107 protein-coding genes and 1 riboswitch (1 of these 108 running past the window's edge) are annotated in these 113,513 nt (G+C 60.9%); of the genes, 50 read left to right on the top strand and 57 right to left on the bottom strand.

Annotated elements, in window-relative coordinates; all coding sequences use genetic code 11:
• Positions 1-407 carry the start of a M16 family metallopeptidase gene (locus tag OH720_RS30040; protein WP_272603892.1) on the bottom strand. It extends 1,084 nt beyond the left edge of the window, so only the first 407 of its 1,491 coding nucleotides appear in the window; the start codon lies at positions 405-407; the stop codon falls past the left edge of the window.
• Positions 400-1,755, bottom strand: a complete 1,356-nt coding sequence (locus OH720_RS30035; RefSeq protein WP_272603891.1) for a M16 family metallopeptidase — start codon at positions 1,753-1,755, stop codon at positions 400-402. Before OH720_RS30035 ends, OH720_RS30040 begins: the two co-directional genes overlap by 8 nt.
• A 343-nt stretch (positions 1,756-2,098) precedes the next feature.
• On the opposite strand from OH720_RS30035, the gene ftsY reads away from it, so the two are divergent.
• The 4 genes from ftsY to rpoH all read left to right on the top strand — a co-directional run bounded on the left by ftsY (position 2,099) and on the right by rpoH (position 6,277).
• On the top strand, positions 2,099-3,622 hold the full coding sequence (gene ftsY / locus OH720_RS30030; RefSeq protein ID WP_272603890.1) for a signal recognition particle-docking protein FtsY: 1,524 nt from the start codon (positions 2,099-2,101) through the stop codon (positions 3,620-3,622).
• A complete protein-coding gene (gene ftsE / locus OH720_RS30025; protein WP_008065082.1) occupies positions 3,619-4,290 on the top strand; it encodes a cell division ATP-binding protein FtsE in 672 nt (223 codons plus the stop codon). The genes ftsY and ftsE overlap by 4 nt, the downstream gene beginning before the upstream one ends.
• Positions 4,287-5,309, top strand: a complete 1,023-nt coding sequence (gene ftsX / locus OH720_RS30020) for a permease-like cell division protein FtsX (protein WP_180202290.1) — start codon at positions 4,287-4,289, stop codon at positions 5,307-5,309. The genes ftsE and ftsX overlap by 4 nt, the downstream gene beginning before the upstream one ends.
• Positions 5,310-5,422: 113 nt before the next feature.
• Positions 5,423-6,277: an RNA polymerase sigma factor RpoH gene (gene rpoH / locus OH720_RS30015; RefSeq protein WP_008065085.1), complete on the top strand. Its 855-nt coding sequence runs from the start codon at positions 5,423-5,425 to the stop codon at positions 6,275-6,277.
• Positions 6,278-6,482: 205 nt separating this feature from the next.
• On the opposite strand, the gene mtgA is transcribed toward rpoH, so the two are convergent.
• Complete coding sequence (mtgA, locus tag OH720_RS30010; RefSeq protein WP_272603889.1) at positions 6,483-7,205, bottom strand: monofunctional biosynthetic peptidoglycan transglycosylase; 723 nt, start codon at positions 7,203-7,205, stop codon at positions 6,483-6,485.
• A gap of 74 nt (positions 7,206-7,279) precedes the next feature.
• On the opposite strand from mtgA, the gene OH720_RS30005 reads away from it, so the two are divergent.
• From OH720_RS30005 to trmB, 4 genes are all read left to right on the top strand, one after another.
• Positions 7,280-7,660 (top strand): DUF423 domain-containing protein, encoded by a 381-nt coding sequence (locus OH720_RS30005; protein ID WP_180202292.1) that lies wholly within the window; start codon positions 7,280-7,282, stop codon positions 7,658-7,660.
• Between the two features lie 71 nt (positions 7,661-7,731).
• Positions 7,732-7,932, top strand: coding sequence for a sulfur carrier protein ThiS (gene thiS, locus OH720_RS30000; protein ID WP_050562648.1), 201 nt, complete (start codon positions 7,732-7,734; stop codon positions 7,930-7,932).
• Between the two features lie 60 nt (positions 7,933-7,992).
• Positions 7,993-8,787 (top strand): thiazole synthase, encoded by a 795-nt coding sequence (locus OH720_RS29995; RefSeq protein WP_180202293.1) that lies wholly within the window; start codon positions 7,993-7,995, stop codon positions 8,785-8,787.
• 9 nt (positions 8,788-8,796) lie between these two features.
• Positions 8,797-9,522: a tRNA (guanosine(46)-N7)-methyltransferase TrmB gene (gene trmB, locus OH720_RS29990; protein WP_008065101.1), complete on the top strand. Its 726-nt coding sequence runs from the start codon at positions 8,797-8,799 to the stop codon at positions 9,520-9,522.
• Between the two features lie 122 nt (positions 9,523-9,644).
• Here trmB and OH720_RS29985 read toward each other — a convergent pair whose 3' ends face one another.
• The 9 genes from OH720_RS29985 to OH720_RS29945 all read right to left on the bottom strand — a co-directional run bounded on the left by OH720_RS29985 (position 9,645) and on the right by OH720_RS29945 (position 16,374).
• Positions 9,645-9,968, bottom strand: coding sequence for a DUF3392 domain-containing protein (locus tag OH720_RS29985; RefSeq protein ID WP_008063519.1), 324 nt, complete (start codon positions 9,966-9,968; stop codon positions 9,645-9,647).
• Positions 9,969-9,977: 9 nt separating this feature from the next.
• A complete protein-coding gene (hemW, locus tag OH720_RS29980; protein WP_272603888.1) occupies positions 9,978-11,183 on the bottom strand; it encodes a radical SAM family heme chaperone HemW in 1,206 nt (401 codons plus the stop codon).
• Positions 11,180-11,776, bottom strand: coding sequence for an RdgB/HAM1 family non-canonical purine NTP pyrophosphatase (gene rdgB, locus OH720_RS29975; RefSeq protein ID WP_008063510.1), 597 nt, complete (start codon positions 11,774-11,776; stop codon positions 11,180-11,182). Before rdgB ends, hemW begins: the two co-directional genes overlap by 4 nt.
• On the bottom strand, positions 11,773-12,207 hold the full coding sequence (locus OH720_RS29970; protein WP_008063507.1) for a DUF4426 domain-containing protein: 435 nt from the start codon (positions 12,205-12,207) through the stop codon (positions 11,773-11,775). The genes rdgB and OH720_RS29970 overlap by 4 nt, the downstream gene beginning before the upstream one ends.
• A gap of 25 nt (positions 12,208-12,232) precedes the next feature.
• A complete protein-coding gene (gene metW / locus OH720_RS29965) occupies positions 12,233-12,853 on the bottom strand; it encodes a methionine biosynthesis protein MetW (RefSeq protein ID WP_008063505.1) in 621 nt (206 codons plus the stop codon).
• A gap of 7 nt (positions 12,854-12,860) precedes the next feature.
• Positions 12,861-14,000 carry a homoserine O-succinyltransferase MetX gene (metX, locus tag OH720_RS29960; protein ID WP_180202297.1) on the bottom strand — a complete coding sequence of 380 codons (1,140 nt, stop codon included), beginning with the start codon at positions 13,998-14,000 and terminating at the stop codon, positions 12,861-12,863.
• 222 nt (positions 14,001-14,222) lie between these two features.
• A complete protein-coding gene (locus tag OH720_RS29955) occupies positions 14,223-14,810 on the bottom strand; it encodes a YggT family protein (RefSeq protein WP_272603887.1) in 588 nt (195 codons plus the stop codon).
• Between the two features lie 24 nt (positions 14,811-14,834).
• Entirely contained in the window at positions 14,835-15,653 is an 819-nt protein-coding gene (gene proC / locus OH720_RS29950; protein WP_272603886.1) for a pyrroline-5-carboxylate reductase, read from the bottom strand.
• 34 nt (positions 15,654-15,687) lie between these two features.
• Positions 15,688-16,374, bottom strand: a complete 687-nt coding sequence (locus tag OH720_RS29945) for a YggS family pyridoxal phosphate-dependent enzyme (protein ID WP_272603885.1) — start codon at positions 16,372-16,374, stop codon at positions 15,688-15,690.
• A 56-nt stretch (positions 16,375-16,430) separates the two neighbouring features.
• Between OH720_RS29945 and OH720_RS29940 the strand changes: the two genes are divergently transcribed.
• A complete protein-coding gene (locus tag OH720_RS29940) occupies positions 16,431-17,465 on the top strand; it encodes a type IV pilus twitching motility protein PilT (protein WP_272603884.1) in 1,035 nt (344 codons plus the stop codon).
• Between the two features lie 130 nt (positions 17,466-17,595).
• Here OH720_RS29940 and OH720_RS29935 read toward each other — a convergent pair whose 3' ends face one another.
• Positions 17,596-18,213: a C40 family peptidase gene (locus OH720_RS29935; protein ID WP_272603883.1), complete on the bottom strand. Its 618-nt coding sequence runs from the start codon at positions 18,211-18,213 to the stop codon at positions 17,596-17,598.
• 249 nt (positions 18,214-18,462) lie between these two features.
• Here OH720_RS29935 and OH720_RS29930 point away from each other — a divergent pair, with 249 nt between their 5' ends.
• On the top strand, positions 18,463-18,891 hold the full coding sequence (locus OH720_RS29930) for an NINE protein (RefSeq protein WP_272603882.1): 429 nt from the start codon (positions 18,463-18,465) through the stop codon (positions 18,889-18,891).
• Between the two features lie 85 nt (positions 18,892-18,976).
• On the opposite strand, the gene OH720_RS29925 is transcribed toward OH720_RS29930, so the two are convergent.
• From OH720_RS29925 to gshB, 7 genes are all read right to left on the bottom strand, one after another.
• Entirely contained in the window at positions 18,977-20,248 is a 1,272-nt protein-coding gene (locus OH720_RS29925; protein ID WP_272603881.1) for a dihydroorotase, read from the bottom strand.
• Entirely contained in the window at positions 20,245-21,249 is a 1,005-nt protein-coding gene (locus tag OH720_RS29920) for an aspartate carbamoyltransferase catalytic subunit (RefSeq protein ID WP_008063486.1), read from the bottom strand. Before OH720_RS29920 ends, OH720_RS29925 begins: the two co-directional genes overlap by 4 nt.
• 27 nt (positions 21,250-21,276) lie before the next feature.
• Positions 21,277-21,780: a bifunctional pyr operon transcriptional regulator/uracil phosphoribosyltransferase PyrR gene (pyrR, locus tag OH720_RS29915; protein ID WP_008063485.1), complete on the bottom strand. Its 504-nt coding sequence runs from the start codon at positions 21,778-21,780 to the stop codon at positions 21,277-21,279.
• 86 nt (positions 21,781-21,866) lie between these two features.
• Positions 21,867-22,304, bottom strand: coding sequence for a Holliday junction resolvase RuvX (ruvX, locus tag OH720_RS29910; protein ID WP_020797382.1), 438 nt, complete (start codon positions 22,302-22,304; stop codon positions 21,867-21,869).
• Positions 22,304-22,876 (bottom strand): YqgE/AlgH family protein, encoded by a 573-nt coding sequence (locus OH720_RS29905; RefSeq protein WP_008063482.1) that lies wholly within the window; start codon positions 22,874-22,876, stop codon positions 22,304-22,306. Before OH720_RS29905 ends, ruvX begins: the two co-directional genes overlap by 1 nt.
• 180 nt (positions 22,877-23,056) lie before the next feature.
• A complete protein-coding gene (locus tag OH720_RS29900; RefSeq protein ID WP_272603880.1) occupies positions 23,057-23,956 on the bottom strand; it encodes an energy transducer TonB in 900 nt (299 codons plus the stop codon).
• Between the two features lie 64 nt (positions 23,957-24,020).
• On the bottom strand, positions 24,021-24,974 hold the full coding sequence (gshB, locus tag OH720_RS29895) for a glutathione synthase (RefSeq protein ID WP_008063478.1): 954 nt from the start codon (positions 24,972-24,974) through the stop codon (positions 24,021-24,023).
• A gap of 234 nt (positions 24,975-25,208) precedes the next feature.
• Between gshB and pilG the strand changes: the two genes are divergently transcribed.
• The 6 genes from pilG to OH720_RS29865 all read left to right on the top strand — a co-directional run bounded on the left by pilG (position 25,209) and on the right by OH720_RS29865 (position 35,322).
• The gene (gene pilG, locus OH720_RS29890) at positions 25,209-25,613 is read left to right on the top strand and encodes a twitching motility response regulator PilG (RefSeq protein ID WP_008063477.1); all 405 of its coding nucleotides are present in this window, start codon (positions 25,209-25,211) and stop codon (positions 25,611-25,613) included.
• Between the two features lie 57 nt (positions 25,614-25,670).
• On the top strand, positions 25,671-26,036 hold the full coding sequence (gene pilH / locus OH720_RS29885) for a twitching motility response regulator PilH (protein ID WP_007897961.1): 366 nt from the start codon (positions 25,671-25,673) through the stop codon (positions 26,034-26,036).
• A gap of 10 nt (positions 26,037-26,046) precedes the next feature.
• Positions 26,047-26,580, top strand: coding sequence for a chemotaxis protein CheW (locus OH720_RS29880; protein ID WP_272603879.1), 534 nt, complete (start codon positions 26,047-26,049; stop codon positions 26,578-26,580).
• A gap of 154 nt (positions 26,581-26,734) precedes the next feature.
• Positions 26,735-28,795, top strand: a complete 2,061-nt coding sequence (locus tag OH720_RS29875; protein WP_442967250.1) for a methyl-accepting chemotaxis protein — start codon at positions 26,735-26,737, stop codon at positions 28,793-28,795.
• 49 nt (positions 28,796-28,844) lie between these two features.
• Positions 28,845-34,862, top strand: a complete 6,018-nt coding sequence (locus OH720_RS29870) for an Hpt domain-containing protein (protein WP_272603878.1) — start codon at positions 28,845-28,847, stop codon at positions 34,860-34,862.
• Positions 34,855-35,322: a chemotaxis protein CheW gene (locus tag OH720_RS29865; RefSeq protein WP_272603877.1), complete on the top strand. Its 468-nt coding sequence runs from the start codon at positions 34,855-34,857 to the stop codon at positions 35,320-35,322. Before OH720_RS29870 ends, OH720_RS29865 begins: the two co-directional genes overlap by 8 nt.
• Positions 35,323-35,452: 130 nt before the next feature.
• Here OH720_RS29865 and OH720_RS29860 read toward each other — a convergent pair whose 3' ends face one another.
• Entirely contained in the window at positions 35,453-35,821 is a 369-nt protein-coding gene (locus OH720_RS29860; protein ID WP_272606536.1) for a DUF6124 family protein, read from the bottom strand.
• A gap of 451 nt (positions 35,822-36,272) precedes the next feature.
• Between OH720_RS29860 and OH720_RS29855 the strand changes: the two genes are divergently transcribed.
• The 11 genes from OH720_RS29855 to madM all read left to right on the top strand — a co-directional run bounded on the left by OH720_RS29855 (position 36,273) and on the right by madM (position 45,573).
• Positions 36,273-36,902, top strand: coding sequence for a hypothetical protein (locus tag OH720_RS29855; RefSeq protein ID WP_008063467.1), 630 nt, complete (start codon positions 36,273-36,275; stop codon positions 36,900-36,902).
• Positions 36,903-37,171: 269 nt separating this feature from the next.
• A complete protein-coding gene (locus OH720_RS29850) occupies positions 37,172-38,209 on the top strand; it encodes an RHS repeat-associated core domain-containing protein (protein ID WP_272603876.1) in 1,038 nt (345 codons plus the stop codon).
• A gap of 107 nt (positions 38,210-38,316) precedes the next feature.
• On the top strand, positions 38,317-39,987 hold the full coding sequence (mdcA, locus tag OH720_RS29845; protein ID WP_272603875.1) for a malonate decarboxylase subunit alpha: 1,671 nt from the start codon (positions 38,317-38,319) through the stop codon (positions 39,985-39,987).
• Entirely contained in the window at positions 39,987-40,862 is an 876-nt protein-coding gene (locus tag OH720_RS29840; RefSeq protein ID WP_272603874.1) for a triphosphoribosyl-dephospho-CoA synthase, read from the top strand. The genes mdcA and OH720_RS29840 overlap by 1 nt, the downstream gene beginning before the upstream one ends.
• Complete coding sequence (locus OH720_RS29835) at positions 40,862-41,161, top strand: malonate decarboxylase subunit delta (RefSeq protein ID WP_020797395.1); 300 nt, start codon at positions 40,862-40,864, stop codon at positions 41,159-41,161. The genes OH720_RS29840 and OH720_RS29835 overlap by 1 nt, the downstream gene beginning before the upstream one ends.
• A complete protein-coding gene (locus tag OH720_RS29830; protein WP_272603873.1) occupies positions 41,154-42,005 on the top strand; it encodes a biotin-independent malonate decarboxylase subunit beta in 852 nt (283 codons plus the stop codon). Before OH720_RS29835 ends, OH720_RS29830 begins: the two co-directional genes overlap by 8 nt.
• Positions 42,002-42,805, top strand: a complete 804-nt coding sequence (gene mdcE, locus OH720_RS29825) for a biotin-independent malonate decarboxylase subunit gamma (RefSeq protein WP_272603872.1) — start codon at positions 42,002-42,004, stop codon at positions 42,803-42,805. Before OH720_RS29830 ends, mdcE begins: the two co-directional genes overlap by 4 nt.
• Complete coding sequence (locus tag OH720_RS29820; protein WP_272603871.1) at positions 42,799-43,419, top strand: malonate decarboxylase holo-ACP synthase; 621 nt, start codon at positions 42,799-42,801, stop codon at positions 43,417-43,419. The genes mdcE and OH720_RS29820 overlap by 7 nt, the downstream gene beginning before the upstream one ends.
• On the top strand, positions 43,416-44,327 hold the full coding sequence (mdcH, locus tag OH720_RS29815) for a malonate decarboxylase subunit epsilon (RefSeq protein WP_272603870.1): 912 nt from the start codon (positions 43,416-43,418) through the stop codon (positions 44,325-44,327). Before OH720_RS29820 ends, mdcH begins: the two co-directional genes overlap by 4 nt.
• Positions 44,328-44,390: 63 nt before the next feature.
• Positions 44,391-44,807 carry a malonate transporter subunit MadL gene (gene madL / locus OH720_RS29810; protein WP_008063455.1) on the top strand — a complete coding sequence of 139 codons (417 nt, stop codon included), beginning with the start codon at positions 44,391-44,393 and terminating at the stop codon, positions 44,805-44,807.
• A gap of 1 nt (position 44,808) precedes the next feature.
• Entirely contained in the window at positions 44,809-45,573 is a 765-nt protein-coding gene (gene madM, locus OH720_RS29805; protein ID WP_008063454.1) for a malonate transporter subunit MadM, read from the top strand.
• Positions 45,574-45,684: 111 nt separating this feature from the next.
• Here madM and OH720_RS29800 read toward each other — a convergent pair whose 3' ends face one another.
• A complete protein-coding gene (locus OH720_RS29800) occupies positions 45,685-46,599 on the bottom strand; it encodes a LysR family transcriptional regulator (protein ID WP_008063452.1) in 915 nt (304 codons plus the stop codon).
• A 99-nt stretch (positions 46,600-46,698) separates the two neighbouring features.
• Here OH720_RS29800 and trhA point away from each other — a divergent pair, with 99 nt between their 5' ends.
• The gene (gene trhA, locus OH720_RS29795) at positions 46,699-47,316 is read left to right on the top strand and encodes a PAQR family membrane homeostasis protein TrhA (RefSeq protein ID WP_272603869.1); all 618 of its coding nucleotides are present in this window, start codon (positions 46,699-46,701) and stop codon (positions 47,314-47,316) included.
• A gap of 88 nt (positions 47,317-47,404) precedes the next feature.
• Here trhA and OH720_RS29790 read toward each other — a convergent pair whose 3' ends face one another.
• Positions 47,405-48,124 carry a 16S rRNA (uracil(1498)-N(3))-methyltransferase gene (locus OH720_RS29790; RefSeq protein WP_272603868.1) on the bottom strand — a complete coding sequence of 240 codons (720 nt, stop codon included), beginning with the start codon at positions 48,122-48,124 and terminating at the stop codon, positions 47,405-47,407.
• Between the two features lie 152 nt (positions 48,125-48,276).
• Positions 48,277-49,683: an adenosylmethionine--8-amino-7-oxononanoate transaminase gene (locus OH720_RS29785; protein WP_272603867.1), complete on the bottom strand. Its 1,407-nt coding sequence runs from the start codon at positions 49,681-49,683 to the stop codon at positions 48,277-48,279.
• Positions 49,684-49,904: 221 nt separating this feature from the next.
• On the opposite strand from OH720_RS29785, the gene OH720_RS29780 reads away from it, so the two are divergent.
• Positions 49,905-51,641, top strand: coding sequence for a flavin monoamine oxidase family protein (locus tag OH720_RS29780; protein WP_272603866.1), 1,737 nt, complete (start codon positions 49,905-49,907; stop codon positions 51,639-51,641).
• A gap of 356 nt (positions 51,642-51,997) precedes the next feature.
• On the opposite strand, the gene OH720_RS29775 is transcribed toward OH720_RS29780, so the two are convergent.
• Entirely contained in the window at positions 51,998-52,510 is a 513-nt protein-coding gene (locus OH720_RS29775; protein ID WP_272603865.1) for a hypothetical protein, read from the bottom strand.
• A 462-nt stretch (positions 52,511-52,972) separates the two neighbouring features.
• Here OH720_RS29775 and OH720_RS29770 point away from each other — a divergent pair, with 462 nt between their 5' ends.
• Together OH720_RS29770 and OH720_RS29765 are read left to right on the top strand one after the other, a co-directional pair.
• Positions 52,973-53,524, top strand: coding sequence for a cytochrome b (locus OH720_RS29770; RefSeq protein ID WP_272603864.1), 552 nt, complete (start codon positions 52,973-52,975; stop codon positions 53,522-53,524).
• A 32-nt stretch (positions 53,525-53,556) separates the two neighbouring features.
• Positions 53,557-54,144, top strand: a complete 588-nt coding sequence (locus tag OH720_RS29765; protein ID WP_008057034.1) for a YceI family protein — start codon at positions 53,557-53,559, stop codon at positions 54,142-54,144.
• Positions 54,145-54,367: 223 nt separating this feature from the next.
• On the opposite strand, the gene OH720_RS29760 is transcribed toward OH720_RS29765, so the two are convergent.
• The 4 genes from OH720_RS29760 to ahcY all read right to left on the bottom strand — a co-directional run bounded on the left by OH720_RS29760 (position 54,368) and on the right by ahcY (position 59,880).
• On the bottom strand, positions 54,368-56,242 hold the full coding sequence (locus OH720_RS29760; protein WP_272603863.1) for a DEAD/DEAH box helicase: 1,875 nt from the start codon (positions 56,240-56,242) through the stop codon (positions 54,368-54,370).
• Positions 56,243-56,467: 225 nt separating this feature from the next.
• Positions 56,468-57,283, bottom strand: a complete 816-nt coding sequence (locus tag OH720_RS29755) for a substrate-binding periplasmic protein (protein ID WP_008057036.1) — start codon at positions 57,281-57,283, stop codon at positions 56,468-56,470.
• 187 nt (positions 57,284-57,470) lie between these two features.
• Positions 57,471-58,316: a methylenetetrahydrofolate reductase [NAD(P)H] gene (gene metF, locus OH720_RS29750; RefSeq protein ID WP_272603862.1), complete on the bottom strand. Its 846-nt coding sequence runs from the start codon at positions 58,314-58,316 to the stop codon at positions 57,471-57,473.
• Between the two features lie 154 nt (positions 58,317-58,470).
• Positions 58,471-59,880 carry an adenosylhomocysteinase gene (ahcY, locus tag OH720_RS29745; RefSeq protein WP_008057038.1) on the bottom strand — a complete coding sequence of 470 codons (1,410 nt, stop codon included), beginning with the start codon at positions 59,878-59,880 and terminating at the stop codon, positions 58,471-58,473.
• Between the two features lie 23 nt (positions 59,881-59,903).
• A riboswitch (S-adenosyl-L-homocysteine riboswitch) is annotated at positions 59,904-60,006 on the bottom strand.
• Between the two features lie 198 nt (positions 60,007-60,204).
• Between ahcY and OH720_RS29740 the strand changes: the two genes are divergently transcribed.
• Together OH720_RS29740 and OH720_RS29735 are read left to right on the top strand one after the other, a co-directional pair.
• The gene (locus OH720_RS29740) at positions 60,205-60,609 is read left to right on the top strand and encodes an acyl-CoA thioesterase (RefSeq protein ID WP_180202327.1); all 405 of its coding nucleotides are present in this window, start codon (positions 60,205-60,207) and stop codon (positions 60,607-60,609) included.
• Between the two features lie 74 nt (positions 60,610-60,683).
• Positions 60,684-61,571 carry a formate/nitrite transporter family protein gene (locus OH720_RS29735; protein ID WP_272603861.1) on the top strand — a complete coding sequence of 296 codons (888 nt, stop codon included), beginning with the start codon at positions 60,684-60,686 and terminating at the stop codon, positions 61,569-61,571.
• On the opposite strand, the gene OH720_RS29730 is transcribed toward OH720_RS29735, so the two are convergent.
• Positions 61,572-62,741: an MFS transporter gene (locus tag OH720_RS29730; RefSeq protein WP_272603860.1), complete on the bottom strand. Its 1,170-nt coding sequence runs from the start codon at positions 62,739-62,741 to the stop codon at positions 61,572-61,574.
• Positions 62,742-63,060: 319 nt separating this feature from the next.
• Here OH720_RS29730 and OH720_RS29725 point away from each other — a divergent pair, with 319 nt between their 5' ends.
• Together OH720_RS29725 and OH720_RS29720 are read left to right on the top strand one after the other, a co-directional pair.
• Positions 63,061-63,894, top strand: coding sequence for an EamA family transporter (locus tag OH720_RS29725; RefSeq protein ID WP_008057046.1), 834 nt, complete (start codon positions 63,061-63,063; stop codon positions 63,892-63,894).
• Positions 63,895-63,924: 30 nt separating this feature from the next.
• Complete coding sequence (locus OH720_RS29720) at positions 63,925-64,308, top strand: MAPEG family protein (RefSeq protein WP_008057047.1); 384 nt, start codon at positions 63,925-63,927, stop codon at positions 64,306-64,308.
• Between the two features lie 71 nt (positions 64,309-64,379).
• Here the strand turns inward: OH720_RS29720 and mltA are convergent, their stop codons facing one another.
• Complete coding sequence (mltA, locus tag OH720_RS29715) at positions 64,380-65,552, bottom strand: murein transglycosylase A (RefSeq protein WP_272603859.1); 1,173 nt, start codon at positions 65,550-65,552, stop codon at positions 64,380-64,382.
• Positions 65,553-65,679: 127 nt separating this feature from the next.
• Between mltA and OH720_RS29710 the strand changes: the two genes are divergently transcribed.
• Positions 65,680-66,129, top strand: coding sequence for a c-type cytochrome (locus OH720_RS29710; RefSeq protein WP_008057049.1), 450 nt, complete (start codon positions 65,680-65,682; stop codon positions 66,127-66,129).
• Positions 66,130-66,147: 18 nt separating this feature from the next.
• Here the strand turns inward: OH720_RS29710 and OH720_RS29705 are convergent, their stop codons facing one another.
• The 4 genes from OH720_RS29705 to OH720_RS29690 form a co-directional block, all read right to left on the bottom strand.
• Positions 66,148-66,543, bottom strand: a complete 396-nt coding sequence (locus OH720_RS29705) for a DUF1090 domain-containing protein (RefSeq protein WP_272603858.1) — start codon at positions 66,541-66,543, stop codon at positions 66,148-66,150.
• Between the two features lie 98 nt (positions 66,544-66,641).
• A complete protein-coding gene (gene ligB, locus OH720_RS29700; protein ID WP_272603857.1) occupies positions 66,642-68,321 on the bottom strand; it encodes an NAD-dependent DNA ligase LigB in 1,680 nt (559 codons plus the stop codon).
• 144 nt (positions 68,322-68,465) lie between these two features.
• Positions 68,466-69,656, bottom strand: a complete 1,191-nt coding sequence (gene metK / locus OH720_RS29695; RefSeq protein ID WP_272603856.1) for a methionine adenosyltransferase — start codon at positions 69,654-69,656, stop codon at positions 68,466-68,468.
• Positions 69,657-69,674: 18 nt separating this feature from the next.
• On the bottom strand, positions 69,675-70,670 hold the full coding sequence (locus OH720_RS29690) for an ArsR/SmtB family transcription factor (RefSeq protein ID WP_272603855.1): 996 nt from the start codon (positions 70,668-70,670) through the stop codon (positions 69,675-69,677).
• Between the two features lie 272 nt (positions 70,671-70,942).
• Between OH720_RS29690 and tkt the strand changes: the two genes are divergently transcribed.
• The 6 genes from tkt to fba all read left to right on the top strand — a co-directional run bounded on the left by tkt (position 70,943) and on the right by fba (position 77,333).
• The gene (tkt, locus tag OH720_RS29685) at positions 70,943-72,940 is read left to right on the top strand and encodes a transketolase (RefSeq protein ID WP_272603854.1); all 1,998 of its coding nucleotides are present in this window, start codon (positions 70,943-70,945) and stop codon (positions 72,938-72,940) included.
• Positions 72,941-73,127: 187 nt separating this feature from the next.
• Complete coding sequence (gene epd, locus OH720_RS29680; RefSeq protein ID WP_180202336.1) at positions 73,128-74,183, top strand: erythrose-4-phosphate dehydrogenase; 1,056 nt, start codon at positions 73,128-73,130, stop codon at positions 74,181-74,183.
• 26 nt (positions 74,184-74,209) lie between these two features.
• A complete protein-coding gene (locus tag OH720_RS29675) occupies positions 74,210-75,373 on the top strand; it encodes a phosphoglycerate kinase (RefSeq protein ID WP_008057063.1) in 1,164 nt (387 codons plus the stop codon).
• 35 nt (positions 75,374-75,408) lie between these two features.
• Positions 75,409-75,630, top strand: a complete 222-nt coding sequence (locus OH720_RS29670) for a hypothetical protein (RefSeq protein WP_272603853.1) — start codon at positions 75,409-75,411, stop codon at positions 75,628-75,630.
• Positions 75,631-75,686: 56 nt separating this feature from the next.
• On the top strand, positions 75,687-76,019 hold the full coding sequence (locus OH720_RS29665; RefSeq protein ID WP_272603852.1) for an MliC family protein: 333 nt from the start codon (positions 75,687-75,689) through the stop codon (positions 76,017-76,019).
• 249 nt (positions 76,020-76,268) lie between these two features.
• Positions 76,269-77,333 carry a class II fructose-bisphosphate aldolase gene (gene fba, locus OH720_RS29660; protein ID WP_007975467.1) on the top strand — a complete coding sequence of 355 codons (1,065 nt, stop codon included), beginning with the start codon at positions 76,269-76,271 and terminating at the stop codon, positions 77,331-77,333.
• Positions 77,334-77,405: 72 nt separating this feature from the next.
• Here fba and OH720_RS29655 read toward each other — a convergent pair whose 3' ends face one another.
• On the bottom strand, positions 77,406-78,074 hold the full coding sequence (locus tag OH720_RS29655) for a polysaccharide lyase family 7 protein (protein WP_272603851.1): 669 nt from the start codon (positions 78,072-78,074) through the stop codon (positions 77,406-77,408).
• A gap of 321 nt (positions 78,075-78,395) precedes the next feature.
• On the opposite strand from OH720_RS29655, the gene OH720_RS29650 reads away from it, so the two are divergent.
• From OH720_RS29650 to OH720_RS29640, 3 genes are read left to right on the top strand one after another with little or no spacing between them, the layout of a single operon-like run.
• Entirely contained in the window at positions 78,396-80,519 is a 2,124-nt protein-coding gene (locus OH720_RS29650) for a putative bifunctional diguanylate cyclase/phosphodiesterase (RefSeq protein WP_272603850.1), read from the top strand.
• A gap of 45 nt (positions 80,520-80,564) precedes the next feature.
• Entirely contained in the window at positions 80,565-81,056 is a 492-nt protein-coding gene (locus tag OH720_RS29645; protein WP_272603849.1) for a M48 metallopeptidase family protein, read from the top strand.
• A 35-nt stretch (positions 81,057-81,091) separates the two neighbouring features.
• Positions 81,092-81,388 (top strand): winged helix-turn-helix domain-containing protein, encoded by a 297-nt coding sequence (locus OH720_RS29640; RefSeq protein ID WP_272603848.1) that lies wholly within the window; start codon positions 81,092-81,094, stop codon positions 81,386-81,388.
• 98 nt (positions 81,389-81,486) lie between these two features.
• Here OH720_RS29640 and OH720_RS29635 read toward each other — a convergent pair whose 3' ends face one another.
• On the bottom strand, positions 81,487-81,939 hold the full coding sequence (locus tag OH720_RS29635; protein WP_272603847.1) for a GNAT family N-acetyltransferase: 453 nt from the start codon (positions 81,937-81,939) through the stop codon (positions 81,487-81,489).
• A gap of 255 nt (positions 81,940-82,194) precedes the next feature.
• Here OH720_RS29635 and OH720_RS29630 point away from each other — a divergent pair, with 255 nt between their 5' ends.
• A complete protein-coding gene (locus OH720_RS29630) occupies positions 82,195-82,932 on the top strand; it encodes a substrate-binding periplasmic protein (RefSeq protein WP_272603846.1) in 738 nt (245 codons plus the stop codon).
• Positions 82,933-82,954: 22 nt separating this feature from the next.
• Here OH720_RS29630 and yccS read toward each other — a convergent pair whose 3' ends face one another.
• The 9 genes from yccS to betI form a co-directional block, all read right to left on the bottom strand.
• Positions 82,955-85,138: a YccS family putative transporter gene (gene yccS, locus OH720_RS29625; RefSeq protein ID WP_272603845.1), complete on the bottom strand. Its 2,184-nt coding sequence runs from the start codon at positions 85,136-85,138 to the stop codon at positions 82,955-82,957.
• A gap of 223 nt (positions 85,139-85,361) precedes the next feature.
• On the bottom strand, positions 85,362-86,540 hold the full coding sequence (locus tag OH720_RS29620) for an NAD(P)/FAD-dependent oxidoreductase (RefSeq protein ID WP_272603844.1): 1,179 nt from the start codon (positions 86,538-86,540) through the stop codon (positions 85,362-85,364).
• A gap of 148 nt (positions 86,541-86,688) precedes the next feature.
• Complete coding sequence (dbpA, locus tag OH720_RS29615) at positions 86,689-88,026, bottom strand: ATP-dependent RNA helicase DbpA (protein ID WP_238543154.1); 1,338 nt, start codon at positions 88,024-88,026, stop codon at positions 86,689-86,691.
• Between the two features lie 105 nt (positions 88,027-88,131).
• Positions 88,132-89,559: a multidrug transporter subunit MdtD gene (gene mdtD, locus OH720_RS29610; RefSeq protein ID WP_180202347.1), complete on the bottom strand. Its 1,428-nt coding sequence runs from the start codon at positions 89,557-89,559 to the stop codon at positions 88,132-88,134.
• Between the two features lie 133 nt (positions 89,560-89,692).
• Positions 89,693-91,030 carry a TldD/PmbA family protein gene (locus OH720_RS29605; protein ID WP_272603843.1) on the bottom strand — a complete coding sequence of 446 codons (1,338 nt, stop codon included), beginning with the start codon at positions 91,028-91,030 and terminating at the stop codon, positions 89,693-89,695.
• Positions 91,030-92,472, bottom strand: a complete 1,443-nt coding sequence (locus OH720_RS29600) for a TldD/PmbA family protein (RefSeq protein WP_272603842.1) — start codon at positions 92,470-92,472, stop codon at positions 91,030-91,032. The genes OH720_RS29605 and OH720_RS29600 overlap by 1 nt, the downstream gene beginning before the upstream one ends.
• A 243-nt stretch (positions 92,473-92,715) precedes the next feature.
• Positions 92,716-94,416: a choline dehydrogenase gene (betA, locus tag OH720_RS29595; protein WP_272603841.1), complete on the bottom strand. Its 1,701-nt coding sequence runs from the start codon at positions 94,414-94,416 to the stop codon at positions 92,716-92,718.
• 141 nt (positions 94,417-94,557) lie between these two features.
• Positions 94,558-96,030: a betaine-aldehyde dehydrogenase gene (gene betB / locus OH720_RS29590; RefSeq protein WP_008057081.1), complete on the bottom strand. Its 1,473-nt coding sequence runs from the start codon at positions 96,028-96,030 to the stop codon at positions 94,558-94,560.
• 61 nt (positions 96,031-96,091) lie between these two features.
• Entirely contained in the window at positions 96,092-96,685 is a 594-nt protein-coding gene (gene betI, locus OH720_RS29585) for a transcriptional regulator BetI (RefSeq protein ID WP_008057083.1), read from the bottom strand.
• A 380-nt stretch (positions 96,686-97,065) separates the two neighbouring features.
• Between betI and OH720_RS29580 the strand changes: the two genes are divergently transcribed.
• Positions 97,066-99,006, top strand: a complete 1,941-nt coding sequence (locus tag OH720_RS29580; RefSeq protein WP_238543155.1) for a BCCT family transporter — start codon at positions 97,066-97,068, stop codon at positions 99,004-99,006.
• 193 nt (positions 99,007-99,199) lie between these two features.
• On the opposite strand, the gene choV is transcribed toward OH720_RS29580, so the two are convergent.
• The 3 genes from choV to OH720_RS29565 form a co-directional block, all read right to left on the bottom strand.
• Positions 99,200-100,378, bottom strand: coding sequence for a choline ABC transporter ATP-binding protein (choV, locus tag OH720_RS29575; protein ID WP_008057085.1), 1,179 nt, complete (start codon positions 100,376-100,378; stop codon positions 99,200-99,202).
• The gene (gene choW / locus OH720_RS29570; RefSeq protein WP_008057086.1) at positions 100,375-101,220 is read right to left on the bottom strand and encodes a choline ABC transporter permease subunit; all 846 of its coding nucleotides are present in this window, start codon (positions 101,218-101,220) and stop codon (positions 100,375-100,377) included. Before choW ends, choV begins: the two co-directional genes overlap by 4 nt.
• A 77-nt stretch (positions 101,221-101,297) precedes the next feature.
• On the bottom strand, positions 101,298-102,245 hold the full coding sequence (locus tag OH720_RS29565) for a choline ABC transporter substrate-binding protein (RefSeq protein WP_272603840.1): 948 nt from the start codon (positions 102,243-102,245) through the stop codon (positions 101,298-101,300).
• A gap of 437 nt (positions 102,246-102,682) precedes the next feature.
• Here OH720_RS29565 and OH720_RS29560 point away from each other — a divergent pair, with 437 nt between their 5' ends.
• Both OH720_RS29560 and OH720_RS29555 read left to right on the top strand, forming a co-directional pair.
• Positions 102,683-104,059 carry an L-serine ammonia-lyase gene (locus OH720_RS29560; protein WP_180202356.1) on the top strand — a complete coding sequence of 459 codons (1,377 nt, stop codon included), beginning with the start codon at positions 102,683-102,685 and terminating at the stop codon, positions 104,057-104,059.
• A gap of 512 nt (positions 104,060-104,571) precedes the next feature.
• Positions 104,572-105,675 (top strand): GlxA family transcriptional regulator, encoded by a 1,104-nt coding sequence (locus tag OH720_RS29555; RefSeq protein ID WP_007975492.1) that lies wholly within the window; start codon positions 104,572-104,574, stop codon positions 105,673-105,675.
• A 101-nt stretch (positions 105,676-105,776) separates the two neighbouring features.
• Here OH720_RS29555 and OH720_RS29550 read toward each other — a convergent pair whose 3' ends face one another.
• From OH720_RS29550 to OH720_RS29525, 6 genes are all read right to left on the bottom strand, one after another.
• A complete protein-coding gene (locus tag OH720_RS29550) occupies positions 105,777-106,043 on the bottom strand; it encodes a hypothetical protein (RefSeq protein WP_008057089.1) in 267 nt (88 codons plus the stop codon).
• Positions 106,044-106,430: 387 nt separating this feature from the next.
• Positions 106,431-107,594 (bottom strand): gamma-butyrobetaine dioxygenase, encoded by a 1,164-nt coding sequence (locus OH720_RS29545; RefSeq protein ID WP_272603839.1) that lies wholly within the window; start codon positions 107,592-107,594, stop codon positions 106,431-106,433.
• Between the two features lie 12 nt (positions 107,595-107,606).
• Positions 107,607-108,083: a thioesterase family protein gene (locus OH720_RS29540; RefSeq protein ID WP_272603838.1), complete on the bottom strand. Its 477-nt coding sequence runs from the start codon at positions 108,081-108,083 to the stop codon at positions 107,607-107,609.
• A gap of 124 nt (positions 108,084-108,207) precedes the next feature.
• The gene (locus tag OH720_RS29535; protein ID WP_272603837.1) at positions 108,208-109,173 is read right to left on the bottom strand and encodes an L-carnitine dehydrogenase; all 966 of its coding nucleotides are present in this window, start codon (positions 109,171-109,173) and stop codon (positions 108,208-108,210) included.
• Positions 109,174-109,305: 132 nt separating this feature from the next.
• Positions 109,306-110,193 carry a 3-keto-5-aminohexanoate cleavage protein gene (locus OH720_RS29530; RefSeq protein WP_272603836.1) on the bottom strand — a complete coding sequence of 296 codons (888 nt, stop codon included), beginning with the start codon at positions 110,191-110,193 and terminating at the stop codon, positions 109,306-109,308.
• A 74-nt stretch (positions 110,194-110,267) separates the two neighbouring features.
• Positions 110,268-111,212: a choline ABC transporter substrate-binding protein gene (locus OH720_RS29525; RefSeq protein ID WP_180202361.1), complete on the bottom strand. Its 945-nt coding sequence runs from the start codon at positions 111,210-111,212 to the stop codon at positions 110,268-110,270.
• Between the two features lie 208 nt (positions 111,213-111,420).
• Between OH720_RS29525 and OH720_RS29520 the strand changes: the two genes are divergently transcribed.
• The gene (locus OH720_RS29520; protein WP_272603835.1) at positions 111,421-112,365 is read left to right on the top strand and encodes a GlxA family transcriptional regulator; all 945 of its coding nucleotides are present in this window, start codon (positions 111,421-111,423) and stop codon (positions 112,363-112,365) included.
• Positions 112,366-112,486: 121 nt separating this feature from the next.
• Here the strand turns inward: OH720_RS29520 and OH720_RS29515 are convergent, their stop codons facing one another.
• Both OH720_RS29515 and OH720_RS29510 read right to left on the bottom strand, forming a co-directional pair.
• The gene (locus OH720_RS29515) at positions 112,487-112,903 is read right to left on the bottom strand and encodes a DUF3010 family protein (RefSeq protein WP_272603834.1); all 417 of its coding nucleotides are present in this window, start codon (positions 112,901-112,903) and stop codon (positions 112,487-112,489) included.
• 59 nt (positions 112,904-112,962) lie between these two features.
• Entirely contained in the window at positions 112,963-113,364 is a 402-nt protein-coding gene (locus tag OH720_RS29510) for a lysozyme inhibitor LprI family protein (protein ID WP_180202365.1), read from the bottom strand.
• Between the last annotated feature and the right edge of the window lie 149 nt (positions 113,365-113,513).

Genomic DNA, 113,513 nt, shown 5'->3' with positions numbered 1-113,513 from the left:
GCGCCCAGGCCTTCGAAGCCCTGGGCGATGGCGCTGACATCCTTACCGGCCACGCCTTCGTTGAGCATGGCGTTGGTCAACAGCGCCAGGCCCGGTGCGTTGCCGTCCTGGCTGCTGCCGGCGGCAAAGATCAGGCGCATGTCGAACATCGGCAGCTCACGGGCTTCGACGAACAACACCTTGGCGCCTTCGGCGGTGCTCCAGGTCTGTACGTCGAGTTTGCGGTGGCTTGGTGCCTTGCCGTTGAGTTCGGTCAGCGATTGCAGCTTTTGGCTGGCCTTGGCCTTGTCCAGCGCTTCGCTGGCAACGGAGTCATTGGTTTTGGAGAAATAGAATGCAGCCGAGCCGATCAGGGCGACTGCGATCAGGCCGAGCAGGGCCAGGCGCGGTTTTTTATGTTCACTCATGAGTCGTCTCCTCCGGCAGAACATGGGCGACGCTGAGACGTTCGCGGGTGAAATACAGCTTGGCGGCGTTCTGGATATCTTGCGGTGTCACGCTTTCCAGCTCGGCGAGCTCGGTGTCCATCAACTTCCACGACAGGCCGACGGTCTCCAGTTGGCCGATGGCGGTGGCCTGGCTGGTGATCGAGTCGCGCTCGTACACCAACCCGGCGATGACCTGTGCCCGTACGCGTTCCAGCTCTTCGGTGGTCGGCGCGGTGGTTTTCAGTTGTTCAAGCAGCTTCCACAAACCGGCTTCGGCCTGGGCGATGGTCTTGTTCTTCTGGCTGTTGGGCGTTGCCGACAGGGTGAACAGGCTGTCGCCACGGGTGTAGGCGTCGTAACTCGACGAGCCGCCGGACACCAGCTCTTCGCCGCGCTCCAGTTGCGTCGGGATGCGTCCGCTGTAGCCGCCGTCGAGCAGCGCCGAGATCAGACGCAAGGCGTTGACCAGGCGCTTGTCTTCGGCGGTCGCGATGCTTGGCACGTTGAAGGCCAGCATCAGGCTGGGCAATTGGGTCTTCACGTGCAGGGTGATCTGGCGTTCGCCGGGCTCGGCCAGTTCCAGCGGAATCTTCGCCGCCGGTACCTCACGCCTGGCGATCGGCCCGAAGTAGCGCTGGGCCAGGGTCTTGACCTCGTCCGGCGTCACGTCGCCGACCACCACCAGCGTGGCGTTGTTCGGCACGTACCAGGATTGGTACCAGTGACGCAGCTCTTCGACTTTCATGCGGTCCAGGTCGGCCATCCAGCCAATGGTCGGCGTGTGATAGCCGCTGGCCGGGTAAGCCATGGCCTTGAAACGCTCGTAGGCCTTGGACATGGGTTTGTCGTCGGTGCGCAGGCGCCGTTCTTCCTTGATGACTTCGATCTCGCGGGCGAACTCGTCGGGCGGCAGGCGCAGGCTGGCCATGCGGTCGGCTTCGAGTTCGAAGGCCACGCCCAGGCGGTCGCGGGCCAAAACCTGGTAATACGCCGTGAAGTCGTCGCTGGTAAAGGCGTTTTCTTCGGCGCCGAGGTCGCGCAGGATCAGCGAGGCTTCGCCGGGGCCGACTTTCTCGCTGCCCTTGAACATCATGTGTTCCAGGGCATGGGACAGGCCGGTCTGGCCAGGCGTCTCGTAACTGGAGCCAACCTTGTACCAGACCTGGGAAACCACCACCGGCGCGCGATGGTCTTCGCGCACGACGACCTTCAAGCCGTTGTCGAGGGTGAATTCGTGGGTCGGTTGCGGGTCGGCCGCCAGGGCCGAAAGGGGCAGGCAAAGTGTGCTGAGCAGCAGGCCTGCAGCGCGGCGGGCTAGGGCATTCATTCGTTTTTAAACCTTTGGGGCTGCCCGCTTGTTCTTAGCGTCAGCGGGCGAGAGGGTGCTAGGATACTGATCCGTTTTACTGGCGGCCACGCCTATCAGGCCTTTGCGTTTGATCAGGTTGTTTGGGTTTGCGGCAGTAAGCTGTGGTTTATCAACTAAACTCAGCTTTTTCGCCGATTTTCCGCCATCAGTCCTTAGTGAAATCGTTTTTGCAGGGTGCCTTTTGCACCTCGACAAAATGTTGCGCATGAACAAGCTGGGTCAATCGCAGTCTGTTCTGCATCGAATATTCATTTGCCGGGGCGCCCGTTGGCGCGTCGCTACCGTGAGATAGCCGTCCCCCATGTTTGGTTCCAACGACGACAAGAAGACCCCAGCTGCGGCTGGCGAAAAGAAAAGCCTGTTCGGATGGCTGCGCAAAAAGCCGCAGGAACCCGTCGTCGAACAGCCACAACCACTTCCTGAGCCAACGCCCGCGCCGGTAGTAAATGCTGCCGAACCTGCGCCGGTTGTGTTGCCGATCGCCGAGCCGGTGCTGCAACCGGTCGTCGAGACGGCGCCTGAAATCGTCGCCGAATTGCCGCTGACCCCGGTCGCCGATCCCTGGTTGACCTTGCCGGTGGCGGAAGAGCCGGTGGCGCTGGTCGTAGATGACCTGGCACCGCACGTGACACCGCCGATTCCGGTGCAGACGGTATCTACGCCGGAGCCGGTTCAGGCACCCGTGGTCGAGCCGGTCGTGGCACCGGTCGTCGAGGCAGCACCAACCCCTGCGGTCGCGGCATTTGTGCCGCCGGTTGCGCCGATTGTTCAAGCGCCAGAGCCTGCACCTGCACCTGCACCTGCACCTGCACCTGCACCTGCACCGATTATTGCTCCTGTTGTCGCTGCCCCCGTCGAAGCTCCAGTCGAGCCGGTACGCACCGAAGAAACCAAAGCCGGTTTCTTCGCCCGCCTCAAGCAAGGCCTGTCCAAGACCAGTGCCAGTATCGGCGAAGGCATGGCCAGCCTGTTCCTGGGCAGGAAAGCCATTGATGACGAGCTACTCGATGACCTCGAAACCCGCCTGCTGACGGCCGATGTCGGCGTGGAGGCCACTTCGGTGATCATCCAGCGCCTGACCCAGAAGGTTGCGCGCAAAGAACTGGCCGATGCCGATGCGCTGTACAAATCCCTGCAAGCCGAGCTGGCGGCCATGCTCAAACCCGTTGAGCAGCCGCTGAAAATCACCTCGCAGAACAAGCCTTTCGTGATCCTGGTGGTGGGCGTCAACGGTGCCGGTAAAACCACCACCATTGGCAAGCTGGCGAAGAAACTGCAGCTGGAAGGCAAGAAAGTCATGCTTGCCGCCGGCGACACCTTCCGTGCTGCCGCGGTCGAGCAATTGCAGGTCTGGGGCGAGCGCAACAAGATTCCGGTCATCGCCCAGCACACCGGGGCCGACTCGGCTTCGGTGATCTTCGACGCCGTGCAAGCCGCCAAGGCCCGTGGCATCGATGTGCTGATCGCCGACACCGCCGGTCGCCTGCACACCAAAGACAACCTGATGGAAGAACTGAAAAAGGTTCGCCGGGTGATCGGCAAGCTCGATGCCGACGCGCCGCACGAGGTGTTGCTGGTACTCGATGCCGGCACCGGCCAGAACGCCATCAACCAGGCCAAGCAATTCAACCAGACCGTCGAACTGACCGGCCTGGCGCTGACCAAGCTCGACGGGACCGCCAAGGGCGGGGTGATTTTCGCCCTGGCCAAGCAGTTTGGCCTGCCGATCCGCTACATCGGCGTCGGTGAAGGTATCGACGATTTGCGCACTTTTGAAGCTGAACCCTTTGTCCAGGCACTGTTTGCCGAGCGGGAGCGTTCATGATTCGTTTCGAACAGGTCGGTAAACGCTACCCGAACGGTCACGTCGGCTTGCATGAGCTGAGCTTTCGAGTCCGTCGGGGCGAATTTTTGTTTGTTACAGGTCATTCCGGCGCCGGCAAGAGCACCTTGTTGCGGCTGTTGCTGGCCATGGAGCGCCCGACCAGCGGCAAGCTGCTGCTGGCCGGGCAAGACCTGAGCACCATCAGCAACGCACAGATTCCATTCCTGCGTCGGCAGATCGGCGTGGTGTTCCAGAACCACCAGTTGCTGTTCGATCGCACGGTGTTCAACAACGTGGCGCTGCCGTTGCAGATCCTCGGTCTGTCCAAGGCCGAAATTGCCAAGCGCGTGGACTCGGCCCTGGAGCGCGTGGCGCTGTCGGACAAGACCGATCTGTATCCCGGCGACTTGTCCACCGGCCAGCAACAACGCGTTGGCATCGCCCGCGCCATCGTTCACCGCCCGGCGCTGCTGCTGGCGGACGAACCGACCGGTAACCTCGACCCGCGCCTGGCGGCGGAAATCATGGGTGTGTTCGAAGACATCAATCGCCTGGGCACCAGTGTGCTGATCGCCAGCCACGACCTGGCGCTGATCGCGCGCATGCGCCACCGCATGCTGACACTGCAACGCGGCCGATTGATCGGCGATGGGGAGGCCGGCGAATGAGTGCTACTCGCAGTCCAAAGGTTTCCGAGCGCGTGGCCCCCAAGGCTGCCGACCCGCAACCGCAGAAGAAAAAACACGACGACGATGATGGTCCGGATTTCGCCACGCTGTTGCGCGCCTGGATCGAAAGCCATCGCGCTAGTCTGCTGGACAGCTTGCGCCGGCTGGGCAAACAGCCCATCGGCAGCTTTTTCACCTGCATGGTGATGGCGGTGGCCTTGAGTTTGCCCATGGGCCTGTCACTTTTGCTAAGTAACGTCGAACGCCTCGGCGGTTCCTGGCAGCGTGCGGCGCAGATTTCCCTGTACCTGCAACTCGAGGCCAGCCCGACGGATGGCGAGGCGCTGCGCGAACAGATCAAGGGCATCCCGGGCGTGGCCGATGCCGAATACGTCGGTCGGGATCAGGCGCTGGAAGAGTTCCAGCAGCAGTCGGGCCTGGGCGAAGCGCTCAAGGAACTGCCGGAAAACCCGCTGCCTGGTGTGGTGCTGGTAACGCCGACTGAAGTCGACAAGCCGGCCCTTGAAGCATTAAGACAAAAACTTTCCGAACTGCCCAAGGTACAACAGGCGCAGCTTGATCTAGTCTGGGTCGAGCGTCTGGCAGCCATCCTCAAGCTGGGCGACCGATTTGTCTTCGGTCTGACCGTGCTTCTGGTTTCTGCATTACTTTTGGTGATAGGCAATACCATTCGTCTTCATATTGAAAACCGCCGCACAGAGATAGAAGTGATTAAACTCGTGGGCGGCACTGACAGCTATGTGCGCAGGCCCTTTCTCTATATGGGGGCGCTGTATGGTTTCGGTGCGGGGATTCTTTCCTGGGGCGTATTGGCGTTCGGCCTGGACTGGCTGAACGATGCGGTGGTCGGGTTGGCCGGGTTGTACGGCAGTGATTTCGCACTGGCCGGCGTACCGGTTGCCGACGGTCTGTCTCTCTTGCTTGGCGCGGTGCTGTTGGGTTATATCGGTGCATGGATTGCAGTCGCACGTCATCTCAGGGAGCTGGCGCCGAAGTAGAATCTTTTTTGCGCGTGATTGACCTTGCAGTTTCTAAGGGAACTTGTCTTGCGGTTTCCGGTCAATTTTCGCAGTGCCAATGGCACGAGTATGTAAGTGGGAGGTTTTTTCGTATGACCAATTCTTTGCAGCCTGCATATGCTCTGGTCCCGGGTGCGAACCTGGAGGCCTATGTGCACACCGTCAACAGCATTCCATTGCTGACGCCGGAGCAGGAGCGTGAACTGGCCGAGAGTCTCTATTATGAGCAGGATCTTGAGGCGGCTCGGCAGATGGTGCTCGCCCACCTGCGTTTTGTCGTACATATCGCCCGTAGCTATTCCGGCTACGGTCTGGCTCAGGCTGACCTGATCCAGGAAGGTAACGTCGGCCTGATGAAGGCCGTGAAGCGCTTCAACCCGGAAATGGGCGTGCGCCTGGTGTCCTTTGCCGTGCACTGGATCAAGGCTGAGATCCACGAATTCATCCTGCGTAACTGGCGGATCGTCAAAGTCGCGACCACCAAGGCCCAGCGCAAGCTGTTCTTCAACCTGCGCAGCCAGAAAAAACGCCTGGCCTGGCTGAACAACGAGGAAGTCCATCGTGTGGCGGAAAGCCTCGGGGTCGAGCCGCGGGAAGTGCGCGAGATGGAAAGTCGCCTGACCGGTCACGACATGGCCTTCGACCCGGCTGCTGAAGCCGACGACGACAGCGCCTTCCAGTCGCCGGCCAACTATCTGGAAGACCACCGGTACGACCCGGCCCGTCAACTGGAAGATGCCGACTGGAGCGACAACTCCAACCACAACCTGCACGAAGCGCTGGAAGTGCTGGACGACCGTAGCCGCGACATCCTCTACCAGCGCTGGCTGGCAGAAGAAAAGTCCACGCTGCACGACCTGGCGCAGAAGTACAACGTGTCGGCCGAGCGTATCCGTCAGCTCGAGAAGAGCGCGATGAACAAGCTCAAGTTGTCGATCGCGGCGTAACCTGCGCGAAGGCAATAAAAAACGCCCCGATCATTGATCGGGGCGTTTTTGTTGGTGCCCATTTTTCAGTATCACCTTGGCCCCTGTGGGAGCGGGCTTGCCCGCGATGACGTTGTGTCAGCCAACAAATTGGTCGCTGATACACCCCTATCGCGGGCAAGCCCGCTCCCACAGGGGATTCAGTGTCCGAGAAAATCGTGATCGACTATTGTGACCAAGGCGCCCGGCGCGAATCATTGAGCCCCACCAGATAGCTATCGCCACCGAGCTGGCTCATCTGCCGCCGAATCCAGCCTGCACGCCGTGCCACATAAGCGGTCGGATGGCTGGCACTCCATACTCGCGGGTTCGGCAACACGGCGGCCAGCAAGCTCGATTGCTGGCGACTGAGACCTTTTGCGCTTGTACCAAAGTGATGCCTGGCCGCCGCCTCGGCGCCAAACACCCCGTCGTCCCATTCGACGCTGTTGAGATACACCTCAAGAATCCGCTGCTTGGGCCAGAACACTTCGATCAACCCGGTAAACCAGGCTTCCAGGCCTTTGCGCAGCCAGCTGCGGCCAGACCACAGGAACAGGTTTTTCGACACTTGCTGGCTGAGGGTGCTGGCGCCGCGAATCGAACCGCCCAGCTCGTTATGGGCCAGTGCCGCCTTGATCGCATTTACGTCGAACCCCCAGTGCTCGGGGAATTTCTGGTCTTCGCCAGCAATCACCGCGACTTTCAGGTCGTCGGAGATCTCCTCCCACGGCTTCCAGGTGCGCTGCAGGTCAATGGGCTCGCCGTCGAACCAGGATTCGATCTTGCGCTCGACCATCAGGGCCGTCCCCGGTGGGGGCACCACGCGGAAAATCAGCACCAGCAATACGCTGCCGCCCATGAACCAGAGCACGGCCTTGAGGAAACGACGGAAATAGATACGCAGCATAGAGATGGCTTGGCCGAACCCGTTGAGCGGGCCATTATACAGACCCTGTTGATCGAGACTGACTGGAGTTCTTCATGCTGCGTGGCTTTTTGATGCTGGCCGCTTTTTTCGGCTTCACCGGTGTCGGTCTTGGGGCGTTTGCCGCCCACGGTCTGAAAAACCGCCTGAGCGCCGAATACCTGGCGATTTTCCATACCGGCGTCACCTATCAGCTGGTGCATACCTTGGCTTTGCTAGGCGTGGCGTTGCTGGCTACACAGATTCCCGGTCGCCTCGTGACCTGGGCCGGCGCTTCGTTTGCCATCGGCATCGTGCTGTTCTCCGGCAGCCTGTACGTGCTGACGCTGACGGGTGTCAGCAAGCTGGGCATCGTCACCCCATTCGGTGGCCTGGCCTTCCTCGCAGGCTGGCTTTGCCTGGGTCTCGCCGCCTGGCGCCTGCCGCTGACCGCTTGACGCTTGTTGCTGACCTTTAGGTCACGATCGGGCTAGAATGCCAGCCCCAAAAAATGATGGCGGCATTCGACATGCGCATTCAGTTGAACGGCGAATCCTTTGAACTGCCCGACGGTGAAACCGTTGCGGCCCTGCTGACCCGTCTGGACCTGACCGGACGCCGGGTGGCGGTCGAACTCAATCTGGATATCGTCCCGCGCAGCCAGCACGCAGACACTGCGCTGAACGACGGCGACAATGTTGAAGTGGTGCACGCCATCGGCGGCGGCTAGCCCCGTGGCCCAAGGGCCGACAGAATTCTGCAAGACCCTCACCCCTACAGAGGATTCCCCATGAGCATCGTTCGTAGCGACAAGCCTTTCGTCCTGGCCGGTCGTACTTACCAGTCGCGTTTGCTGGTCGGTACCGGCAAGTACCGTGACATGGAAGAAACCCGCCTGGCCATCGAGGCCTCGGGTGCCGAGATCGTCACTTTCGCCGTGCGCCGCACCAACCTCGGCCAGAACGCGGGCGAACCGAACCTGCTGGATTTCCTCTCGCCGGATCGCTACACCTTCCTGCCGAACACCGCCGGTTGCTACGACGCTGTCGAGGCCGTGCGCACCTGCCGCCTGGCCCGTGAGCTGCTCGATGGCCACAACCTGGTGAAACTGGAAGTGCTGGCGGATCAGAAAACCCTGTTCCCCAACGTGATCGAAACCCTCAAGGCCGCCGAATCGCTGGTCAAGGAAGGCTTCGACGTGATGGTCTACACCAGTGATGACCCGATCATTGCCCGTCAGCTGGCGGAAATCGGCTGCATCGCGGTCATGCCGCTGGCCGGCCTGATCGGTTCGGGCCTGGGGATCTGCAACCCGTACAACCTGCAGATCATCCTCGAAGAAGCGAAAATCCCGGTGCTGGTGGATGCCGGTGTCGGCACAGCTTCCGACGCCACCATCTCCATGGAACTGGGCTGTGATGCGGTGCTGATGAACTCGGCCATCGCCCACGCCCAGCAGCCGATCATGATGGCTGAAGCCATGAAACACGCGATCGTCGCAGGCCGCCTGGCCTACCTCGCCGGCCGCATGCCGAAAAAACTCTATGCCAGCGCCTCTTCGCCGCTGGATGGTCTGATCAAGTAAGAGCCATTGATGACTGAATCGAACGACACGCCAATCCAGACGGAAGAAGGCGACGAGCGCCAACACCGCCGCATCAAGAGTTTCGTGATGCGCGCCGGGCGCATGACCGAAGGCCAGCAACGTGGCCTGGAGCAGGGCGCGCCGCTGTTCGTGCTGCCCTTGGCCGACGCGCCGGTGGATTTCGACCAGGTCTTCGGCCGCTCGGCCCCGCGTTCGCTGGAGATCGGCTTCGGCATGGGCCATTCGCTGCTGGAAATGGCTGCGGCTGCACCGGAGCAGGATTTCATCGGCGTGGAGGTTCACCGTCCGGGAGTTGGCGCGCTGCTCAATGGCGTGTTGACCCAGGGTTTGACCAACCTGCGGGTCTACGATTGCGACGCCATCGAAGTGCTCAACCGCTGCGTGGCCGATAACAGCCTGGATCGCCTGATGCTGTTTTTCCCGGACCCATGGCACAAGAGCCGTCATCACAAGCGTCGTATCGTTCAGGCATCTTTCGCCGAACTGGTACGGAGCAAGTTGAAGGTCGGCGGTATCCTGCACATGGCCACCGACTGGGAACCGTACGCCGAATACATGCTGGAAGTGATGAACGTTGCCCCGGGTTACCGCAACCTCGCCGAAGACGGCAAGTGCGTACCACGCCCGGCCGAGCGCCCGATCACCAAGTTCGAACGCCGTGGCGAACGTCTTGGGCATGGCGTTTGGGATTTGAAGTTCGAAAAGCAGTCCTAAACCCTGTGCTGTAAACCTGTGGGAGCCAGCCTGCTGGCGATGGTGTGTCAGTCGACATCAATGTGTCTGACACACCATCGCCAGCAGGCTGGCTCCCACAGTTATTTTTGGTCACGCAAAAATCAGCGGCGGTCGGCGACTACGCCGATGAGCACCAGCACCACCAGCAACACTGGCGCCAGGCTGTAGTTGTTGAACTGGCTCAGGCCCTTGACGATCCATGGCGTGGCGTAGATCAACGCCGCACCGCTGCCGATCATGCACAGCAGCGACATCAACGGTACGCGCAAGGCGCCGGCGATGCTGCCCAGGCGTTGCTCGACCCAGCCCTTGAAATCCGCGCCGAACAACACCAGCAGGCAACCCACTAGGGCGAGGGCGATTTCCGAGAGGTTGCTGCGGCTCCAGCGAGACGCGGTGGCGAGCAGGTCGAGTACCAAATCCATTCGATTTCCTTATGTCAGAAATTTCTGCAGCAAGTCGTTGAGGAAGAGTTGTCCGCGCTCGGTAGCCGCCAGACGTGACGGTTCGACCTGCAACAGGCCGCTTTGTTCGGCTTCGCGACGGCTTTCGGCGAGGCTTTCCAGGGTCATGCCGGTGCGTTCCGGATACAGCCGAGCTTCGACACCGGCTGTCAGGCGCAGGGCGTTCATCAGGAACTCGAACGGCATTTCTTCATTGGTCAGCGCTTTTTCGCCAGCCTGGAAGTGCTTTTTCGGGTTCAGGTAGTCCTTCGGCAAGCGGGTCTTCCAGGTGCGGATAATGCGTCCGTCCGGATGGCTGAGCTTGCCGTGGGCACCGGCACCGATGCCGATGAAGTCGCCAAAGCTCCAGTAATTGAGGTTGTGTCGCGCCGGACGACCCGGTTGGGCATACGCCGAGACTTCATACTGGGCATAACCGTGTTCGGCCAAAAGCGCCTGCCCGGCTTCCTGAATGTCCCACAGGGTGTCGTCTTCCGGAAGCGTCGGCGGCTGGTTCCAGAATACGGTGTTCGGTTCCAGGGTCAGCTGATACCAGGACAGGTGGGTCGGCTTCAGGGCGATGGCCTGGCGCAAGTCGCTCAGGGCGTCTTCGAGCGACTGATCGGGCAAGCCGTGCATCAAGTCCAGGTTGAAGTTATCGAACCCCGCTTGACGGGCCATGCCGGCGGCGCGCACGGCCTCGTCACCGTTGTGGATGCGACCCAGGGCAGTGAGCTTTTCTTGCTGGAAACTCTGGATGCCAATCGACAGGCGATTGATGCCCAGTGCCCGGTAGGCGATGAACTTCTCTTGTTCGAAGGTCCCCGGATTGGCTTCCAGGGTGATCTCGATGTCGCTGGCGAAAGGAATGCGCTGCTCGACACCCTTGAGCAAGCGACCTAGCGCCTGGGCGCTGAACAGGCTGGGCGTGCCGCCGCCGAAGAAGATCGAGCTCAATTCGCGGCCGTAGACGGCGTGCAGGTCCTGATCGAGGTCAGCCAGCAACGCGTCGACATACTCTTCTTCCGGCAGCACGGGGCTGGCGGTGTGGGAGTTGAAGTCGCAATAAGGGCATTTGCGTACGCACCACGGGATGTGGATGTACAGCGCCAGGGGCGGCAGCACAGGCAGGGCGGCCCGAGGCGATTGTGCGGCGCCGCCGAAGATCAGCGGCGACGCGGAGGATTCACGGGTCATTTCAAGCCCAGACGCTGGCGCAGCAGATCCATTGCACGGGCGCGGTGACTGATCTGGTTCTTGTCGCCCGGGCTGAGCTCGGCGCTGGAGCAATCACGCTCCGGCACCCAGAACAGCGGGTCGTAGCCAAAACCGTGTTCGCCGCTGGCCTGGGTCAGGATGCGGCCGTGCCACAGGCCTTCGCAAAGAATCGGCAGCGGATCATCGGCGTGCCGCACCAGCGCCAGTACGCAGACGAACTGTGCGCCACGTTCGGCTTCGGGCACGTCCTTCAACACCTCGAGCAACTTGGCATTGTTCGCCGCATCGCCCTTGCCATCGGCATAACGTGCCGAGTAGATGCCCGGCGCACCGCCAAGGAAATCCACCGCCAACCCGGAATCGTCGGCCAGTGCCGGCAAGCCGGAAATGCGCGCGGCATTGCGGGCCTTGAGGATGGCGTTCTCGACGAACGACAGGCCGGTTTCTTCAGGCTCCACGCTGCTGAACTCGCCGATCGAGCGCAGTTGCACCGACTCGCCGAGCATGGCCTGGAGTTCCTTGAGTTTGCCGGCGTTATGGCTGGCGAGTACGAGTTGCGTGAAGTTGATCATTCGCCGGGGAAGAGCTCTTGGTTGAAGTTGATGGTGTTGATTTTGTCACCGGTCTGCACCTTGATGTCGAAGGTGCGGGTTTCCTGCTGTTCCACCGGGTATTGGGCGATGTAGTAGATCGCGCCTTGTTCGGTGATCTGGCGGAATTTCAGGTTGATGCTCTGGCTGGTCAGGTCTTTGACCGTACCACTGACCTGCGCCATCTGCGGCTTGCCATCCTTGATCACCGAAACGTTGATCACGCCCTGATTCTTGCTGCGTGTCAGTTCCGCGGCCTTGGCAATGTCGGGTGTCAGGAAGGTGGAGTTGAAGGTGTTGTAGTGCACCGTCGTGTCGCCAAAGACTTCCTTGCGATCACCTTTGATTGCATCAGCGGCCATGGCCGTGACGCTCAGGCAGGCGGTGAGTAGTAACAGCGCTAGACGACCCATGATCGTTCTCCTCGAAATAAGGTGTTCAGACCGCGACCTTGTGGTCTGCAAGCCCCGGGCTGCTGACGCGGTAAATGCCGATCTCACCTAACAGATTAGGCCATAGCTTGCTGGCCCACCCGTGTCGATGCTGTTGATCCACGGCCAGCCGATCAATGACCTTGGCTTCACGTTCGAGACACAAGGCTTCAAAGTCGGCGAAGGTGCAGAAGTGGATGTTCGGCGTGTTGTACCAGGTATACGGCAGGAACTCGGAAACCGGCATCCGGCCCTTGCTCGCCAGGTACCAGCGGCAGCGCCAGTGACCGAAATTCGGGAAGGTGATGATGCACTGGCGGCCGACCCGCAGCATTTCGTCGAGGATCTTGTCCGGGTAGTGCACCGCTTGCAGCGCCTGGGTCATGACCACGATGTCGAAACTGTTGCTGGCAAAGTTGCCCAGGCCCTTGTCCAGGTCCTGCTCGATGACGTTGATGCCCTTGGCCACGCATTCGGCGATGTTATCGGCGTCGTTTTCCAGGCCGTAGCCGGTGACCTGCTTGTTGTCGCGCAGCCAGGTCAGCAGTTCGCCGTTGCCGCAACCGAGGTCGAGCACGCGGCTGCCGGCGGGTATCCATTCCTGGATGATTTCCAGATCAGCTCTCATGGCTATCTCACAACGTAATGCGGTTCATGTAATTGCCGAACGCCTGCAAGTAGCGCGGGATCGGAATCAGGAAGGCGTCGTGGCCTTGCGGCGCGTCGATTTCCAGGTAGCAGACGTCCTTGCGCGCGGCCATCAGCGCGTCCACAAGTTCCCGCGAGCGGGCAGGGGAGAAGCGCCAGTCGGTGGTGAACGACATCACGCAGAACTTGGCGGTGGCGTTGGCGAAGGTTTTCGCCAGGTCATCGTCGAAGTTGGCCGCCGGGTCGAAGTAGTCCAGGGCCTTGGTCATCAGCAGGTAAGTGTTGGCGTCGAAACGCCCGGAGAACTCTTCACCCTGATAGCGCAGGTAGCTTTCGACCTGGAACTCGACGCTGTGGAAGTCGTAGTTGAGCTTCTCGCTTTTCAGGCCGCGACCGAATTTCTCACCCATGGAGTCGTCGGACAGGTAGGTGATGTGCCCGACCATCCGCGCCAGCATCAGCCCGCGCTTGGGGATCACGCTGTGTTCCTGGAACGAGCCGCCGTGGAATTCGGGGTCGGTGAGGATCGCCTGGCGCGCCACTTCGTTGAAGGCGATGTTCTGCGCCGACAGCTTGGGGGCCGAGGCGATGGCCAGGCAATGGCGGATGCGGTCTGGGTAAGTGATGCTCCATTGCATCGCCTGCATGCCACCCAGGCTGCCGCCGATCACCGCGGCAAACTGGGCGATGCCGAGGCGATCGGCCAGGCGCGCCTGGCTGTGCACCCAGTCTTCCACGGTCAATACCGGGAAATCGGCACCGAATGGCTTGCCGGTTTCCGGGTTGATACTGCTCGGGCCGGTAGAGCCGTTGCAGCCACCGAGATTGTTCAGGCTGACCACGAAGAACTTGCTGGTGTCGATGGGCTTGCCGGGCCCGATGCAGCTGTCCCACCAACCGGGTTTGCGGTCGTCGGGGCTGTGATAACCGGCGGCATGGTGGTGGCCGGACAAGGCGTGGCAGATCAGCACGGCGTTGCTCGCCGTGGCGTTCAGGGTGCCGTAGGTCTCGTAGATCAGGTCATAGGCCGGGAGCGAACGGCCGCAGGCCAACGCCAGGGGTTCGCTGAAGTGCGCCACTTGTGGCGTCACCAGACCAACAGAATCGGGGGGAAAGGCAGCTGGCATCGACCCTGCTCTCGTTGAAATGAGGCGTAAGTCTAAAGACCGGTGGGGTTAGCGGCAAGCAAAGGCCGGGCCTCATTTCATTCAGTCAGACCGAGGCGTGGCCTTCGCGGGCAAGCCTCGCTCCTACAGGTCCAGAGTCGTTCGCAAATCCGGGACCATCACAAACTCTGTAGGAGCGAGCGGGCGGCGATCCGACTTGCCCGCGAAGAACGATGACGCGGTCTAGATCAGGCCGAACAGTTGTTTCGGCATCAACGCGTAGTAAGCCAGGCGCGGAATCAGCCAGCTCTGCAGCAATTGCAGCGCGATGAAGGCAAAGATCGGCGAGATGTCGAGGCCGCCCAGGTTCGGAATGATCCGGCGGAACGGCGCCAGTACCGGTTCAGTGATCTGCTGCACCAGCTCGGCGCCCGGGTTGTGGCTTCCCGGAGCGACCCAGGACAGGATCACACTGATGATCATCGCCCAGAACAGGATCTTCAGGAACAGCGCGAAGATGCCGATCAGCGCCCAAGGGGCCAGGAACAGCACATCGACCGAGTAGCCACTGAGCAGCAGGATGACCGCGAACAGCGCCATTTGCACGACCAGGGCCAGCACCAGCGAGGACATGTCCAGCCCGAACATGCTCGGGATCACCCGGCGCAGTGGCTTGAGCAGCGGTTGCGTGGCCTTGACGGCGAATTGGCAGAGCGGGTTGTAGAAGTTCGCCCGCACCAATTGCAGGATGAAACGCAGCAACACGATCAAAAGATACAGGCTGCCCAAGGTCTGGATCACAAAAATGGCAGCGTCATTGAGTCCGAGCATTGTCGATTCCTTATTAAGTGCTGATTAGCGACCGAGTTGCTCAGCCATCTCGGCCGAGCGGTGCGCGGCGGCGCCCAGGGCTTTTTCGACCAGTGCTTCGAAGCCATTGGCCTGGAACGATTTGATCGCGGCTTCGGTGGTGCCGGCGGGCGAAGTGACGCGGCGGCGCAGTTCGGCGGCGTCGACGTCGCTGGACACCGCCATGTGGGCGGCGCCCAAGGCGGTTTGCAAGGTCAGTTGGGCGGCGATGTCTGCCGGCAGGCCGAGTTTGACGCCGGCGGCGGTCATGGCTTCGATCAGCAGGAAAAAGTACGCAGGGCCGGAACCTGAAACGGCGGTGACCGCATCCAGTTGCTGTTCCTCGTCCAGCCACAGGGCAATGCCAACCGCCGATAGCAGCTCTTGAGCTTGCTGGCGTTGTTCAGCTGTCACCTGGGCGGTCGCGAACAGGCCGCTCACGCCCTGACGCAACAGCGCCGGCGTGTTGGGCATGCAGCGCACGATCGGCTGGGTGCCGAGCCAGTTGTTCATGCTGGCGCAGGTGATGCCAGCGGCGATCGACACCACCAGTTGCGAGGGCTTCAGGCTTGGGCGAATGGCTTCGCAAACAGTCTTCATCGCCTGGGGCTTGACCGCCAGCACGACCACATCGGCGCCTTCAATGGCCTGGGCATTGTCGGCGAATACTTCGATGCCATGTTCGGCGCTCACACGGGCGCGGGTTTCTTCGCCCGGATCGCTGGCGCGGATCTGCGCGGCTTCCAGACCTTTGGCCCGCAGGCCGCCGATCAAGCTGGCGGCCATGTTGCCGGCACCGATAAAGGCAATACGCGTCTTGCTCATGTCAGGTCCTTATCAATAAGTGGGATGGCCATATTTACGACTGGCTGTAGTCGCGGGCGCCAAACAGTGCGGTACCGATCCGCACCCAGGTGGCGCCCTGGGCGATGGCCGATTCGAGATCGTGGCTCATCCCCATGGAAAGTGTGTCGAGCGGCAGATTCAGGCTGGCCTGCAGGCTTTGCACGGCAGCGAAAGCGGCATCCTGGGCGGCACGATCTTCGGTCGGCTCGGGAATGGCCATCAGCCCGCGCAATTTCAGGCGCGGCAAGGCGCTGATGGCGTTGGCCAGGGCCGGCAGGTCCGCCGGGGTGCAGCCGGACTTGCTGGCTTCACCGCTGACGTTGACCTGGATGCAGATGTTCAAGGGCGGCAGATCGGCAGGGCGTTGTTCGGACAAGCGTTGCGCGATTTTCAGGCGGTCCACGGAATGCACCCAGGCGAAGTGCTCGGCGATTGCGCGAGTCTTGTTCGATTGAATGGGGCCGATGAAGTGCCAGATCAAGGGCAGGTCGCTCAGTTCAAGCTGCTTGCCCAGTGCTTCCTGCAGGTAGTTTTCGCCAAAGTCGCGCAGGCCCGCGGCATAGGCTTCACGCAGCGCCTGTGCGGGTTTGGTCTTGCTCACGGCCAGCAATTGGACGCTGTTTTCATCGCGGTGGGCGGCGAGGGCGGCGGCACGGATGCGTGAACCAACCTGTTCAATGTTGTCTGCTATCGTGGACATTCAAGAGGCGCCAGCGGTCTGAGGTTGGCGGCATTCTACTGGAATTGAGGGGTGCTATGGATATCACTGAGTTGCTGGCATTCAGCGCCAAACAAGGCGCATCCGACCTGCATTTGTCGGCAGGCCTGCCGCCGATGATTCGCGTCGATGGCGATGTGCGGCGCATCAACTTGCCGGCCCTGGACCACAAGGAAGTGCAGGCGCTGATCTACGACATCATGAACGACGCCCAGCGGGTCGCGTTCGAAAGGCACCTGGAAACCGACTTTTCCTTTGATGTGCCGGGTGTCGCGCGATTTCGGGTCAATGCCTTCAATCAGAGCCGAGGTGCCGGAGCGGTCTTTCGCACGATCCCGTCCAGGGTCCAGAGCATGGAAGAGTTGGGCATGGGCGAAGTGTTTCGCAAGATGACCGACGCGCCACGCGGCCTGGTCCTGGTGACAGGGCCGACGGGGTCCGGCAAGTCCACCACCCTGGCGGCGATGATCGATTACCTGAACAGCCATCGCCATCACCACATCCTCACAATCGAAGACCCTATCGAATTTGTCCACGAATCGCGCAAATGCCTGATCAATCAGCGTGAAGTCCACCGCGATACCCGCAGTTTCGCCACAGCCCTGCGTTCGGCCCTGCGCGAAGACCCGGACGTGATCCTGGTGGGGGAGATGCGTGACCTGGAAACCATCCGCCTGGCCTTGACCGCTGCCGAGACCGGCCACCTGGTGTTCGGCACGCTGCACACCACCTCGGCGGCAAAAACCATCGACCGGATCATCGACGTGTTTCCGGGGGACGAGAAGTCGATGGTGCGTTCGATGTTGTCCGAGTCGTTGCTGGCGGTGGTGTCCCAGACCCTGGTGAAGAAGATTGGGGGAGGTCGGGTCGCGGCCCACGAGATCATGCTCGGAACGTCGGCGATCCGTAACCTGATCCGGGAAGACAAGGTGGCACAAATGTACTCGTCGATTCAGGCGGGCGGGTCGCTGGGAATGCAGACGCTGGATATGGGCTTGAAGGAGTTGGTGACCAAGGGCCTGATCAGTCGCGAGCAGGCGCGGGAGAAGGCGCGGTCGCCGGATAACTTCTGAAGGGATTTAGAAACGCCATCGCGGGCAAGCCCGCTCCCACAGGATATAAGCGATCCTTGTGGGAGCGGGCTTGCCCGCGATGAGGCCACCACAAGCAATGAAAATTCCAGGTCAGGCCCGGAAACTCAGGTCAGCGCTGAACAACCTGCATCGCTTTCTGATCTTTCGGCAGAACCCGCTTGGCCACTACGTAGTGCTTTTCCCAGTACGGTTTCTTCAAGGTGTCGATGCTCACCGACTTGCCACGGCGTGGTGCGTGGATGAAGCGGTCGTTGCCCAGGTAGATGGCAACGTGATTGACTCGACGGCTCTTGATGTTGAAGAAAATCAGGTCGCCCGGTTTCAAATCGTTGCGATCGACTTTCTCGCCATGACCGCTGGCCATGGCATTGGAGGTACGTGGCAGGTCAAACGTGGCGTCGTTGAACGCGTATTTCACCAGGCCGCTGCAGTCGAAGCCTTTGCTCGGGCTGCTGCCGCCCCAGCGGTACGGCGTACCGAGGACGTTGACGGCGCGGCTCAGCACGTTGCTGCTTTCCCGGGTCGCCATCGGCGGCACCAGGCTGCTTTTGCTGACCAGCTCTGGAGCCAGTTTGAGCGATTTCTTGCTTTTGCTCGAAGGAGCAGCAGCATGGGATTTCTGGGTGTAACCATTAACGTTCGGAAGACGTTGCTCACGATTGGTGGCGTGGGCGGCCAGTGGCAATAATAGGCAAATGGTTAGCCATGTCTTGAAAAATGGACGCATTAGGCAGGGCTCGTATAAGTTAGCGCGAAACTTTATAACAGCTTTTTTTGGCATTCCGAGGCCGTTGGTCGATTCCATCTGGGTCTAACGGAACCAAATGAGCGGTAAATTGACGCAATTGTCTGACAGAAGTCAGGTGCCATAAGGGTTTGGCGGAAGGGACAGTATCAGTTGCCATACGTCGGCTGCTCGTAAAAAAGTCACAAAGATTTAAAGAATATTTATCTATCGTGTGAATCGAGGTCCTCCATGAACACCTATCAACCGCCCATCCCGCATCAAGACACCCACAGCAAAGTGATCGGTTACCTGCTGTGGATTTTCGGATTTACCGGTGCTCACCGCTTTTATTACGGCAAGCCGGTGACCGGGACGATCTGGTTTTTCACCTTCGGTTTGCTGGGGATCGGCTGGTTGATCGACCTGTTCCTGATCCCGGCCATGGACCGTGAAGCGGACCTGCGATTTACCGCTGGCCCCATCGAATACAACGTGGCGTGGATCCTGCTGACGTTTCTCGGGGTGTTCGGTGTGCACCGGATGTATCAGGGGAAGTGGATCAGCGGGTTGCTATACTTGGTGACGGGTGGGTTGTTCTTTCTGGGGGTGTTGTATGACTTCTGGACGTTGAACGATCAGGTATCGGTTCGCAACGCTCAGAATAGAAGCGCCTTCTAGGACGTCATCGCTGGCAAGCCAGCTCCCACAGGATTTAGGTGATCCCTGTGGGAGCTGGCTTGCCAGCGATTGGGACGACGCGGTTTTATGCCTGGTGGCTGATCCGGCCGTCTACCAGTGTATAGCGCACCACGCCCGGCAAGCTGTGACCCAGGAACGGGCAGTTCTCGCCTTTGGACAGCCAGGTCTCACCGGCCACGGTCGAGGCCGCCGGGTCGAACAGCACGATATCCGCCGCGCCACCCACCGCCAGCTTGCCCGCCGGCAGGCGCAAGGCCTCGGCAGGGCCGGCGCTGAGTCTCGCTAGCAGTGTTGGCAGGTCGAGCAAGCCGTCTTCAACCAAGGTCATCGCCAGCGGCAGCAGCAGTTCAACACTGCTGATGCCAGGCTCGGTAGCCCCGAACGGCGCCAGTTTGGCGTCCCGCTCGTGGGGTTGGTGATGGCTGGAAATGGCTGAAACCACACCAGACTTAACGGCGGCACGCAAACCCTCACGGTCGGCGCGGGTGCGCAGCGGTGGCTGCACGTGATAGAGGCTGCTGAAATCGATCAGCGCTTCGTCGGTCAGAATCAACTGGTACAGGGCGACATCCGCCGTGACCTTCAGGCCACGCTGCTGGGCCTGGGCGATCAGGGCTACACCCCGCGCGCTGGTGAGCTGGCTGAAGTGCGCGCGCACGCCGGTTTGTTCAACCAGCAGCAGATCCCGGGCCAGGGCCACGGTTTCGGCGGTTTCCGGAATGCCCGGCAAGCCGAGGAAGCTCGCGGTCGGTCCTTCGTGGGCCAAGCCGCCTTCCGCCAGGTCGTGGTCCTGGGAGTTGAAGATCACCGTGAGGTCGAAGGTGGCCGCGTAATCCAGCGCCCGGCACAGGGTGCGGGTGTTGCGGAAACTCTCCAGGCCGTTGCCGAAGGCCACGCAACCGGCATCGCGCAAGGCAACCAGCTCTGCAAGCTGCTCGCCGTCCAGGCCTTTGCTCAGTGCGCCGATCGGGAACACTTTGGCGTTACCGGCTTCGCGGGCGCGGTCGAGGATCAGCTCGGCCACTGCCGAGGTGTCCAGTACCGGTTTGGTTTTTGGTGGGCAGCACAGGCTGGTCACGCCACCGGCAGCAGCGGCGCGGGTTTCGCTGACAATCGAACCTTTACGGCTGTAGCCCGGTTCGCGCAGGGCGACGTTAAGGTCGACCAGGCCAGGGGCGGCCACCAGGCCTGCGGCATCGATGGTGTCGACGGCGACAAAACCGGCTGGCGCAGCGCCAAGGGCGACGATCTTGCAGGCTTCAATGTGGATATCGGTGACTTGATCCAGGCCGCTGGCCGGATCGATGACGCGGGCGCCAAGAATGCTGAGCTTCACTGAACGTTCTCCTGCTCGAATTGGCGTTGCGCTGTCTGACCGCTCATGGCCATGGACAAGACGGCCATGCGAATCGCGATGCCGTAGGTCACCTGGTTGAGGATCACCGAGTGCGGGCCGTCAGCCACTGCAGATTCGATTTCCACACCCCGGTTGATCGGCCCCGGGTGCATGACGATGGCATCCGGCTTGGCGCCGGCCAGGCGCGCGGTGGTCAGGCCGAACAGGCGGTAGAACTCGCCCTCGCTCGGCAGCAGGCCGCCGGTCATGCGCTCACGCTGCAGGCGCAGCATGATCACCACGTCGACGTCTTTCAGGCCTTCGGTCATGTCGGTGTAGACCTTCACGCCGTATTGCTCGATGCCGATCGGCAGCAGGGTCTTCGGCGCGATCACGCGGATGTCCGGGCAACCCAGGGTTTTCAGGGCCAGCATGTTCGAGCGCGCTACCCGCGAGTGCAGGATGTCGCCGACGATGGCCACCGAAAGGTTTTCGAAGCCGCCCTTGTGCCGGCGGATGGTCAGCATGTCGAGCATGCCCTGGGTCGGGTGGGCGTGACGGCCGTCGCCGCCGTTGATGATCGCCACTTGTGGGCAAACATGTTCGGCGATGAAGTGTGCGGCGCCGGAATCACCATGGCGTACGACGAACATGTCGGCGGCCATGGCTTCCAGGTTGCGCAGGGTGTCGAGCAGGGTTTCCCCCTTGCTCGCCGACGATGTCGACACGTTCAGGGTGATCACGTCCGCCGACAGCCGCTGGGCCGCCAGTTCGAAGGTGGTGCGGGTGCGGGTGGAGTTTTCGAAGAATACGTTGCACACGGTCTTGCCGCGCAGCAACGGGACTTTCTTCACCGCCCGGGCGCCGACTTCGAGGAACGAGTCGGCGGTGTCGAGGATTTCCGTCAGCAGCTCACGGCGCAAACCGTCGAGCGAGAGGAAGTGGCGCAGCTGGCCCTGGTCATTGAGCTGCAGCGGGCGCTTGGTATCTGGAGGCGTCATCGCGAGGGGGACTCTCAATAGGGCGAATTAAAGGGCGAGGTCTTGCAGTTCGAGCTTGAGTTCCGGCCCCGACAGTTTCACCCGCTCGTGGGCTGCCAGGGACAGGGTCGCACCCAGTACGTTCGGGCGGATCGGCAGTTCTCCGGCGTCCAGGTCCAGCAGGCATACCAGCGTCACGCTGGCCGGGCGACCATAGTCGAAGAGTTCGTTCATGGCGGCGCGGATGGTCCGCCCGCTCATCAGAACGTCGTCGATCAGCACCAGGTGCTGGCCTTCAATCTCGAACGGCAGGGCCGACGGGCGCACTTGCGGGTGCAGGCCGTTCTGGCTGAAGTCGTCGCGGTAGAAGGAAACGTCGAGTGTGCCAAGAGGTTCAGCGCTGCCCAGCTCTTTGAGCAGGGCCTGGGCAACCCACACGCCACCGGTACGAATGCCGATGTAGCGCGGTTCGCTGATGCCACGGTGTTCCAGGTGTGCCTTGAGACGGATCGCCATCTGGCTGATCAGTTCGGCGGGATTGGGCAGGCTCATGGTTGCTCCTTCTTGGGCCCGAGCCGGGTCGTTGCCGCAGGTGGCTCGGGTTGTAGCTAAAAGAGACGGGTGACGGCTCTTCAGGATTAGGATTGGAACAGCGCGCTGTTCTCGTCGAGCCAGCCTTGCAGCAGCAGGGCGGCGGCGATGGCATCCACCGGGTTGTCGCGGTAGCTGCCTTTCTGCCCGCCCCGGGCCAGGCGTTCGCCCTTGGCCTCGAAGGTGGTCAGGCGTTCATCGTGGGTGTAGAAGGGCAGGTTGAAGCGACCGTTCAGGCGCCGGGCGAATTTTTCCGCGCGGGCGCACATGTCGCTGGGCGTGCCGTCCATGTTCAGCGGCAGGCCGACCACCACGGCGTCGGGTTTCCACTCCTTGATCAGCGCTTCGACCTGATCCCAGTCGGGAATACCGTTTTGTGCCTTCAAGGTGCACAGCTCGCGGGCCTGGCCGGTGATGACCTGGCCAACCGCAACGCCGATCTGTTTGGTGCCGTAGTCGAATCCCAGAATCAACCGCAGGGCCATCAGGCGTGCCCCGCCTGGCTGGTGAGCAGGCTGAGGTTGACGCCCAGGTGCTTGGCCGCCGCTTCCAGGCGCAGCTCGCTGCTGGTGTTGAACAGGATGTCGGCGTCGTACGGGCAAGTCAGCCACGCGTTCTGAGCCAGTTCGGCCTCCAGTTGCCCGGCTTCCCAACCGGCATAACCCAAGGTGATCACGCTTTTCGCCGGGCCGACGCCATCGGCGATGGCGAACAGCACGTCCTGGGAGGTCGACAAGGACAGTTCGCCTTCCAGATCAACGGTCGCCTGGAAACTCTGGCCCTTGGGGTGCAGGACAAAGCCGCGATCGGTCTGTACCGGACCGCCGATGAAAATCGGCACGTGCTGGCAGAGCGCTGGCGGCTCGATGTCCGGGCGCAATTGCTCGAGGATATCGGCCAGGTTCAGGTCCTGCGGACGGTTGACCACCAGCCCCATGGCACCATTGGCCGTGTGCTCGACGATGTAGGTCAAGGTGTGCGCAAAGTTCGGGTCGACCATGTGAGGCATGGCGATCAGGAAGTGATGCTTGAGGTAGCTGGGGCTGACGTTTTTCATGAACGCTAGTGTGGCGTTGGAGGGACGAACTGACAAGCCGGGGATGCCGCAATTTGGCAGGCTTCATCGATCCAATGTGGGAGCGAGCCTGCTCGCGATGACGGCGGCACATTCAAAATTGATGTGTCAGACAGACCGCTATCGCGAGCAGGCTCGCTCCTACAGGGGGATTTGTGGTGGTCAGTTGCTGGAGAGGCGGTCGCCACGCGCAAATTTCCACGTGCGGATGATTTCCAGTCGATCGATGTCCGACAGGTCCCCGGTAAAGGGGGCAAACGGCGCTGCCAGGCGCACGATGCGCTGGGCCGCCTGATCCAGCAGCGGTTGCCCGGAGGACTCCAGTACCAGCACCTCATACAGCGAACCGTCGCGGTTGATCGAGACCATCAGGCGCAAGTTGCCGTAAATCTGCTTGCGCCGGGCTTCGTCGGGGTAATTGAGGTTACCGATGCGCTCGACCTTCTTACGCCATTCATCCTTATACCAGGCGCCCTTGTCGCGCATGGTCGAGGCGGCGCTCAAACGGTGGATGCGCGGGCGCTTGGCGTACAACTGTTGTTCCTGGGCCAGTTCGGCTTCGAGGCTGGCGATGTCGCTGGACAGTTGTTCGCTATCAAATGTGGGTGCCGCCACCGCAGGTTTGGTGACGGGCTTGGGCTCTTCGGTTTTCGCCGCGGCTTTCTTCGGCTTCGGCGCGACGGTGGTCACGGCCGCCTTGGGCGGGGCTTCCTGCTGTTCAGGCTTGGCCGCTGGCGGTGGTGTGACTTTCTGAACCTTGTTGTCCTGGAAGGGCGCGATCTCGGTGGTCTTGGGGATGGCCTTCTTGTCCAGGGTGCCGCTGCCTTGCTGATTTTCCTGGGCGAGGAAATCGGCCTTTTCCGGCTTCTTTTCGCTTTTGAAGGTGGCGAGGGTGATTTCCAGGGTTTTACTGATCTGCTTGGGCTCGACCATCGTGAAGCCGACACCCAGTAATAAGGCCAGGTGCACCAACGCCGCCAGAAACAGGGTAAATCCGAGGCGATCGGCCGGGCGCACGCCGTGGTGGGCGAGTTCGGGGGGCAGATCGGACGGGAGGGTCATGACAAGGAAACCAACATCACGTTTTCACAGGCCGCGCATGATAACGCAATGTTGGTTTGGCTTTTCAACGGGCCTTTAGCTTCTGATCGATGGCATCCATCAGCATGCCGCCAATATCGGTACCGAAGGCGTTATCGATTTCGCGGATGCAGGTCGGGCTGGTGACGTTGATTTCAGTCAGGTGCTCGCCGATCACATCGAGGCCGACAAACAACAGGCCTTTTTCGCGCAGGGTCGGGCCGACTTGTGCTGCGATCCAGCGATCCTTCTCGGTCAATGGACGGGCTTCGCCGCGGCCACCAGCGGCGAGGTTGCCACGGGTTTCACCGGCAGCGGGAATGCGTGCCAGGCAGTAGTCCACCGGCTCGCCGTCGATCATCAGGATGCGTTTGTCGCCATCGACGATGGCGGGCAGGTAGCCCTGGATCATGATTTGCTGCTGGCCGTGCAGGGTCAGGGTTTCGAGGATCACCGACAGGTTCGGGTGGCCGGCGGTGTGACGGAAGATCGAGGACCCGCCCATGCCGTCCAGCGGCTTGAGAATCACGTCGCCATGATGGTCGGCGAATTCGCGCAATACGTCAGGGCGACGGCTGACGATGGTCGGTGGCGTGCACTGCGGGAACAGCGTGGCGAACAGCTTTTCATTGCAGTCACGCAGGCTCTGCGGCTTGTTGACCACCAGCACGCCGGCGCTCTCGGCTTGTTCCAGCAAATAGGTGGAATAGACGAATTCCATGTCGAAGGGGGGGTCCTTGCGCATCAGGATCACGTCCAGGTCGCTCAGCAGGTTGTCCTGCTCGGCTTCCAGCTCGAACCATTTTTCCGGGTTGGCGAACACTTTCAATGGACGCATCCGCGCCCGTGCCTGACCCTCGGCCTGGTACAGGTCGCGTTGCTCCATGTAGAACAGTTCCCAGCCGCGTTTCTGTGCGGCCAGCAGCATGGCCAGCGAGCTATCCTTTTTATAGGAGATGCTGGCGATAGGATCCATGACAATCCCGACACGAACGCTCATGGGTTATTCCTCGAAATTTGGGGGCTTGGTAGCAATCAAAAAGTGGCGTCAGAGTGGCGCTGAGTGTGTTCCCGGTCAAGGAAAAACCACTGCCAGGGCCGGCCGATAGATTGGATTTGGAGACTGTGCTAAAAAGGCTGCCATGTTGTGCCGGCCCTTGAGCATCAAGGGTTTCGAGCCCTCGATGCCCTGCAGATGGACAAATAGATTCGTAAAGGCGACGGTAGAGCACCTATGGAAAAGCAACCCAGCGCCTTGAAGGTCATGGTGATCGACGATTCGAAGACGATTCGCCGCACCGCCGAAACACTGCTCAAGAATGTGGGTTGTGAGGTCATCACGGCCATCGACGGCTTCGATGCCCTGGCCAAGATCGCCGATCACCACCCCGGTATCATCTTTGTCGACATCATGATGCCGCGCCTGGATGGCTATCAGACCTGCGCATTGATCAAGAACAACAGTGCATTCAAGTCCACGCCAGTGATTATGCTGTCATCCAAGGACGGGCTGTTCGACAAGGCCAAGGGGCGCATCGTCGGCTCCGACCAGTTCCTGACCAAGCCTTTCAGCAAGGAAGAACTGCTGAACGCGATACAGGCCCATGTTCCGGGCTTTGCCGCTGTTTTGCCGCAGTAAGACACCTACAGTGACGCTCGGCCATTGGGCCCTGCGCCGACAAGAATGGGGAAGACCATGGCACGTATCCTGATCGTCGACGATTCGCCGACCGAAATGTACAAACTGACCGGCATGCTGGAAAAGCACGGTCATGAAGTATTGAAAGCCGAAAATGGCGCAGACGGCGTGGCCCTGGCCCGCCAGGAAAAACCCGACGCGGTGCTGATGGATATCGTCATGCCCGGGCTCAACGGTTTCCAGGCGACCCGCCAGTTGACCAAAGACCCGGAAACCGGACACATCCCGGTGATCATCATCACCACCAAGGATCAGGAAACCGACAAGGTCTGGGGCACGCGCCAAGGGGCCAAGGACTATCTGACCAAGCCGGTCGACGAAGACACCCTGATCAAGACCCTGAACAACGTGCTGGCCGGTTGATCACAGGGTCATGAGCGAATCACTGACCGCCTTCGAACTGCTGCTGCAGATCGACCGGCGCTGTCGCTTGCTGGCGGCGGACTTGCCGTCCCAGCCGACCCGCCAGGACAGCTGGAGCGGCATCGGTTTTCGCCTGGGCGAACACTGGTACGTCGCGCCCATGGGCGAAGTCGGTGAAGTGTTGCACGAACCGCGTTTTACCCTGGTACCGGGGGTCAAGTCTTGGGTCAAGGGCGTGGCCAATCTGCGCGGGCGTTTGTTGCCGATCATTGATTTGTGCGGCTTTCTTGGCCAGGAAATCTCGGCAGCACGCAAGCAGCGACGGGTGTTGGTGGTGGAGCATGAAGACGTGTTTGCCGGGCTGCTGGTCGATGAGGTCGTTGGTTTGCAGCACTTTGCCCGGGACAGTCTGCAGCCAATAGACGGCTTGGGCGGGCCGATCGCACCGTTCATCACCGGCCGGTTTCAACGCGAGCAGGGCTGGCAGGTGTTCAGCCTGTTTGCGCTGGCGCGGTCGCAGGGGTTCATGAGCGTCGCGGTATAAACACGGCATCGCTGATCTTGTAGGAGCGAGGCTTGCCCGCGAAGAACGATGACGCGGTATTCCTGTAAAACCGCAGCGCCTGCTTCGCGGGCAAGCCTCGCTCCTACAAGGGTAGGGGGGCATTGAGTGAATTGGGCAGGACAGGCGAAGACCGATGACAAAAGCAAAATCAGGCAAGCCCATGGAAGCGTCGCGCAGTCGGTCGCAGATCATCGCGCTGTTTATCGCACTGATTATCTTCATCATGTTGTTGTTCGCCAACTTCGCGTACCTCAACACCCAGGCCACTTACGACAAACAGTACATCGGCCACGCCGGTGAGTTGCGCGTGCTGTCCCAGCGCATTGCCAAGAATGCCACCGAAGCCGCTGCCGGCAAGGCGGCGGCGTTCAAGTTGCTCAGCGATGCGCGCAACGATTTTGCCCGGCGCTGGAGCTATCTGAAGAAAGGCGACCCCGCCACCGGCCTGCCACCGGCACCGGCCAGCGTGCGTCCGGAAATGCGCGCCGTACAACTGGACTGGGAACGCCTGCTGAAAAACACCGACGCCATTTTGTCCAGCGAACAGACGGTGTTGTCGCTGCATCAGGTCGCCGCGACCCTGGCCGAAACCGTGCCGCAGTTGCAGGTTGAATACGAAAAAGTGGTGGAAACCCTGCTGCAACGTGGCGCCCCGGCTGCGCAGGTGGCGATGGCCCAGCGTCAATCACTGCTGGCCGAGCGAATTTTAGGTGCGGTCAATACCGTACTGTCCGGCGACGAGAACTCACAGCAGGCCGCCGATGCGTTCGGCCGCGATGCGGCGCGCTTCGGCCAGGTGCTCAACGGCATGCTCCAGGGCAACGCGGCACTGCGGGTCAGCCAGGTCGAGGACCGCGACGCGCGCGCGCGGTTGATCGAGATTTCCGAGTTGTTCGAGTTCGTCTCCGGCTCCGTGGACGAAATCCTCGAAACCTCCCCTGAGCTGTTCAAGGTTCGTGAGTCGGCCACCAACATCTTCAGCCTGTCGCAAACCCTGCTCGATGAAGCTTCCCACCTGGCCAGCGGCTTCGAAAACCTCGCCGGGGGACGTGACACCGACACCATCGGCGGTTATGTCCTGGGCCTGGGGGCGTTGATGTCGATCATCCTCATCGGCCTGGTGATGGTGCGCGAAACCAATCGCCAGTTGCGCGAAACTGCCGAAAAGAACGAGCGCAACCAGAACGCGATCATGCGCCTGCTCGACGAAATCGAAGACCTGGCCGACGGCGACCTGACCGTGACCGCCACGGTGACTGAAGACTTCACCGGGACCATTGCCGATTCGATCAACTATTCCGTGGACCAACTGCGCGACCTGGTGGCAACGATCAACCTGACGGCCGGCCAGGTCGCTGCCGCTGTGCAGGAAACCCAGGCCACTGCGATGCACCTGGCGCAGGCCTCGGAACATCAGGCCCAGCAGATTTCCGAAGCCTCCACCGCGATCAACGACATGGCTGAGTCCATCGACCAGGTGTCGGCCAACGCCGCGGAATCCTCGGCGGTGGCCGAGCGTTCGGTGGAGATCGCCAACAAGGGCAACGAGGTGGTGCACAACACCATCCATGGCATGGACAACATCCGCGAACAGATTCAGGACACCGCCAAGCGAATCAAGCGCCTTGGCGAGTCTTCCCAGGAAATCGGCGATATTGTCAGCTTGATCGATGATATTGCCGACCAGACCAACATCCTCGCCCTCAATGCGGCGATCCAGGCATCCATGGCCGGTGATGCCGGGCGTGGTTTCGCGGTGGTCGCCGACGAGGTGCAGCGCCTGGCGGAACGCTCTTCGGCCGCCACGCGGCAGATCGAGACCCTGGTGCGGGCGATTCAGGCCGACACCAACGAAGCGGTGATTTCCATGGAACAGACCACCACCGAAGTGGTGCGTGGCGCGCGTCTGGCGCAGGATGCCGGTGTGGCCCTGGAAGAAATCGAAGGGGTATCCAAGACCCTGGCGGCGCTGATCCAGAGCATTTCCAACGCGGCGCAACAACAGACGTCGTCTGCCGGTCAGATTTCCCTGACGATGAACGTGATCCAGCAGATCACCTCGCAGACCTCGTCCGGCTCTACCGCCACTGCCGAGAGCATCGGCAACCTGGCAAAAATGGCCAGCCAGTTGCGGCGTTCGGTGTCCGGTTTCACCTTGCCGGCAACCCAGGCGCCGGTCGCGGACAAAGCTTGAACCGCCCCCGGGCACGGCTATCTTGATTGAAGTGGGGATTGGAGTGGTTATGGGTGATCGGCACGACTATGTGGCCCTCGAATGGGTCAAAGGCGAAATTGCCGAAACGCTGAAGCAGGCTCATCACGCGATCGAAACCCAGCTTGATGACCCGCAGGCGACGCACGCCCTGAGCGAATGCCTGGCGTGCATCCATCAGGTTCACGGCAGCCTGCAGATGGTCGAGTTCTACGGCGCGGCTTTGCTCGCCGAAGAAATGGAGCATCTGGTCACCGCCTTGCAACACAATCGCGTTCATCATCGCGACGAGGCGTTGCACCTGATGCTGCAAGCGCTGGGGCAGTTGCCGATCTACCTTGATCGTGTGCAAGGCGCCCGCCGTGATTTGCCTTTGGTAGTGTTGCCGCTGATCAACGACCTGCGCAGTGCCCGAGGCGAAAGCCTGTTGTCGGAAACCAGCCTGTTCAGCCCGCAGTTGCCAGACCTGGCTCCCCTCGATGAGGCGTCCCTGGCGCTGTTGGAACCGGCCGAACTGCCGAATGTGCTGCGCAAGTTGCGGCAGATGTTGCAGATGGCCCTGGTCGGTTTGTTGCGTGAGCAGGACGACGACACTCATTTGGGGTACATGGCCAAGGTCTTTACGCGCTTGGAAGGCTTGTCCGGTTCTGCGCCCCTGAGCCCGCTGTGGCAGGTTGCCTCGGCGCTGGTCGAAGGCATGCGCGCCGGCGTCATCGCCAACAGCCCGGCCTTGCGCAGCCTGTTCAAGGAGGCCGACAAAGAGCTCAAACGTCTGCTCGAACAGGGCATGCAGGGCATCAATCAGCCGCCGCCGCCCGAGCTGCTCAAGAGTTTGCTGTTCTATATTGCCAAGGCCGAACACCCCACCGGGCAGATGCTGACCATGAAAGATCGCTACGCACTGGACGATGCATTGCCTGACAGCGCGATGGTCGACGAAGAACGCGCAAGGCTGGCCGGTCCCGACCGCGACGCCATGCGCTCGGTACTGGCGGCATTGTGCGAAGAGCTGGTGCGGGTCAAGGAGCGCCTGGACCTGTTCGTGCGCAGCGACCGGCAACACACCTCGGACCTCGACAGCCTGTTGGCGCCCCTGCGGCAAATCGCCGACACCCTGGCGGTGCTGGGCTTTGGCCAGCCACGCAAGGTCATCATCGATCAACTGGCGGTGGTGCTGAGCCTGGCCCAGGGCCAACGCGCCCCCGATGACGCAATCCTCATGGACGTGGCCGGAGCCTTGCTTTACGTCGAGGCGACGCTGGCCGGCATGGTCGGCACCGTAGAGCCTGAAAGCCAGGAAGACAGTCGCCTGCCCACCACCGACCTGACGCAGATCCACCAGATCGTCATCAAGGAAGCGCGCATCTGCCTGCAGCAGGCCAAGGACATGATCGTCGACTACATCGATGCCGATTGGGACCGACAGCACCTGCAGGCACTGCCGGCCTTGCTGACCCAGGTGCGCGGTGCCCTGGCGATGATTCCGTTGAGCCGGGCGGCGGGCCTGATCGAAACCTGCAATCATTTCATCCGCGAGCACTTGCTGCTCGATCCGGATCAGCCAGGCTGGCAGGCGCTGGACAGCCTGGCCGACGTCATCACCAGCATCGAGTATTACCTTGAGCGCCTCAGCGACGACCCGGAAGCGCCCGGTGAACACCTGCTCGACGTGGCGCAACGAAGCCTGGCGGCACTCGGGTTTTTCCCCAGTGAACGTCAGGTACCGGTGCTTGCGGATGTCTTGAGCCCCGGTGAAGCCCAGGCCCTGCGGCAACAGCAGGAGCGGGATGCCCCGGCCGTCGCCCAGGCCCTGGCCGATGTGCTGGCCAGCCCGGTCTCGGCCCTGAACCCGCCCGCGCTCGACACCCCGGATAGCCTGCTGCCGCCGCCTTCGGGCGAAGATCCGGTGGACGAGGAATTGCGCGAAGTGTTCCTCGAGGAAGCCGATGAAGTGCTGGAGGTCATTCGCGAGTATTTGCCACGCTGGTCGGCGGATCCCGCCAACCGCTTGGCCCTGAGTGAACTGCGCCGCGCTTTCCACACCCTCAAGGGCAGTGGCCGGATGGTGCGCGCCCTGGTGCTCGGTGAACTGGCCTGGGCCCTGGAAAACCTGCTCAACCGCGTACTGGAACACAGCGTGGAGCCTGGCGCTCAAGTGCAGCAGCTGCTCGGCGATGTGCTCGATCTGCTGCCGGAACTGGTGGCCGAATACGCCGCCGATGCCCAGCGTCAGCGCAACGATGTCGACCAGTTGGCGGCGCGTGCCCACGCCCTGGCCAAAGGCGAGATCCCGGCAGAGGACGAGGACACCCAGGACGTCGCGGCCCTCGACCCGCTGTTGCTGGAAATCTTCCGCAAGGAAGCCGAAACCCATTTGAGCTGTCTCAACCGCTTTCTCGACCAGGCCGCCGAACACCTGCCGCTGCAGGCCAGCGATGAGCTGCAGCGCGCCTTGCACACGCTCAAGGGCAGTGCGTCGATGGCGGGGGTCCTGCCGATTGCCGAGCTGGCGACGCCGCTGGATCAGCTGGCCCGGGAATACAAGGCTCACCTGATCGCCCTCGATTTGGACGAAGTCGAAGTGCTGCTGGAGGCCGAAGGCTTGTTCCGTCTTGGCTTGCGCCAGCTCAAGACCGATCCGCTGGCCGAAATCCCCGGCTCCCGGGCCTTGATCGAACGTGCCAGGGCGCTGCTCGACGAGCGCCTGCAAAGCCATTTGAGCTCGCCCAGCAGTGGCCTGAGGGTCAAGCGCGACCCGCAGCTGATCACCAACTTCCTGGCCCAGGGCATGGACATCCTGTTGGACGCCGAAAGCCTGTTGCAACGTTGGCAGCAGCACCCAGGCGAGCGCCAGGAACTCAGTGCACTGCTGGATGAATTGACCACCCTCGGCGAAGGCGCGCACCTGGCCGACCTGCACCCGGTGGATGAGCTTTGCGAAGCCTTGCTCGACCTCTACGGTGCGGTGGAAGAGAGCAGCCTGGCGGTCAGCGAAGCGTTTTTCCATGAGGCACAAAGTGCCCACGAAGCGCTGATCAACATGCTCGACGAGCTGGCGGCCGGCCAGGAAGTCAGTCCGCGCCCGGAGCGGGTTCGGGCCTTGCACGGCTTGCTCGACCAGAGCCTGGACCCTTCGGCCATGGGCCTGATCCGCAGCGACGGCAGCCGCACCTTGAGCATCCGCGAGCTGGGCGACGCCACCGCCGAACTCGAGCGCACGCTCCCCCCTGTAGGAGCGAGCCTGCTCGCGATGGACGATAACGATGACGCGCTTTCATCGGATAAATGCGGTGCCTTTGAATCCTTCGCCGGCAAGCCGGCTCCTACAAAGGACCGCGCAGCCGAGCTGGACGACGACATCGTTTCGATCTTCCTCGAAGAAGCTGAAGATATCCTCGACAGCGCCAACCATTCGCTGCAACGCTGGGTCAGTGAACCGCATAACCCCGCGCCGCTGTCCTCGTTGCAGCGCGATCTGCACACCCTCAAAGGTGGCGCGCGGATGGCCGAGGTCGAGCCGGTCGGCGACCTGGCCCAGGAACTGGAAAACCTCTATGAAGGCCTGGCGGACCGCCGTTACAGCCACAGCGAAGGGCTGGTGCAGTTGCTGCAACAGAGCCATGACCGTCTGGCGCAGTTGCTTGAACAACTGCAAGACCAGCAAGCCCTGGGCGACCCCGGGGAACTGATCGAAGCGATTCGCGCGTTCAGGCAAGGCCACGCGGGTAACGCCGAGGTGATCGAAGCAGCGGCCGGCAACGACTCGGCCCACCATGACGGCGAGTTGCTGGATATTTTCCTTGAGGAAGGTTTCGACATCATCGAAAGCTCCGGCGCGGCGCTGCTGCGCTGGCAGGCCGAGCCGTCGAGCCGTCAGGAAATGGAAACCCTGCTGCGCGACCTGCACACCCTCAAGGGCGGTGCGCGCATGGTGGAAATCGCGCCGATTGGCGATCTGGCCCATGAGCTGGAATTTCTCTACGAGGGTTTATCCACCGGCGCGCTGCAACCCACGGCGGCGTTGTTCGAACTGTTGCAGCGCAGCCATGACCGACTGGCCCAGATGCTCGACGCGGCGCGCGCCGGTGAGCCGTTGCCGCCGGCCGATCGGCTGATCGATGCCATCCAGAACTTCAGTCACCCGGTGCAGCCTGATTCACCGGTGCCGCTCACCGTGCCCGTTTCGGCGAAAACCGAGACGCCACTGCTGCAACCCGATGCCGGGGCGGACATGGTCAAGGTCTCGGCCGAACTGCTCGACGACCTGGTCAACCTGGCCGCCGAAACCTCGATCTTTCGCGGTCGCATCGAGCAGCAGGTCAACGACGCGCAGGTGGCGCTCAACGAGATGGAAACCACCATCGAGCGCATGCGCGACCAGTTGCGCCGGCTCGACACCGAAACCCAGGGCAGGATCCTCAGCCGCCAGCAAGTCGACGCCGAGCGCCTGGGTTACGAAGAGTTCGACCCGCTGGAAATGGACCGCCACTCGCAATTGCAACAACTGTCGCGGGCCCTGTTCGAATCCGCCTCCGACTTGCTTGACCTCAAGGAAACCCTCGACCGGCGCACCCTGGACGCGGAAAACCTGTTGCAACAGCAGGGCCGCATCAACACCGAATTGCAGGAAGGCCTGATGCGTACGCGCATGGTGCCGTTCGAGCGGATGTTGCCGCGCTTGAAGCGCATCGTCCGCCAGGTGGCCAGTGAGCTGGGCAAGGACGTCGAGTTCATCGTCGGCAACGCCGAAGGCGAAATGGATCGCAATGTGCTCGAACGCATGGCGGCGCCTTTGGAGCATATGTTGCGCAATGCCGTCGACCACGGCCTGGAAGCCGCCCCTGTACGGGTGGCGGCGGGCAAGCCGGCGCAAGGGCGGATCACCCTGGACCTGTTGCGCGAAGGCGGCGACATCATTTTCGATATTCGCGACGACGGTGCCGGCGTGCCACTGGAAGCGGTGCGGCGCAAGGCGATCAAGCGCGGGCTGCTCGACCCGCACAGCGTCATCAGCGACCACGACGTGCTGCAATTCATCCTGCAACCGGGGTTTTCCACGGCCGAGAAAATCACCCAGATCTCCGGGCGCGGTGTCGGCATGGACGTGGTGCACGAAGAAGTGCGACAGCTGGGCGGCACCATGAGCATCGACTCCGTGCCAGGGCAGGGCGTGCATTTTCGCATTCGCCTGCCGTTCACTGTGTCGGTCAACCGGGCGCTGATGGTGCAATGCGGGGAAGACCAATACGCGATTCCGCTGAACACCATCGATGGCATTGTCCGCGTATTGCCCAACGAGCTCGAGGGGCATTTTCGTCTTGATCCGCCGACTTATGAATACGCCGGGCAGCGCTATGAATTGTGTTACCTGGGTGAGCTGCTGAAAACCAGCCCACGTCCACGGCTGCTGGGTCAGGGCCTGCCGCTGCCGGTATTGCTGGTGCAATGCAACGAGCGTCACATTGCGGTGCAGGTCGATGCCATGGCGGGCACGCGTGAGATCGTGGTCAAGAGCCTCGGCCCGCAGTTTGCGGCGGTGCAAGGAGTGTCCGGGGCGACGATTCTGGGGGACGGCCGGGTGGTGCTGATCCTGGATCTGCTGGCGCCGGTTCGCGCCATGCAGGCCCGGGCACCGCAGCGTCCGGTGAGCCCCGAAGTCGAGGTCGAGCCGCAGCGGCCCTTGCTGGTGATGGTGGTCGACGACTCGGTCACCGTGCGCAAGGTCACCAGCCGTTTGCTCGAACGCCACGGCATGAACGTACTGACCGCCAAGGACGGTGTCGACGCCATGCTGCTGCTGGAAGAGCACAGCCCGGACCTGATGCTGCTGGACATCGAAATGCCGCGCATGGACGGCTTCGAAGTCGCGACCCAGGTACGCAAGGATGAGCGTCTGCGGCACCTGCCGATCATCATGATCACCTCGCGCACCGGCCAGAAACACCGCGATCGGGCCATGGCCATCGGCGTCAACGACTACCTTGGCAAGCCGTACCAGGAATCGGTATTGCTCGAAAGCATCGCCCTGTGGAGCAAGACCCATGCATGAGCGTCGCCACGAGCCGCGCGACAGCCACCTCACCGGCCTGCTGCTGCCCCTGGCCGACCGCAACCTGATCCTGCCCAACGTCGCAGTGGCGGAGCTGATCGACTACCAACCCGCGGCCTTCGACCTGGATTCACCGCCCTGGTACCTGGGACGGGTAGCGTGGCGCGACCGGCAGATACCGTTGCTCAACTTCGAGTCGGCCTGCGGGCAGAAAATCGTCATCGGCGAACGCGCGCGAATCGTCATTCTCAATGCGCTCGGTGGTCGACCTGGGCTGAAATTCATCGCGATTCTGGTCCAGGGGATTCCGCGTTCGTACAAGCTCGACAGTCAGTTGAGTTATGTGGATGTGCCGTTGTGCTCGCTGGAAAAAGCGGCGGTGCAGGTGGCGGATCAGGTGGCGAAGGTGCCGGATTTGTTGGCGTTGGAGGAGTTGTTGGTGGGTGCTGCGCTCGTCTGAAGGGCCCCTTCGCGGGCAAGCCTCGCTCCTACAAATTTTATGTCGTTCGCGAATATTGTGTATGACACGAAACCTGTAGGAGCGAGGCTTGCCCGCGAAGACGGCCTTCAATCCACCGAAAACCTGACTGCTAAACCTTGGCCTGAGCCAACGCCTCATGATGATCCAACGCCCGCTCCACCAACAAATGCACGCCATCGGCCATCCGGCTGAGCGCCAGGGCTACCGAGCGACGCGAGCCTTCCACATCGTCTGCCAGATCGGCCGCAATGGCACTGATGGACAGCAGGTCTTCTGAGGCATTGGCCAGAAGCGCTTCGGTGCCGATACCGGGAGAGACGGTGAAGAGCTGGAATTTTCGGCGCTTGGCCGGTTTTTCGTGAGGTGACGGGAAGTAATGAGAGAGGGCGCGGTCGGCGGCTTCTTTGAGTTTCTCGTCTTCGAAGGAAGCTTGGGAATCGGGATCGGTTTCCGGGGGATTGGGAGTTACTTTGAACATACTGATTCTCCATTGGATGAGTTTCAGCTGCACCATTCGGTTCCAAACGAATTAGGGTGGCAGCTGTACGCAGGTTGGAACCCGAGGTAAATGGAGAAAACCCGGTAGACCCGAAGGTCTCCCGCGCACAGCCGCCATAACGGAATGCACACATTCAAGGTGCGCAAGCATACGTTATGAATGGCGTTTTTTCGCCTTTTACACCTCGGGGTTCCAAACCCGGTCGCTGAATTTGCAGCGACACCCAAACGATAACGATCAGCACAAAAGCGCACCAGTCAGCGGGTTCCGGCATTGCTGTAGGCAGCGGTGTCAGGAGTTGTAGCCTTCCACCGTTTCTGCGGACAAATGTTTAAACACAAAACCCCATCGTCTGGCGAAGATGTCCAAAGGTTGAAGATTCCCAAAAAGGGACCTATCGTTCCCAATTTGGGACTCTTTGGTTGTCACTGTGCAAAACCTCTCTCTCAGCGAAGCCTTGTTCACGACCACTCAGCAAAAAGTGCTGGGCCTGTTGTTCGGCAAACCCGACCGAAGCTTTTACGCCAACGAGATCGCGCGCTGGGCTCAAGTGGGCAAAGGCAGCCTCATGCGCGAACTGGATCGCTTGCAACGGGCGGGGGTACTGACGATGTCCCGACAGGGCAACCAGACTCACTATCAAGCCAATCCCGATTGCCCGATCTATACAGAGCTCATGGGTATCACTCGCAAAACCTTCGGTATCGCACAGCCTTTGCGCGACGCCTTGCAGCCCTTCGCCGATCAGCTCGATTGGGCGTTTGTCTATGGGTCGATCGCCAAGGATCAGGCCAACGCATCCAGTGACATTGATCTCATGCTGATTGGTAAAGGGCTGCACTACAGTGAAGTGATGGAACGGCTCTTGCCCCTGGAAGAGCAACTGGGTCGCACCATTAACCCGACGCTCTACACCCCCGAAGACTGGGCAGCAAAGATAAAGGCTGAAAACAGCTTCGTCGTGCGGGTAGCGCAACAGGACAAGATCAATCTGATGGGTGAGAGCCCTATGGAGTCCAAGGATGGGCAGCAACGAGAGTCTGGAGAATCTGGTACGTAGCGGTGGGTTGAAGGTCGAGCCGCCGGAACCGCTTCACCATTGAGAGCTGTGGGGGTGGTTGGCGTCTTCTCGGACAAGTCGGATCGCCGCCCGCGAAGGCGTCGGTACTGCCGCTGAAAAAGCACCAGTCCACGTCACTCCCAGGTTTTGTTCAGCTGACATGAGGTTCGCCTCTGGCCAGCACTTACCTATCAGTTCTACTAGTAGACACCTTCAGCAAAGGAGCCGAAGCTCAATGCCATCAGCAAGGAGCAGCAGGAGCCCTGCCAATGCCTTCCCAAAACAAAGAAGTACTCTGCACTTATCACTATGATCCGCTGGATTGTTTGATTGGCTTGAATTCAGCCAAGCAGGACACTCTTCAGCGCTTTTACTGCAAAAGCCGGTTGGCCACGGAGATTCAGGGCCTGATGCGCTGTTCAATCGTGCAGCAAGGTGATCAGTTATTGGCACAACAGAAACGTCTGGGCGACACACTCGAAACTGCTTTATTGGCCACTGATCAGCAGCGTTCCGTGATGTACACAGTCGGCAGATTTCCGCTTCCGATTGTGTACTCACCCTACGGTCATCTTCGCGCAGAAAGTGGTTTAACCAGTTTGCTGGGTTTTAATGGTGAGCGGCCGGATGCAATGACAGGGCATTATTTGTTGGGTAATGGGCATCGGGCGTTTAATCCAGTTTTGATGCGTTTTAATAGTCCGGATCGTTTAAGTCCGTTTGATAAGGGGGGGATTAATTCCTATTCCTATTGTTTGGGTGATCCGATAAATATGAGCGATCCAACGGGAAGGGCCGGGACCTGGTACTCATTTTTCACTAATAAGGTGATTGATCTGTGGAGCAAGACAGATTTTAGTACGGGGATATTTAAAGGATATGTTGAATATCGTCCAATTCAAAATGTATCGGAGAGTCTTAAAAATCCATTGTCCAAGGCCAGTCTTCAATATTTAGAGTGGAGGGCGGCTCCTCGTGATGTAATGAAAAAGTATAAGCCGCAGCCAGTAACTGATCTGGGTGATGCGGATTTAATAAATAATCATGCACGAAATATGAGGGTTGAGTTAGGGTCGGCTGAATCGAGTGTTGCCAACGAAGCTATATTGAGCCCAAGAGGTCTTGAGATAGAAACCTTTCAATTTTCTCACGGAATTGTAATTTCTGAATTGAAAGATTTGTTTGAACGCTCCCATGGAAATGTAGAAGCTATAATGCCAAGTTCCATAAAGCGCGTGGAATGGCGTAACACTGACCTAGATGCTCGTGAAGTTGTATTTATGCGCAATAGCATTCGAAAACGATAGATATCGAATCATTACGGTGACCGTAACAATCCACCACTCCGCTTGATTGATACCCCCACCTAACCCTCCTACTGTGACCCCCACGACAGCGAACCCGTGGAGTGGTCATGACAACAACAATATCCCCCGACTCGCGATGGACGCGGCGGCGCAGCGAAAAGCAGCGGCGCCTTGCGCAGGTGCGAGACCTGGCTGACGGTGTGGTGTTGCCCACCGACAAGATCGTGGCGGCGCTGGAGGCGTTGATCCTGCCGGGCGATCGCGTGGTGCTGGAGGGCAACAACCAGAAGCAGGCGGATTTTCTTTCCCGCTCCCTGGCCAAGGCCGATCCGGGCAAGCTGCATGACCTGCACATGATCATGCCCAGCGTCGGTCGTTCCGAGCACCTGGACCTGTTCGAGCGCGGCATTGCGCGCAAGCTCGACTTCTCCTTTGCCGGCACCCAGAGCCTGCGCATCAGCCAATTGCTCGAAGACGGCTTGCTGGAAATCGGCGCGATCCACACCTACATCGAGCTTTATGCGCGACTGGTGGTCGACCTGATTCCCAACGTGGTGCTCAGCGCCGGCTTCATGGCCGACCGCGCCGGTAACATCTACACCGGCCCCAGCACCGAAGACACGCCGGCGCTGATCGAACCGGCCGCCTTCAGCGACGGCATCGTCATCGTCCAGGTCAACCAGCTGGTCGACGACGTCACTGATTTGCCACGCGTTGACATCCCTGCCTCTTGGGTCGATTTCGTGGTGGTGGCCGACAAGCCTTTCTACATCGAGCCGCTGTTCACCCGTGACCCCCGGCACATCAAGCCGGTGCATGTGCTGATGGCGATGATGGCGATTCGCGGGATCTACGAAAAACACAACGTGCAGTCGCTCAACCACGGCATCGGCTTCAACACGGCCGCCATCGAGCTGATCCTGCCGACCTACGGCGAATCCCTTGGCCTCAAGGGCAAGATCTGCCGCAACTGGACCCTCAATCCCCATCCGACCCTGATCCCCGCGATTGAAAGCGGCTGGGTTGAAAGCGTGCATTGCTTCGGCACCGAGTTGGGCATGGAAAACTACATCGCCGCCCGTCCCGACGTGTTCTTCACCGGCCGAGACGGCTCCCTGCGCTCCAACCGGATGTTCAGCCAACTGGCCGGGCAATACGCGGTGGACCTGTTCATCGGCGCGACCCTGCAAGTCGACGGCGACGGCCATTCTTCCACTGTGACCCGTGGTCGCCTGGCCGGTTTTGGTGGGGCGCCGAACATGGGCCACGACCCCCGCGGTCGCCGCCACGGCACGCCAGCCTGGCTCGACATGCGCCACGCCGACGCGGCCGAGCCGATGCTCGAACGCGGCAAGAAACTGGTGGTGCAAATGGTCGAGACCTTCCAGGAAGGCGGCAAACCGACCTTCGTCGAGACTCTCGACGCGGTGGACGTGGCGAAGAAAAGCGGCATGCCACTGGCGCCGATCATGATCTACGGCGACGACGTCACCCACCTGCTGACCGAAGAAGGCATCGCCTATTTGTACAAGGCCCGAACGCTGGAAGAACGCCAGGCAATGATCGCCGCCGTCGCTGGCGTGACCGCCATTGGCCTGCGCCACAACCCGAAAGATACCGCGCGCATGCGCCGCGAAGGCTTGATCGCCTTGCCCGAAGACCTCGGCATTCGCCGTACCGACGCCACCCGCGAACTGCTCGCCGCCAAAAGCGTGGCCGACCTGGTGGAGTGGTCCGGTGGCCTCTACAACCCGCCCGCCAAGTTCAGGAGCTGGTAATGCACGCACTCAACCTGCAACCGAAAACCCTGAGCCTGGCCGAACGCCTGGCGGACCTGGCGGTGGACGCGCTGATCGACGAGGCGGACTTGTCGCCGAAACCGGCGCTGGTTGACCGTCGCGGTAATGGCGCTCACACCGATCTGCACCTGGGGCTGATGCACGCCTCGGCGCTGGCCCTGTGGCCGGCGTTCAAGGAAATGGCTGAAGCCGCTATCGACATTGGCGAAATCGGCTTGCCGTTGCGTGAAGCCATTGGCCGGATCGGTCGTGAAGGCGAACAAGCGATGCTCGCCACCACCAACGGTGTGAACACACATCGCGGTGCCATCTGGGCGCTGGGCCTGCTGGTCGCCGCTGTTGCGCTCGAGCCGCAATCTACCACCGCTGGCTCCATCGCCCTGCGCGCGGCACGCCTGGCCTTGCTCGAGGACCGTTATGCACCGCGTCCACTGAGTCACGGCGCGCAAGTCGCCCAACGCTACGGCGCACGCGGTGCTCGTGAGGAAGCACAACTCGGCTACCCGGCGGTGACACAACGCGCACTGCCGCAACTCAAGCGCAGCCGCGCCGCGGGCCATGGCGAACAGAACGCCCGGCTCGATGCGCTGCTGGCGATCATGACGAACCTGGCCGACACCTGCGTGCTCTACCGCGCCGGTGAGGAAGGCCTGAGCACCATGCAGCTCGGCGCCCAGGCCGTGCTCGACGCCGGTGGCAGTGCCAGCCTCGCCGGTCGCCGCCGACTGCATGAGCTGGACCAACAATTAATCGCGTTGAATGCCTCGCCCGGTGGCGCTGCCGACCTGCTCGCAGCCTGCCTGTTCATCGACCGCATCGAGTCCGGCGACGGCATCATCCAGGGAGCCTTTTGATGGAAACCTTATCCTTTGAATTCCCCGCCGGGCAGCCGCCACGCGGCCGCACGCTGGTGGGTTGTGTCGGTTCGGGCGATCTGGAAGTGCTGATCGAGCCAGGTCAGCCCGGCAAGCTGAGCATCACCGTGCAGACTTCGGTCAATGGCAGCGAACAACGCTGGCAGCACCTGTTCGCTCGGATGTTCGACGGTCAGGTCCCGCCGGCCATGGACATCGATATCCACGATTTCGGCGCCACTCCTGGCGTGGTACGCCTGCGCCTGGAACAGGGCTTCGAGGAGATCGGCCATGACTGACAGCGTAGCGCTTCTTAACAAACACAGCTTCGTTGAGCTCGGTGCCCGGCAGCGGGCGAAAGCCTTGCTTGATGCCGGTACCTTCCGCGAATTGCTCGATCCGTTTCAACGCATCATGTCGCCGTGGCTGGCGCGCCAGGGCGTGGTGCCTCAGGCGGACGACGGTGTGGTGATCGCCAAGGGCAGCCTCGCCGGTTTACCGGTGGTGATCGCCGCTATCGAAGGTGCATTCCAGGGCGGCAGTCTCGGTGAGGTCGGCGGGGCGAAAATCGCCGGCGCACTGGAGCTGGCTGCCGAGGACAACCGCAAGGGCATCCCGACCCGCGCCGTGCTGCTGTTGGAAACCGGTGGTGTGCGTTTGCAGGAAGCCAACCTCGGCTTGGCGGCGATTGCCGATATCCATGCGGCGATTGTCGATTTGCGTCAGTACCAACCGGTGGTGGGCGTCATCGCAGGCAGCGTCGGTTGCTTTGGCGGCATGTCGATTGCCGCGGGCTTGTGCAGCTACTTGTTGGTGACCCAGGAAGCTCGCCTGGGCCTGAACGGTCCGCAGGTGATCGAACAGGAGGCGGGGCTCGAGGAATACGACTCGCGGGATCGCCCCTTCATCTGGAGCCTGACCGGCGGCGAGCAACGCTTTGCCACGGGGCTGGTGGATCGCTACGCCGAGGATGACGTGGCGCAGATTCGCCAGCAGGTCGGCGAATTGCTCAAGCAAGGTTTGCCCGCGCAGCATCGCAGTGCCCAGGCCGAACTGTTTCTGCAACGGCTGGCGTGTCTGGATGCCGAACCGCAAATCGAACCGGCTACGGTTCGCGACCTGTATCAAGGAGAGCGCGCATGAGTTCGTATTCCCTGAGGGGCTTGAATTGGTTCAACGCCTTGAGCCGCGATGCCAGGCCGGTCGACGGTTTGCCAGCCTCGCTGAAAGTGGCTGATGGATGCGTGGGTGAACAACCCGCGCGGTTTATCGCCGTGGTGGCCGACCCCGACAACCGTTTCGTCCGCGCCCGCAACGGTGAAGTCGGGTTGCTCGAAGGCTGGGGACTGGCCAAGGCGGTGGATGACGTCATCGCGGCTGATCAGGACAAGGCGCAAAAACGCGCCTTGATCGCCATCGTCGATGTACCGAGCCAGGCCTACGGCCGCCGCGAAGAAGCGCTCGGCATCCATCAGGCGCTGGCCGGTGCCGCCGACAGTTATGCCCGCGCCCGTCTGGCAGGTCATGCCGTGATCGGTTTGCTGGTGGGCAAGGCCATGTCCGGGGCTTTTCTCGCTCATGGCTATCAGGCCAATCGGCTGATCGCCCTGCGTGATCCGGGCGTGATGGTGCACGCCATGGGCAAGGCCTCGGCGGCGCGGGTGACCTTGCGCAGTGTCGAAGAGCTGGAAACCCTGGCCGCCAGCGTGCCGCCGATGGCCTATGACATCGACAGCTATGCCAGTCTCGGCCTGCTCTGGGAAACCTTGTCGGTGCAGCAAATCGAACAGCCAACCACGGAGGATTTGGAGCGGGTGACCGAATGCCTGACTCAGGCGATTGCCGATGTCGCGCACAAGGGTACTGATCTGAGCGTTCGCCTTGGGGCCGCCAATCGGGCGGCCTCGAGCAAGGTCCGCCAGTTGCTGAGGGAGCAGTGGTGAGCCGTTTTCTGGCCCACGACCTGCTCTGGGGCATGACCCCTCGGCAGCTGCCCGTGGATGCGCCTGCCTGGGCGGTCGAGTCGATTGGCGCGGGGCAGCCGGTGGTGGTGCGGCGTGCGGAATCGGCGGCAGGGCAGGTGGCGGTTGGCGTGCGTGGGCGTTTGCGTGAGCAGCGTTATGGGACGTCGATGGCGATTGCGGCAGTAACCCGTCGTGTCAGCCCGGAAGCGCTTTGCCACGTCGATAGCCAGCGTGACTGGCCGGCGCTCGAGGCACTGGCTCAATTGCGCCCCGCACTCGACGCCTGCGCTTGGGTCTGGGGTGTCAGCGGCAGTGCCGGTTTCGAGTTGGCCAGCGGCTTTGCAGCCCTGCATGAGGCCAGTGATCTGGATCTGATCCTGCGCACGCTGCAACCTCTGACGCGTGATCAGGCCCGGGAGCTGGTGACGTTGCTCGATACGGCGCCGTGTGTGGTGGACATGCAATTACAGACCTCGTTTGGCGCCGTCGCCCTGCGTGAATGGGCGGGGTCTTCCCCTCGGGTTCTGCTCAAGAAGGCAACGGGAGCCTGCCTGGTCATCGACCCATGGAACCCGCAGGAGCAGGCAGCGTGAGCAGCTTGCTGGTGTTCCCGGGACAGGGCGCGCAGCGGCCCGGCATGCTCCAGGGCTTGCCTCGGGAAACGCTGATCGAAGCCAGCGACCTGTTGGGTGAAGACGTTCGGTTGCTCGATTCTGCCCAGGCCTTGCAATCGACAAGGGCGGTGCAGCTCTGTCTGTTGATCGCGGGTGTGGCGGCTGCACGGCAGTTGTCATTGTCGGCGGACTACGTCGCGGGGCTTTCCATCGGTGCCTACCCGGCAGCGGTGGTAGCGGGTGCCTTGGGTTTCGGCGATGCGCTGCATCTGGTCAGCCTGCGCGGTGAGTTGATGCAGCAGGCGTATCCACAGGGTTACGGAATGACCGCGATCATCGGCCTGGAACTGGTTGTGGTGGAAGGCTTGCTGGCCCAGGTTCACAGCGTCGATACGCCGGTTTACCTGGCCAATATCAACGCCGATAACCAGGTGGTGATTGCCGGCAGTGACGCCGGGATGAAAGCGCTGGCCGAGCTGGCAAGGGCGCGTGGGGCAGGGATGGCCAAGCGTCTGGCCGTGAGTGTGCCGTCGCACTGCCCACTGCTGGACGTACCGGCGCAAACCCTGGCCGAAGCGTTCGCCAAGGTGACACTGCAAACGCCAAAGATTGGCTACCTGAGCGGCAGCCGCGCGCGCCCGGTGATCAAGGTTGACGCCTTGCGCGACGACCTGGCCTTCAACATGTGCCGCGTGGTGGATTGGCGCGGCACGGTACAAAGCGCCTACGAGCGTGGCGTACGTCTGCAGATCGAACTGCCGCCCGGTGCGGTGCTGACCGGGCTGGCGCGCCGGGTGTTCGAACAGGGCACCGTGATTGCTTTCGACGGTGCCCGGCTCGATACCCTGCAGGCGCTGTTGCGTGAGGAGGGAAGTCGCCACCCCTAGAGCAACCCTGAGGCTTCGAACAACAAGAACAACATTCGACGATGCACTTTGAGGACGACAACAATGATTATTTACGGTGTGGCGCTGCTCGCGATCTGTACGCTGGCAGGGGTGATCATGGGAGACATGCTCGGTGTCTTGCTGGGCGTCAAATCCAACGTCGGCGGGGTCGGGATCGCCATGATCCTGTTGATCTGCGCGCGGCTGTGGATGCAGAAACGCGGTGGCATGACCAAGGATTGCGAAATGGGCGTGGGCTTCTGGGGTGCCATGTACATTCCAGTGGTCGTGGCGATGGCCGCGCAACAGAACGTGGTCACGGCATTGCACGGCGGTCCGGTGGCGGTGCTGGCGGCGATCGGTTCGGTGGTGGTCTGCGGCTGCACCATTGCCTTGATCAGCCGGACCCACAAAGGCGAACCCTTGCCCGATGAACCGGCGGAAATCTCCCCCGTCGGCACACCTGTAGGAGGTCGCTGATATGTGGGATCTCATCGAGAAAGGCCTGGAACACAACGGCCTGGTCACTGCATTCGCCTTCGTCGGCGTGATCATGTGGGTGTCGGTCATCCTCTCCAAGCGCCTGACCTTCGGGCGCATCCATGGCTCGGCGATTGCCATCGTCATCGGCCTGGTGCTGGCCTGGGTCGGCGGCACCATGACCGGCGGGCAAAAAGGCCTGGCGGACCTGACTTTGTTCTCCGGCATCGGCCTGATGGGCGGCGCCATGCTGCGGGACTTCGCCATCGTCGCCACGGCGTTCGAAGTGCAGGCCACCGAAGCGCGCAAGGCCGGCTTGATCGGCGTGATCGCGCTGCTGCTGGGCACGGTGCTGCCGTTCATTGTCGGCGCCTGCATGGCCTGGGTATTCGGTTATCGCGATGCGGTGAGCATGACCACGATTGGCGCGGGTGCGGTGACCTACATCGTCGGGCCGGTGACCGGTGCGGCGATTGGCGCGACCTCGGACGTGATGGCGCTGTCGATTGCCACCGGGTTGATCAAGGCGATCCTGGTGATGGTCGGCACCCCGATGGCAGCACGCTGGATGGGCCTGGATAACCCGCGTTCGGCGATGGTGTTCGGTGGTTTGGCTGGCACGGTGAGCGGTGTGACGGCGGGGCTGGCGGCGACGGATCGGCGGTTGGTGCCTTATGGGGCTTTGACGGCGACTTTCCATACCGGGCTTGGCTGCCTGCTCGGGCCTTCGTTGCTGTACTTCATTGTTCGCGGGATTGTCGGCTGATCCGCTAGATAATTGTTGAATGTAGCGCCGTCTTCGCGAGCAAGCCCGCTCCCACATTTGATTGCATTCCAATGTGGGAGCGGGCTTGCTCGCGAAGGGCGCGACTCGGTTTCAAGCCTGGCGATTGGCGTACATCCGGCACTCCGCCAGCAACGCCAGCAAATTCGGATCGCGCTCCTTGGCCTTCAGGAACACCACGCCGATGTGCTGCTGCATCCGATACTTCTCCTGCAGCGGAATCAGCTTCACCCGATTCTCGTACACCGCCGCAATCCTGCCCGGCAGCAACGCATAACCGACGCCTGAGCTGACCATGCTCAGCAGGGTGAAGATGTCGTTGACCTGCATCGCCACCTTGGGTTCGAACCCCGCCTGACTGAACACCCGATTGCTGTCCTGATGCGTGGCAAAACCCTGGGTCAGGGTGATGAAGGTCTCTTCGCGGACTTCGGCGAGGTCGACTTCGCTTCTTTGCGCAAACTTCGAATCGGCCGGTGTTGCCAGGAAGATGTCGTCGGAAAACAGCTCGATATGCGCAAGGTCCGGGTCGTTGATGCTGTCGTCCAGGGACACCAGGATCGCATCGACCTCCATGTTCTTGAGCTTGTACAACAGGTCGAAATTCGAGCCGAGGATCAGGTCGATATTGAGCTCGGTGCGGCGGATCTTCAGGCCCATGATCAACTGCGGCACCGTCTTCACCGTCAGCGAATACAACGAGCCCAATTTGAAACGCTCGGCGGAAAACCCGGCGGCTTCGCGGGTCAGGCGCACGGTTTCCACGACATCCTGAATCAGTTTCTGCGCCCGTTCTTCCAGCACGTAGGCGCTTTCCAGTGGCGTGAGGTTGCGCCCCTCGTGCTTGAACAGCGGGCAGCGCAGGGCGCTTTCCAGGGAGTGGATCGCCCGATGTACGCTAACGTTACTGGTCTGCAATTCGGCCGCAGCGCGGGCCAGGTTGCCGGTGCGCATGAAGGCCAGGAACACCTCGAGTTTTTTCAGGGTCAACTCTTCATCGATCAACATGGGGTGGACTCTTTTTGGAATAACCCGATTGTGCACGTATGTGGGTGTCTGTAGGAGCGCACCCTATTGAGCTTTATCGATTTTCGAGGTGGGTAAGCGATGTATCACGGAGAAAGATTGAACGCCTGGACGCATCTGGTCGGAGCAGTGGCAGCCTTTGTCGGCGGTGTGTGGCTGATCGTGCTCGCCAGCCTTGACGGCAGTCCGTGGAAGATTGTCAGCATGGCGATCTATGCCTTTACCTTGCTGGTGCTGTACAGCGCATCGACCGTGTACCACAGCGTGCGCGGACGCAAGAAAGCGATCATGCAGAAGGTCGATCACTTTTCGATCTACCTGTTGATCGCCGGCAGCTACACGCCGTTCTGCCTGGTGACCTTGCGCGGGCCTTGGGGTTGGACCTTGTTCGGGATTGTCTGGGGGCTGGCGCTGATTGGCATACTGCAGGAGATCAAGCCGAGGTCGGAAGCGCGGATCCTGTCGATCGTGATCTACGCGGTGATGGGCTGGATCGTGTTGGTGGCGGTCAAGCCGCTGCTGGCGGCGCTTGGCAGTGCGGGGTTTGCGTGGCTGGCGTCGGGTGGGGTTTTGTATACCGTGGGGATTATCTTCTTTGCCCTGGATCATCGTTTGCGCCATGCCCACGGGGTCTGGCATTTGTTCGTGATCGCGGGGAGTTTGCTGCATTTTGTCGCGATTTTCTTTTATGTCCTTTAAACCGCGGTGCGGCCATTCGCGAGCAAGCCCGCTCCCACATTAGATCTCCATCGATCAATGTGGGAGCGGGCTTGCTCGCGAAGGCGGACTAGAAGTCGCCCCAAAGCTGTTGGGCAACCGCCAGTGCCACAACCGGCGCAGTCTCGGTGCGCAAAACTCGCGGACCCAGTCGGGCAGCGTGGAAGCCAGCCCCCTTCGCCTGATCTACTTCAGCATCCGACAGCCCACCCTCCGGGCCAATCAGGAACGCCAGCGTCGCAGGCTTGGCATGGCTGACCAAGGGCTCAGCCACCGGATGCAGCACCAGCTTCAGTTCAGCCTCAGTCTGCTTCAACCAATCGGCCAACAGCACCGGTGGATGAATCACCGGAACCCGTGAGCGTCCGCATTGTTCGCACGCGCTGATCGCCACCTGGCGCCAGTGCAGCAGGCGTTTGTCGGCGCGCTCGTCCTTTAGCCGCACTTCGCAGCGTTCACTGAAGATCGGCGTGATTTGCGTGACGCCCAGTTCAGTCGCTTTCTGGATCGCCCAGTCCATGCGCTCGCCACGGGACAAGCCTTGGCCGAGGTGGATTTGCAACGGCGATTCCACCTGGCCGGCAAACTGTTCATTGATCTGTACCACCACGCGTTTTTTGCCGACTTCCACCAGCGTGCCGCGAAATTCATGGCCGGAACCGTCGAACAGTTGCAACGCATCGCCCTCGGCCATGCGCAGCACGCGACCGATGTAATGGGCCTGGGCTTCGGGCAATTCGTGCTCGCCGGTGCTCAGGGGGGCGTCGATAAAGAAGCGGGACAGTCTCATGCGGGATCTCTGAAGAAATGTGAATCAGTGGAGTTGGTGTCGCCTTCATTCGCGAGCAAGCCCGCTCCCACAGGGTATACGCGGTCAACTGTGGGAGCGGGCTTGCTCGCGAAGACGCCGGCCCGGGCACCACTGAATTGTAATTAAGCGACTTAGCCCGGATCGCGGAAACCGGGATGGAAGTCCTTCGGCACCGCCACGCTGACGCTTTCGCGGGTGGCAATGTCGATGCCTTCACTGGCGACTTCGGCGAGGAAGTCGATCTGCTCCGGGGTAATCACATACGGCGGCAGGAAATACACCACGCTGCCCAGCGGCCGAAGCAGGGCACCACGCTCCAGTGCATGCTGGAACACCTTCAGGCCACGGCGTTCCTGCCATGGATAGGCTTCTTTGCTGGCCTTGTCCTTGACCATTTCGATGGCCAGCACCATGCCGGTCTGACGCACTTCGCTGACGTTCGGATGGTCGACCAGATGCGCAGTGGAGGAGGCCATGCGCTGCGCCAGGGCCTTGTTGTTTTCGATGACCTTGTCTTCTTCGAAGATATCCAGCGTTGCCAGGGCCGCCGCGCACGCCAGCGGGTTGCCCGTATAGCTGTGGGAATGCAGGAAGGCGCGCAGGGTCGGGTAATCGTCGTAGAAGGCGCTGTAGACCTCATCGGTGGTCAGGCACGCCGCCAGCGGCAGGTAGCCGCCGGTCAGGGCCTTGGACAGACAGAGGAAGTCCGGCCGGATGCCGGCCTGCTCACAGGCGAACATCGTGCCGGTACGGCCGAAGCCAACGGCGATTTCGTCGTGGATCAGGTGCACGCCATAGCGGTCGCAGGCTTCACGCAGCAGCTTGAGGTACACCGGGTGGTACATGCGCATGCCGCCGGCGCCTTGGATCAGCGGCTCGACGATCACGGCGGCGACGGTGTCATGGTTCTCGGCCAGGGTCTGTTCCATGGCGGCGAACATGTTGCGCGAGTGCTCTTCCCAGCTCATGCCCTCAGGGCGCAGGTAGCAATCGGGGCTCGGCACCTTGATGGTGTCGAGCAGCAGCGCCTTGTAGGTTTCGGTGAACAGCGGCACGTCACCCACCGACATCGCCGCCATGGTTTCGCCGTGGTAGCTGTTGGTCAGGGTGACGAAGCGCTTCTTGTTCGGTTGGCCGCGGTTGAGCCAGTAGTGAAAGCTCATTTTCAGCGCGACTTCGATGCAGGACGAACCGTTATCGGCGTAGAAGCACCGTGTCAGGCCCTCGGGCGTCATCTTCACCAGGCGCTCGGACAATTCGATCACCGGCTGATGGCTGAACCCGGCGAGGATCACGTGTTCCAGTTGATCGACCTGATCCTTGATGCGCTGGTTGATGCGCGGGTTGGCATGGCCGAACACGTTCACCCACCAGGAGCTCACCGCGTCGAGGTAGCGCTTGCCTTCGAAATCTTCCAGCCACACGCCTTCACCGCGCTTGATCGGGATCAGCGGCAGTTGTTCGTGATCTTTCATCTGGGTGCAGGGATGCCACAACACCGCGAGATCGCGTTGCATCCACTGGTTATTCAGGCCCATGTTCAGTCTCCTCGAGGCGGTCCGTGACATGCGCGGACATACAATCGCGCAAGCCTATGCAATGCGTGCCTCGGGAACAACCCATTGTGTCGATTGAGCTACTTTGTATAGGGCGGTAGACGTTGCTGGCGGGCGTCTGAAGGCTGACGTATCCTTCGCGGTTCTTGAGCCGCCTGGCTCGTAAAACCGCTATTTTTTCCTGAATTTCCGGAGTTCGCTGAATGTCTGTCGGTTGGCTGCGCGCCTGTGCGCTGGTGATGTTGGGGCTGTTCAGCGTGTCTGCGCTGGCCAAGGATAAAACCGCGATCGTGATCGGCGGCGGGGTCTCGGGCCTCACGGCTGCTTATGAGCTGCAGAACAAAGGCTGGCAGGTCACGCTGCTGGAAGCCAAGCCAAGCCTGGGTGGCCGCTCCGGCATGGCCACCAGCGAGTGGATCGGCAACGACAAGACCCAGCCAGTCCTGAACAAGTACGTCTCGACGTTCAAGCTGAGCACCACGCCAGCGCCGGAATTCGTGCGTACACCCAGCTACCTGATCGACGGCGTGTATTACACCGCTGCCGATCTTGCCACCAAGGACCCGACCACTGCCGAAGCGCTCAAGCGCTACGAAAAGACTGTGGATGACCTGGCGCGCTCGATCGAAGACCCGCTGAACCCGGCAGCCAACAACACGCTGCACGCCCTGGACCAGATCAACGTGTCCAATTGGCTTGATCGCCTGAGCCTGCCGCCGACTGCCCGTCAGTTGGTGAACCAGCAGATTCGTACCCGTTACGACGAACCTTCGCGTATCTCGCTGCTTTACTTCGCCCAGCAGAGCCGCGTTTACCGTGGTGTTTCCGACCGTGACCTGCGCGCTTCGCGTCTGGTCGGCGGCAGCCCGGTGCTGGCCCAGGCCTTCGTCAAGCAGCTGAAAACCATCAAGACCAGCTCCCCGGTCTCGTCCATTACCCAGGACAAGGATGGCGTCACCGTCAAGGTCGGCAGCGTTGGCTATCAGGCTGACTACGTGGTACTGGCCGTGCCTCTGCGTGCCCTGAACAAGATCCAGATGACCCCGGCACTGGATGCCCAGCACTTGGCCGCGATCAAGGGCACCAACTACGGCTGGCGCGACCAGATCATGCTGAAGTTCAAGACGCCAGTGTGGGAGCCCAAGGCGCGCATGTCCGGCGAGATTTTCAGTAATACCGGCCTCGGTATGTTGTGGATCGAGCCGGCCTTGAAGGGCGGCGCCAACGTGGTGATCAACCTGTCCGGCGATAACGCACGGGTCATGCAGGCGTTCGGCGACAAGCAGATGGTCGATCAGGTGTTGATTCGCCTGCACGCGTTTTATCCACAGGCACGTGGTTCGTTTACCGGTTATGAAATCCGTCGCTACAGCACCGACCCTTCGATGGGCGGCGCTTACCTGGCGTTCGGCCCGGGCCAGATCAGCAAGTTCTGGCGCCTGTGGGAGCGTCCGACTCAGCGCGTAGCCTTTGCCGGCGAACACACCGACGCTCTCTACCCGGGCACCCTGGAAGGCGCGTTGCGCTCCGGTCAGCGCGCGGCCGGTCAGGTTGAAGACCTGGCGGCGGGCAAGTCGTTTGACCCGGCGAAGGCCGCTCCAGTAGCCGCCGCAGCTGCAGCCGGCGCGGTGGCGGCGAAGAAGGGCAACTTCTTCACCAACCTGTTTGGCGGCTCGGATGACGAGAAGAAGCCAGAGCCGGTCAAGGCGCCAGAACCAGTCGCTCCAGCGCCTGCACCAGCCCCAACGCCGGCACCAGCAGCTGCACCGGTCGAGGCTGCGAAGCCTGCTGCACCGGTGAAGGCTGAGCCAGCCAAGAAAGCGCCAGCCAAAGCCCCGGCGAAGAAACCGGCAGCCAAGACCGAGGCAAAAAAAGCCCCGGCGAAAAAGGCTGAGCCGGCGAAGAAGCCAGCGGCGGGCACTGTTACCAAGGCCCAGTAACGTTCAGGTGTAAAAAAAGCGCGGCCCCAGGGCTGCGCTTTTTTTTTGCTCGTACGATTGCTGTCCTACAGAATTTAGCGCTGGGCCAGATATTTCCCACAAATTAATCAGAAGTAGATGATTGTTATATGCAAGCCACAAACCTATTCTCTTTAAGAGGTATGGAGGGTGTATGAAGGCGCTAGTAGCAATAATAGTAGTAATCGCACTTTCTGGCTGTGCAAGTGGTGAATTCTTTCCTAAAGGATACGGCCATCGATTAGCTCATAAATGTGAGATTGATCCGTACTATTATGAGTGCCTGAATCCGCCCCCAGCCTTCAGAAATTAGTTATTATTTAAACTGCAAGGGGCTATTAGAGAGGTCCTAATGAAAATTTCCATGTTTTAATTTCCGTTCCATCCTCTAGCACTCTGGTGAACCGCTCCTTTGCCTTTGGAATACGACCAGGAACGAATCCGGAGCGGGCCCAGCACAGATTTCCCGTGCGCTGATCGTAAATGACTAGATTCCCGTCATCTTGGATAACCACACACGTGTTGTACCACAGCGATTTATCAGTGCTGTGAGTGCTCTCAGCAATCCATGATCGTCTTCTGGAGGGATCATATAGAAAGCCACTATTGCTGATCACGAACATCAGCGGCTCACGCATTCTTTTCGGATACAGCGTTCTGCTATAAATCTGATTTTCATCTGCAACCCAAACTACTGTGTCGCCATCTTTAATCACCAAGTTTCCGTCGGCCTGCAATATCAGTCGAAATCGTCCGTTCGCGGATATTAGGTGCTGCCCCGCCGACATCTTTTGATTGGGAGGTAACACCGGCGAGCCACTTGCTTGAAATGGGGTGTAAGTAATAGCCATGGTTTCACCTTTTCCAACGAGTTATTGAGCACTCATTTGATCAAGTTGGAACGCCGAAATGGCAATACATATATATAGCTTGTCTTAAAAAATCATCGGTGGTTAGCGTGAAGCAAAAAAGCAAGGGGCCGGTCACCAAATCCTCTGCTCGGCGAAGGTTGAGCCTGCCGAGAGGGCACAGACCAAAAAAACGACGAAAATCCAGCGCCAACCGGCGTCGACCACTGAGACCAAGGCTTGGTGACGCTCAGGAAAAAAACGGGGTAGAAATCGAATAAATCTTTTGATACAGGTGTTCTCTGCTTTGTATTCACTTTTTCTCACAATTTCGACTTTAATCTTTCCTTAACCCTCGTAATTTAGGCTTTTGATCGCATTTCTCGATATTTCAAAGCGAAATTTTCCGCTTTAATTCGATAGATAAATCGATAGTCTTGGGCCAGCACACACAGGATCTAGGCAATGCAGCTACGAAATTCCAATTCCCGTTACGGCTGGGTCAGCATTTTCATGCACTGGGGTGTGGCGCTGGCGGTCTTCGGCCTGTTCGCGTTGGGGCTGTGGATGGTCGGGCTCGACTACTACAGCACCTGGCGCAAAGACGCGCCGGACCTGCACAAGAGTATCGGCCTGGTGTTGCTGGGTGTGATGGTGCTGCGGGTGTTGTGGCGTTTCATCAGTCCGCCGCCACCGACCCTTTCCAGCTACAGCCGTCTGACACGCCTGGGCGCCCATTTCGGCCATGGCTTTCTGTATCTCAGTCTGTTCGCTGTGATGATTGCCGGTTACCTGATTTCCACCGCAGAAGGTGTCGGTATCCCGGTGTTCGGCTTGTTTGAAGTGCCTGCGCTGGTGTCCGGACTACCGGACCAGGCAGATACCGCCGGTGTGATTCACCTCTGGCTGGCGTGGGTGCTGGTAATTTTTTCCGGCCTCCATGCGTTGGCAGCATTGAAGCACCACTTTATCGACCGTGATGTGACCCTCAAGCGAATGCTGGGTCGCAAAGCCTGAAGTTCAACCTCGACTCCAAAGGAAAACAAAGCATGTTGAAAAAGACTCTGGCCGCTCTGGCAATCAGTTCCGCCCTGTTGTCCGCCGGTAGCGTCATGGCCGCTGACTACGTGGTCGACAAGGAAGGCCAGCACGCCTTCGTTGACTTCAAGATCAGCCACTTGGGCTACAGCTTCATCACCGGTACTTTCAAGGACATCGACGGCAAGTTCAGCTTTGACGCTGCCAAGCCTGAAGACAGCAAGATCGAGTTCAACGTGAACACCGCCAGCGTGTTCACCAACAACGCCGAGCGCGACAAGCACATCTCCAGCAAAGACTTCCTGAACGGCAGCAAAGCCACGTTTGTTTCCACCAGCGTCAAACCTACCGGCAAAAACGCTGCTGGCAAGGACACTGCTGACGTGGCTGGTGACCTGACTATCCTCGGTGTGACCAAGCCAATCGTGGTCAAAGCCACTTTCCTGGGTGAAGGCAAGGATCCATGGGGCGGCTACCGTGCAGGCTTCGAGGGTACCTTCAGCCTCAAGCGTTCCGATTTCGGCAAGCAGAAAGACCTGGGTCCATCGTCCGATGCAGTTGAAATGTACGTGACGTTTGAAGGTGTCAAAGCGAAGTAATTTTCGCCGCTGACAAAAACGCCCGCTGCTCTCCCGAGCGCGGGCGTTTTTTATTTTCGCACACAAACTGTGTAGGAGCTGGCTTGCCAGCGAAGGCGTCCCTGACCTCTCCACGGAATTCGAGGACCCCTTCGCCGGCAAGCCGGCTCCTACAGGTTCTGTGTTACGCATAAAAAATGCCCCGGACCTTTCGGTACGGGGCATTTTTTATTGCAGCGATAACTCAGCGATTGCGGGTCAGCAATGCCGGTTTTTCGCCACGAGGACGGCTTGGCAGTTGATCCAGCTGCTCAGGTGTCGGGAAGCGATCGGCCTTCGACTCCTTGTGCATGATCTTCGGCGCGGGGCCGCGTGGGTTCTGCACGGCCGGTTCCGAACGCGATTGCTCGTCACGGGCCGGGCGGCGGTTGCGCGAGTCTTCGCGACGGGCCTGGCCATCACGTGGAGCGCCGCTGCGTGGGCCGCTGCGCTTGGCTGGCGGGGTGCCGGTGCTGGCGCCATCGCTGCTGCGCGGACCGTTCTGGCGGCCACCCTGTGGCTTGCCACCGCGCGGAGCGCCGGAGCCTGCAGCTGTGCCTTGTGCCGGAGCACCCGGGCGACGGCCGCGGCCCTGGGCCGGTTTCTGCTGTGGCACGTAGTCGACGCGGTTACCGAAGTTATCGATATCGTCGTCCAGGAACTCGTCTGGAGCACGATCAGCTGCGGCGCGCGGCGGCTGGCTTGGCTGGCGCTGTTCGCGGGCCGGGGTGCCTTCGCGTGGCTTTTGCTGACGGGCCGGACGCTCACCGCGCTCACCCGCCGGTTTTTCCTTGCCCTTGTCCTTGCCTTTGTCCTTGCGACCGCCACCACCACCGCTGCCATTCGGACCGTCGCCGCGTGGGCCACGTGGATTGCGCGGGTTGCGCATGTCCGGACGCTCGCGTGCTTCGGGTTTCTCGGCTTCCACGGCGCTGGCATCGAAGCCCATCAGGTCGCCGTCGGCGATTTTCTGCTTGGTCATGCGCTCGATGCTTTTCAGCAGTTTTTCTTCGTCCGGGGCCACCAGCGAGATCGCCTCGCCCGAACGACCGGCACGGCCGGTACGGCCAATGCGGTGCACGTAGTCTTCATCGACGTTCGGCAGTTCGAAGTTGACCACGTGTGGCAACTGGTCGATGTCCAGGCCGCGAGCGGCGATGTCGGTGGCAACCAGGATGCGCACGGTACCGGCCTTGAAGTCGGCCAGGGCTTTGGTGCGAGCGTTCTGGCTCTTGTTGCCGTGGATCGCGACGGCGCTCAGGCCGTGTTTGTCCAGGTACTCGGCCAGGCGGTTGGCGCCGTGCTTGGTGCGGGTGAACACCAGGACCTGTTCCCAGGCGCCAGCGGTGATCAGGTGCGCCAGCAGTGCACGCTTGTGGCTGGCCGGCAGGCGGAATACGCGCTGTTCGATGCGCTCGACCGTGGTGTTCGGCGGCGTGACTTCGATGCGTTCCGGGTTGTGCAGCAGCTTGCCGGCGAGGTCGGTGATGTCCTTGGAGAAGGTCGCCGAGAACAGCAGGTTCTGGCGCTTGGCCGGCAGACGGGCGAGGACTTTCTTCACGTCATGGACGAAGCCCATGTCGAGCATGCGGTCGGCTTCGTCCAGCACGAGGATTTCCACGTGGGACAGGTCGACGCTGCCTTGGCCGGCCAGGTCGAGCAGGCGGCCAGGGCAGGCCACCAGCACGTCTACGCCACGGGACATGGCCTGGACCTGCGGGTTCATACCGACGCCGCCGAAGATGCAGGCGCTGACGAACTTCAGGTCACGGGCATAGACCTTGAAGCTTTCGTGCACTTGCGCCGCGAGTTCGCGAGTAGGGGTCAGGACCAGTACGCGCGGTTGGCGCGGGCCGTGACGCTGGGATTTGTCCGGGTGACCGTTGGGGAACAACCGCTCCAGGATCGGAAGGGCGAAACCGCCGGTTTTACCAGTACCTGTCTGTGCCGCGACCATCAGGTCGCGACCTTGCAACACGGCGGGAATGGCCCGCTGTTGCACCGGAGTAGGCTCGGTATAGCCCGCTGCCTCGATGGCGCGGACTAAAGCCTCGGAGAGACCGAGGGAAGCAAAGGACATGAGTAATCCTGTTTTAAGTTAGGGCTTGGCCCAATGGGAGTCTTGCCTGGCGCGAATGGCGTTTATGAGGAACGCAATCCCGTCCGGTCCTGCTTCGGTCACGAAGGCTCGTCTGGAGCGCTCGCGCGGGCTGAAAAGCTGCGCTGTAGCGGGGTCGAGATGCCTTGAACGGTTCCGAGCGTCCGGGCGTGAGCCTGGCGGGAAGGCCGGAGTATAACAGAGCAATCACTGCGCGCCGCTTTCCTGCTGCTCAACGGTTTTTTCCGTGTTGGCCGTGGTCCGCCCGGCGTTGGGAGTATCGGCTGGTGCGGCGCCATATCGCGCGCTGAGCTCTGCGTAGGCCGGTTCGCGCTTGAAACGTTTGAGTTCGGCGCCGAAGCGCTGCACCAGCAAATCCATGCCGGCATTGCGTCGCACCGCCAGGAACTGGCTCTGCTGACTGATGACGACGGGATTTTCGGTGATCTGGTTGCGGATGTTCAGTTCGTCGAGCAAGTGCTGGCCCACCCTGCGGTCGGTGATCAGCAGGTCGATTCGTCCTCGCACCAGTTTGCCGAAGTTCGCCTCATGGCTCGGTGCTGGTTCCCGGGTGAACAGGGTCGAGTTCCTGAAGTCCTGGCTGTACAGGTAGCCAGGAGAGATGCCGATGGTCAGGCCGCGCAGTTCGTCGAGGGTGCGAAACGGATGGGGCCTGGCGTTGGCGTAGAACATCACGAACTGCACGTCTGACAGCGGTTCGCTGGGGTAGAGCAGGGTCGCGTCGCGCTCATCGCTATGGAAGATGTCCAGCGCGCCATCGGCCTGACCGGTTTCAAGCATCGACAGGCAGCGTTTCCATGGCAGGAACTGCCATTCCACTTCGATGCCCAGGCGCTTGAAGACGATGGCGGTGGTTTCGTAGTCCAGTCCCTGTGCCTTGCCGTTCTCCTCGTACACGTAAGGTGCCCAGGGTTCGGTGACAATGCGCAGCTTCTCGCCCCTAGCGGCAAAGCTAAGGCAAGTGAAAACAAGCAGGGCGACGAACTGCGTGATCAAAGGCATGGGCTTGAGATTACGACGAGAAACGCGAAAGAGCCAGAAACTGGCAGCAGATGCTCTAACTCCGTGGATTGCCGCACAATAAAAGTGCGTTGAAAGCAAAAAATCGCAGCGTGCGACAGCTCCTACGTTGGAATGTTTATTTCCTGTAGGAGCCGCCGCAGGCTGCGATCTTTTGATCTTGCTTTGTTTAACGCGGCAACTTCAGGTTGTTCCACACCGCGAGGCTCGCTTCAGCCTGGTTCAGTGTGTAGAAGTGCAGCCCTGGCGCGCCGCCCTGCAGCAGGCGTTCGCACATTTCGGTGATGACTTGCTCGCCGAAACGCTGAATGCTCTGGGTGTCGTCACCGTAGGCTTCCAGTTGCTTGCGGATCCAGCGCGGGATTTCCGCACCGCAGGCATCGGAGAAGCGTGCCAGCTTGCTGTAGTTGGTGATCGGCATGATCCCCGGCACGATCGGGATGTTCACGCCTTTGGCCCGTACACGCTCGACGAAGTAGAAGTAGCTGTCGGCGTTGAAGAAGTACTGGGTGATCGCACTGTCGGCGCCAGCGTTGGCCTTGCGCACGAAGTTGTTGATATCGTCTTCGAAGTTGCGTGCCTGCGGATGCATTTCCGGGTAGGCGGCGACTTCGATGTGGAAATGGTCGCCAGTTTCTTCACGGATGAATTCAACCAGGTCGTTGGCGTGGCGCATTTCACCGCTGGCCATGCCCATGCCCGAAGGCAGGTCACCGCGCAAGGCGACGATGCGCTGGATGCCGGCAGCCTTGTACTGGCTCAGCAGGCCGCGCAGGTCCGACTTGCTGTCGCCGACGCACGACAGGTGCGGTGCGGCCGGGACTTTGACTTCGCTCTCGAGCTGCAACACGGTGTTGAGCGTGCGATCACGGGTCGAGCCACCCGCACCGTAGGTGCAGGAGAAGAAATCGGGGTTGTACGTGGCCAGCTGACGGGCAGTGGCGAGCAGCTTTTCATGCCCAGCGTCGGTCTTGGTAGGGAAGAACTCGAAGCTGTAGCGACGATCTTGGGACATGGTCATATCCTTGGAAACACGTAAGCCTTGCAAGTCTCGCGCTCTCCGTAGGAGCGAAGCTTGCTCGCGAAGGAGGCACCGCGGTGTTTCAGAAATACCGTGGTGAAGCGTTCGCGAGCAAGCTTCGCTCCTACAGGGAGCCGAGCGGTTCCGATCAGTAGCGGTAAGCGTGCGGCTTGAACGGACCTTCGACAGTCACGCCGATGTAGTCGGCCTGGGTCTTGGTCAGTTGAGTCACGACGCCGCCGAAACCGCGGACCATTTCCAGGGCCACTTCTTCGTCGAGTTTCTTCGGCAGTACTTCAACGGTCAGGCGCTCGGCTTTCTGGGCTGGCGACAGGTCGGCGTACTTCTGGCCGAACAGGAAGATCTGAGCCAGTACCTGGTTGGCGAACGAACCGTCCATGATGCGGCTCGGGTGGCCAGTGGCGTTGCCCAGGTTAACCAGACGGCCTTCGGCCAGCAGGATCAGGTAGTCGTCGTTCTGGGCATCGAATGCACCAGCGCCGGTACGATGGATCTTGTGAACCTGTGGCTTCACTTCTTCCCATGCCCAGTTCTTGCGCATGAAAGCGGTGTCGATTTCGTTGTCGAAGTGGCCGATGTTGCAGACAACAGCGCGCTTCTTCAGGGCCTTGAGCATGTTCGCATCGCAAACATTGACGTTACCGGTGGTGGTCACGATCAGGTCGATCTTGCCCAGCAGGGCCTTGTCGATGCTTTCTTCGGTACCGGTGTTGATCCCGTCGATGAACGGCGAAACCAGTTCGAAACCGTCCATGCAGGCTTGCATGGCGCAGATCGGGTCGACTTCGGAGACTTTGACGATCATGCCTTCCTGACGCAGGGACTGAGCGGAACCCTTGCCCACGTCGCCGTAACCGATGACCAGCGCTTGCTTGCCGGACAGCAGGTGGTCAGTGCCGCGCTTGATCGCATCGTTCAGGCTGTGACGGCAGCCGTACTTGTTGTCGTTCTTGCTCTTGGTCACCGAGTCGTTGACGTTGATGGCCGGGATTTTCAGCTCGCCCTTGGCCAGCATGTCCAGCAGGCGGTGCACGCCGGTGGTGGTTTCTTCGGTCACGCCGTGAACGCGATCCAGTACCTGTGGGTACTTCTTGTGCAGCAGTTCGGTCAGGTCGCCGCCGTCGTCGAGGATCATGTTGGCGTCCCATGGCTGGCCATCCTTGAGGATGGTCTGCTCCAGGCACCACTCGTACTCTTGCTCGGTTTCACCTTTCCAGGCGAAAACCGGAATGCCGGCAGCGGCGATGGACGCAGCAGCCTGGTCTTGAGTCGAGAAAATGTTGCAGGACGACCAGCGTACTTCGGCACCCAGGGCAACCAGGGTTTCGATCAGCACGGCGGTCTGGATGGTCATGTGGATGCAGCCGAGGATCTTCGCGCCCTTGAGCGGTTGCTCTTCGGAGTACTTGCGACGCAGACCCATCAGGGCTGGCATTTCCGATTCGGCGATGATGGTTTCGCGACGGCCCCAGGCAGCCAGGGACATGTCGGCGACTTTGTAATCGTTAAAATCTGCAGGCGTGATAACAGCGCTCATGAAGAGCCTCCATTCGTAATGTATGCGAATGGGCGCCGTTGTGCGTTTAGTGTCTGGCCGGTGATGACCAAGCAACGCCCCATCCGAGCCTGACAGGCCTAGCCTGCTGCAGCGCCCCTCGGACAGGTGGCGGGAAAACGGTAGCAAGTGAAGATTACCGTTTTGAAACGGGGGCGATTATAGCGGGCTATGCTGATCTTCCAAAGGGTTTCTGTCGGTCAATGTGCGAACGGTAATGGTGGCTATAGAAGATGCCGAATAGAGCTCTGGCCCGGGGTCTGCCAAGATACCGTCCATCATTCGGCAAGACGCTCAGGAGTGCATATGAATTTCCACACCCGCAAATGGGTCAAGCCCGAAGACCTCAACCCCAATGGAACGCTGTTCGGCGGCAGCCTGCTGCGCTGGCTCGACGAGGAAGCGGCGATCTACGCCATCGTCCAGCTGGGCAATCAGCGCGTGGTCACCAAGTACATTTCCGAGATCAACTTCGTCAGCGCCTCGCGCCAGGGCGACATCATCGAGCTGGGTATCACCGCCACCGAGTTCGGTCGCACCTCCATCACCCTCACGTGCGAAGTGCGTAACAAGATCACCCGCAAAAGCATCCTGACGGTGGAGAAGATTGTGTTCGTCAACCTGGGTGAAGACGGCTTGCCTGCGGCACACGGGCGCACCGAGATCAAATACGTCAAGGACCAGTTCAAGGATGAAGGCGCCGTCGAATAATGTTCGGCGTGTAAGAACGTAAGCTGAACCGCAGGGGTCGTAATTACATCGCACGCCAGCGGTTCAGGAGTCCCATGGACACTAAAAAAGACGGCAAGACCCCCGACCTTTCGGCAAAAGAGCAGCACGAAGTCGAAAAGAACCAGCCACCGCGCGCGGCGGTGCTGCACGAAATCATCCGCACCCAGGGCGATCAGGAACTGGAACGCAGCGTTGCCGCGCTGTGGTGGTCGGCGTTGGCCGCCGGCCTGACCATGGGCCTGTCATTGATGGGCATGGGCTTGCTCAATTCCCGCCTGCCGGACGGCGAAGGTTTCAAGGTGATTGCCAGTTTCGGCTATTGCGCCGGTTTCCTCGCGGTGATTCTGGCCCGCCAGCAACTGTTCACCGAAAACACCCTGACCGCCGTGCTGCCGATCATGAGCAAGCCTACGCTGGGGAACTTCGGCCGGTTGCTGCGGCTGTGGGGAGTGGTGCTGGTGGGTAACCTCTGCGGCACGATACTGGTGGCTTACGTCATGCTGGAGCTGCCGATTTTCGACAGCAAGACCGACGTGGCCTTCCTCGACATCGGCCGCAAGGTCATGGAGAACGACGCCAGCCAGATGTTCGCCAAGGGCATCATTTCGGGCTGGATGATCGCCACCATGGTCTGGATGATCCCGTCCATGGAGAGCGCCAAGATGTGGATCATCATCCTCATCACCTACCTCATGGCGCTGGGGGATTTCACGCACATCGTGGTCGGTTCGCTGGAGGTCTCGTACCTGGTGTTTGCCGGCCAATTGCCGTGGAAGGACTTCTGGCTGGTGTTCGCCGGTCCCACGCTGGTGGGGAACATCGTGGGTGGCAGCTTTATCTTCGCGTTGATCAGCCATGCGCAGATTCGCAGCGAGAGCGGACCACCGAAAAGCGCAGCGGATCAGGCTGAAGAGCCCGATCCGCAGGCGATCAAGAAGTAATCAGCCCGGCACATTCACCGTAGCGGCACTACGTCGTTGCAGGTAGATAAAATACAGCGCGACCAACACGGTCAAGCCACTGACCAATGCGCCGGTCCACGGCAAGTCCGCCAGGTCTGCACCGCTGGCGACCACCAGCCCGCCGATCCAGGCACCTGCGGCGTTACCGAGATTGAATGCGCTCTGGTTCAGCGTCGAACCCAGGTTGGGCGCTTCATGGGCCTGATCGATGATCAGCAGTTGCAGGATCGGGCACAGGGCGAAGGCGAAAATGCCCCACAACACCAGGGTGATCGCTGCGGGAATCACCGAGTGGCTGGTCTGGCTGAACGCGGCCAGGACCACCACCACGGCCAGCGCCATGCCGACCAGTGAAGGCAGCAGGCGGCTGTCGGCCAATCGCCCGCCGAGCATGCTGCCTGCGGTCAAGCCCACGCCGAACAACAGCAGCATGATGGTCACGCCATGGGGGCTGACACCTGTGATGTCCTGCAGGATCGGCGCGATGTAGGTGAATACGCTGAACAGGCTGGTCGAGGCCAGTACGCTCATGCCCAGTGCCAGCAGCACGTTGGCCTTGCCCAGTACCTTGAACTCGCTCGCCAGGTTGGCTTTATCCATCACGATGTTCTTCGGCAGCCAGACCCACTGCGCAATGGCAGCAATCACACCGATCACCGACACCGCCCAGAACGTCGAGCGCCAGCCGGCGTACTGCCCCAGCGCGGTACCCAGTGGCACCCCAAGCACGTTGGCCAGGGTCAGGCCGGTGAACATCATGGCAATCGCCTGGGCTCGTTTGTTCGGTGCCACAAGGCCAGCGGCAACCACCGAACCGATGCCGAAGAACGCACCGTGGCACAGCGCGGTCACCACGCGCGCGGCCATCAGCGTGGCGTAGTTCGGCGCCAGTGCGCAAAGCATGTTGCCGAGGATGAACATCAGCGTCATGCCCAGCAGTGTCGCTTTACGCGGCATGTTGGCCGTGCCGACCGCGAGGATCGGCGCACCGAACACCACGCCCAGGGCATAGCCGGTGATCAGCAATCCGGCGTGGGGAATGCTCACCGCGAGATCGCGGGCAACATCGGGCAACAAACCCATGATGACGAATTCAGTGGTGCCGATGCCGAACGCGGCAACAGCAAGGGCAAGCAAGGCGAGTGGCATGCGCAGGGTCTCTGTCGGTAGTCTTGACGCTCTGATCAGGCATACGCATGCCAGGCACCGATCTCGATGAGAGCGGGCGAGGGCATTGTTATTGGAATTAGTCTGTGCGCAACTGAGTGCGGCGTGGTCGGTTGCAGTATAAACAGCTGCTGACATATGGCGAATCAATTACTACCCGGATTCTGATCCTGTAGGAGCGAGGCTTGCCCGCGAAGAACGATAACGCGGTACAGCAGGTACACCGCGGTGCCTGGTTCGCGGGCAAGCCTCGCTCCTACAAGGCGGGGGCGGGGGACAACAATAAAATAAGGAGTAGGCCGTGCTTGCGACGGCGTTGGTGTTGGTGGCGGCGCTGCTGCATGCGGCGTGGAATACCCTGATCAAGTTCAGTGCCGAGCGTTTGCTGGTGGTGGCCTGCATGGACAGCGTGGCGATGCTCTTCGTCGCGCTTATGTTGCCCTTCGTGGAGCTGCCTCCACTGGACATCTGGCCGTGGATTCTCGCCTCGGCAGCGTTCGAGTTGCTCTACCGCTATTTGCTGATCCAGGCCTATCGGGTCGGCGACCTCGGGCTGGTCTATCCGCTGATGCGTGGGTTGTCGCCGCTGGTGGTGCTGGCGCTGACCCTGGTGTTTGCCGGGGAAGTGCTGACCCACCAGCAGATTTTCGGCATTCTGCTGATCCCGCTCGGCATGCTGTGCCTGCTCTGGCAGGGGGGCGGCGGTGCACGTTTGCCGTGGTCGATGCTGCCTGTGGTCGCGTTGATCGGTTTGTGCATTGGTTGCTACACCTTCATCGATGGCCAGGCCTTGCGGCGCTGGTCGCATCCACTGGATTACCTGGTCTGGGTGACGTTACTCAGTGCCTGGCCGTTTCCGTTGCTGGCCTGGGTGCGCAAGCGGCCGGCGTTCAAACTGTTCTGGCGCGAGCAATGGCGATTGGGGCTGGCGGTCGGGTTCTGCGTGTTGTTCAGCTACGCTCTGGTGCTGTGGGCCATGCAGCTGGGCTCGATTGCCGAAGCGGCGGCCTTGCGCGAGATCAGCGTGATCCTGGTGGTGCTGTTCGGCATGCGTTACCTGAAAGAGCCTTTCGGCGGGCCAAGGCTCCTGGCCTGCGGGCTGGTCCTGGTCGGCATGCTGGTCATGAAATTTTGACGGGTCAAAATCTGAGAAAGGGACTGCTGAATGAATGTTGCTCTGTGGTGCATTTTAATCGCGATCATCCTGCCGTATGTGTGTATAGCGGTGGCCAAGATCAGCGGCGGCTACGGTTTGAGACACAATCACGATCCCCGGGGATTCCTCGATTCCCTGGAGGGCTTGGGCAAGCGGGCGCATGCGGCGCAACTGAACAGCTTCGAAGTGGCCCCGGCGTTCGCGGCAGCAGTGATCGTGGCGCACCTGGTCGGCAATGCGGAGCTGGTGACGCTCAATGTGCTGTCGGTGTTGTTCATCACCAGTCGACTTCTCTACATCATTTTCTATTTGGCGGACTGGGCGACTTTGCGGTCGTTGGTGTGGTTTGTGGGGATGGGGTTGATCATCAGTTTCTTTGTGGTGTCGGTTTAAGGGCGGGATCAAAAGATCGCAGCATGTGTCAGCTCCTACATGGGGCCTGTGCAGGCTGCGATCTTTTTGCTTTAAAGCTTGTCCGCCACCTGCGGCACTTGTGGCAGCGCCGCGCCTTTGGGCCACAGCATCCAGATCTGCCCTTGCTGCTTCATGTCTCCAGCCAGTTGCCCGGCCGCATCGCCAGTACCCCAGAACAGATCCGCACGAACCTCGCCGGCAATTGCGCCGCCGGTGTCCTGGGCCGCCACCGGGCGTACGAGTGCAGTGCCGTCCGGCTTGGTAGTGGACAGCCACAACAGGCTGCCCAACGGGATCACCTTGCGATCCACCGCCGCACTGTAACCTGCCGTCAACGGCACGTTCAGCGAGCCGCGCGGGCCTTCGTTGCTGTCGGGGTTCCTGGTGAAAAACACATAGCTCGGATTACTGCCGAGCAGTTCTGGAATGCGCGAAGGATTGGCCTTGGCCCAGCTGCTGATCGCTCCCATGGTCACGTCTTCTTTCTTCAACTCGCCTTGTTCAACCAACCAGCGCCCGATCGGTCGGTAAGGGTGGCCGTTCTGGTCGGCGTAAGCGATTCGCAGCTGGCGACCGCTGTCGAGCTGGATCCGACCTGAGCCCTGGATTTGCAGGAACTGCAGGTTCATCGGATCCGTCAGCCAGGCCACGACCGGCGCGTTGACCCCTTTGCTGCCGATGGTTGCGGCATCGTCGTAAGGCTTGAGCACACGGCCTTCAAGGCGGCCGCGCAGGCGTTTGCCCTTGAGTTCCGGGTAGATGCTGTCCAGCGAGACAATGATCATGTCTTCAGGCACGCCATACACCGGGATGTTCGCCGTGGTGGTTTGGGTCAGGCTGCCGGGATAGACCGGTTCGTAGTAGCCCGTAATCAATCCGTTGGGATTGTCGTTGGCGGCGCGCAGGCCGTACACATCCAGGTTCTGCTTGAGAAAACCGCGGATGTCGCTGGCGCTTTGCGGCACGTTGGCCGCCGCTGCGCAGGTGCCGCCCCAGACCGGGTCGGCCTTGAGTCGGATGCAGGCACTGCGCCAGGAGCCGAAACCGGCGACGAGGTCGTTGTCGGAGACCACCGGCAACGCTTCCCAGGTGGCGCTGGAGTAAGTGGCCAGGGCGTGGGTCTTCGGTTGTTTGTCTTCGCCGCCGGTGCAGCCCGCGAGCACGGCCACCATCGGAAGCGTCCAGGCCAGGGGGTGACACCAGGCCTTGAAACGGCTGTTCATGGGGTAATTCCTTTGCCGGTTGCCTGAGTGTGGTGTGCGCTCTGCAACCCGTATTGATGATAGGGGTATTGGTGTTTGCCGGTGACGCGAGGATACTGGCCGACGTTTTCCGTGACCTGAAGCCACCATGACTCTTAAAAGACTTTCTGTTGTATTGCTGGCCTGCCTGACGCTGTCCGCTTGTGGCGGCGTCGACCCCAACTCGCCCCTCGGGCAGCGCAAGGCCATTTTCAAGCAGATGCTCAAGACCGGTGAAGACCTGGGCGGCATGTTGCGTGGCCGTATTGCGTTCGATGGCCCCAAGTTCGCTGACGGCGCGGTGAAACTCGATGCGCTGTCCCGTGAGCCGTGGAAGCATTTTCCGCAGGTGCGCGAAGAAGATCACACCAGCGCCAAAAGTGACGTCTGGGAGAAGCAGGCACGCTTCGAGCAAATGGCTCGCAGCCTTGAAACCGCGACCGGCGAGTTGGTAATCGCCAGTCAGGTTCAACCCTACAAGGCCAGTAACCTGGGGCCGGCGGTACAGAAGGTCGAAGATGCCTGCAGTGCGTGCCATAAAGAGTTTCGGGATCATTAAAGCGCTTGAAAAGCGCTTCTATTTATCCAGCTCATCAACCGCTTCCTGCAACTCCTTGCGGGACTCGGCGAGTTTGTCCTTGCGCTTGTTGATCTTCTCGGCGTCGCCTTGTTTCATGGCTTTGTCGAGGTCGGCCTGACGCTTGCTGACTTCGTGCTTGGCGTCGAGCACCTTGTTTTCCCGTTCTTTCTTCAGCGAGGCATCAGTGCAATTGGCGCTGACTTCGCTCAAGGCTTTCTCCAGGCCGGCCTGCTGTTCGGCATTGCCGTGGGATTTGGCCAGTTCGATCTGATTGATGATGCCTTGCTTCTTGGCGGCGCAGCCGGTCAGGCCCGGGGCCTCTTCGACAGCCATCAACGGCGTGGCCATAACGCTGCAAAGGGTCAACAGGACCAGCGGTGAAAGAAATTTCATAAAAGCTCCAGGTGAAAAAGCATTCGTGTCGATGCAGCGATGGCATGTTTGAGCCCATCGGGACTTCGGGGTTCCCGGGCGCAAGGGCATCACCGGGGCTAAAACTGAAAACCGTCCATGGCAGCCCGGCGCAGTGTTTCACTCAGGGCCAGGACCTGCGGATCGCGAAAAAATGCACTCAATTGCGCTGCACGGCCTGGTCCGATGCCGGGCTGGGCCTGCCATTGCTCGATGTCTCGTTGTGCCAGCTCCCGCCATGAGTCGCCGAGGTGCGCCTGGCCAGTCGGCGGCATGCCCAGGGCTTTGAGCCAGCGGGCGAATGGGCGTTGCCGGGCACTGCTGAAACTATTGGCCAGCCGGGCAGCGCTGAGCTCGCCTAAACCGTCAATGTTAGCAAGCTCTTGGGCATCGAGGGTCAACCAATCCAACAGGCTGTTCAGGCGACCTGTTTCAAGAAGTTTTTCCCATGTGCCGGGGCCGACATGGGGCAGGCCCAATCCGTGCTTGCCGCTGAGCCAGGTCAGGCGCGCGAGAAACTGGCTTTCGCATCCCGGGGTCGGCTGCCAGCAGCTCAATGGATGAAAGTCGGCTGCCAGCGGAACGTTCATTTCAGGGCGTTCGGTACTGCGCAGCACAACGCCATCGAGCCTGGGAATGGTCAGGCCGGCCAGGCTGATGGCGACCTGGTCGCCCGGTCGAACATCCAGCGTCTGCCAGCGTTGCAGGGAGCTCACGCTGACGCGCTTGATCTGCTGGTCATCAAGCCTCAACGGGGTCAACTCCAGCACGGGGGTGATTCGTCCCGTGCGGCCAATCTTGAAATGAACCTTTCGCACCTCGGCCAGTGCCTGGGCGAAGGGATACTTCCAGGCAACGATCCAGTACGGCGCCTTTGCCTGCCAGCGCTCGGCGGGCGGGCGCTGCTCCTGGCGCAGGACAATCCCGTCGCTGGCAAATGGCAGGGGCGAGCGATACCAGTGATCACGCCAGCGCTCGACCTCGGCTATTGAACTGATGCGCTGGGTGTACTGTGCGGTGCTGGCAAAACCCAATTTTTCAAGCTCCGCGATACGGGCCGGCAAGCTTGACGGCCCGTGGGGCCATTCCCAGGCAAACAGGCCGATCCCCTCGGCCTGCTTGACGCTCAACGTCTTGCGGGCCATCAAGCCGGCTACCGTGCCGCGGGCGTTCAGGCTGCCGGCGATGGCTTGCACGTGATCAGTCAGGCGCCAGTAGAGCTCGCCCTGTACCACCAGGTCCCGGGGCTCGGGCAGGCGTTGAGGAATGGCGCCGATCTGGCGGGCCGAGGCTGTCCAGTCCTGGCCATGCACACCATCACCTCGACTGATCGCCTGAGTCAGCAGGCCCTTGCGGTAGACCAGGGTTACCGCCACGCCGTCGACCTTGGGCTGGGCCCAGACCTGCTCACGATCACGCAGCCAGTGTTCGACGGCGCCGCCGTCAGGCAGTTTTTCCAGGCCGGTATGCGGCACCGGGTGGGCGAGGGGGCCGCTCGCGGTGCGCAATGGATCGGTGGCCAAACCGGGGCTGAAGCATTGGCGCCATTGGGTCAGTCGTGCGAAGGACTGATCGTAGAGTTCGTCGGCGATCAGCGCACGACCTTCACGGTGATAGCTGTCATCCCAGAGGTCGATTTGTTTTTGCAGTATGGCGAGTTCTTGCGCGGCACGCGCAGGGGGCCAGGCAGGACATTCGCCAGCAGCGGTGTCCAGGCACAGGCAGATCAGGAGTAAGCCGGTCAGCAGGCGGGGCAGCATCGTGAGCTTCCTTGCTCGATGGAGGTGCCTGAAGGTTAGTCAGCGGCGCGCTGATGGGCTTAATGCTGTTTTTCGGATTGTTTCCACCCATTAAAAAGCCCCGCACGGCGAACCGTGCGGGGCTTGAGGTACCACTGGGGAGTCTTACAAGCCGGCAGCGGTGTGCAGGTCGTCGGCGCGGTCGGTTTTTTCCCAGGTGAAGGTGGTGAAGGTGTCGTCGCCAACCGTCTTGGTTGCCGGGGTGCGACCGAAGTGGCCGTACGCAGCGGTTTCCTGGTACATCGGGTGCAGCAGGTCAAGCATGGTGGTGATTGCGTAAGGACGCAGGTCGAACACTTCGCGGACCAGCTTGACGATCTTGTCGTCGCTGATCTTGCCGGTGCCGAAGGTGTTCAACGAGATCGAAGTCGGTTGGGCAACGCCGATGGCGTAGGACACCTGGATCTCGCAACGCTCGGCCAGGCCGGCGGCGACGATGTTCTTGGCCACGTAACGACCGGCGTAGGCAGCCGAACGGTCAACCTTCGATGGATCCTTACCGGAGAACGCACCACCACCGTGGCGGGCCATGCCGCCGTAGCTGTCGACGATGATCTTGCGGCCGGTCAGGCCACAGTCGCCCACCGGGCCACCGATGATGAACTGGCCGGTCGGGTTGATGTGGAACTGAGTGTCCTTGGACAGCAGTTCGGCAGGCAGCACGTGCTTGACGATCAGCTCCATCACGCCTTCGCGCAGGTCGGTGTACGACACTTCCGGGTTGTGCTGGGTCGACAGGACCACCGCGTCGATGCCGACAACCTTGCCGTTTTCGTAGCGGCAGGTCACTTGTGACTTGGCGTCTGGACGCAGCCAAGGCAGCAGGCCGGACTTGCGGGCTTCGGCCTGACGTTGCACAAGCTGGTGCGAGAACGTGATCGGTGCAGGCATCAGCACGTCGGTTTCATTGCTGGCGTAGCCGAACATCAGGCCCTGGTCGCCGGCGCCCTGATCTTCAGGCTTGGCACGGTCGACACCCTGGTTGATGTCAGGAGACTGCTTGCCGATGATGTTCATCACGCCGCAGGTCGCACCGTCGAAGCCGACGTTGGAGCTGGTGTAGCCGATGTTGGTGATGACGTCACGAACGATCTGCTCCAGGTCAACCCAGGCCGAGGTGGTGACTTCGCCAGCGATGATCGCCACGCCGGTTTTCACCAGAGTCTCGCACGCCACGCGGGCGAACTTGTCTTCAGCGATGATGGCGTCCAGCACCGCATCAGAAATCTGGTCGGCGATTTTGTCCGGATGCCCTTCAGACACGGACTCGGAGGTGAAAAGGGAGTATTCGCTCATCTCGATGTTTTCCTGAAATTACCGATGGTGAGTGTCGCCAGCCGACCGCTGAAAATGGCGGACCTGAATCTGGAAACCATTACGTAAGCCTACATAGAGGCTTTCTCCGGGGGCGAGCCCCGCAGCGGTGGCCCAACGGGCCAGATCGTCCTGTTCAAACCCCAACCAGAGATCACCGCAGGCCTCCTTGGCCCAACTCTGGTTGTGGCTACATAATTCTGTCACCAGCAGGCTGCCGCCTGGTTGCAGCAAGTTGGCCATGTGCTTGAGCGCATCGGCCGGCGCGGCAAAGTGATGCAATACCATGTTCAGTACAACGCAATCGGCCTTGAGGCTGACGCCGTTCAGGGCATCGGCCAGTTGCAGGCTAACGTTAGTCAGCGAATCGCGTTCGCATACCTGGCGCGCCAGCTCGAGCATCGCCTGGCTATTGTCCAGTGCCGTGACCTGGGTGAAGCGGCGCGCCAGTTCCGGCAGGAATGCACCGTCGCCGGGGCCGACTTCGATCGCCGTGGCAGCGCTGCCGAAGCTCAGTTTGTCGAGCAGGGCCACCACGCTTTCGCGGTACTGTGGCAGGCCGGCGATCAAGTCTTGCTGGGCGCGAAATTTCTCGGCGACCCGTGAGAAAAAATCCTGGCTGGCCGCCTCGCGTTGCTTGTGAACCTGGGTGATCCGCATCTGCACGTCGGCAGGCAGGGTCAGGTTGTCCACTTCTTCGAGCAAGGCCGCGTGCAGTTTGCCCCCTGGCAACTCGGTGTGGGGCAGGGCGCGACGGTAGAAAATCGCGTTGCCTTCACGGCGGGTCGCTACCAGCTCGGCCTGGGCCAGCACCTTGAGGTGATGGCTCATGCCCGATTGGCCGATGCCGAAGATCTGCGCCAGTTCCAGTACGCCGAACGAATCGTTGGTCAATGCGCGCAAGACATTCAGGCGCAGGGGATCGCCGCCGGCCTTGCACAAGGCCGCCAGCTCATCACAATCGTCTGGGCGAATGGAGGGCGCGCGTAAATTCATAGGGCGGCAGTCTAGTCACGCGCCGGAAGCACCGCAAGATCAATATCAAAAAGTTTTGATATTGATCGATAGATGGCACTTCTCACGAGCTGGTTAACTCTACAAACCGATAGCGGAAAGGTTTCACCCGCCTAATCCGTCGTCAAGCGTTGGAAAAACGCCTCCAGATGACTTTCTGTCATTGCCCCGAGGCGTCCCGGTGAGGGAAAATGCTCGCCTTTTTTCCGTTTCATTTTTATCACTCTCGATTCAGAACCCGCAGGAGAACAGCGATGCCTAGCCGTCGTGAGCGTGCCAACGCCATTCGTGCCCTCAGCATGGATGCCGTGCAAAAAGCCAACAGCGGCCATCCCGGTGCCCCTATGGGTATGGCGGATATCGCCGAGGTACTGTGGCGCGACTACCTCAAGCACAACCCGAGCAATCCATCGTTCGCCGACCGTGACCGCTTCGTGCTGTCCAACGGCCACGGCTCGATGCTGATCTACTCGCTGCTGCACCTGACCGGCTATGACGTCACCATTGATGACCTCAAGAGCTTCCGCCAGCTGCATAGCCGCACCCCGGGTCACCCGGAATTCGGCTACACCCCGGGCGTCGAGACCACCACCGGTCCGCTGGGCCAGGGCCTGGCCAATGCCGTGGGCTTTGCCCTGGCTGAAAAAGTCATGGCGGCACAGTTCAACCGTCCTGGCCACAACATCGTCGACCACCACACCTACGTGTTCCTGGGTGATGGCTGCATGATGGAAGGCATCTCCCACGAAGTCAGCTCCCTGGCCGGTACCCTGGGCCTGGGCAAACTGATCGCCTTCTACGATGACAACGGCATCTCCATCGACGGCGAAGTCGAAGGCTGGTTCACCGATGACACGCCAAAGCGTTTCGAATCGTACAACTGGCAAGTGATCCGCAACGTCGACGGTCATGATCCGGAAGAGATCAGGATCGCGATCGAGACGGCGCGCAAAAGCCCGCAACCGACTCTGATCTGCTGCAAGACCACCATCGGCTTCGGTTCGCCGAACAAGCAAGGCAAGGAAGACTGCCACGGCGCCCCACTGGGTGACGCGGAAATCGCCCTGACCCGTGCGGCGCTGAAATGGAACCACGGCCCGTTCGAAATCCCGGCGGACATTTATGCCGAGTGGGATGCCAAGGAAGCCGGTCGCGCGGTCGAAGCCGAGTGGGACCAGCGTTTCGCGGCCTACTCCGCGGCGTTCCCGACCGAGGCCAACGAACTGATCCGTCGTCTGAGCGGCGAACTGCCGGCCGACTTCAGCGAAAAGGCCGATGCCTACATCGCCGAAGTAGCCGCCAAGGGCGAAACCATCGCCAGCCGTAAAGCCAGCCAGAACGCCCTGAACGCGTTCGGCCCGCTGCTGCCTGAGTTCCTCGGCGGTTCGGCTGACCTGGCCGGTTCCAACCTGACCCTGTGGAAAGGTTGCAAAGGCGTCACCGCCGAAGACGCCAGCGGCAACTACATGTACTACGGCGTGCGCGAGTTCGGCATGACCGCGATCATGAACGGCGTTGCCCTGCACGGCGGCCTGGTGCCTTACGGCGCGACCTTCCTGATGTTCATGGAATACGCCCGCAACGCGGTGCGCATGTCGGCCCTGATGAAGCAGCGTGTGATCCACGTCTACACCCACGACTCCATCGGTCTGGGCGAAGACGGTCCGACTCACCAGCCAATCGAGCAACTGGCCAGCCTGCGCTGCACGCCGAACCTCGACACCTGGCGTCCGGCCGATGCCGTTGAATCGGCGGTGTCCTGGAAGTACGCACTGGAGCGTAAAGACGGTCCTTCGGCCCTGATCTTCTCGCGTCAGAACCTGCAGCACCAGACCCGCAATGCCCTGCAGGTCGCCGACATCAGCCGTGGTGGCTATGTGTTGAAGGACTGCGCAGGCGAGCCTGAGCTGATCCTGATCGCCACCGGTTCGGAAGTTGGCCTGGCCGTTCAGGCTTACGACAAGTTGACCGAGCAGGGCCGCAAGGTGCGTGTGGTTTCCATGCCTTGCACCAGCGTGTTCGACGCCCAGGATGCTGGCTACAAGCAATCGGTCCTGCCGTTGCAGGTCAGCGCCCGTATCGCCATCGAAGCTTCGATCGCCGACTACTGGTACAAGTACGTCGGTCTGGAAGGTCGCGTGATCGGCATGACCACCTACGGCGAGTCGGCGCCTGCGCCTGCCTTGTTCGAAGAGTTCGGCTTCACCCTGGAAAACATCCTGGGTCAGGCTGAAGAGCTGCTGGAAGACTAAGCACCGTGCGGTGGTCTCACGACCACCGCCGTCCCCTATAGGAGCGAGCCTGCTCGCGATGGTCGTTAACGATAACGCTGGCTGTCTGAATGAGCGCGTTGTCTGGTCCACCATCGCGAGCAGGCTCGCTCCTACAAGGGTTGTGTTGTTAACGAGATTCGTCTGACTGCGTTTATCGAGAACCCCCATGCCTCAACCGCGTCCCTACAAAGTTGCACTCAACGGCTACGGCCGGATTGGTCGTTGCGTCTTGCGTGCGTTGTTCGAGCGAGGCGATAAGGCCGGGTTCGAGATTGTCGCAATCAACGATCTGGCCGACATGGCCAGCATCGAATACCTGACACGCTTCGACTCCACCCACGGGCGCTTTCCCGGTGAGGTCAGGGTCGATGGCGATTGTCTGCATATTAATGGCGACTGCGTGAAGGTCCTGCGCAGTGCCACTCCCGAAGGCATCGATTGGGCGTCGTTGGGCGTCGACCTGGTGCTGGAATGCTCCGGCGCTTACCACACTCGCGAAGACGGCCAGCGGTTCCTCGACGCCGGCGCACCGCGCGTGCTGTTTTCCCAGCCGATGGCAAGCGAGGCGGATGTCGATGCCACCATCGTGTACGGCGTGAACCAGGATTGCCTGACGGGTGATGAGTTGCTGGTGTCCAACGCCTCCTGCACGACCAACTGCGGCGTGCCGTTGTTGCGACTGCTGGATCAGGCCATCGGGCTCGAGTACGTGTCGATTACCACCATCCATTCGGCCATGAATGACCAGCCGGTGATCGACGCCTATCATCACGAAGATTTGCGCCGCACCCGTTCGGCGTTTCAGTCGGTGATTCCGGTGTCCACTGGTCTGGCGCGCGGCATTGAACGCTTGCTGCCGGAACTTGCCGGGCGAATTCAGGCCAAAGCCGTACGTGTGCCGACGGTTAACGTGTCTTGCCTCGATATCACGATGCAGACCGTGAGCGACACCGACGCCACCGAGGTCAACCGGATCCTGCGCGAGGCTGCCACCCGCGGCCCGCTCAAAGGCCTTCTGGCCTACACCGAGTTGCCCCACGCAAGTTGTGATTTCAACCACGACCCACATTCGGCGATCGTCGATGCCAGTCAGACCCGAGTTTCCGGCCCAAGGCTGGTGAACATCCTGGCCTGGTTCGACAACGAATGGGGTTTTGCCAACCGAATGCTGGATGTTGCGGAACACTATCTGCACACAGCCTCAACAAAACCTGCTCTCTAAGATCAGCTACTCAGGAAATGCGACCCATGACCGTGTTGAAGATGTCCGACCTCGATCTGCAAGGTAAGCGCGTACTGATTCGCGAAGACCTCAACGTCCCAGTCAAGGACGGTGCCGTCACCAGCGATGCGCGAATCCTGGCTTCGCTGCCGACCATCAAGCTGGCCCTGGAAAAAGGCGCGGCCGTGATGGTCTGCTCGCACCTTGGCCGTCCGACCGAAGGCGAATTCTCGGCCGAGAACAGCCTCAAGCCAGTGGCTGACTACCTGAGCAAGGCTCTGGGTCGCGAAGTGCCGCTGGTGGCGGACTACCTGGGCGGCGTCGAGGTGAAAGCCGGCGACATCGTGCTGTTTGAAAACGTGCGTTTCAACAAGGGCGAGAAGAAGAACGCCGACGAGCTGGCCAAGCAATACGCCGCCCTGTGCGACGTGTTCGTGATGGACGCCTTCGGTACCGCGCACCGTGCCGAGGGTTCGACCCACGGCGTGGCCAAGTTCGCCAAGGTTGCCGCTGCGGGCCCGCTGCTCGCCGCCGAACTGGACGCGCTGGGCAAGGCCCTGGGCGCACCGGCCCAGCCGATGGCCGCCATCGTTGCCGGTTCCAAGGTATCGACCAAGCTTGACGTTCTTAACAGCCTGAGCCAGATCTGCGACCAGCTGATCGTTGGCGGCGGTATCGCCAACACCTTCCTGGCGGCTGCCGGTCACCCGGTCGGCAAATCGCTGTACGAGCCGGACCTGCTGGACACCGCTCGCGCCATCGCCGCCAAAGTAAGCGTGCCGCTGCCGGTGGACGTGGTGGTTGCCAAGGAATTCGCCGAGAGCGCCACGGCCACGGTCAAGCTGATCGCCGATGTTGCAGCCGACGACATGATTCTCGATATCGGTCCGCAAACGGCGGCGAATTTCGCCGAACTGCTGAAATCGTCCAAGACTATCCTGTGGAACGGTCCGGTTGGCGTGTTTGAATTCGACCAGTTCGGTAACGGCACCAAAGTGCTGGCCCAGGCTATCGCCGACAGCGCGGCATTCTCCATTGCTGGCGGTGGTGACACCCTGGCGGCCATCGATAAATATGGCGTTGCCGAGCAAATCTCCTACATTTCTACCGGTGGCGGCGCGTTCCTGGAGTTCGTCGAAGGCAAGGTGTTGCCAGCCGTTGAAGTCCTGGAAAGCCGGGCCAAGGCCTGAGGGTCGCCCGTTTGACCAGGCAAGGGAGTGTTGACATGGTCAAGACCTTAGCGCTGTTGATCGTCGCGGGTTCGCTGGCGGCTTGCGGGAGTAACCCCAAAGCCACGCCGGAACCCGCGCCGTCCGCGCATCAGAACGGTTGCTATCAAGCCGACTGGCAGGCGGAAACCAACCCGGTGCTCAACAAGCGTTCCGGGCCTGATGGCCTGGACAAATACGAGACACAGACCCCCGCCAAGGAACATGGTTGTCCTTGACGGGTCTGACTCTTTACTCAGGGCTGGCGGTGTACGCCGTCAGTCGAGGGACACGGATGAAAGGCTTTATCGCCATTACGGCGCTGGCATTGCTGGGCGGGTGCTCCAACTGGAACCCGTTCCAGTCGTCCGCCCCGGTGGATAACTGGACCACCTGGACCTGCGACAGCCAGGCCAAGGTGGTGTGGCGCTACACCGACGACAGCCGCAACGAAGTCGACGTACGCCTGGGTGGGGCCGATCAGGTCCATCGCCTGAAGCAAGAGCCGGGCGCGTCGGGTTCGCTGTACAGCGACAACATGCTGGCGTTTCACATGAAAGGTGAGGAAGGCCTGGTCTACTGGGTCGCCACCAATGATTTGATTGGCCGTGGTTGTAAAGCGCAATAACTGACACAACACGGACCCAATGTGGGAGCGAGCCTGCTCGCGATAGCGACCTGACAGTCGCTGCAATGTTGACTGCAAGATTGCTATCGCGAGCAGGCTCACTCCTACAGGGACCGCGCAGGTATCGAGATTTAAGTAACACCGAATTCGCAGCCCGGGACCAACCCCCGATCTGCAATAACTTGAATAGCCGCCGCCGCTACGGCAGGCTGGCACGATTAACGACCCAAACCGGGAGAGACACACACAATGGCACTTATCAGCATGCGCCAGATGCTGGACCACGCAGCCGAGTTCGGCTACGGCGTTCCAGCCTTCAACGTCAACAACCTTGAGCAGATGCGCGCCATCATGGAAGCCGCTGACAAGACTGACTCCCCGGTGATCGTCCAGGCTTCGGCCGGTGCTCGCAAATACGCCGGCGCACCGTTCCTGCGTCACCTGATCCTGGCTGCCATCGAAGAATTCCCGCACATCCCGGTGTGCATGCACCAGGACCACGGCACCAGCCCTGACGTCTGCCAGCGTTCCATCCAACTGGGCTTCAGCTCGGTGATGATGGACGGTTCCCTGGGCGAAGACGGCAAGACCCCGACCGACTACGACTACAACGTCCGTGTTACCCAACAAACCGTGGCCATGGCTCACGCCTGCGGCGTATCGGTAGAAGGCGAGCTGGGCTGCCTGGGTTCGCTGGAAACCGGCATGGCCGGTGAAGAAGACGGTATCGGCGCTGAAGGCGTTCTGGATCACAGCCAGATGCTGACCGACCCGGAAGAAGCCGCTGACTTCGTCAAGCGTACCCAGGTCGATGCCCTGGCCATCGCTATCGGTACCAGCCACGGCGCCTACAAGTTCACCAAGCCGCCTACCGGCGACGTGTTGGCGATCGACCGCATCAAAGAGATCCACAAGCGCATTCCGAACACTCACCTGGTGATGCACGGTTCGTCTTCGGTTCCGCAAGAGTGGCTGGCGATCATCAACCAGTACGGCGGCGACATCAAGGAAACCTACGGCGTACCGGTTGAAGAAATCGTCGAAGGCATCAAGCACGGCGTGCGCAAGGTCAACATCGACACCGACCTGCGCCTGGCGTCCACCGGTGCGATGCGTCGCCTGATGGCCACCAACCCGAGCGAATTCGACCCACGTAAGTTCTTCGGCGCCACCGTGACCGCCATGCGCGACGTGTGCATCGCCCGTTACGAAGCCTTCGGTACCGCGGGCAACGCTTCGAAGATCAAGCCGATCTCCCTGGAAGGGATGTATCAGCGTTATCTGAAAGGTGAGTTGAACGCCAAGGTCAACTAAGCCTCAAGTGTTTAGTTGCATGAAAAACCCGCCGTGAGGCGGGTTTTTTGTGGGCGCAGGATCAAGGTCTGCTTATTTATCGTGATCAATATCCAGCTTGCTGAACGTCACCTTGCCGCCCTCGCTGGTGTACCCGGTGTTGTCCTGCACATATACGCCGGCCTTGAAGTACAGCGGTTTGTCGCGCCAGGTGGCGCTGATATTGGTGTCCCACTGGTAACCCGCCGCGCTGACGCCCAGTGCGCCGCCGGGGCTCAGGTGAATGAGGTAGTTGAACTCACGATTGAGCTTGATTCCGGTGGCAAGGGTGATGACCCTGCTTTCGGCGTCGTCGGGGTGCATGCGCACTTTGATGACGAGGTTACCGGTCTCGGTTGATGTTTTGTATTGGTATTCGAGTTTGACCATCGGCTTCTGGCTTTTATAGGCGTGGATCTGCCCGATCACGATCTTGCCAGAGCTAGGGACCTGGTTCACTGCCAGGGTGGCGTGAAGCAAGTTGTCGGCATCCGGGTAGTACCAGTTGCGCAGCGTGCCGTTGCTATAGGTTTCACGTAGCTCAGTGCGGGGGTAGATCGCGTTTTCAGTGCGTGAACCGGTTACCGGTGACCAGAAAAACAGGGTGCCCGTGTCAGAATGGAAGTATTGATCCTTGAAGCCGTCCACCAGTTTTGAGGTTTCAACAGTGTATGGCGGGCTGCCGACAGGGACACTGAGATTCCAGGTTGCGAGGTCAATCATAGTCAAAGCTTCCGCGAAATATTTCTGCACGCACGTGCCAATGGCTCTAGCACGTGCCTTTTGGGGCGGTCTTTATAAGCGTAGCGGGTTATTTTGTTAACGCCCGCCGGGCAGTTAATTGGCGTCAACATCCTGTCGAAATGCCATCCTTCCCGGTTTTAGCGGGCTGCATGGCTGACCGTTAGTCGGCAAATAACGCTTCGGTCGAATGATGGCGCTCTGACACCTACTGCTTTCACTGATCACGGTCTAGAGTGAAGGCACAGTATCTGTCCGGTTTTCACGAGAAGTCGGCCTGACATCCAGACCTAGAGAAGCAGCATGGAATGCGCGCACCCAATGCCAGCTGAAGGCCCGTCAACCCTGTTGATCGTCGATGATTACCCTGAAAACCTGGTCAGCATGCGTGCATTGCTGCAGCGCCAGGATTGGCAGGTCATCACCGCTGCCTCCGGTTTCGAGGCGCTCGGGCTGTTGCTTGAACACGATATCGACCTGGTGTTGCTGGATGTGCAGATGCCGGGCATGGACGGTTTCGAAGTGGCGCGCCTGATGCGCGGCAGTCAACGGACACGTCTGACACCGATCATTTTCCTGACCGCCAATGAACAGTCCCAGGACGCCGTGATCAAGGGTTACGCCAGTGGCGCAGTGGATTACCTATTCAAACCCTTCGACCCGCAGATTCTCAAGCCCAAGGTCCAGGCGCTGCTCGAACATCAGCGTAATCGCCGGGCCTTGCAGCGTCTTAGTCAGGATCTGGAGGCCGCTCGTGCGTTCAACGCGTCGGTGCTGGATAACGCCGCCGAAGGGATTCTGGTGGTTGGTGAGGACGGTCTGATCCGTTTTGCCAACCCGGCGATGTCGCGACTGCTCAGCGCTACGGTGCAGGAGCTGCAGGGCAAGGAGTTCCTGGATTTCCTGCAGAAACCGCACATACCGGTCTGGGCCGATTCCGACCTCTTGACCGGCTACAAGCGCGGCGAGACCTTGCGCCTGCACGACGCATTGCTGCGTACCGCACCCGGGCAACAGGTGCCGGTGGCACTGTCTTGCGCGCCGCTGCCCTCGGATCAGCACGCGATGGTGGTGACAGTGCTGGACATGTCGGTGGTGCGCCACCTGCATCAGCAACTCGAATTCCAGGCGGTCACCGATCCGTTGACCGGGCTGCTCAACCGTCGCGGCTTCTACCAGACCGTGGAAAACCTGCTGCTGCGCGGCGAACGCTCGGACAGCGCGTGGGTCCTGCTGTACCTGGACCTCGACGGCTTCAAGCGGGTCAATGATTCTCTCGGTCACGATGCCGGCGATCGGGTATTGCGCTGGGTGTCCGAACAGTTGAAGGCCTGCCTGCGCCCGTTCGATATCCTCGCCCGCATGGGCGGCGATGAATTCACGGCGCTGCTGGATCTGGAGTTTCCCGAGCAAGCGGCCAAGATTGCGGAGAAGCTCATCGAGCGGGTGTCGATCTGCCAGCAAATCGACGGCCTGGATATCGTCCTTGGTGCCAGCATTGGCATTGCCACCTTTCCCGATTGTGGCGCCAATCTCGACGGCTTGATGCGCGCGTCCGACATCGCCATGTACGAAGCCAAGCGCGCCGGTCGTCAACAGTATCGGTTTTACGATCACGAAATGAACGGTCGGGCGCGTTCGCGGCTGATGCTCGAAGAAAGCGTGCGCACGGCCATCGAGAATCGCGATTTTAATTTGGTGTATCAGCCGCAGGTGGCTGTTGCCGATGGGCGCACGCGCGGTTTCGAGGCGTTGCTGCGCTGGCAGCACCCGAGCGTCGGCGACGTTCCGCCAGGATTGTTTTTACCACTGCTGGAAGAGGCGCGATTGATCAGTCGCCTGGGCAGCTGGATTTACCAGCGCAGTGCCGGGCAGCGCAAAGCCTGGGAGACCCTGTTTGGCGAGGATCTGGTGGTGAGCGTCAGTTTGAGCAACACCCAGTTTTCCATGCCCCACCTGGTCACCGAGTTGCGCCAGGTCGTGGAACGGCATGGTTTGAAGCCGCGTCATCTGGAAGTCGAAGTGACGGAAGCGGCCTTGATGCATAACCCTGAGGAAACCCGCAAACAGCTGCGTTTGCTGCGCAATCTGGGAGTGCGGGTGGCGCTGGATGATTTCGGCTCTGGCCCGTGTTCTTTGTCCCACTTGCGCGATCTGGAAATGGATACGCTCAAGCTCGATCGCCATCTGATCAGTCGTCTTCCTGAGTCCTCGAGGGACGCGGCCCTGGTGCGCAATGTGATCGACCTGTGCAAGGAGTACGGGATGCTGGTGATTGCCGAAGGGGTCGAAACCCTGGCGCAATACCAGTGGCTGCAAGCCAACGGCTGTGAATATGTGCAAGGTTTTCTGGTCGCCCGGCCGATGATGGCCGAAGACACCGAAAGCTTTGTACAGCCCTTCGACTGGGGCGCGCTGAGCCGCTGAATTCGCTACACTGACCGCCTTTTGCTGATTTGCGTTGCTGCTCCAATGACCGCGTTGAAATACCTCCAGGCCTATCCGGCTACCTTGCAGGACCAGGTGCGCCAGCTGATCGCCGATGGCCGGCTGGGCGATTACCTGAACCAGCGCTACCCGCAAAAGCATGCCGTGCAGAGCGACAAGGCGCTGTACACCTATGCCCTGGACCTCAAGCAGGAATTCCTGCGTAACGCCCCGTCCATCGACAAGGTGCTCTTCGACAACCGTCTGGACCTGACCCATCGCGCACTTGGCCTGCACACCACGATCTCCCGGGTGCAAGGCGGCAAGCTCAAGGCCAAGAAAGAAATCCGCATTGCCTCATTGTTCAAGGAGGCGCCATCCGAGTTTCTGAAAATGATCGTCGTGCATGAGTTGGCGCACTTCAAGGAATCCGACCACAACAAGGCATTCTACAAACTGTGCGAGCACATGTTGCCCGGGTATCACCAGGTGGAGTTCGATGTGCGGGTGTACCTGACCTGGCGGGATATGCAGTAGTTTTGCCACTGGAAATCGCAACAAGGAGTGTGTGGATGGACGTAAGCAAGACCAAGAGCAGCTTCTACCGCCGCCTGTACGTGGCGTACCTGATCGACAGCGGCCTGGCCAGCAGCGTTCCGGCACTGACCGAAGTCACCGGCATGCCCCGGCGCACAGCCCAGGACACCATCGCGGCCCTGGCGGATCTGGATATCGTTTGCGAGTTCGAGCAGGAAGAGGGTGGGCGCAACCATGCCGGGCGCTATCGGATCCGCGGGTGGGGAGCGATTGATCGCGGCTGGATCGAGCGCAATCTTCGGCAGATCAAGGCGGTGCTGGAGTATCCCTGAATTTCTGCGGTGAGTGATCCGGTGCCTTCGCGAGCAGGTTCGCTCCTACAGGTCATGCGCTATTTTTTGTAGGAGCTGGCTTGCCAGCGAAGGGGCCCTCAGGAGCGCCGCATGCCGATATGTGGAATCCCGTCCTCGACATACACCTCGCCCGCCACTTCAAACCCGTACCGCCCGTAATACCCCTGCAAATGCGCCTGGGCCGAGAGATAGACCGGCATCTCGGGCCAGCGCTTTTCAATCTGCTTCAGCGCCTGGGCCATCATCTCATGACCCAGCCCGGTGCCTCGCACCTGTGGCGCAATGATCACGCGGCCGATCACCACATCACCGCCCTGTAGCTCGGGATCGAGCAAGCGCAGGTAGGCCACCAGCCGATCTTCGTCCCAGGCCATCAAATGGCAGGTGTCGCCCTCCAGGTCCTGGCCATCGATGTCCTGATAAATGCATTTCTGCTCCACGACGAACACCTCGGCGCGCAGTTGCAGAATGGCATACAGCTGCTCTTTGCCCAGATCGCTGTGGTGTTTGCAGACCCAGTTGATTGTCATGTGTCGATTCCCTGAAAACGTTCTTGTGATACTAAGCGTCTCGGCAACAGATGTCTTGATGGCGTAGGAATCTGTGACAATGACCAAAATGCCATCATTCATTTAACGCGACGCTGTCTTCTTTGTGTAATCTGAAATCAAGCGATGTGCAGTGCTGCGATGCGCTGACATCGAGGGCCTGGGGGTGCCGGTACGGGGTCTTGGCGTTTTGGCTGAAAACACGTCGGGCAACCCGCCCGCTAAGGATTTTCTGGCATGCCGCGATTGCATCGAGCCTTTGCCTTGATTGGATTGCTGCTGCTGACTGAAACGGTGGCAGCAGAAAAGTTGCGCTTGGTGGCGGATGCCTGGCCGCCCTTTACCGACGCCACGCTGTATAACGGCGGGCTGGCCACGGATATTGTCAGTACCGCCCTGGCGCGGGCCGGCTATGCCAGTGATTTCGAGCAGGTGCCCTGGGCGCGGGCCTTGCTGGGAGTGGGCGAGGGCCGCTATGACGTTCTGGTCAATGCCTGGTTCGACGAGGAGCGCACAAGGCTCGGTCAGTTTTCGGGCGAGTACCTGGTTAATCGCGTGCGCTTTCTCAAGCGTAAAGATGTGCCCATCGAATTCGCCAATTTGCAGCAGCTCTACACCTATCCGATTTCGGTGGTACGTGGCTACGCCTACTCACCCAGCTTCGATCAAGATGTGTCATTGCAGAAGATTCCGGTACACAACTTCGCCATGGCCGTGCGCATGGTCGCTGCCGACAGGGTCAAGCTGACCCTGGAAGATGAATACGTCGCTCGTTACTACCTGGCCCGCGAGTCGGCCAAGGTCCGCAATGCCGTGGAGTTCTTGCCCAAGCCGTTGAGCGAGAATGGCCTGCACATCCTGGTCAGCCTGAAAAATCCGCAGCATGAGCAGATTGTCGCCGGTTTTGACCGCGCGATTGCGGCAATGAAGGCTGACGGCAGTTATGCACGGCTGATGAAGCGACATGGAATGTAAGGCGTGGCTGCCACCACCGAGCTCAATCCTCGCTGGTGTCCTTGATCAAATGCGCCGCCAGCGTGCGCAACGGCCCCAACTGCCGGCAGATCAACGCCAGTTGCGTCTGCACCAATCGCTGGCCCTCGTCGATTTCATCGGGCATCTGCTCGAGCGTGTTGGCCAGCGCTTCCTCCTCATCGCTCTGAATGGCAATGGCGGCTTTACTCGCCAGGCCTTGGGCGATTTCATCGATGCTGGCGGCCAGTTTCACCCCCGCGCCTTCAATCAGGTGTTCGCGTACATCCTGCGGTAATTGAGTTTCCCGATGTGCGCCCAGCCCGGACAAGTAACTGAGCAAGGTGTGCGACAACACCAGGAAGCGGAACCCGACATCCGCTTCCTTACGGAAATGCCCCGGCTCCATCAGCATGTTGGCCAGGGTGGTCGACAGCGCCGCGTCGGCATTGTGTGCGTTACGCCGCGCCAGGCGATACGCCAGGTCATCGCTTTTGCCGGCGGCGTATTGCTGCATGATCTGGCGCAGGTAGATGCTGTTGCAGGTCAGGGTGTTGGCCAGCACTTTGTTCAGGCGCCGACCCTGCCAGTCCGGGAGGAACAGGAACACCGCCAGGCCGGCGATCAGGCTGCCGAGCAGGGTATCGAACAGGCGAGGCAGGAACAGCCCGTACCCGTCGCCCACCTGGTTGAAGCAGAACAGCACCATCAGGGTGATCGCGGCTGTCGCCAAGGTGTAGCGGGTGGTTCGGTTGGTAAAGAACACCACCCCGGCGGCAATCGCGAAACACGACTGGATCAGCGGGTTGGGGAACAGGTCGAAGAGGGCCCAGGCCAGGGTCAGGCCGATCGCGGTGCCGATGATCCGCTGGCCGAGCTTGCGCCTTGTTGCACCGTAGTTTGGCTGGCAGACGAACAACGTCGTGAGGATGATCCAGTAACCCTGGGACGGGTGGATCAAATGCACCATCGCGTAGCCGATGCTCAAGGCCAGGGGCAGGCGCAGGGCATGGCGGAACAGCAGCGACGTCGGCGTTAGCTGCGTGCGCAAGCGTACCCAGACATCCTTCAAGTTGCGCGGCGAGCGGTCGAGCAGGCTGCTGTCGGTGGCGTCGGCCAGGGTGTCGGGGTTGCTGGCATCGCTGAGCAGATGGTCGAGTGTAGCCAGGTTGGCCGCCAGTGCCCGCAGTGAACGCAGCAGCCCGCGCCAGGCGGGATTGCTTTGAATACGCAGGTGTTCGAGGGAGGCGTGCAGGTCACCGAGGGCTTCGGCGAAACTCGCGTCATAGGTGAACGGCTGGCGCATCTGGATCGATTCGGCCAGGGCGCGGCAGGCCTTGCCTTGCTGGCGCAGCAGGCGCTGGCAGCGGAACAGTACGTCGCTGTGGAAGAAGGCTTCGGCCAGGGCGTTGTAAGGGTAGTGCGAGGAACTGGCGCGTTCGTGGATGTCCTGGGCGAGAAAGTACAGCTTCAGGTAGCGGCTGACTTTCGAGCCGGGGCGACCGTTGCCGACCCTGTGCAGGATGATTTCCTTGGCCGCGTTGAGTGCCGCAACCACGCGGCCGTTTTGCTGGGCCAGTTCCAGTCGACGGGCTTGCACGTCCATCTGCCGGATCGGCTCGAAGAGTGACGACTTCAACTTCAGGTAATAACCCAGCTCCCGGAACAGTTTCGCCAGGCTCTGCTGCACGGGCTGATTGGAAAACATCGCCTGCCACAGCACCGAGAGCAACCCGTACCAGGCGGCGCCCGCCACCAGCAGCACCGGCTCATGCCAGAAATCGGTGACCGCGCCGCCGCGCTGATCGACGCCGATCATGGTGTAGACGGAAAGAATCAGGGTGGCCGAGGCAATCGCCCCATATCGCTCGCCAAGGGCACCGAGCATGGTCAGGCAGAAGGCGGCCAGGGCAAAGGCGATAATGAAGAGAATGGGGTAGGGGAACAGCAGTTCGACCGACAGCGCGGCGACGGCGAAACACACCAGCGTCACCGCCAGCGCGTTGAGGCGCCCCTGCCAGCTGTCATCGGTTTCGGCCAGGGCGCTGGCGATAATCCCCAGGAACAACGGGATCAACAGCCCCATTTCATCCTGATACCAGCACAACGCCATGGTGCCGGTCAGGGCGATGAATACCCGCACGCTGTAGCTGAATTTATCCAGCGCCCAAAGGCGGCGCAGAGACTGACGGAGCGAGGTCGATGACATGAAGTGCGAAGGCCTTCCGAGGCAATGACGCTAAATTGAGCCAGTAATGACGCCGACGCAATGGCGGCGATCACATCTGACAGCAAAATCTGTTCCTTTATCGATCAGTGCAAAATCAATGTGGGAGTGAGCCTGCTCGCGATGAGGCCGTTACATTCAACATTCATGTCGACTGTCAGACCGCCATCGCGAGCAGGCTCACTCCCACAGGTATTGCGTTGAATCAGGCGTACTGCGCGGCGGCGTAACCGGAAGCCCAGGCCCACTGGAAGTTGAAACCGCCCAGGTGCCCGGTGACGTCCAGCACTTCGCCGATGAAATACAGGCCAGGGCTTTTCAGCGATTCCATGGTCTTGGACGACACTTCATTGGTATTGACGCCGCCAAGGGTCACCTCGGCAGTGCGATAGCCTTCGGTGCCCGCCGGCACGACTTTCCAGCTCGCCAGTTTTTCCGCGACATCGGCCAGTTCGGCGTGGGTGTACTGCTTCATCGGTTTGGAGACAAACCAGTTGTCCGCCAGCAAATTGGCCATCTTCTTGGTGAAGATTTCACCCAGCAGGGTTTTCAGTTCGCTGTTCGGGCGTTCGGCTTGTTGCTGTTGCAGCCAGCTCGGTACGTCGTGGTCTGGCAGCAGGTTGATCTCGACCGTATCGCCGGATTCCCAGAACGAAGAAATCTGCAAAATCGCCGGCCCGCTGAGGCCTCGGTGGGTGAACAGGATGTTCTCGCGAAAGCTCTGGTCATTGCAGCTGACCAGGCAATCGACCGAGGTGCCGGACAGCTCGGTGCACAGTTCTTTCAGCTGATCGGTGATGGTGAACGGCACCAGACCGGCGCGGGTCGGGAGCAGGTCGTGGCCGAATTGTTTGGCCACTTGATAGCCAAAACCGGTGGCGCCCAGGGTCGGGATCGACAAACCGCCAGTGGCGATGACCAAGGACTCGCAGGTGACCTGGCCGAGGGTGGTGTCCAGCAGATAACCCTTCTCGAGCTTCTCGATAGTCTGGATCGAGGTGTCCAGGTGCAGGCTGACGCCGACCTGATTGCACTCATCGAGCAACATTTCGAGGATGTCGCTGGACTTGTTATCGCAAAACAGTTGGCCGAGCTTTTTCTCGTGGTACGGCACGCCGTGCTTGGCCACCATGCCGATGAAATCCCACTGGGTGTAGCGCGCCAGGGCGGATTTGCAGAAGTGGGCGTTCTGCGAGAGAAAATTGCCCGGTTCCGTGTACATGTTGGTGAAATTGCAGCGGCCACCGCCCGACATAAGGATTTTCTTGCCGGCCTTGTTGGCATGGTCCAGCAGCAACACCTTGCGCCCGCGCCCGGCGGCGGTCAGTGCACACATCAACCCTGCGGCGCCAGCGCCAATGATCACGACTTCGGTAGAGCGCAAAACGGTGTCCTCAAAAAATCTCAGGGCTTACGGCGAACCCTGTAGGAGCGAGGCTTGCCCGCGAAGAACGATAACGCGGACTTCCTGATGTACCGTGTCATCGTTCTTCGCGGGCAAGCCTCGCTCCTACAGGGGGGCGGTGGTGTACTTACAGGATGCGCACGCGCAACGAACGGCCCTTGATCTTGCCGTCGTTCAGGCGCTGCAAGGCCTGCTTGGCGACGCCGCGCTCCACGGCCACATAGGCCTGGAAGTCGAAGATCGCGATCTTGCCGACCTGAGCGCCCGGGATGCCGGCTTCACCGGTCAGTGCACCCAGGATGTCGCCCGGACGTACTTTGTCCTTGCGGCCTGCACCGATGCACAGAGTGCTCATCTGCGGCAGCAGCGGACCGCCGCCCTTGGAGGTGAGGTTGTCCACCTGGTCCCAGGTCAACGGCGACTTCTGCAATTGCTCGATGGCTTGGGCACGCTGTGCTTCGGACGGCGCGACCAGGCTGATGGCCAGGCCTTTCTCACCGGCACGACCGGTACGGCCAACACGGTGGATGTGGATTTCCGAATCGCGGGCTAGCTCGACGTTGATCACCATGTCCAACGAATCGATATCCAGGCCCCGGGCGGCGACGTCGGTGGCCACCAGAACCGAAGTGCTGCGGTTGGCGAACATCGCCAGCACCTGGTCGCGATCACGCTGTTCCAGATCGCCGTGCAGGCCGACGGCGGAGATGCCCTTGGCCGTCAGGTGGTCAACGGTTTCCTGGACCTGCTGCTTGGTGAAGCAGAACGCCACGCAGGACGCCGGGCGGAAGTGGCCCAGCACCTTGGTCACGGCGCTCATGCGATCGTCCGGGGAAATTTCGTAGAAGCGCTGCTCGATCTGCGTATCGTCGTGGAACGCCTCGGCCTTCACTTGCTGCGGGTTGCGCATGAACTTCGCCGCCAGCTGCTTGATGCCCACCGGATAAGTGGCGGAGAACAGCAGGGTCTGGCGACGTTCCGGGGCCTGCATGATGATTTCTTCGATGGAGTCGTAGAAACCCATGTCGAGCATGCGGTCGGCTTCGTCGAGGATCAGGGTGTTGAGGCCGTGCAGGACCAGCGAGCCCTTGCGCAGGTGCTGCTGGATGCGCCCAGGGGTGCCGACGATGATGTGCGCGCCGTGTTCCAGCGAAGCGATCTGCGGACCGAGGGATACGCCGCCACACAGGGTCAGGACCTTGATGTTGTCTTCGGCACGGGCCAGGCGACGGATTTCCTTGGCGACCTGGTCGGCCAGCTCACGGGTCGGGCACAGGATCAGCGCCTGGCAACCGAAGTAGCGCGGGTTGATCGGGTTCAGCAGGCCGATGCCGAACGCGGCGGTCTTGCCGCTGCCGGTCTTGGCCTGGGCGATCAGGTCCATCCCCTTGAGGATCACCGGCAAGCTTTGCGCCTGGATCGGCGTCATCTGGGCATAACCGAGGGAGTCGAGGTTAGCCAGCATGGCGGCGGACAGCGGCAAAGTATTAAATTCGGTGGCGATGGTGGTCACGGGACTGGCCTGCAAAACAAAATGTCGCGCAGTGTACCAGTCCGATGGCCATTCGCCCTAAGGTTCGATGTGCTCTTCCGGACGCTTGACGCGCCGTCCGTCTTCCTTTGAGAGCTGGGAAAAGATCGTTGCGGCCAGCATCGCCATGATCCCTACGGTCACAAAAGTCAGCTGGAACGCGCCCAGCACGGTCTCGACACCATCGTTGCCGATCCCTGCCGTGAAACCGCCGAGCAATGCACCGGCGCAGGCCACGCCCAGGCTCAGGGACAATTGCGCCACCACCGACAGCAGACTGTTGCCGCTGCTGGCACTGGCGTCGTCGAGGTCGATCAGGGTCACGGTGTTCATCGCGGTGAACTGCAAGGAGTTGATTGCCCCAAGGATCGCCAGCAGGCACAGCAGTAGCCAGTACGGCGTCTGCTCGCTGACCAGGCCCATGCTCGCCAGCATGATCCCCAGCGCCAGGGTGTTGCCGGTCAGCACGATGCGGTAGCCCAGGCGTTCGATCAGCGGTCGCGCCACCCCCTTGGCAACCATCGCCGCCGCGGCCAGCGGCAGCATGCTCATCCCGGCCTGGGACGGTGAATAGCCCAGCGCCACTTGCAGCAGCAACGGCACAAGGAACGGCAGGGCGCCGCTGCCGAGCCGGGCGAAGAGGTTGCCGAGAATGCCGACGGCAAAGGTCCGGGTCTTGAACAGCGACGGCGAAAATAGCGGATTATCTATGTGCCCGGCGCGCAGCCAGTAAGCCGCCAGGCAAGCCATGCCGCCGAACAGCAACAGCATCACCCGCAGGTGCGGCAGGTGCAGTTCGCCCAGGCCTTCCATGGCGATGGTGATCAGGATCATCGCCGCGCCGAACAGCAGGAAACCCAGGCTATCGAAGCGGGTACGCTCGGAGCCGCGCAGGTCCGGGATGAATTTCCACACGGCGTAGCAGCCCACCAGTCCCACCGGCAGATTGATCAGGAAGATCCAGTGCCAGGTCAGGTACTGCACCATCCAGCCGCCCATGGTCGGGCCGATCAACGGCCCGAGCAAGCCGGGAATGGTGATGAAGCCCATGATTCGCACCAGCTCCGAGCGTGGGTAGGCGCGCAGTACCACCAATCGCCCGACCGGCAACATCAACGCGCCGCCCAGCCCCTGGATGACCCGGGCACCGATCAGCATGCTCAGGGTGTTCGACATTGCACAGAGCAACGAGCCGAAGCTGAACAGCAGGATGGCGCCGAAGAAGATTTTCCGGGTGCCGAAGCGGTCGGCGATCCAGCCGGAGGCGGGGATCAGCAAGGCGACCGTGAGCATGTAGGCGATGATCACACCCTGCATGCGCAGTGGATCTTCCGCCAGGTCGCGGGCCATGGCGGGCAGGGCGGTGTTGAGGATCGTCCCGTCGAGGGATTGCATGAAGAAGGCAATGGCGACGACCCAGGGCACCCAGCGGGCGGTGACAGGGTCGAGAGGCGGGCGGTTGGGCATGGGACCTCTTGATGTCGGAAATGATCGTTCCCACGCTCCGCGTGGGAATGCCTCAATGGACGCTCTGCGTCCGCACTTGGGACGCGGAGCGTCCCGGGCTGCATTCCCACGCAGAGCGTGGGAACGAGCGGTGTCAGAGGGTCAAGGTCAACCGGCTGACAAGCGCCCCCGGCAACAACGCCGATGCCGTCGCCCGCTGGCTGTAGGTGCTCGCCGACAACAGCAACTCGCGCTCCGCGGTCAGCGCTTCCAGCTGTGTGCCCAGCAGACTGTAGGCGCTGTCATCGAAACGCATGGTGCTGACCGGTGCCTGGATCTTGCCATTCTCGACCCAGAAGGTCGCAAACCGCGTCATGCCGGTCAGGCGTGCCGCCGGTTGATCCGAAAAGTTCAGGTACCACAGGTTGCTGATGTACAGGCCGGTACCGAGTTGCTTGAGGATTTGTGCCTCGGGCAAATCCCCGGCCCGCATGTTCAGGGCCGTTGGCGATTCCCCGCCACTGGCGCCGTTGGCGGTCAATCCGTATTCGGCGGCGCTGCGTGAACCCACCAGTTGCGCACCGGCCTTGCCTTCGACGATCAACCCCAGGTCGCTGCGTGGGTAGCCTTCGTCGGAGAACGCCGGGCTCAGCGAACCGCTGACTTTTTCGTCCAGCGAGACCAGCGGGCTGAAGGCTTGATCGCCCCCGTAGAGCTTCTGTAGCGGACTGCTTTTGCTGGCAATCGACTGAGCCGAAAAACCGCCCCAGCACAACATGCCCATGATTTCTTCCAGCGCGGCAGGGGCCAGGTAGGCGCGGTACTGACCCGGCGCCAAGGTGCGTAGCGGCCGTCCCAGGTATTCAAGCTGTTCCCGCGCCTGCTGGAAGCGCTTGGCAAAGCCTTCGCTGTTCCAGTCGTGCCCGGCATAGCTGGCCTTCACCGCCTGGCCGTTTTCATGGAACAGGCTGAAATCGAAGTTGAAGCTGTTGGCCTGGTGCCAGCCGAAGGCGCCGGCGGAACTGGCGAAACCACGGCTGATCGGCCCGGCCGCATAGAACCCGACCAGATCCAGGCCTTCGGCGGCCTGGGTGATTTCGGCGACCACTTGCTCGGTGTCCGGCAGCGGATGCTCCTGCACGTTCCGGCTTTGCCAGCTGGTGTAGTTGAGCAGCAGGTAGGGGTCCTGGGGCAACAGCGGCAGGGTTTCACGCAGTTGTTGCAGGCCTTCGGCCAGGCGCTGATGGTCGACTGCAGGATCGCCCGCCAGGGTGATTTGCAGGTCGGCGTGGCGGCCATCGTTGATCAGTTTCAGACCGATGCTCGCCTGCTGCACCTGCCCGGCCTGACGCACCTTGGCGTGGTTGAAACGCACGAAGGCCGACGATTCGGCGGCGTAGCTGAGGGTGAATTGCTCCGGTTCGCGCAACGCGTCGCGCAATCGGCTGACCAATGCCTTGAACGCATCGGCCTGGGCTTTCGACGTGGTCATCAGCTGTCTCCCCCAAAAACATCAACGTTGCTGAATACGCAGGCTGGCGAGGCATGGCCGACGCGAATCACCTGATTCGGTTCGCCCTTGCCGCAATTGGGCGTGCCCAGGACCTTGAAGGTGCTGGCATCGCCGACTGCGCTGAGGCTTTTCCAGAACTGCGCGGAAATCGCCCGGTAATTCGGGTTCTTCACCACGCCCTTGAGTTCGCCGTTTTCAATCAACTGGCCCCATTCGCAACCGAACTGGAACTTGTTGCGCGCGTCGTCGATGGACCACGAGCGGTTCGTGCTCATCAAGATGCCGTGTTCGATGTTGCCGATCAGTTGCGCAAGCGGCTGGTCGCCAGGCTCGATGTTGAGGTTGGCCATGCGGTCGATCGGCGGACGGTTCCAGCCGCAGGCTCGGCTGTTGGCGACACCGTTGAGACCTGCGCGGAACTGCGAGAGGGCACCGCCCAGGGGACGCAACAGCAGGCCTTCGCGAATCAGGAATTGTTTGCTGGCAGGCGTGCCGTCGTCATCATGGCCGTAGCTGGCGAGCTGTTCGGGAATGTCCGGATCGAAAGTCACATTGAGCAGTTTCGAGCCGTATTGCAGGCTGCCGAAATCTTCGGCTTTGACGAAGCTGGTCCCAGCGTAATTACGCTCGTCGCCGAGGATGCGGTCCAGTTCCAGTGGATGGCCGATGGATTCGTGGATCTGCAGCATCATCTGGTCGGGCATCAGCAGCAGGTCGCGCGGGCCTTGCGGTGTGTTCGGTGCCAGCAGCAATTGCAGCGCCTGATCGGCGACCAGCGGGCCGGCACCGACCAGGCCGCAGCGATTGATGACATCGGCACCGCCCTGTTGGCCGAAGTTCTCGCGACCCAGGCTGCGGGTCTGGCTGTCGCTGCCGTCGTAGGCGGTGACGTCGAGACCCGGGTAGACGAAGCGCTGGGCCTGGCGCAGTTCGGCGCCGGCGCTGTTGAGGTAGATCTGCTCGACGTGGGTCATGCCCAGGCTGACCTGCCAGCTCACCAAGCGCTCGTCCTTGGGCACGGCGGCGGATTCGGCCCCCAGCAGCTGGTAGCAATCGCTCAGGGAGGGGAAGGGCTGGTCGAGGGTCGGCGAGAAATAATCGGCACGGTCGCTGGATACCGCTTGGTCGCGCAGGTCCAGCAGGGCGTGGGGCTTCAGTCGGCGCGCCTGCTGTTCTGCGCGTTCGAGGGCGGCTTGCAGGCCCTGTTGCGACAGGTCGTTGGTGGCCGCATAGGCTTCGACGCCGTTGACCCGTACAGTCAGCATGGCGCCTTCGTCGCGGCTCAGGCTCGGCGGTTCGGCGACGTTCTTGCGCACCGACAGATACTGGCCGGACTCGCGCACATATCGCAGGGAAAAGAATTCGGCGCCCGTACGCAAGGCAGCAAAGCGCTGCTTGAGCTGGGGGTGGAAATCGAACATTCGGGAACCTCCTTGGTATGGAGTGGCGGTGCAGCGGTGCGGCGAGGGGATGGAACGATTGCGCGGCACTAGAGTAGGCCTGCATGGGGGGAGGATCAAGCTTGGATCGGTAGAGGTGCGCTGTTTGTAAGGGCCTCATCGCGGGCAAGCCCGCTCCCACAGTGGCCGGGGTGGATCACAAATCTGCAATCCAACCCGGGACCTGTGGGAGCGAGCTTGCTCGCGATTGGCCGTGACGCGGTGTTACGCGGGCTGGCTCACTTCACGCATAGGCTTGCCCTTCACCGGCGCACCGCCCGCTACGTAGTAGCTGGCCTTGCTGCGCGGCAACGGCTTGCGGCCACGGATCTTGTCGGCGATTTTCTCGGCCATCATGATCGTCGGCGCGTTCAGGTTGCCGGTGGTGATGATCGGCATGATCGAGGCATCGACCACGCGCAGGCCTTGCATGCCATGCACGCGACCTTCGCCATCGACCACGGCCATTTCGTCGGTGCCCATCTTGCACGAGCAGGACGGGTGGAACGCGGTTTCGGCATGCTCGCGGATGAACTTGTCCAGCTGCTCATCGGTTTGCACTTCGATGCCCGGGCTGATTTCGCGGCCACGGAAGGCGTCCAGCGCCGGCTGCTGCATGATTTCACGGGTCAGGCGGATGCCGTCGCGGAATTCCTGCCAGTCCTGCTCGGTGGCCATGTAGTTGAACAGGATGCTCGGGTGCTGGCGTGGGTCCTTGGACTTGGCCTGGATGCGCCCACGGCTTGGCGACCGCATGGAGCCCATATGCGCCTGGAAACCGTGCTCTTTCACACCGTTGCTGCCGTTGTAGTTAATCGCCACCGGCAGGAAGTGGTACTGGATGTTCGGCCATTCGAATTCCGGGCGGGTGCGGATGAAACCGCCGGCTTCGAACTGGTTGCTGGCGCCGATGCCGGTGCCGTTGAACAGCCACTCGGCACCGATGGCCGGCTGGTTGTGCAGGAGCAGCGACGGGTACAGCGACACCGGTTGGGTGCAGGCGTATTGCAGGTACAACTCAAGGTGGTCCTGCAGGTTTTCACCGACGCCCGGCAGGTCGTGGACCACCGGAATGTCGAGCTTGTTCAGCAGTTCGGCCGGGCCGACACCGGAGCGTTGCAGGATCTGCGGCGAAGCGATGGCGCCGGAGCACAGCAGCACTTCCTTGCGCGCCTTGGCTTCAACGCGTTCTTCAGCGTCGCCTACCAGGTAACGCACGCCGACCGCACGCTTGCCTTCGAACAGGATCTTGTCGGTCAGGGCGTGGGTGACGATGGTCAGGGTCGAACGCTTCTTGGCCACGTCCAGGTAACCGCGGGCGGTGGAAGCACGACGGCCTTTAGGCGTAACGGTGCGGTCCATCGGGCCGAAGCCTTCCTGCTGGTAGCCGTTCAAATCTTCGGTGCGTGGGTAACCGGCTTGCACGCCAGCTTCAACCATGGCGTGGAACAGCGGGTTGTTGCCGGCTTTTGGTGTGGTCACGCTGACCGGGCCTTCACCACCGTGGTAGTCGTTCGGGCCGATGTCGCGGGTTTCCGCCTTGCGGAAATACGGCAGGCAGTCCAGGTACGACCAGTCCTCGAGACCTGGCAATTTTGCCCAGCCGTCGTAGTCCATGGCGTTGCCGCGGATGTAGCACATGCCGTTGATCAACGAAGAGCCGCCCAGGCCCTTGCCGCGGCCGCATTCCATCCGGCGACCGTCCATATGTGGCTCTGGATCGGTTTCGTAGGCCCAGTTGTAGCGACGGCCTTGCAGCGGGAACGCCAAGGCGGCCGGCATCTGCGTGCGAAAATCCATGCGGTAGTCCGGACCGCCGGCTTCGAGCAGCAGGACGGTGACGCCTTCGTCTTCAGTCAGACGGGTCGCCAGGGTGTTACCGGCAGAGCCGGCACCGATGATGATGTAGTCGAATTCTTGGGACATTGAATGCACCCTCTTTGAAGTTGGTTCAGGTCAGGCGGTTTGAAGGCGAGCGCTTCGCGCTCGATTCGCTGGCAAGCCAGCTCCTACAGGAGCGGGCTTGCGCGCGAAGACGGCCTGGCAGGCAATACAGAGCCCGGGTTCTTAGAACACCGAGACGTAATCGCCCAGCTCGACCTGTACCGATTTGATGCGGGTGAAGTTGTTCAGCGAGCTGATGCCGTTTTCACGGCCAACACCCGACTGCTTGTAGCCACCGACCGGCATCTTCGCGTCGGACTCGCCCCAGGCGTTGATCCAGCAGATACCGGCTTCCAGTTGGTGAATCACGCGGTGGGCGCGGTTCAGGTCCTTGGTGACGATACCGGCGGCCAGGCCGAAGTCGGTGTCGTTGGCGCGACGGATCACTTCCTCTTCGGTCTCGTAGGTGAGGATCGCCATCACCGGGCCAAAGATTTCTTCACGCACGATGGTCATGTCGTCGGTGCAATCGGTGAACACGGTCGGCGCGACGAAGGCGCCCTTGGCGAACTCGCCGTCGGTCAGGCGTTCGCCGCCGCACAGCAGGCGAGCACCTTCTTCCTTGCCCTTGGCGATGTAGCCCAGCACGCTTTCCATGTGGGCGAAGCTGACCAGCGGGCCGAAGTTGGTGTTCTCGTCTTCCGGGTTGCCGACGCGGATGCGCGCAACACGCTCAACGATCTTGGCTTCGAAAGCGGCTTTCAGGTGCGCCGGTACGAACACGCGAGTGCCGTTGGTGCAGACCTGGCCGGAGCTGTAGAAGTTGGCCATCATCGCGGTGTCGGCGGCGCGATCGAGGTCGGCGTCGTCGCAGATGATCAGCGGCGACTTGCCGCCCAGTTCCATGGTCACGTCCTTGAGCGAAGAGCTCGAAGCGCTGGCCATGACTTTCTTGCCGGTGTCGGTGCCGCCGGTGAACGAGACTTTCTCGATGCGCGGGTGCTCGGTCAGCCAGGTGCCGACTTCACGGCCACTGCCGGTCAGGACGTTGAACACACCCGCTGGCAGGCCAGCCTCGGTGTAGATCTCGGCCAGTTTCAGGGTGGTCAGCGAGGTGACTTCGCTTGGCTTGAAGATCATCGCGTTACCGGCGGCCAGGGCCGGTGCGGATTTCCACAGGGCGATCTGGATCGGGTAGTTCCACGCGCCGATACCGGCCACGACGCCCAGCGGCTCGCGACGGGTGTAGACGAACGAAGTGGTGCGCAGCGGAATCTGCTCGCCTTCGATGGCGGGTACCAGGCCTGCGTAGTACTCCAATACGTCAGCGCCGGTGACGATGTCGACGTAGCGGGTTTCGGAGTACGACTTGCCGGTGTCCAGGGTTTCCAGGGCAGCCAGTTCATCGTTGCGCTCGCGCAGGATGTCCACGGCGCGACGCAGGATGCGCGAACGCTCCATGGCGGTCATGGCGGCCCAGATTTTCTGGCCCTTTTCGGCGCTGACCACAGCGCGCTCGACGTCTTCCTTGGTGGCACGTTGTACTTTTGCGAGGACTTCGCCGTTAGCCGGGTTGATGGCTTCGAACGTGGCGTCGCTGCCAGCGTCACTGTAGCCGCCATCGATGTAGAGTTTTTGCAGTTCGAAACGGGCCATAAAGTCCTCGCAAGTGCATTAAGTGATTGGCGCGTTCAGGGGTTGAGCGTTCTGTTGTGCTCTAACTCACCCGCTTGGCCAGTTGGATATCCATGTATTCGTAAGCGATCCGTTGCGCCTGCTCGGTGTCGAAAGCATCTCCCGACAGCGCGCCGCGCAACCACAAGCCGTCAATCAACGCTGCCAGGCCCCGAGCCGCACTGCGCGCTTCGACAAGCGGCAACACGCGGCGGAACTGGCAGCACAGGTTGGAATACAGACGGTGATCGTTGATCCGCTGCAACCTGTGCAAAGACGGCTGGTGCATGCTGGTGGCCCAGAAGGCCAGCCATGTTTTCATTGCCGGGCCATTGACCTGGCTGGCGTCGAAGTTGCCTTCGATGATCACCTGCAGATGCGCCCGCGGGCTGTCATCTGTCAGCGCCAAGCGGCGCGCGGTGACGTTCTCGCTCAGGACGGTCATCAGGTACCCCATGGTGGCGGCAATCAGGCCATTCTTGTCCTGAAAGTAGTGACTGATGATGCCATTCGAGACACCGGCCAAACGGGCGATCAGCGCAATGCTGGCGTCCCCCATTCCGACCTGATCGACCGCCAGCAATGTGGCTTCGATCAACTGCTGGCGACGGATGGGTTGCATACCGACCTTGGGCATCTTGCACATCTCCTTAGGCCTTCCGGCAGACGCAAGACGTCTATCGGATTGAGGGCCAGTCTATTTTGTTTTGATTGAACGTTCAATCAACAAAGAATAAGATCTGCGACAAATCGTCGCTGCCTACAGATTTTTCCTACGCGTAGCGGCGAAAAAAACGACTTCCGAAAATGCTCGAAACCCACGCGCTACGGCGTTAAAGGGGGTTCGAGCGTGTTCGGGTTGTCTTTATATCACCCGCTGGTCGGCTGCCCACTAAGCGATTGGTCGGGTAACTCGTTTGTCTTGCGTTCTTCTCTCGCACTGCCCGGAGCATCTGTGCCATGAGTTCTGCCTCGCTAATAAAGACCCCACCCGAGAAGGTGACGGTCAACGGTTGGGTGTTCTACACCTCTACCGCGTTGATTCTGTTGTTGACCGCCATTCTGATCATCGCCCCGCAAGAGGCCGGCAGACTGCTCGGTACGGCGCAAGCCTGGTTGTCCCGCAGCTTCGGCTGGTACTACATGGTGGTGATTGCCGCCTACCTGATCTTCGTGGTCGGCCTGGCGTTCTCGTCCTACGGCAAGCTCAAGCTGGGCAGCAAGGACGACACCCCGGACTTCAGCTACGGCGCCTGGGCGGGGATGCTGTTCTCGTCGGGTATCGGCATCTCGCTGCTGTACTTCGGTGCGTCCGAGCCGCTGGATCACTATTTCAACCCACCCGAAGGCGTGGCCGGCAGCAACCTGGCCGCCCGTCAGGCCGTTCAGCTGACGTTCCTGCATTGGGGCCTGCACGGCTGGGCGATCTACGCCTTGGTCGGCCTGGCGGTAGCGTACTTTGCCTACCGGCATAACCAGCCGCTGGCGTTGCGTTCGGCGCTGTATCCGCTGGTGGGCGAGCGTTGGGTCAAGGGCGCGGCTGGTCATGCGGTCGACGGCTTCGGCATGTTCGTGACCCTGCTGGGCCTGGTGACCAACCTGGGGATCGGTTCGCTGCAGGTGTCGTCGGGCCTGGAAAACCTGTTCGGCATGGAGCACAGCAACACCAACCTGCTGATCGTGATCATCGTGATGAGCACCGTGGCGACCATCGCTGCCGTGTCGGGCGTGGAAAACGGCATCCGCCGCCTGTCCAACCTGAACATCGTGCTGTTCAGCGGCCTGCTGATTTTCGTGCTGCTGTTCGGCCCGACCCTGCACCTGCTCAACGGCTTCGTGCAGAACGTCGGTGATTACCTGAACGGCGTGGTGCTGAAGACCTTCGACCTCTATGTGTACGAAGGCGACAGTGAGAAGTCCGACCGCTGGCTGGGCCTGTGGACCCTGTTCTACTGGGCGTGGTGGATTTCCTGGGCGCCATTCGTAGGCATGTTCGTCGCGCGTATTTCCCGTGGTCGCACGGTGCGTGAAATGGTCGCTGGCGTGCTGTTGATTCCGCTGGGTTTCACCCTGGCGTGGTTGTCGATCTTCGGTAACTCGGCCCTGGACCTGGTGATGAACCATGGGGCGGTGGAGCTGGGCAAGACGGCGCTGGAACAGCCGTCCATGGCGATCTACCAGTTGCTGGAGCATTACCCGGCGTCGAAAGTGGTGATCGGCGTCTCGATTTTCGTGGGCTTCGTGTTGTTCCTGACGCCGGCGGATTCTGGCGCGGTGATGATGGCCAACCTGTCGTGCAAGGGCGGTAACGTCGACGAAGATGCGCCGCACTGGCTGCGAATCTTCTGGTCGGTGGTGATCACCCTGGTGACCATCGGCCTGCTGTTCGCCGGTAACTTCGAAGCCATGCAAACCATGGTGGTGCTGGCCGGCCTGCCGTTCTCGGTGGTGTTGGTGTTCTTCATGTTCGGCTTGCACAAGGCCATGCGCCAGGACGTGCAGATCGAACAGGAGCAGGCGGAACTGGCGGCACGCGGTCGTCGTGGATTTAGCGAGCGTTTGACGCAGCTGGACCTGCAACCAAGCCAGTCGGTGGTCCAACGCTTCATGGACAAGCATGTGAGCCCGGCATTGCAGGATGCTACGACGCAAATGCGTGCTCAAGGCCTGGAAGTGCAGACGTTGCTGGGCAAGTCCAAGCGTTGCATGGGCGTACGGGTCGAGATGGAAGAGGGCAACCCTTTTGTCTACGAAGTCAGCCTGGATGGCTACCTGGCGACGCCAACCGAGTCGGCCCAATCCGATGAGGCGCGTCAGCGTTACTACCGCGCCGAGGTGTACCTGCACAACGGCAGCCAGGACTACGACTTGATGGGTTTCACCCAGGATCAGATCACCCGTGACGTGCTCGATCAGTTTGAAAGCCATCGGCAGCTGCTTGGCCGGGTTTACAGCTAAGTAGTGAAGCGATGCGGTGTTTCAGTGACGCCGCGTCGCCTTCTTCGCGAGCAGGCTCGCTCCCACAGTTGACCGTATTCCAATGTGGGAGCGAGCCTGCTCGCGAAGGGGTCATCAGCCTTGACGCTGCATTTCCCGATAGCCCACAAACAAAAACGCCGCGATCTCTCGCGGCGTTTTTGTGTCTGTTGCCTTATCCCAGGTTCTTGCCGAGCAGCGCGTGGTACAGCTCGCTGTCGCCGAGAATCCCGACCACTTTGTTGTTGTCGTGCAGCACCAGTTTGTTGCCCGTCTGATAACGGATCTGCAGCGCATCGCGCATGCCGATGTTGGAGTCCACCAGCGTCGGCCGGCGGCCCAGGCCTTCTACCGCTTGCCCTGGAATCCAGTTCTGCAGGTCCAGGCTCGCACCGTTCTGACGAGCTCCCTTGATGGTGTTGCCTTCAGCCAGGTCCAGCCACGAATCGCCGCCCGGATCGAGGCACACCGAACCGTTGATGCGTTTGCAGTTGTCCAGGGTACGCATCAGGCTGCGCCCGCACAGTACGTTCAGCGGGTTGGTGTGGGCCACGAAGGTCCGCACATAGTCGTCCGCGGGATTGAGGACGATATCTTCAGGCTTGCTGTACTGGATGATCCGGCCGTCTTTCATGATCGCGATACGGCTGCCGAGCTTCAGGGCTTCATCGAGGTCGTGACTCACGAACACGATGGTTTTGCTTAACTTGCGTTGCAGCTCCAGCAGTTCGTCCTGCAGGCCCTGGCGGATCAGCGGGTCGAGTGCCGAGAACGGTTCGTCCATCAGCAGGATGTCGGCGTCCATCGCCAGTGCGCGGGCCAGGCCCACACGCTGCTGCATGCCACCGGACAGCTCATCGGGTTTCTTGTTGCGCCATTGGGTCAGGCCCACCAGTTCGAGTTTTTCGTCGACCAGTTTCTTGCGTTCCTTCTCCGGACGGCCCTGCATTTCCAGTCCGAAACTGATGTTCTCGCGCACCGTCAGCCAAGGCATCAGGGCGAACTTCTGGAACACCATCGCGATGCGCTTGGTGCGCATCATTTTCAGTTCGGCGGCGGTGCAGGACGCAATGTTGATCTGCTTGCCTTCGTGCTCGACGAACAGCTTGCCACGGCTGACGGTGTTGAGGCCGTTGATGCAGCGCAGCAGGCTGGACTTGCCGGAGCCGGACAGGCCCATCAGTACGCAGATTTCACCTTTTTCGATATCCAGGCTGGCCTTTTCGACGCCCACGATCTGCCCGGTCTTTTTCAGGATCTCGCTGCGGGTCAAACCTTGATCGAGAAGTTTCAGTGCTTCGCGTGGATCTTTGGTGAAGATTACGTCGACGTCTTCGAAGCGAATTATGCTCATGCGTCACCCCCTACTTTGGCGTCGGGTTGTTTGCAGATACGGTCGAGCATGATCGCCAGCAGTACGATCGCCAGGCCCGCTTCGAAGCCCAGGGCGATATCAGCAGTGTTCAGTGCGTTGACCACCGGTTTACCCAGTCCGTCGGCGCCCACCAGTGCCGCGATCACCACCATCGACAGCGAAAGCATGATGCACTGGGTGATACCGGCCGCGATGCTCGGCATGGCGTGGGGCAGTTCGATCCGTGTCAGCAGCTGGCGACGCGAGCAGCCAAAGGCCTTGCCGGCGTCCATCAGTTCTTGCGGGACATCGCGGATGCCCAGGTAGGTCAGGCGGATCGGCGCGGCAATCGCGAACACCACCGTGGAGATCAGGCCCGGGACCACACCCAGCCCGAAGAGGGTCAGGGTAGGAATGAGGTAAACGAAGGTCGGTACGGTCTGCATCAGATCGAGTACCGGTCGCATTACAGTGTAGAACATTGGCTTGTGCGCGGCGACGATGCCCAGCGGCACGCCGATGACCACGCAGACCAGGGTGGCGAACAACACCTGGGCGAGGGTCTCCATGGTTTCCTGCCAGTACCCCAGGTTTAGGATCAGCAGAAAGGAGGCAATGACAAAAACGGTCAGGCCCCATTTGCGCTGGATGAAGTGGGCCAGGAGGGCGATGAGGCCGATCAGTGCCAGCGGGTTGAACCAGGTCAGCGCGAAAGTCACGCCGTGGATCATCGTTTCCAGCGACACGGCAATGGCGTCGAATGTATTGGCGCCGTGTTGCGTCAACCATTCGACAAAGCTCGCGATGTGCTGGCCTAAAGGGATTTTCTGATCAATCAGCATGGTAGTGAACGTCCGCATGCAAGGAAATTAACAGCCCGGACGGCGTGAGCCGCCCGGCATAAGCGATGCTCCCTGATTCAAGGCGCGAGTTTGGCTTTCACGGCTTCCAGGCCTGGTTTACCGTCAATGGTGGTCACGCCAGCGAGCCAGGTATCGAGCACCTGTGGGTTCTTCTTCAACCAGGCCTTGGCGGCCGCGTCAGGCTTCATCTTGTCGTCCAGGATGTTGCCCATCAGTTCGCTCTCCATGTCGACAGTGAACTCCAGGTTTTTCAGCAGTTGGCCCACGTTGCTGCATTCCTCGGCGTAACCCTTGCGGGTGTTGGTCGCCACGGTGGCAGCACCGAAATCAGGGCCAAAGAAGTCGTCGCCGCCGGTCAGGTATTGAATCTTGAAGCGCTTGTTCATCGGGTGCGGCGCCCAGCCGAGGAAGACCACGGCGGTGTCGCGTTTCTGTGCGCGGTCGACCTGGGAAAGCATCCCCGCTTCGCTGGACTCGACGACCTTGAAGCCTGCGTCCTTGAGGCCGAAGGCGTTCTTGTCGATCATGCTCTGGATCAGGCGGTTGCCGTCGTTGCCCGGCTCGATGCCGTAGATCTTGCCGTCGAGTTCTTTCTTGAATTTGGCGATGTCGGCGAAGTCATGCAGGCCCTTGTCGTACAGCGCCTGCGGTACGGCGAGGGTGTACTTGGCGCCCTTGAGGTTGGTGCGCACGGTGTCCACGGTGCCGGCGTCGCGGTAGGCCTTGATGTCGTTTTCCATGGTCGGCATCCAGTTGCCGAGGAACACGTCCATGTTCTTGCCGTCGGCCAGGGACTTGTAGGTCACGGGCACGGAAATCATGGTGGTCTTGGTCTTGTAGCCGAGGGCGTTGAGCACGACGCTGGTGGTGGCGGTCGTTGCGGTGATGTCGGTCCAGCCAACATCGGAGAAGTTTACGGTACTGCATTGCGCCGGTTCGGCGGCTTGCGCCAGAACCGGCAGACTAAGCAAAGCGGCCAACAACAACGACGGGGAACCTTTCATGGATGGACTCCTTGGTGTTTTTTTTGGCAGTGTTTCCGACTGGAACCACCGCACTTATAGGTTGCGGTTGGATGGCGTTCTGGAGACATCTCTACCACGGCGCCTTGCAATCGAGTCGATACGATCATGTACCAGTGAAAATCTGACGCCTACAGGGTGCGTCGTAACCAGTACAGGGATGGTCGCATCCAGTGTCGGTGACGTCGTTTACAGATTTTTTCAGCCTCTTTTCCCCCTCTGCATCGCAAAAAAACGCCGAAAACATGGCGTAAAACGCACACGGCGTTAGTGGACAAGAGTGCGTCGGTTAGAGACGTCGAACGACATGACAAAAGCCTGATGATGCGGTCATCTCGGCGGATTGCAGCTTGAGCGTAGCAGCTCCGCCACCGGGCGCTTTTGCGCCTGGAGTTGGCTCACCCAGGAGTTCGGCAGTAATGGCTATCAGTGTTTTCGACTTGTTCAAAATCGGCATCGGCCCTTCCAGTTCGCACACCGTGGGGCCTATGCGGGCGGCGGCGCTGTTCGTGCAGGGCTTGCGTGAACGGGGGCAGCTTGAGCAAGTTCGACGTGTCGAAGTGCAGCTCTTTGGTTCGCTATCGGCCACCGGTATTGGCCACGGTAGCGACAACGCAGTGATCATGGGGTTGATGGGTGAGTGGCCGGACGCGATCGATCCGTCGCAAATCGGCATTCGCATCGCCACCTTGCGTGAAACCGACACGTTGTTGCTCGATGGCCGTCTGCCGGTGCCGTTTATCTGGGCTCGGGACATGCGCCTGATCGACGAGAACCTGCCCTTTCACCCCAATGCCATGACCCTGGTTGCCGAAGGTGAAGACGGCGAGCTGCATCGCGATACCTATTATTCAGTCGGCGGCGGTTTTGTCGTCGATGAGGCGCAAGCCAGCAGCGGTGTGGTCGATATGGATCGCACCGTGCTGCCGTACGATTTTTCCAGCGCCGCCGAGCTGCTGGAACTGTGCAAAACGCACAACCTGCGCGTGGCTGAATTAATGATGGCCAACGAGAAGGTCTGGCGCAGCGAAGAGGAAATCCGCAGTGGCCTGATGCACCTCTGGCGCGCCATGCAGGATTGCGTCGAGCAAGGCCTCAAGCACGAGGGCATCCTGCCCGGCGGCCTGAACGTGCGCCGTCGCGCGGCCAAACTGCATCGCAGCTTGCAGGAGCTGAACAAGCCCAACGTGATCGGCTCGACGTTGAGCGCCATGGAGTGGGTCAACCTGTTCGCCCTGGCGGTCAACGAAGAGAACGCCGCCGGCGGGCGCATGGTTACGGCGCCGACCAATGGCGCGGCCGGGATCATCCCAGCGGTGTTGCACTACTTCATGAAGTTCAGCGAGGACGTGACCGACGCCAATGTCGTCGACTACATGCTGGGTGCGGCTTCGGTCGGGATCCTGTGCAAGAAGAACGCTTCGATCTCGGGTGCCGAAGTCGGTTGCCAGGGCGAAGTCGGCTCGGCTTGCGCCATGGCGGCGGCTGGCCTGGCGGAAATTCTTGGCGCCACACCGGAACAACTGTGCAACGCGGCGGAAATCGGCCTGGAGCACAACCTGGGGCTTACGTGCGATCCGGTGGGTGGTCTGGTGCAGGTGCCGTGCATCGAACGCAACGCGATTGCCGCGGTGAAGGCGATCAATGCGGCGCAGATGGCATTGCGCGGCGATGGCCAGCACTTTATCTCGCTGGACCGGGTGATTCGCACCATGCGCGATACCGGTGCCGACATGCATGACAAATATAAGGAGACGTCGCGGGGTGGGTTGGCGGTTAGCGCGGTGGAGTGCTGAGACCGGGTTGATGCTGTTCGCGGGCAAGCCTCGCTCCTACAGACGGTGGTATCTGTAGGAGCGAGGCTTGCCCGCGAAGGGGCCAGACCAGTCAAAACTGCGCGCAAAAGGAACGCCCGCACAAAAACGCGCCACCTTTTGGCGCGTCGCTAACAGATAAATTGCCTCATCGGCGATCAGTTACAATCGCTGCTCCGACCGCTCGTCACCCGTGCCTGCGGTGACACTCTTCCCAGGCTGCTCGCAGCCCTGTTCCCACAAGTGCTACCGATTTGCTCACACGCAACGGGGCAGAGCACTTGCCGCCATTGATGGCACTTATAACCCCTACTCCCTGCGCGTCATATATAGACACATTCCGACGTCGTTTTTAGGAGTTATTGAACACGCAATCAAATTTAGGCATGGCAATTGCTCTGTCATTACAAAGCCCGTCTCCCACGCGAGAACGATGGCAATAACAAGAGCCTCCGCCTGAGGCCATCACCCGCTTTGTGTGAGGAGATACCGCGATGACGACGTTCAACTCCGGGGCCCAACCCCAGAACCGTGCGCCTCAATCCATCGGCTTTCTGCTGCTGGACAATTTCACGCTGATTTCCCTGGCTTCCGCAGTCGAACCACTGCGCATGGCCAACCAGTTGTCCGGCCGCGAGCTGTATCGCTGGACCACCCTCACCGTCGATGGCGGTCAAGTCTGGGCCAGTGACGGTCTGCAAATCACCCCCGACGCCTCCATGCACAAAGCGCCTCCCATGGACACCGTGATCGTCTGCGGCGGTATCGGCATTCAGCGCACTGTTACCCGTGAACACGTTTCATGGCTGCAGAGCCAGGCGCGTCAGTCCCGTCGCCTGGGCGCGGTCTGCACCGGCAGCTGGGCCCTGGCGTGCGCCGGCCTGCTGGACGGGTTCGATTGCAGCGTGCACTGGGAATGCCTGGCGGCGATGCAGGAAGCGTTTCCGCGGGTAGCCATGAGTACCCGTCTGTTCACCCTCGACCGTAACCGTTTCACCAGCTCCGGTGGCACCGCGCCGCTGGACATGATGCTGCACCTGATCAGCCGCGATCACGGTCGTGAACTGTCCGCCGCGATCTCGGAGATGTTCGTCTACGAGCGCATCCGCAACGAACAGGATCACCAGCGCGTACCGCTCAAGCACATGCTCGGCACCAACCAGCCGAAGTTGCAGGAAATCGTCGCGCTGATGGAAGCCAACCTCGAAGAGCCGATCGACCTCGACGAACTGGCGGTGTACGTCGCCGTGTCTCGTCGTCAGCTCGAGCGGCTGTTCCAGAAGTACCTGCATTGTTCGCCTTCGCGGTACTACCTGAAGCTGCGCTTGATCCGCGCTCGGCAACTGCTCAAGCAAACGCCGATGTCGATCATCGAAGTGGCGTCGGTGTGTGGCTTCGTGTCCACGCCGCACTTCTCCAAGTGCTACCGCGAATACTTCGGCATTCCGCCGCGCGATGAGCGTGTAGGTTCCAACACTACGCAACAAGTGGCGATGATGCCGCTGCCGCAGGCCTTGGTGCTGTCGCCGTTGTCCGGGCCGTTGTCGGCGTTGAGTCAGGCGCGTAATGAGTCGACTTTCGCTAGCGTAAGGCTCTAAAACCGAGTTGCATTCATCGCGGGCAAGCCCGCTCCCACAGGAAATGCGCCATTTTCGAACCGGCGCTGTACCTGTGGGAGCGGGCTTGCCCGCGATTGGTTTTAACGGGCGACGTGACTTTGTTGATATTCCGCCAACGCTGGCAGCAATTGCTTGTCGATGGCCTGGCGCACAGCCGGCAGGATCGTCGCGCTGCTGGTGTACATCTGCTTGACCATGGTGCGCAGCACGATGGCCCGCTCGTTGTTCAAACCTCGCACAGCAAACTCACACGCCTGCTCGGCCGTGGCGCCACTCGGCACTTGAAAGCCCAATGACTTGAGTTGGCCCAACAGGTCTTCCTGGTCTATCAAATCAGCGTGCATCATGACGCGAATCCTTCTTCTGGGAATGGTGTCGTGGTTCGATTCTGGTAGTGGCACGCAGTGGCGGCAAGGGCGATTTGTCGTAATGGCAACATTGACTATGAGCAGGTCGTTTTCGGGCTATTTACCGGCGATGAGAACCGGCACACTGGACCCAGCTTGCTTCACGAGGGTTTGGTCACCTTCCCGCGGCAGCTCCTCAACAGTACCCTCTGCCTCGATCCTGTCACGGCTTGATCGGGGCTTTTTTTATCTGTGGATTTTGTGTTGTCTGTTCGGAAGCCATCGCGGGCAAGCCTCGCTCCTACAGGGGTTGTGTTGTTTACATAATTGTCGAACGACGAAAATCCTGTAGGAGCGAGGCTTGCCCGCGAAGAACGATGACTCGGTCTAGCGTTGCAACACCAAAATGCGCGACAACAACTCATCGCGATCCACATAACAGCCCTGGAAATGCCGCGCCCCGGTTGCTGGATCGAAGGCGTTACGGGCATGCAGGGTGCGGCGGTTGTCGAAGCACCAGAGCTCACCCGGATTGAGCCTTTGCATCAGCCTGAAGCGAGGCTCACGCGTCATCGCTATGAAGCGGCGATAGGCGCAATACAGCTTGGGCATCTGCTCCACCGACGCATCGAACGGCCCGCGCAGAAAGTTCGCCATACGGATTTCCGACACCTGCCCCAAGGCATCCAGGGCGATGATCGGTGCCAGGCATCGGTAGTCGCTGTGGCGGTCCTTGTTACGGAATTCCACGGGAATCTCGCAGAGGCTCTGGAACGACTCGGGGTCCTCCTGGCGTAACGCTTCGGCGATGGCAAAGCCGTCGACGAAAATGCTCTCGCCCCCCTCGGCATCGTTGACCAGGCAATGCAGGAATTGCAGCCCCGGTTGCAACTCGCGGGTTGGCAGATCGCTGTGCAACGGCAGGTTGAAAGCGGTGTAGGCGTTGCTGTCGGCATCGGCCTTGGATTGCACGTTGAACAACACACCGAAATTGCTCTCGCGGATGAAGGAAATGCGCTGCGCGACCAGCTTCAGCGAGCCGGGCTCGGTGGGTACGCCACGGACCTGGGTCAGGCCGGTGTCGCGCACCGCCAGCAGCCATTGCAGCAGCGCCTGGTTGTCGTTCATCAGCGCTTGATACTCGAACACCGGCAACTGCAAATCACTGCGCCAAAGCCTGGGTTTGGGTTTGGCTGCCAGGCGCTCGGCGCGGGACTCGTCGTCGTAGGCATGGGCGCGCAGCCAGCCAGGGTCGAAGCGGCTGAGGTGGCCATCCTGCCACTGCACGTTCAGGCAGCCTTCAGCATCGATACTGGTCTGGACAGGCATCAGGTTTTGCGGCACATCGACGATTTCCAGTACCTGTTCGCGAGTCACCGTGTAGACGCATTGCGGGCACGGGCAGTTGTCCCGCAGCCATGGGTGGTGGAAGGGGCTGACGCGGTTGTCGGCCCACTTCACCAGGACACGATCCGCCATGGCCTGCACGCCTGCCAGCGCGCTGATCAACGGATAAGTACGGAAGTCGGCAAAAGCGGCGGCGGTGTTCATGGGATCTCCTTGTTATTTTTTTGGCGGTAATGCGATCACTCGGCCGATGTACTCGGGAGTTGGCAGGTCCGCCTGCTCGGCAACCATGGCTTGCAGGCGGCTCAACGATAGTTCGCTGAACGGCGCAGATCGTGGTCCCGCAAGGTCGACGTGCAAGAGCATTTGCTCATTGCCTGCCAGTTCCTTCGCATCACCCACCAGATGCAGGCTGTGATAGAGGTGCAGGCGTTTGCTGTCGTGGGCGATGATCTGGGTGTGTACTTCGACATCGGCGTCGAGTTTTACTTCATGCAGGTAGTTAAGGTGCAGTTCGAGGGTGAACAGCGAGTTACCGCTGGCTTCGCGGCTGTTACTGTCCAGGCCGAGACGATCCATCAGCGCGTCGGTGGCGTAGCTGAAGATCAGCAGGTAGAAGGCGTCGCGCAGGTGGCCGTTGTAGTCGACCCAGTCGGGGATGATTTTGGTTTGGTAGGTGGTGAGTGCGGGCATGATGGCTGATCCAGAACAGAGGGTGATTGGAATGCCGTCATCGCCAGCAGGCTGGCTCCCACATTGGTAAGCGTTCTCCTGTGGGAGCCAGCCTGCTGGCGATGGGGCCGGGCCTGCGGTCTGATTACTCGCTGAAGGCCATCCCATGCTTCTCTTTGGTGGTCTTCACCGCCTCCAGCACCGCCAGCAGGCAGTCATCACGATAGCGCTCCAGCGCCGAAATGCTGTGTTTGCCCAATTGATCGCTGGTGCCATCCACCACATCGTCGATCAGTTTTTCGGTCAATTCAGGTGCCGGCAGATAAGTCCAAGGCAACTGCAAGGCCGGGCCGAACTGTGCCATGAAGTGACGCATACCGGCGTCACCGCCAGCCAGGGTATAGGTCAGGAACGTGCCCATGAATGACCAGCGCAGACCCGCGCCAAAACGAATCGCGTCGTCGATTTCGCCGGTTGTCGCTACACCATCGTTAACCAGGTGTAGCGCCTCGCGCCACAGCGCTTCGAGCAGGCGGTCGGCGATGAAACCTGGTACTTCCTTGCGCACATGCAAAGGGCGCATGCCGAGGGATTCGTAGACTTTCATTGCCGCCTGCACAGCTTCGGGGGCGGTGTTCTTGCCGCCAACCACTTCCACCAATGGCAATAGGTAAACCGGGTTGAACGGGTGCCCGACCACGCAGCGCTCCGGGTGGGTCGAGCTCTCGTAGAACTCGCTTGGCAGCAGGCCGGAGGTACTGGAGCCGATCAAGGCATCGGGTTTGGCCGCGGCACTGATTTTGCTGTGCAGTTCCAGTTTCAGTTCAAGGCGTTCAGGTGCGCTTTCCTGGATGAAATCGGCATCGCGCACACACTCTTCGATGGTCGCGACAAAGCGCAGGCGATCCTGCGAGGCGCCGGGCGCCAGGCCTTGTTTCTCCAGCGCGCCCCAGGCATTGGCGACGCGTTTGCGCAGGGCGGCTTCGGCGCCAGGCGCCGGATCCCAAGCCACCACGTCGAGGCCGTGGGCGAGGGCGCGGGATACCCAGCCGCTGCCGATGACACCGCTGCCCAGGGCTGCGAAGGTTTTGATTTCGGTGATAAAGCTCATGGTCACGTCCTAAAGAGTTCGGTGAATCCCTGTAGGAGCGAGCCTGCTCGCGATGGTATTCCAGTCGCTGAGTGGCGTCGGCTGTACCTTTTTCGCGAGCATGCTCGCTCCTACAGGGTTCTGCGTGTGGGTTTAACCGCGCTGTTTCAGGCCCATCTTCTTGCGGCCTTCCGCCGGGGTCAGGACCCGGGCGCCGAGGCGGCTGAGGATTTCGCCGGCGCGTTCGACCAGTTGGCCGTTGGTCGCCAGGACGCCCTTGTCCAGCCACAGGTTGTCTTCCAGGCCGACCCGCACGTTGCCGCCCAGCAGCACGGCTTGTGCCGCCATCGGCATCTGCATGCGGCCGATACCGAAACCGGCCCAGACCGCATCGGCCGGCAGGTTGTCGACCATGGCTTTCATGGTGGTGGTGTCGGCCGGCGCTCCCCACGGGATGCCCAGGCACAGCTGGAACAGCGGGTTGTCGAGCAGGCCTTCCTTGATCATCTGCTTGGCGAACCACAGGTGACCGGTGTCGAAAATCTCCAGCTCAGGCTTAACGCCCAGCTCTTGAATACGCTTGGCGCCAGCACGCAGCTGCGCCGGGGTGGAGACGTAAATGGTGTCGCCATCACCGAAGTTCAGGGTGCCGCAATCGAGGGTGCAGATTTCCGGCAGCAATTCTTCAACGTGGGCCAGACGGGTCAGCGGGCCGACCAGGTCAGTGTTCGGGCCGAACTCCATCGGGTTCTCGCCAGCGCCGATTTCGAGGTCGCCGCCCATGCCAGCGGTCAGGTTGACGATGATGTCGACGTCGGCTTCGCGGATGCGCTCCATCACTTCGCGGTACAGCGCCACGTCACGGCTGAACTTGCCGGTTTGCGGGTCGCGAACGTGGCAGTGGACCACGGTGGCGCCGGCCTTCGCGGCTTCCACTGCGGCCGCGGCAATTTGTTTCGGGGTGACCGGCACGTGTGGGCTCTTGGCGGTCGTGTCGCCAGCACCGGTGAGTGCGCAGGTGATGATGACGTCGTGGTTCATTTGGCGGTTTCCTTCAGGCGTGGTGGTCCCATTCGCAGCCCGGTCGGGCTGCGAAGCGGTGGTTCAGTTCAGGGTTACTTGGTGGTCAGCTTCAGGTTTTCAGCCGCCGGCTTGCCATCGAAAGTGGTCACGCCCTCGAGCCAGCGTTGCTTGTCTTGCGGATGATCTTTCAGCCACTGCTTGGCCGATTCGAAGGCGTCCTTGTGATCGAGCAGCGGCTGCATCATCCGGCTCTCGTCTTCGGCGGTGAAGGTCAGGTTGCTCAGTAGGCGACCGATGTTCGGGCACTGTTCGGCGTAGGTCGGCGCGGTCACAGTCCAGACCGTGGCCATGCCTTCGTTCGGGCCCAGGGCATCTTCGCTGCCGGTGAGGTAAGTCATCTGCACGTTGACGTTCATCGGGTGCGGCGCCCAGCCGAAGAACACTACGGCTTCCTTGCGGCGCACGGCGCGATCGACGGCGGCGAGCATGCCGGCTTCGCTGGATTCGACCAGCTGGAACTTGCCGAGGCCGAACTGGTTCTTGGCAATCATCGCCTTGATCTGGGTGTTGGCGCCCGAACCTGGCTCGATGCCGTAGATCTTGCCGCCCAGCTCTTTTTCGAACTTGGCGATGTCGGCGAAGGTTTTCAGGCCCTTGTCAGCCAGGTAGGTCGGCACGGCGAGGGTGGCGCGGGCGTCTTTGAGGCTTGGCGCTTCAAGCACCTTGACCTGGTTGGCGTCGACGAACGGGGTGATGGTCTGGGTCATCAGCGGGTTCCAGTAACCCAGGAACAGGTCCAGGCGCTGATCGCGGATCCCGGCAAAGATGATCTGCTGGGAAGCGCTGGTTTGTTTGGTGCTGTAGCCGAGGCCGTCGAGCAATACCTGGGTCATCGCACTGGTCGCGATCACGTCGGTCCAGTTCACCACGCCCATGCGCACGTTCTGGCACGACGCCGGTTCGGCTGCCATGACACTGGCGCTCAGCAAAGCGGTACCACTGAGTGCAAGAACACAGCTGCTGATCAGTCGTTTCATTCTCAGGTTCCTCGGCAGTTTCATTATTGTGGGTCCGGTCGTCTGTGCGCCGGTGATGTCACGTTACGCAGCTAAGCTGCCATGAAAGCGCACTGCGGCGACCGACTCTTGCACTGCAGCGACCTGTGCTCTTGAATGCTTGTCGCAAGTGGCGTATCACCGTCATCACGCTACAGCCCTCTCGTTACCTGCCTATCGAGTGCGCTCCATGTCCCAGGATTTCTATTTCTTGTTGATGCCGGGTTTCTCGGCCATTGGATTCATCTCGGCCATCGAGCCGTTGCGGGTCGCCAATCGCTTTCGCGGCGAGCTTTATCGCTGGCACGTGCTGAGCGCCGATGGCGGGGCGGTGCTGGCCAGTAACGGCATGTCGGTTAACGCTGATGCGGCGCTGGAGCCACTGAAAAAAGGCGCTACGTTATTGGTGGTCGCCGGCTTCGAACCGCTGAAGTTCGCCACCCCGGCCCTGGAGCACTGGCTGCGGCGCCTGGACAACGAAGGCGTGACCCTTGGCGCCATCGACACCGGAAGTTTCATCCTCGCCGAAGCTGGCCTGCTCGATGGTCATCGCCTGACCCTGCACTGGGAAGCCATCGACGCCTTCAAGGAGTCCTATCCGCAGCTGAGCGTTACTCAGGAGCTGTTCGAAATCGACCGTCGGCGCATCACCTCAGCGGGCGGCACCGCCTCGATCGATTTAATGCTGGATCTGATCGCCCAGGCCCACGGCCCTGAACTGGCGATCCAGGTCAGCGAACAGTTCGTGCTAGGGCGCATCCGCCCGCGCAAGGACCACCAGCGCATGGAAGTCGCTACGCGTTACGGCATCAGCAACAAGAAGCTTGTGCACGTGATCGGCGAAATGGAGCAACACAGCGAACCGCCGCTGAGCACGCTGGAACTGGCGGAATCGATCAAGGTGACGCGGCGGCAGCTGGAGCGGTTGTTTCGCCTGCATCTGAACGACACGCCAAGTAATTTCTACCTGCGCTTAAGGCTGGAGAAAGCCCGACAGCTGCTGCGCCAGACCGATATGAGTGTGTTGGAGGTGAGTATTGCCTGCGGGTTCGAATCGCCGTCGTATTTCACCCGAAGCTACCGGGCGAAGTTCGAGCGCTGCCCGCGAGAGGATCGCCGGACCGCCAAAGCCTGAACATCCGAGAACCCCTGTAGGAGCGAGGCTTGCCCGCGAAGGCGTCCTCTCATCCAACATCAATGCTGTATGTGCCGGCCTCTTCGCGGGCAAGCCTCGCTCCTACAGGGTTTTGTGGCACTCACTTTTTCAGGAGTGCCGAACAGGCAGCCTTGTACGCCTCATGCTGATACTTGTTCAGCGTTTCCGGCAGCTCAAAACCATGCTTCTTGGCCTGGGCATTGATCGTCTGCGGCGACAACAGCATCACCTCGCAACTCTCCAACAACTGAAAAACGCCCTCGATCTTGAACGTGGTCGGCCCACCGGCGAATTCGCCTTTCTTGCTGCGTTTCTTGATCGCGATTCGATCTATCGAATTCTCGCGAACAAAGGACGCGACCTGAGCGGCAAACACTTTGACGTTGGCGGCTTCATCGTCATCGTCCAGGGCGATTTTCTTGGTGGCGAGCGCGACGTGGCTCGGAGTGGAACCCTCGAGAGCTGCCACGGCGATGATTGCTTCGCTGCCCTTGATTTCGATGCCGCAGACTTTCATGTTGAATCCCTTTTAAGTGAAGAAGTGCAGCCTACAGCTCAATTGACTGAAGTTTGCATTTACTCCTGCCCAATCAACTCCAAAAACTCCGACCGCTCGTCACTCATCCGCGCCACGCAATCATTTTGCGCGATGGTGAATGCCTTGCTGCCGGCGGTGGCCGGGAAGGCTTCGATGGCGCAGTCGGCGTCGCGGGTTTTCAGCCATTGTTGCTGGGCGGCCTTGATCTTGGCGGTGATGTCGGCCAATTGCGACGGGTTCTTGCCGTAGAGCGACTGCATGCGCTCGTTCAGGCTTTTGTAGTTTTCGCTCAGCAAGTCTTCGGCGGTGGTTTTGCTGAAGGCGGAGCATTCCAGGGTCTGGACGTCGTTTTCGACTTTGTCGCAGGGGGTGTCTTCAGACTCCTCGGCGGCGTGTACGCCGGTCGCAATCAGTGCCAAAGCCAGGACGATGAATTTCATGTGGTTGCCGCTCCCATCCAGTGAAGCATCAAGAGATGTGGCGAATTCTGGCCCAAGCGGACAGCCTTGAACAGGTCGGCAATTGTGCCTTGCGACGACCCTTTGTCGCGGATTGACGCTTTCGGCAATTCCCCTGTCGTTTTTGCACC

Origin of the sequence: Pseudomonas sp. WJP1 (genome assembly GCF_028471945.1) — a bacterium.
Taxonomy (GTDB): domain Bacteria; phylum Pseudomonadota; class Gammaproteobacteria; order Pseudomonadales; family Pseudomonadaceae; genus Aquipseudomonas.
The sequence above is the reverse complement of the archived record's forward strand: the minus strand, read 5'-3'. Positions and strand labels throughout refer to the sequence as shown.

Bases quoted from the DNA above. Each gene is read 5' to 3' on its own strand.
- OH720_RS30035 (WP_272603891.1), bottom strand. From the start codon at position 1,755: ATGAATGCCCTAGCCCGCCGCGCTGCAGGCCTGCTGCTCAGCACACTT.
- ftsY (WP_272603890.1), top strand. From the start codon at position 2,099: ATGTTTGGTTCCAACGACGACAAGAAGACCCCAGCTGCGGCTGGCGAA.
- ftsE (WP_008065082.1), top strand. From the start codon at position 3,619: ATGATTCGTTTCGAACAGGTCGGTAAACGCTACCCGAACGGTCACGTC.
- ftsX (WP_180202290.1), top strand. From the start codon at position 4,287: ATGAGTGCTACTCGCAGTCCAAAGGTTTCCGAGCGCGTGGCCCCCAAG.
- rpoH (WP_008065085.1), top strand. From the start codon at position 5,423: ATGACCAATTCTTTGCAGCCTGCATATGCTCTGGTCCCGGGTGCGAAC.
- mtgA (WP_272603889.1), bottom strand. From the start codon at position 7,205: ATGCTGCGTATCTATTTCCGTCGTTTCCTCAAGGCCGTGCTCTGGTTC.
- OH720_RS30005 (WP_180202292.1), top strand. From the start codon at position 7,280: ATGCTGCGTGGCTTTTTGATGCTGGCCGCTTTTTTCGGCTTCACCGGT.
- thiS (WP_050562648.1), top strand. From the start codon at position 7,732: ATGCGCATTCAGTTGAACGGCGAATCCTTTGAACTGCCCGACGGTGAA.
- OH720_RS29995 (WP_180202293.1), top strand. From the start codon at position 7,993: ATGAGCATCGTTCGTAGCGACAAGCCTTTCGTCCTGGCCGGTCGTACT.
- trmB (WP_008065101.1), top strand. From the start codon at position 8,797: ATGACTGAATCGAACGACACGCCAATCCAGACGGAAGAAGGCGACGAG.
- OH720_RS29985 (WP_008063519.1), bottom strand. From the start codon at position 9,968: ATGGATTTGGTACTCGACCTGCTCGCCACCGCGTCTCGCTGGAGCCGC.
- hemW (WP_272603888.1), bottom strand. From the start codon at position 11,183: ATGACCCGTGAATCCTCCGCGTCGCCGCTGATCTTCGGCGGCGCCGCA.
- rdgB (WP_008063510.1), bottom strand. From the start codon at position 11,776: ATGATCAACTTCACGCAACTCGTACTCGCCAGCCATAACGCCGGCAAA.
- OH720_RS29970 (WP_008063507.1), bottom strand. From the start codon at position 12,207: ATGGGTCGTCTAGCGCTGTTACTACTCACCGCCTGCCTGAGCGTCACG.
- metW (WP_008063505.1), bottom strand. From the start codon at position 12,853: ATGAGAGCTGATCTGGAAATCATCCAGGAATGGATACCCGCCGGCAGC.
- metX (WP_180202297.1), bottom strand. From the start codon at position 14,000: ATGCCAGCTGCCTTTCCCCCCGATTCTGTTGGTCTGGTGACGCCACAA.
- OH720_RS29955 (WP_272603887.1), bottom strand. From the start codon at position 14,810: ATGCTCGGACTCAATGACGCTGCCATTTTTGTGATCCAGACCTTGGGC.
- proC (WP_272603886.1), bottom strand. From the start codon at position 15,653: ATGAGCAAGACGCGTATTGCCTTTATCGGTGCCGGCAACATGGCCGCC.
- OH720_RS29945 (WP_272603885.1), bottom strand. From the start codon at position 16,374: ATGTCCACGATAGCAGACAACATTGAACAGGTTGGTTCACGCATCCGT.
- OH720_RS29940 (WP_272603884.1), top strand. From the start codon at position 16,431: ATGGATATCACTGAGTTGCTGGCATTCAGCGCCAAACAAGGCGCATCC.
- OH720_RS29935 (WP_272603883.1), bottom strand. From the start codon at position 18,213: ATGCGTCCATTTTTCAAGACATGGCTAACCATTTGCCTATTATTGCCA.
- OH720_RS29930 (WP_272603882.1), top strand. From the start codon at position 18,463: ATGAACACCTATCAACCGCCCATCCCGCATCAAGACACCCACAGCAAA.
- OH720_RS29920 (WP_008063486.1), bottom strand. From the start codon at position 21,249: ATGACGCCTCCAGATACCAAGCGCCCGCTGCAGCTCAATGACCAGGGC.
- pyrR (WP_008063485.1), bottom strand. From the start codon at position 21,780: ATGAGCCTGCCCAATCCCGCCGAACTGATCAGCCAGATGGCGATCCGT.
- ruvX (WP_020797382.1), bottom strand. From the start codon at position 22,304: ATGGCCCTGCGGTTGATTCTGGGATTCGACTACGGCACCAAACAGATC.
- OH720_RS29905 (WP_008063482.1), bottom strand. From the start codon at position 22,876: ATGAAAAACGTCAGCCCCAGCTACCTCAAGCATCACTTCCTGATCGCC.
- OH720_RS29900 (WP_272603880.1), bottom strand. From the start codon at position 23,956: ATGACCCTCCCGTCCGATCTGCCCCCCGAACTCGCCCACCACGGCGTG.
- gshB (WP_008063478.1), bottom strand. From the start codon at position 24,974: ATGAGCGTTCGTGTCGGGATTGTCATGGATCCTATCGCCAGCATCTCC.
- pilG (WP_008063477.1), top strand. From the start codon at position 25,209: ATGGAAAAGCAACCCAGCGCCTTGAAGGTCATGGTGATCGACGATTCG.
- pilH (WP_007897961.1), top strand. From the start codon at position 25,671: ATGGCACGTATCCTGATCGTCGACGATTCGCCGACCGAAATGTACAAA.
- OH720_RS29880 (WP_272603879.1), top strand. From the start codon at position 26,047: ATGAGCGAATCACTGACCGCCTTCGAACTGCTGCTGCAGATCGACCGG.
- OH720_RS29875 (WP_442967250.1), top strand. From the start codon at position 26,735: ATGACAAAAGCAAAATCAGGCAAGCCCATGGAAGCGTCGCGCAGTCGG.
- OH720_RS29870 (WP_272603878.1), top strand. From the start codon at position 28,845: ATGGGTGATCGGCACGACTATGTGGCCCTCGAATGGGTCAAAGGCGAA.
- OH720_RS29865 (WP_272603877.1), top strand. From the start codon at position 34,855: ATGCATGAGCGTCGCCACGAGCCGCGCGACAGCCACCTCACCGGCCTG.
- OH720_RS29860 (WP_272606536.1), bottom strand. From the start codon at position 35,821: ATGTTCAAAGTAACTCCCAATCCCCCGGAAACCGATCCCGATTCCCAA.
- OH720_RS29850 (WP_272603876.1), top strand. From the start codon at position 37,172: ATGCCTTCCCAAAACAAAGAAGTACTCTGCACTTATCACTATGATCCG.
- mdcA (WP_272603875.1), top strand. From the start codon at position 38,317: ATGACAACAACAATATCCCCCGACTCGCGATGGACGCGGCGGCGCAGC.
- OH720_RS29840 (WP_272603874.1), top strand. From the start codon at position 39,987: ATGCACGCACTCAACCTGCAACCGAAAACCCTGAGCCTGGCCGAACGC.
- OH720_RS29835 (WP_020797395.1), top strand. From the start codon at position 40,862: ATGGAAACCTTATCCTTTGAATTCCCCGCCGGGCAGCCGCCACGCGGC.
- OH720_RS29830 (WP_272603873.1), top strand. From the start codon at position 41,154: ATGACTGACAGCGTAGCGCTTCTTAACAAACACAGCTTCGTTGAGCTC.
- mdcE (WP_272603872.1), top strand. From the start codon at position 42,002: ATGAGTTCGTATTCCCTGAGGGGCTTGAATTGGTTCAACGCCTTGAGC.
- madL (WP_008063455.1), top strand. From the start codon at position 44,391: ATGATTATTTACGGTGTGGCGCTGCTCGCGATCTGTACGCTGGCAGGG.
- madM (WP_008063454.1), top strand. From the start codon at position 44,809: ATGTGGGATCTCATCGAGAAAGGCCTGGAACACAACGGCCTGGTCACT.
- OH720_RS29800 (WP_008063452.1), bottom strand. From the start codon at position 46,599: ATGTTGATCGATGAAGAGTTGACCCTGAAAAAACTCGAGGTGTTCCTG.
- trhA (WP_272603869.1), top strand. From the start codon at position 46,699: ATGTATCACGGAGAAAGATTGAACGCCTGGACGCATCTGGTCGGAGCA.
- OH720_RS29790 (WP_272603868.1), bottom strand. From the start codon at position 48,124: ATGAGACTGTCCCGCTTCTTTATCGACGCCCCCCTGAGCACCGGCGAG.
- OH720_RS29785 (WP_272603867.1), bottom strand. From the start codon at position 49,683: ATGGGCCTGAATAACCAGTGGATGCAACGCGATCTCGCGGTGTTGTGG.
- OH720_RS29780 (WP_272603866.1), top strand. From the start codon at position 49,905: ATGTCTGTCGGTTGGCTGCGCGCCTGTGCGCTGGTGATGTTGGGGCTG.
- OH720_RS29775 (WP_272603865.1), bottom strand. From the start codon at position 52,510: ATGGCTATTACTTACACCCCATTTCAAGCAAGTGGCTCGCCGGTGTTA.
- OH720_RS29770 (WP_272603864.1), top strand. From the start codon at position 52,973: ATGCAGCTACGAAATTCCAATTCCCGTTACGGCTGGGTCAGCATTTTC.
- OH720_RS29765 (WP_008057034.1), top strand. From the start codon at position 53,557: ATGTTGAAAAAGACTCTGGCCGCTCTGGCAATCAGTTCCGCCCTGTTG.
- OH720_RS29760 (WP_272603863.1), bottom strand. From the start codon at position 56,242: ATGTCCTTTGCTTCCCTCGGTCTCTCCGAGGCTTTAGTCCGCGCCATC.
- OH720_RS29755 (WP_008057036.1), bottom strand. From the start codon at position 57,283: ATGCCTTTGATCACGCAGTTCGTCGCCCTGCTTGTTTTCACTTGCCTT.
- metF (WP_272603862.1), bottom strand. From the start codon at position 58,316: ATGTCCCAAGATCGTCGCTACAGCTTCGAGTTCTTCCCTACCAAGACC.
- ahcY (WP_008057038.1), bottom strand. From the start codon at position 59,880: ATGAGCGCTGTTATCACGCCTGCAGATTTTAACGATTACAAAGTCGCC.
- OH720_RS29740 (WP_180202327.1), top strand. From the start codon at position 60,205: ATGAATTTCCACACCCGCAAATGGGTCAAGCCCGAAGACCTCAACCCC.
- OH720_RS29735 (WP_272603861.1), top strand. From the start codon at position 60,684: ATGGACACTAAAAAAGACGGCAAGACCCCCGACCTTTCGGCAAAAGAG.
- OH720_RS29730 (WP_272603860.1), bottom strand. From the start codon at position 62,741: ATGCCACTCGCCTTGCTTGCCCTTGCTGTTGCCGCGTTCGGCATCGGC.
- OH720_RS29720 (WP_008057047.1), top strand. From the start codon at position 63,925: ATGAATGTTGCTCTGTGGTGCATTTTAATCGCGATCATCCTGCCGTAT.
- mltA (WP_272603859.1), bottom strand. From the start codon at position 65,552: ATGAACAGCCGTTTCAAGGCCTGGTGTCACCCCCTGGCCTGGACGCTT.
- OH720_RS29710 (WP_008057049.1), top strand. From the start codon at position 65,680: ATGACTCTTAAAAGACTTTCTGTTGTATTGCTGGCCTGCCTGACGCTG.
- OH720_RS29705 (WP_272603858.1), bottom strand. From the start codon at position 66,543: ATGAAATTTCTTTCACCGCTGGTCCTGTTGACCCTTTGCAGCGTTATG.
- ligB (WP_272603857.1), bottom strand. From the start codon at position 68,321: ATGCTGCCCCGCCTGCTGACCGGCTTACTCCTGATCTGCCTGTGCCTG.
- metK (WP_272603856.1), bottom strand. From the start codon at position 69,656: ATGAGCGAATACTCCCTTTTCACCTCCGAGTCCGTGTCTGAAGGGCAT.
- OH720_RS29690 (WP_272603855.1), bottom strand. From the start codon at position 70,670: ATGAATTTACGCGCGCCCTCCATTCGCCCAGACGATTGTGATGAGCTG.
- tkt (WP_272603854.1), top strand. From the start codon at position 70,943: ATGCCTAGCCGTCGTGAGCGTGCCAACGCCATTCGTGCCCTCAGCATG.
- epd (WP_180202336.1), top strand. From the start codon at position 73,128: ATGCCTCAACCGCGTCCCTACAAAGTTGCACTCAACGGCTACGGCCGG.
- OH720_RS29675 (WP_008057063.1), top strand. From the start codon at position 74,210: ATGACCGTGTTGAAGATGTCCGACCTCGATCTGCAAGGTAAGCGCGTA.
- OH720_RS29670 (WP_272603853.1), top strand. From the start codon at position 75,409: ATGGTCAAGACCTTAGCGCTGTTGATCGTCGCGGGTTCGCTGGCGGCT.
- OH720_RS29665 (WP_272603852.1), top strand. From the start codon at position 75,687: ATGAAAGGCTTTATCGCCATTACGGCGCTGGCATTGCTGGGCGGGTGC.
- fba (WP_007975467.1), top strand. From the start codon at position 76,269: ATGGCACTTATCAGCATGCGCCAGATGCTGGACCACGCAGCCGAGTTC.
- OH720_RS29655 (WP_272603851.1), bottom strand. From the start codon at position 78,074: ATGATTGACCTCGCAACCTGGAATCTCAGTGTCCCTGTCGGCAGCCCG.
- OH720_RS29650 (WP_272603850.1), top strand. From the start codon at position 78,396: ATGGAATGCGCGCACCCAATGCCAGCTGAAGGCCCGTCAACCCTGTTG.
- OH720_RS29645 (WP_272603849.1), top strand. From the start codon at position 80,565: ATGACCGCGTTGAAATACCTCCAGGCCTATCCGGCTACCTTGCAGGAC.
- OH720_RS29640 (WP_272603848.1), top strand. From the start codon at position 81,092: ATGGACGTAAGCAAGACCAAGAGCAGCTTCTACCGCCGCCTGTACGTG.
- OH720_RS29635 (WP_272603847.1), bottom strand. From the start codon at position 81,939: ATGACAATCAACTGGGTCTGCAAACACCACAGCGATCTGGGCAAAGAG.
- OH720_RS29630 (WP_272603846.1), top strand. From the start codon at position 82,195: ATGCCGCGATTGCATCGAGCCTTTGCCTTGATTGGATTGCTGCTGCTG.
- yccS (WP_272603845.1), bottom strand. From the start codon at position 85,138: ATGTCATCGACCTCGCTCCGTCAGTCTCTGCGCCGCCTTTGGGCGCTG.
- dbpA (WP_238543154.1), bottom strand. From the start codon at position 88,026: ATGCTGGCTAACCTCGACTCCCTCGGTTATGCCCAGATGACGCCGATC.
- mdtD (WP_180202347.1), bottom strand. From the start codon at position 89,559: ATGCCCAACCGCCCGCCTCTCGACCCTGTCACCGCCCGCTGGGTGCCC.
- OH720_RS29605 (WP_272603843.1), bottom strand. From the start codon at position 91,030: ATGACCACGTCGAAAGCCCAGGCCGATGCGTTCAAGGCATTGGTCAGC.
- OH720_RS29600 (WP_272603842.1), bottom strand. From the start codon at position 92,472: ATGTTCGATTTCCACCCCCAGCTCAAGCAGCGCTTTGCTGCCTTGCGT.
- betA (WP_272603841.1), bottom strand. From the start codon at position 94,416: ATGTCCCAAGAATTCGACTACATCATCATCGGTGCCGGCTCTGCCGGT.
- betB (WP_008057081.1), bottom strand. From the start codon at position 96,030: ATGGCCCGTTTCGAACTGCAAAAACTCTACATCGATGGCGGCTACAGT.
- betI (WP_008057083.1), bottom strand. From the start codon at position 96,685: ATGCCCAAGGTCGGTATGCAACCCATCCGTCGCCAGCAGTTGATCGAA.
- choV (WP_008057085.1), bottom strand. From the start codon at position 100,378: ATGAGCATAATTCGCTTCGAAGACGTCGACGTAATCTTCACCAAAGAT.
- choW (WP_008057086.1), bottom strand. From the start codon at position 101,220: ATGCTGATTGATCAGAAAATCCCTTTAGGCCAGCACATCGCGAGCTTT.
- OH720_RS29565 (WP_272603840.1), bottom strand. From the start codon at position 102,245: ATGAAAGGTTCCCCGTCGTTGTTGTTGGCCGCTTTGCTTAGTCTGCCG.
- OH720_RS29560 (WP_180202356.1), top strand. From the start codon at position 102,683: ATGGCTATCAGTGTTTTCGACTTGTTCAAAATCGGCATCGGCCCTTCC.
- OH720_RS29555 (WP_007975492.1), top strand. From the start codon at position 104,572: ATGACGACGTTCAACTCCGGGGCCCAACCCCAGAACCGTGCGCCTCAA.
- OH720_RS29550 (WP_008057089.1), bottom strand. From the start codon at position 106,043: ATGATGCACGCTGATTTGATAGACCAGGAAGACCTGTTGGGCCAACTC.
- OH720_RS29545 (WP_272603839.1), bottom strand. From the start codon at position 107,594: ATGAACACCGCCGCCGCTTTTGCCGACTTCCGTACTTATCCGTTGATC.
- OH720_RS29540 (WP_272603838.1), bottom strand. From the start codon at position 108,083: ATGCCCGCACTCACCACCTACCAAACCAAAATCATCCCCGACTGGGTC.
- OH720_RS29535 (WP_272603837.1), bottom strand. From the start codon at position 109,173: ATGAGCTTTATCACCGAAATCAAAACCTTCGCAGCCCTGGGCAGCGGT.
- OH720_RS29530 (WP_272603836.1), bottom strand. From the start codon at position 110,193: ATGAACCACGACGTCATCATCACCTGCGCACTCACCGGTGCTGGCGAC.
- OH720_RS29525 (WP_180202361.1), bottom strand. From the start codon at position 111,212: ATGAAACGACTGATCAGCAGCTGTGTTCTTGCACTCAGTGGTACCGCT.
- OH720_RS29520 (WP_272603835.1), top strand. From the start codon at position 111,421: ATGTCCCAGGATTTCTATTTCTTGTTGATGCCGGGTTTCTCGGCCATT.
- OH720_RS29515 (WP_272603834.1), bottom strand. From the start codon at position 112,903: ATGAAAGTCTGCGGCATCGAAATCAAGGGCAGCGAAGCAATCATCGCC.
- OH720_RS29510 (WP_180202365.1), bottom strand. From the start codon at position 113,364: ATGAAATTCATCGTCCTGGCTTTGGCACTGATTGCGACCGGCGTACAC.